Source organism: Streptomyces sp. NPDC043726 (genome assembly GCF_056436565.1).
Genome location: NZ_JBWKCI010000003.1, coordinates 337,067 through 451,535 on the forward strand (window position 1 = coordinate 337,067; position 114,469 = coordinate 451,535).

The 114,469-nt window shown below is 72.0% G+C and carries 94 protein-coding genes and 2 pseudogenes (2 of these 96 cut by a window edge); 32 read left to right on the forward strand and 64 right to left on the reverse strand.

Features of this window, described 5'->3' with window-relative positions; translation table 11 throughout:
• Together AC068Z_RS10515 and AC068Z_RS10520 are read right to left on the reverse strand one after the other, a co-directional pair.
• Positions 1-1,039 carry the 5' portion of a glycoside hydrolase family 13 protein gene (locus AC068Z_RS10515; RefSeq protein ID WP_478554236.1) on the reverse strand. The gene continues 626 nt to the left of window position 1, outside the view, so only the first 1,039 of its 1,665 coding nucleotides appear in the window; it begins with the start codon at positions 1,037-1,039; the stop codon falls past the left edge of the window.
• A gap of 122 nt (positions 1,040-1,161) precedes the next feature.
• On the reverse strand, positions 1,162-1,950 hold the full coding sequence (locus AC068Z_RS10520) for a hypothetical protein (RefSeq protein ID WP_478554237.1): 789 nt from the start codon (positions 1,948-1,950) through the stop codon (positions 1,162-1,164).
• A 244-nt stretch (positions 1,951-2,194) separates the two neighbouring features.
• Here AC068Z_RS10520 and AC068Z_RS10525 point away from each other — a divergent pair, with 244 nt between their 5' ends.
• Entirely contained in the window at positions 2,195-3,160 is a 966-nt protein-coding gene (locus AC068Z_RS10525) for a nucleoside hydrolase (protein WP_478554238.1), read from the forward strand.
• 7 nt (positions 3,161-3,167) lie between these two features.
• Here the strand turns inward: AC068Z_RS10525 and AC068Z_RS10530 are convergent, their stop codons facing one another.
• The 9 genes from AC068Z_RS10530 to AC068Z_RS10570 form a co-directional block, all read right to left on the reverse strand.
• Positions 3,168-4,355 carry an NAD(P)/FAD-dependent oxidoreductase gene (locus tag AC068Z_RS10530; protein WP_478554239.1) on the reverse strand — a complete coding sequence of 396 codons (1,188 nt, stop codon included), beginning with the start codon at positions 4,353-4,355 and terminating at the stop codon, positions 3,168-3,170.
• A 125-nt stretch (positions 4,356-4,480) separates the two neighbouring features.
• On the reverse strand, positions 4,481-5,425 hold the full coding sequence (locus AC068Z_RS10535) for an RNA polymerase sigma-70 factor (protein ID WP_478554240.1): 945 nt from the start codon (positions 5,423-5,425) through the stop codon (positions 4,481-4,483).
• Positions 5,426-5,524: 99 nt separating this feature from the next.
• A complete protein-coding gene (locus AC068Z_RS10540; RefSeq protein ID WP_478554241.1) occupies positions 5,525-6,448 on the reverse strand; it encodes an LAETG motif-containing sortase-dependent surface protein in 924 nt (307 codons plus the stop codon).
• Positions 6,449-6,883: 435 nt separating this feature from the next.
• On the reverse strand, positions 6,884-7,588 hold the full coding sequence (locus AC068Z_RS10545; RefSeq protein WP_478554242.1) for a GAF and ANTAR domain-containing protein: 705 nt from the start codon (positions 7,586-7,588) through the stop codon (positions 6,884-6,886).
• A 130-nt stretch (positions 7,589-7,718) separates the two neighbouring features.
• The gene (locus tag AC068Z_RS10550; protein WP_478554243.1) at positions 7,719-8,399 is read right to left on the reverse strand and encodes a TIGR03943 family putative permease subunit; all 681 of its coding nucleotides are present in this window, start codon (positions 8,397-8,399) and stop codon (positions 7,719-7,721) included.
• Positions 8,396-9,382, reverse strand: a complete 987-nt coding sequence (locus tag AC068Z_RS10555; protein WP_478554244.1) for a permease — start codon at positions 9,380-9,382, stop codon at positions 8,396-8,398. Before AC068Z_RS10555 ends, AC068Z_RS10550 begins: the two co-directional genes overlap by 4 nt.
• A gap of 59 nt (positions 9,383-9,441) precedes the next feature.
• Positions 9,442-10,785, reverse strand: coding sequence for a helix-turn-helix domain-containing protein (locus tag AC068Z_RS10560; protein ID WP_478554245.1), 1,344 nt, complete (start codon positions 10,783-10,785; stop codon positions 9,442-9,444).
• Positions 10,786-11,027: 242 nt separating this feature from the next.
• Complete coding sequence (locus AC068Z_RS10565; RefSeq protein WP_478554246.1) at positions 11,028-11,222, reverse strand: DUF397 domain-containing protein; 195 nt, start codon at positions 11,220-11,222, stop codon at positions 11,028-11,030.
• Positions 11,188-12,030: a helix-turn-helix domain-containing protein gene (locus AC068Z_RS10570; RefSeq protein ID WP_478554247.1), complete on the reverse strand. Its 843-nt coding sequence runs from the start codon at positions 12,028-12,030 to the stop codon at positions 11,188-11,190. The genes AC068Z_RS10565 and AC068Z_RS10570 overlap by 35 nt, the downstream gene beginning before the upstream one ends.
• Before the next feature lie 62 nt (positions 12,031-12,092).
• Here AC068Z_RS10570 and AC068Z_RS10575 point away from each other — a divergent pair, with 62 nt between their 5' ends.
• Both AC068Z_RS10575 and AC068Z_RS10580 read left to right on the forward strand, forming a co-directional pair.
• Positions 12,093-13,286 carry an amidohydrolase gene (locus AC068Z_RS10575; protein ID WP_478554248.1) on the forward strand — a complete coding sequence of 398 codons (1,194 nt, stop codon included), beginning with the start codon at positions 12,093-12,095 and terminating at the stop codon, positions 13,284-13,286.
• A gap of 123 nt (positions 13,287-13,409) precedes the next feature.
• Positions 13,410-15,374, forward strand: coding sequence for a YncE family protein (locus AC068Z_RS10580; RefSeq protein ID WP_478554249.1), 1,965 nt, complete (start codon positions 13,410-13,412; stop codon positions 15,372-15,374).
• Here AC068Z_RS10580 and AC068Z_RS10585 read toward each other — a convergent pair.
• Positions 15,364-16,416 carry a hypothetical protein gene (locus tag AC068Z_RS10585; protein ID WP_478554250.1) on the reverse strand — a complete coding sequence of 351 codons (1,053 nt, stop codon included), beginning with the start codon at positions 16,414-16,416 and terminating at the stop codon, positions 15,364-15,366. The genes AC068Z_RS10580 and AC068Z_RS10585 overlap by 11 nt on opposite strands.
• A 159-nt stretch (positions 16,417-16,575) precedes the next feature.
• Positions 16,576-17,763: a PP2C family protein-serine/threonine phosphatase gene (locus AC068Z_RS10590; RefSeq protein WP_478554251.1), complete on the reverse strand. Its 1,188-nt coding sequence runs from the start codon at positions 17,761-17,763 to the stop codon at positions 16,576-16,578.
• A gap of 114 nt (positions 17,764-17,877) precedes the next feature.
• On the opposite strand from AC068Z_RS10590, the gene AC068Z_RS10595 reads away from it, so the two are divergent.
• On the forward strand, positions 17,878-18,324 hold the full coding sequence (locus tag AC068Z_RS10595; RefSeq protein WP_478554252.1) for a hypothetical protein: 447 nt from the start codon (positions 17,878-17,880) through the stop codon (positions 18,322-18,324).
• 67 nt (positions 18,325-18,391) lie between these two features.
• Here the strand turns inward: AC068Z_RS10595 and AC068Z_RS10600 are convergent, their stop codons facing one another.
• Entirely contained in the window at positions 18,392-18,970 is a 579-nt protein-coding gene (locus tag AC068Z_RS10600) for an SH3 domain-containing protein (protein WP_478554253.1), read from the reverse strand.
• A 153-nt stretch (positions 18,971-19,123) separates the two neighbouring features.
• On the opposite strand from AC068Z_RS10600, the gene AC068Z_RS10605 reads away from it, so the two are divergent.
• The 3 genes from AC068Z_RS10605 to AC068Z_RS10615 are packed head-to-tail and all read left to right on the forward strand — an operon-like array spanning position 19,124 to position 22,902.
• Entirely contained in the window at positions 19,124-19,972 is an 849-nt protein-coding gene (locus AC068Z_RS10605; protein WP_478554254.1) for a hypothetical protein, read from the forward strand.
• 19 nt (positions 19,973-19,991) lie between these two features.
• On the forward strand, positions 19,992-20,939 hold the full coding sequence (locus tag AC068Z_RS10610; RefSeq protein ID WP_478554255.1) for an endonuclease/exonuclease/phosphatase family protein: 948 nt from the start codon (positions 19,992-19,994) through the stop codon (positions 20,937-20,939).
• Positions 20,940-20,961: 22 nt separating this feature from the next.
• Positions 20,962-22,902, forward strand: a complete 1,941-nt coding sequence (locus tag AC068Z_RS10615; protein ID WP_478554256.1) for an FUSC family protein — start codon at positions 20,962-20,964, stop codon at positions 22,900-22,902.
• A gap of 68 nt (positions 22,903-22,970) precedes the next feature.
• On the opposite strand, the gene AC068Z_RS10620 is transcribed toward AC068Z_RS10615, so the two are convergent.
• Positions 22,971-25,037, reverse strand: a complete 2,067-nt coding sequence (locus AC068Z_RS10620) for a PhoX family protein (protein ID WP_478554257.1) — start codon at positions 25,035-25,037, stop codon at positions 22,971-22,973.
• Positions 25,038-25,273: 236 nt separating this feature from the next.
• Here AC068Z_RS10620 and AC068Z_RS10625 point away from each other — a divergent pair, with 236 nt between their 5' ends.
• The 6 genes from AC068Z_RS10625 to AC068Z_RS10650 all read left to right on the forward strand — a co-directional run bounded on the left by AC068Z_RS10625 (position 25,274) and on the right by AC068Z_RS10650 (position 35,419).
• Positions 25,274-26,962 (forward strand): VWA domain-containing protein, encoded by a 1,689-nt coding sequence (locus AC068Z_RS10625; RefSeq protein ID WP_478554258.1) that lies wholly within the window; start codon positions 25,274-25,276, stop codon positions 26,960-26,962.
• Positions 26,963-27,081: 119 nt separating this feature from the next.
• Entirely contained in the window at positions 27,082-28,800 is a 1,719-nt protein-coding gene (metG, locus tag AC068Z_RS10630) for a methionine--tRNA ligase (protein ID WP_478554259.1), read from the forward strand.
• Positions 28,801-28,893: 93 nt separating this feature from the next.
• The gene (locus tag AC068Z_RS10635) at positions 28,894-29,259 is read left to right on the forward strand and encodes a PH domain-containing protein (protein WP_478554260.1); all 366 of its coding nucleotides are present in this window, start codon (positions 28,894-28,896) and stop codon (positions 29,257-29,259) included.
• Between the two features lie 117 nt (positions 29,260-29,376).
• On the forward strand, positions 29,377-30,873 hold the full coding sequence (locus AC068Z_RS10640; RefSeq protein WP_478554261.1) for a polysaccharide pyruvyl transferase family protein: 1,497 nt from the start codon (positions 29,377-29,379) through the stop codon (positions 30,871-30,873).
• Between the two features lie 87 nt (positions 30,874-30,960).
• Positions 30,961-34,005 carry an FG-GAP repeat domain-containing protein gene (locus tag AC068Z_RS10645; RefSeq protein ID WP_478554262.1) on the forward strand — a complete coding sequence of 1,015 codons (3,045 nt, stop codon included), beginning with the start codon at positions 30,961-30,963 and terminating at the stop codon, positions 34,003-34,005.
• Between the two features lie 13 nt (positions 34,006-34,018).
• Positions 34,019-35,419 carry a VCBS repeat-containing protein gene (locus AC068Z_RS10650; RefSeq protein WP_478554263.1) on the forward strand — a complete coding sequence of 467 codons (1,401 nt, stop codon included), beginning with the start codon at positions 34,019-34,021 and terminating at the stop codon, positions 35,417-35,419.
• Between the two features lie 16 nt (positions 35,420-35,435).
• Here the strand turns inward: AC068Z_RS10650 and AC068Z_RS10655 are convergent, their stop codons facing one another.
• On the reverse strand, positions 35,436-36,350 hold the full coding sequence (locus AC068Z_RS10655) for an intradiol ring-cleavage dioxygenase (RefSeq protein WP_478554264.1): 915 nt from the start codon (positions 36,348-36,350) through the stop codon (positions 35,436-35,438).
• Between the two features lie 120 nt (positions 36,351-36,470).
• Positions 36,471-38,234 carry an aspartate--tRNA ligase gene (gene aspS / locus AC068Z_RS10660; RefSeq protein WP_478554265.1) on the reverse strand — a complete coding sequence of 588 codons (1,764 nt, stop codon included), beginning with the start codon at positions 38,232-38,234 and terminating at the stop codon, positions 36,471-36,473.
• 120 nt (positions 38,235-38,354) lie between these two features.
• On the opposite strand from aspS, the gene AC068Z_RS10665 reads away from it, so the two are divergent.
• Positions 38,355-40,493 (forward strand): SpoIIE family protein phosphatase, encoded by a 2,139-nt coding sequence (locus AC068Z_RS10665; protein ID WP_478554266.1) that lies wholly within the window; start codon positions 38,355-38,357, stop codon positions 40,491-40,493.
• A 3-nt stretch (positions 40,494-40,496) separates the two neighbouring features.
• On the opposite strand, the gene AC068Z_RS10670 is transcribed toward AC068Z_RS10665, so the two are convergent.
• The 5 genes from AC068Z_RS10670 to AC068Z_RS10690 all read right to left on the reverse strand — a co-directional run bounded on the left by AC068Z_RS10670 (position 40,497) and on the right by AC068Z_RS10690 (position 45,701).
• On the reverse strand, positions 40,497-40,835 hold the full coding sequence (locus AC068Z_RS10670) for a nuclear transport factor 2 family protein (protein WP_478554267.1): 339 nt from the start codon (positions 40,833-40,835) through the stop codon (positions 40,497-40,499).
• Positions 40,832-41,905, reverse strand: coding sequence for an AI-2E family transporter (locus AC068Z_RS10675; protein WP_478554268.1), 1,074 nt, complete (start codon positions 41,903-41,905; stop codon positions 40,832-40,834). The genes AC068Z_RS10670 and AC068Z_RS10675 overlap by 4 nt, the downstream gene beginning before the upstream one ends.
• A 100-nt stretch (positions 41,906-42,005) precedes the next feature.
• Positions 42,006-42,983, reverse strand: a complete 978-nt coding sequence (locus tag AC068Z_RS10680) for a pirin family protein (protein WP_478554269.1) — start codon at positions 42,981-42,983, stop codon at positions 42,006-42,008.
• A 109-nt stretch (positions 42,984-43,092) separates the two neighbouring features.
• On the reverse strand, positions 43,093-45,039 hold the full coding sequence (locus tag AC068Z_RS10685) for a YncE family protein (protein WP_478554270.1): 1,947 nt from the start codon (positions 45,037-45,039) through the stop codon (positions 43,093-43,095).
• A 188-nt stretch (positions 45,040-45,227) separates the two neighbouring features.
• Positions 45,228-45,701, reverse strand: a complete 474-nt coding sequence (locus tag AC068Z_RS10690) for an SseB family protein (RefSeq protein ID WP_451718494.1) — start codon at positions 45,699-45,701, stop codon at positions 45,228-45,230.
• Between the two features lie 96 nt (positions 45,702-45,797).
• Between AC068Z_RS10690 and AC068Z_RS10695 the strand changes: the two are divergent.
• The 4 genes and pseudogenes from AC068Z_RS10695 (at position 45,798) to AC068Z_RS10710 (ending at position 50,272) form a co-directional block, all read left to right on the forward strand.
• Positions 45,798-46,614 (forward strand): annotated as a pseudogene (locus tag AC068Z_RS10695) (dioxygenase family protein).
• Positions 46,615-46,742: 128 nt separating this feature from the next.
• Complete coding sequence (locus tag AC068Z_RS10700; protein WP_478554271.1) at positions 46,743-48,569, forward strand: acyl-CoA dehydrogenase; 1,827 nt, start codon at positions 46,743-46,745, stop codon at positions 48,567-48,569.
• A gap of 101 nt (positions 48,570-48,670) precedes the next feature.
• Positions 48,671-49,963 (forward strand): M18 family aminopeptidase, encoded by a 1,293-nt coding sequence (locus AC068Z_RS10705; RefSeq protein WP_478554272.1) that lies wholly within the window; start codon positions 48,671-48,673, stop codon positions 49,961-49,963.
• Positions 49,964-50,020: 57 nt separating this feature from the next.
• On the forward strand, positions 50,021-50,272 hold the full coding sequence (locus tag AC068Z_RS10710) for a DUF6458 family protein (RefSeq protein WP_478554273.1): 252 nt from the start codon (positions 50,021-50,023) through the stop codon (positions 50,270-50,272).
• Here the strand turns inward: AC068Z_RS10710 and AC068Z_RS10715 are convergent.
• A complete protein-coding gene (locus AC068Z_RS10715; protein ID WP_478554274.1) occupies positions 50,260-52,089 on the reverse strand; it encodes an NHL domain-containing thioredoxin family protein in 1,830 nt (609 codons plus the stop codon). The genes AC068Z_RS10710 and AC068Z_RS10715 overlap by 13 nt on opposite strands.
• 29 nt (positions 52,090-52,118) lie before the next feature.
• On the reverse strand, positions 52,119-52,511 hold the full coding sequence (locus tag AC068Z_RS10720) for a cupin domain-containing protein (protein WP_478554275.1): 393 nt from the start codon (positions 52,509-52,511) through the stop codon (positions 52,119-52,121).
• Between the two features lie 52 nt (positions 52,512-52,563).
• On the opposite strand from AC068Z_RS10720, the gene AC068Z_RS10725 reads away from it, so the two are divergent.
• On the forward strand, positions 52,564-53,571 hold the full coding sequence (locus tag AC068Z_RS10725) for a GlxA family transcriptional regulator (RefSeq protein ID WP_478554276.1): 1,008 nt from the start codon (positions 52,564-52,566) through the stop codon (positions 53,569-53,571).
• Positions 53,568-54,065: an LURP-one-related/scramblase family protein gene (locus AC068Z_RS10730; protein WP_478554277.1), complete on the forward strand. Its 498-nt coding sequence runs from the start codon at positions 53,568-53,570 to the stop codon at positions 54,063-54,065. Before AC068Z_RS10725 ends, AC068Z_RS10730 begins: the two co-directional genes overlap by 4 nt.
• 48 nt (positions 54,066-54,113) lie before the next feature.
• Here the strand turns inward: AC068Z_RS10730 and AC068Z_RS10735 are convergent, their stop codons facing one another.
• A complete protein-coding gene (locus AC068Z_RS10735) occupies positions 54,114-54,887 on the reverse strand; it encodes a carbon-nitrogen family hydrolase (protein WP_478554278.1) in 774 nt (257 codons plus the stop codon).
• A gap of 179 nt (positions 54,888-55,066) precedes the next feature.
• Between AC068Z_RS10735 and AC068Z_RS10740 the strand changes: the two genes are divergently transcribed.
• Both AC068Z_RS10740 and AC068Z_RS10745 read left to right on the forward strand, forming a co-directional pair.
• Positions 55,067-55,891: a maleylpyruvate isomerase family mycothiol-dependent enzyme gene (locus AC068Z_RS10740; RefSeq protein ID WP_478554279.1), complete on the forward strand. Its 825-nt coding sequence runs from the start codon at positions 55,067-55,069 to the stop codon at positions 55,889-55,891.
• Positions 55,892-55,962: 71 nt separating this feature from the next.
• The gene (locus tag AC068Z_RS10745) at positions 55,963-56,715 is read left to right on the forward strand and encodes an SAM-dependent methyltransferase (RefSeq protein ID WP_478554280.1); all 753 of its coding nucleotides are present in this window, start codon (positions 55,963-55,965) and stop codon (positions 56,713-56,715) included.
• A gap of 4 nt (positions 56,716-56,719) precedes the next feature.
• On the opposite strand, the gene AC068Z_RS10750 is transcribed toward AC068Z_RS10745, so the two are convergent.
• A complete protein-coding gene (locus AC068Z_RS10750; protein WP_478554281.1) occupies positions 56,720-58,015 on the reverse strand; it encodes an MFS transporter in 1,296 nt (431 codons plus the stop codon).
• Positions 58,012-58,686: a GntR family transcriptional regulator gene (locus AC068Z_RS10755; RefSeq protein WP_478554282.1), complete on the reverse strand. Its 675-nt coding sequence runs from the start codon at positions 58,684-58,686 to the stop codon at positions 58,012-58,014. Before AC068Z_RS10755 ends, AC068Z_RS10750 begins: the two co-directional genes overlap by 4 nt.
• Positions 58,687-58,951: 265 nt before the next feature.
• Here AC068Z_RS10755 and AC068Z_RS10760 point away from each other — a divergent pair, with 265 nt between their 5' ends.
• Positions 58,952-59,788 (forward strand): D-alanyl-D-alanine carboxypeptidase family protein, encoded by an 837-nt coding sequence (locus AC068Z_RS10760; protein ID WP_478554538.1) that lies wholly within the window; start codon positions 58,952-58,954, stop codon positions 59,786-59,788.
• Between the two features lie 103 nt (positions 59,789-59,891).
• A complete protein-coding gene (locus AC068Z_RS10765; protein ID WP_478554283.1) occupies positions 59,892-60,854 on the forward strand; it encodes a D-alanyl-D-alanine carboxypeptidase family protein in 963 nt (320 codons plus the stop codon).
• 64 nt (positions 60,855-60,918) lie between these two features.
• On the opposite strand, the gene AC068Z_RS10770 is transcribed toward AC068Z_RS10765, so the two are convergent.
• From AC068Z_RS10770 to pdhA (AC068Z_RS10780), 3 genes are read right to left on the reverse strand one after another with little or no spacing between them, the layout of a single operon-like run.
• Complete coding sequence (locus tag AC068Z_RS10770) at positions 60,919-62,307, reverse strand: dihydrolipoamide acetyltransferase family protein (protein ID WP_478554284.1); 1,389 nt, start codon at positions 62,305-62,307, stop codon at positions 60,919-60,921.
• A 10-nt stretch (positions 62,308-62,317) separates the two neighbouring features.
• Positions 62,318-63,295: an alpha-ketoacid dehydrogenase subunit beta gene (locus tag AC068Z_RS10775; protein WP_478554285.1), complete on the reverse strand. Its 978-nt coding sequence runs from the start codon at positions 63,293-63,295 to the stop codon at positions 62,318-62,320.
• Between the two features lies 1 nt (position 63,296).
• Entirely contained in the window at positions 63,297-64,448 is a 1,152-nt protein-coding gene (gene pdhA, locus AC068Z_RS10780) for a pyruvate dehydrogenase (acetyl-transferring) E1 component subunit alpha (RefSeq protein WP_478554286.1), read from the reverse strand.
• 550 nt (positions 64,449-64,998) lie between these two features.
• Here pdhA (AC068Z_RS10780) and AC068Z_RS10785 point away from each other — a divergent pair.
• Positions 64,999-66,021, forward strand: coding sequence for a phosphotransferase (locus AC068Z_RS10785; protein WP_478554287.1), 1,023 nt, complete (start codon positions 64,999-65,001; stop codon positions 66,019-66,021).
• A 4-nt stretch (positions 66,022-66,025) separates the two neighbouring features.
• Here the strand turns inward: AC068Z_RS10785 and AC068Z_RS10790 are convergent, their stop codons facing one another.
• On the reverse strand, positions 66,026-67,603 hold the full coding sequence (locus AC068Z_RS10790; protein WP_478554288.1) for a protein kinase domain-containing protein: 1,578 nt from the start codon (positions 67,601-67,603) through the stop codon (positions 66,026-66,028).
• 357 nt (positions 67,604-67,960) lie between these two features.
• Here AC068Z_RS10790 and AC068Z_RS10795 point away from each other — a divergent pair, with 357 nt between their 5' ends.
• Positions 67,961-69,586 (forward strand): protein kinase domain-containing protein, encoded by a 1,626-nt coding sequence (locus tag AC068Z_RS10795; RefSeq protein WP_478554289.1) that lies wholly within the window; start codon positions 67,961-67,963, stop codon positions 69,584-69,586.
• 103 nt (positions 69,587-69,689) lie between these two features.
• On the opposite strand, the gene AC068Z_RS10800 is transcribed toward AC068Z_RS10795, so the two are convergent.
• Entirely contained in the window at positions 69,690-70,232 is a 543-nt protein-coding gene (locus AC068Z_RS10800; RefSeq protein WP_478554290.1) for a bacterial proteasome activator family protein, read from the reverse strand.
• Positions 70,233-70,367: 135 nt separating this feature from the next.
• Here AC068Z_RS10800 and AC068Z_RS10805 point away from each other — a divergent pair, with 135 nt between their 5' ends.
• Positions 70,368-70,754 carry a hypothetical protein gene (locus tag AC068Z_RS10805; RefSeq protein ID WP_478554291.1) on the forward strand — a complete coding sequence of 129 codons (387 nt, stop codon included), beginning with the start codon at positions 70,368-70,370 and terminating at the stop codon, positions 70,752-70,754.
• 31 nt (positions 70,755-70,785) lie between these two features.
• On the opposite strand, the gene AC068Z_RS10810 is transcribed toward AC068Z_RS10805, so the two are convergent.
• Positions 70,786-71,766, reverse strand: a complete 981-nt coding sequence (locus AC068Z_RS10810) for an NAD(P)H-quinone oxidoreductase (RefSeq protein ID WP_478554292.1) — start codon at positions 71,764-71,766, stop codon at positions 70,786-70,788.
• A gap of 149 nt (positions 71,767-71,915) precedes the next feature.
• Here AC068Z_RS10810 and AC068Z_RS10815 point away from each other — a divergent pair, with 149 nt between their 5' ends.
• Together AC068Z_RS10815 and AC068Z_RS10820 are read left to right on the forward strand one after the other, a co-directional pair.
• Positions 71,916-72,914, forward strand: a complete 999-nt coding sequence (locus AC068Z_RS10815) for an ATP-binding cassette domain-containing protein (protein WP_478554293.1) — start codon at positions 71,916-71,918, stop codon at positions 72,912-72,914.
• A complete protein-coding gene (locus tag AC068Z_RS10820) occupies positions 72,911-73,759 on the forward strand; it encodes an ABC transporter permease (RefSeq protein WP_478554294.1) in 849 nt (282 codons plus the stop codon). Before AC068Z_RS10815 ends, AC068Z_RS10820 begins: the two co-directional genes overlap by 4 nt.
• A gap of 15 nt (positions 73,760-73,774) precedes the next feature.
• Here AC068Z_RS10820 and AC068Z_RS10825 read toward each other — a convergent pair whose 3' ends face one another.
• From AC068Z_RS10825 to pdhA (AC068Z_RS10850), 6 genes are read right to left on the reverse strand one after another with little or no spacing between them, the layout of a single operon-like run.
• Positions 73,775-74,881, reverse strand: a complete 1,107-nt coding sequence (locus tag AC068Z_RS10825) for a potassium channel family protein (protein ID WP_478554295.1) — start codon at positions 74,879-74,881, stop codon at positions 73,775-73,777.
• Positions 74,869-76,263, reverse strand: coding sequence for a molybdopterin molybdotransferase MoeA (locus tag AC068Z_RS10830; RefSeq protein ID WP_478554296.1), 1,395 nt, complete (start codon positions 76,261-76,263; stop codon positions 74,869-74,871). The genes AC068Z_RS10825 and AC068Z_RS10830 overlap by 13 nt, the downstream gene beginning before the upstream one ends.
• Complete coding sequence (locus tag AC068Z_RS10835; protein ID WP_478554297.1) at positions 76,260-77,159, reverse strand: NTP transferase domain-containing protein; 900 nt, start codon at positions 77,157-77,159, stop codon at positions 76,260-76,262. The genes AC068Z_RS10830 and AC068Z_RS10835 overlap by 4 nt, the downstream gene beginning before the upstream one ends.
• Before the next feature lie 54 nt (positions 77,160-77,213).
• Complete coding sequence (locus AC068Z_RS10840) at positions 77,214-78,608, reverse strand: dihydrolipoamide acetyltransferase family protein (protein WP_478554298.1); 1,395 nt, start codon at positions 78,606-78,608, stop codon at positions 77,214-77,216.
• A complete protein-coding gene (locus AC068Z_RS10845; RefSeq protein ID WP_451718409.1) occupies positions 78,608-79,612 on the reverse strand; it encodes an alpha-ketoacid dehydrogenase subunit beta in 1,005 nt (334 codons plus the stop codon). The genes AC068Z_RS10840 and AC068Z_RS10845 overlap by 1 nt, the downstream gene beginning before the upstream one ends.
• Complete coding sequence (gene pdhA, locus AC068Z_RS10850; protein WP_478554299.1) at positions 79,609-80,739, reverse strand: pyruvate dehydrogenase (acetyl-transferring) E1 component subunit alpha; 1,131 nt, start codon at positions 80,737-80,739, stop codon at positions 79,609-79,611. Before pdhA (AC068Z_RS10850) ends, AC068Z_RS10845 begins: the two co-directional genes overlap by 4 nt.
• A gap of 190 nt (positions 80,740-80,929) precedes the next feature.
• Between pdhA (AC068Z_RS10850) and AC068Z_RS10855 the strand changes: the two genes are divergently transcribed.
• Positions 80,930-81,415, forward strand: a complete 486-nt coding sequence (locus AC068Z_RS10855) for an Lrp/AsnC family transcriptional regulator (RefSeq protein WP_478554539.1) — start codon at positions 80,930-80,932, stop codon at positions 81,413-81,415.
• A gap of 295 nt (positions 81,416-81,710) precedes the next feature.
• Here AC068Z_RS10855 and AC068Z_RS10860 read toward each other — a convergent pair whose 3' ends face one another.
• Positions 81,711-82,301: a TetR/AcrR family transcriptional regulator gene (locus AC068Z_RS10860; RefSeq protein WP_478554300.1), complete on the reverse strand. Its 591-nt coding sequence runs from the start codon at positions 82,299-82,301 to the stop codon at positions 81,711-81,713.
• Positions 82,298-83,815 (reverse strand): 3-hydroxyacyl-CoA dehydrogenase, encoded by a 1,518-nt coding sequence (locus AC068Z_RS10865; RefSeq protein WP_478554301.1) that lies wholly within the window; start codon positions 83,813-83,815, stop codon positions 82,298-82,300. The genes AC068Z_RS10860 and AC068Z_RS10865 overlap by 4 nt, the downstream gene beginning before the upstream one ends.
• A gap of 159 nt (positions 83,816-83,974) precedes the next feature.
• Here AC068Z_RS10865 and paaN point away from each other — a divergent pair, with 159 nt between their 5' ends.
• A complete protein-coding gene (gene paaN / locus AC068Z_RS10870) occupies positions 83,975-85,666 on the forward strand; it encodes a phenylacetic acid degradation protein PaaN (RefSeq protein WP_478554302.1) in 1,692 nt (563 codons plus the stop codon).
• A 7-nt stretch (positions 85,667-85,673) separates the two neighbouring features.
• Here paaN and AC068Z_RS10875 read toward each other — a convergent pair whose 3' ends face one another.
• The 3 genes from AC068Z_RS10875 to AC068Z_RS10885 are packed head-to-tail and all read right to left on the reverse strand — an operon-like array spanning position 85,674 to position 88,296.
• Positions 85,674-86,417: a TrmH family RNA methyltransferase gene (locus AC068Z_RS10875; RefSeq protein ID WP_478554303.1), complete on the reverse strand. Its 744-nt coding sequence runs from the start codon at positions 86,415-86,417 to the stop codon at positions 85,674-85,676.
• Positions 86,414-87,586, reverse strand: coding sequence for an HTTM domain-containing protein (locus AC068Z_RS10880; protein ID WP_478554304.1), 1,173 nt, complete (start codon positions 87,584-87,586; stop codon positions 86,414-86,416). Before AC068Z_RS10880 ends, AC068Z_RS10875 begins: the two co-directional genes overlap by 4 nt.
• Positions 87,583-88,296, reverse strand: a complete 714-nt coding sequence (locus AC068Z_RS10885) for a DUF5819 family protein (RefSeq protein WP_478554305.1) — start codon at positions 88,294-88,296, stop codon at positions 87,583-87,585. The genes AC068Z_RS10880 and AC068Z_RS10885 overlap by 4 nt, the downstream gene beginning before the upstream one ends.
• A 236-nt stretch (positions 88,297-88,532) precedes the next feature.
• Between AC068Z_RS10885 and AC068Z_RS10890 the strand changes: the two genes are divergently transcribed.
• Entirely contained in the window at positions 88,533-89,678 is a 1,146-nt protein-coding gene (locus AC068Z_RS10890; RefSeq protein WP_478554306.1) for an acyl-CoA dehydrogenase family protein, read from the forward strand.
• A 31-nt stretch (positions 89,679-89,709) separates the two neighbouring features.
• On the opposite strand, the gene AC068Z_RS10895 is transcribed toward AC068Z_RS10890, so the two are convergent.
• The 20 genes and pseudogenes from AC068Z_RS10895 to AC068Z_RS10990 form a co-directional block, all read right to left on the reverse strand.
• A complete protein-coding gene (locus AC068Z_RS10895) occupies positions 89,710-90,057 on the reverse strand; it encodes a rhodanese-like domain-containing protein (RefSeq protein WP_451718388.1) in 348 nt (115 codons plus the stop codon).
• Between the two features lie 10 nt (positions 90,058-90,067).
• A complete protein-coding gene (locus tag AC068Z_RS10900; RefSeq protein ID WP_478554307.1) occupies positions 90,068-90,943 on the reverse strand; it encodes a J domain-containing protein in 876 nt (291 codons plus the stop codon).
• 41 nt (positions 90,944-90,984) lie between these two features.
• Positions 90,985-91,458, reverse strand: a complete 474-nt coding sequence (locus AC068Z_RS10905; protein WP_478554308.1) for a hypothetical protein — start codon at positions 91,456-91,458, stop codon at positions 90,985-90,987.
• Complete coding sequence (locus AC068Z_RS10910; protein WP_478554309.1) at positions 91,455-92,942, reverse strand: DUF2252 domain-containing protein; 1,488 nt, start codon at positions 92,940-92,942, stop codon at positions 91,455-91,457. The genes AC068Z_RS10905 and AC068Z_RS10910 overlap by 4 nt, the downstream gene beginning before the upstream one ends.
• A 142-nt stretch (positions 92,943-93,084) precedes the next feature.
• Complete coding sequence (locus tag AC068Z_RS10915; RefSeq protein WP_478554310.1) at positions 93,085-93,399, reverse strand: hypothetical protein; 315 nt, start codon at positions 93,397-93,399, stop codon at positions 93,085-93,087.
• 34 nt (positions 93,400-93,433) lie between these two features.
• Positions 93,434-94,255, reverse strand: coding sequence for an alpha/beta fold hydrolase (locus tag AC068Z_RS10920; RefSeq protein ID WP_478554311.1), 822 nt, complete (start codon positions 94,253-94,255; stop codon positions 93,434-93,436).
• Positions 94,256-94,635: 380 nt separating this feature from the next.
• Positions 94,636-96,012, reverse strand: a pseudogene (locus tag AC068Z_RS10925) (nitrosuccinate lyase); the annotation flags it as partial.
• Positions 96,013-96,296: 284 nt separating this feature from the next.
• Complete coding sequence (locus AC068Z_RS10930) at positions 96,297-98,255, reverse strand: FAD/NAD(P)-binding protein (RefSeq protein ID WP_478554312.1); 1,959 nt, start codon at positions 98,253-98,255, stop codon at positions 96,297-96,299.
• Position 98,256: 1 nt separating this feature from the next.
• Positions 98,257-99,183: a 4'-phosphopantetheinyl transferase family protein gene (locus AC068Z_RS10935; RefSeq protein ID WP_478554313.1), complete on the reverse strand. Its 927-nt coding sequence runs from the start codon at positions 99,181-99,183 to the stop codon at positions 98,257-98,259.
• Entirely contained in the window at positions 99,180-101,378 is a 2,199-nt protein-coding gene (locus AC068Z_RS10940) for an anthranilate synthase component I (protein WP_478554314.1), read from the reverse strand. Before AC068Z_RS10940 ends, AC068Z_RS10935 begins: the two co-directional genes overlap by 4 nt.
• Before the next feature lie 309 nt (positions 101,379-101,687).
• Positions 101,688-103,304, reverse strand: a complete 1,617-nt coding sequence (locus AC068Z_RS10945; protein ID WP_478554315.1) for an FAD-dependent monooxygenase — start codon at positions 103,302-103,304, stop codon at positions 101,688-101,690.
• Positions 103,301-104,842 (reverse strand): class I adenylate-forming enzyme family protein, encoded by a 1,542-nt coding sequence (locus AC068Z_RS10950; protein ID WP_478554316.1) that lies wholly within the window; start codon positions 104,840-104,842, stop codon positions 103,301-103,303. The genes AC068Z_RS10945 and AC068Z_RS10950 overlap by 4 nt, the downstream gene beginning before the upstream one ends.
• A gap of 5 nt (positions 104,843-104,847) precedes the next feature.
• Positions 104,848-105,105: a phosphopantetheine-binding protein gene (locus tag AC068Z_RS10955; RefSeq protein WP_478554317.1), complete on the reverse strand. Its 258-nt coding sequence runs from the start codon at positions 105,103-105,105 to the stop codon at positions 104,848-104,850.
• A gap of 87 nt (positions 105,106-105,192) precedes the next feature.
• Positions 105,193-107,445 carry an MMPL family transporter gene (locus AC068Z_RS10960; RefSeq protein ID WP_478554318.1) on the reverse strand — a complete coding sequence of 751 codons (2,253 nt, stop codon included), beginning with the start codon at positions 107,443-107,445 and terminating at the stop codon, positions 105,193-105,195.
• Between the two features lie 66 nt (positions 107,446-107,511).
• On the reverse strand, positions 107,512-108,510 hold the full coding sequence (locus AC068Z_RS10965; protein WP_478554319.1) for a transglutaminase-like domain-containing protein: 999 nt from the start codon (positions 108,508-108,510) through the stop codon (positions 107,512-107,514).
• On the reverse strand, positions 108,507-110,069 hold the full coding sequence (locus tag AC068Z_RS10970; RefSeq protein WP_478554320.1) for a class I adenylate-forming enzyme family protein: 1,563 nt from the start codon (positions 110,067-110,069) through the stop codon (positions 108,507-108,509). Before AC068Z_RS10970 ends, AC068Z_RS10965 begins: the two co-directional genes overlap by 4 nt.
• Positions 110,069-110,350 carry a hypothetical protein gene (locus AC068Z_RS10975; RefSeq protein WP_478554321.1) on the reverse strand — a complete coding sequence of 94 codons (282 nt, stop codon included), beginning with the start codon at positions 110,348-110,350 and terminating at the stop codon, positions 110,069-110,071. The genes AC068Z_RS10970 and AC068Z_RS10975 overlap by 1 nt, the downstream gene beginning before the upstream one ends.
• Positions 110,351-110,414: 64 nt before the next feature.
• Entirely contained in the window at positions 110,415-111,560 is a 1,146-nt protein-coding gene (locus tag AC068Z_RS10980; RefSeq protein ID WP_478554322.1) for an SDR family oxidoreductase, read from the reverse strand.
• Positions 111,561-111,720: 160 nt separating this feature from the next.
• Positions 111,721-112,617 (reverse strand): alpha/beta fold hydrolase, encoded by an 897-nt coding sequence (locus AC068Z_RS10985; protein ID WP_478554323.1) that lies wholly within the window; start codon positions 112,615-112,617, stop codon positions 111,721-111,723.
• 211 nt (positions 112,618-112,828) lie between these two features.
• Positions 112,829-114,469, reverse strand: the 3' portion of a protein-coding gene (locus AC068Z_RS10990; RefSeq protein ID WP_478554324.1) for an AfsR/SARP family transcriptional regulator. 834 nt of this gene lie beyond the right edge of the window; the window shows 1,641 of its 2,475 coding nt (coding positions 835-2,475); its start codon lies off the right edge, out of view; the stop codon is at positions 112,829-112,831.

A 114,469-nucleotide genomic window follows, 5' to 3' on the forward strand; every position in this document is an offset into this window, starting at 1 on the left:
ACGCGTGCCGGACGACGTCGTGGTTGGAGAGCACCCAGGTCGCGGAGGCACCGGCGGCATGGGCCTGGGTGAGGGAGTCACTGATGACGGACCTCAGCTGCTCGGCGTCCCAATGGGCTTGCAGGTACTCGAAGTTGAAGGCCTGGCCCAGCTCGTCGGGGCGGGCGTAGAGGACCCGGCGGGCGCCCGGGACCCAGGCCTCGGCGACGGCCATGCGGGGCGGGGAGTAGGAGTCGAGGATCTCGCGCCAGTCGCGGTAGATCTCGTGGACCTCGTCGCGGTCGTAGAAGGGGTGCGTGCCGGGGGCCATGCCGACCAGGGCGTCCTCCCCGCTCAACTCCGGTTCGCCCAGGTCGCGCAGCGGTTCGTCGAGGTCCTTGGCCAGGGCGTGGGCAACGTCCACGCGGAAGCCGTCCACGCCTCGGTCGGCCCAAAAGCGCAGGGTGGTGCGGAAGTCGGCGCGGACCTCGTCGTGGGCCCAGTTCAGGTCGGGCTGCTCGGGTGCGAACAGGTGCAGGTACCACTGCCCGTCGGGCACCCGCCGCCAGGCGCTGCCGCCGAACACGGACTGCCAGTCGGTGGGCGGGAGTTCACCGTGCGTCCCGCGCCCGTCCCGGAACACGTACCGCTCCCGGGCCGCCGAACCCGGCCCGGCCGCGAGGGCCTCCTGGAACCAGACATGCCGATGGGAGGTGTGGTTGGGCACGATGTCGACCATGACCTTGAGCCCGAGGCGGTGGGCCTCGGCCACCATGGCGTCGAAGTCGTCGAGGGTGCCGAGGCGGGGGTCGACGTCCCGGTAGTCGGCGACGTCGTAGCCGCCGTCGGCCAGTTCGGACGGGTAGAAGGGGCTGAGCCACAGGGCGTCGACGCCCAGCGCGGCCAGGTGCCCCAGCCGCTCGGTGACACCCCGGACGTCCCCGAGCCCGTCACCGTCGGCATCGGCGAAGCTGCGGGGATAGACCTGGTAGACGACGGCCTGCCGCCACCAGTTCGGGTCCTTGCTGGAGAGGTCGGGCGCGGTGGGGCGAGCGGTCACGCGGGCTCCTCTGCGATACGGATCTGCCATACGAACCGGGACGACAAAGGAGAACCTGTCCAGAATGCCGGGTGGGTGAACGCGGAACTACCGAGCGCTCTCGTCTCCCGCCCCCGCGCCCCTCACACCTGCGCGCGCCCCTGCTTGCGCACCTCCGCCACCCGGTGGGCCCCCAGTTCCGTGGCCGCCCAGGTCCATTCGGCCGGTACGTCGCCGAGGCCGCCGTTGGTGAGGACGATGGCGTCGGCGCCGACCCGGACCGCGGCCAGGTCCACGGTGAGCGTGTTCTCCTCGCCGTCGGACACCGCGATGCGCAGGCCCTGGCGGGCGTCCCCCACCTCCGGCAGTTCCGTCTCCCAGACCGCGGCGCGCTCCGGCTTCCCGGTCGCCGTCACCGCCGTGAACTCACCGCACTTGTCCGGCAGCGACCGCAGCCAGTCCAGTGTGCGGTCCACCTCCTTCGGCGGGTGGGCCACCACCTGGTAGCGCATCTGCGCCCCGTCCCAGTCGTCGTCGAGGCCGGTCACCGCGCGTGTCCGGGCGTCCGGGCCGAAGAACTCCTCGGTGTAGAGCATGTCGAGCAGCCGCCGGCAGTCCGGCTTCTCCGTGCTCGCCTTGAGCATGCCGTCCCGCCAGGTGGCGGCGCCCTGGGTGGCCGACCAGGGTTCGCCGAGATCGGCCTCGGTGATCAGGGCCGCCTGGGCCTGGGCCTCGGTGAGCGCCGGAGCGGCGGCCGGCGAGGGGGCGGTGCTGGGGGCGGTGCCGGTCCGTGCCGGGGAAGGGGAGGACGAGGCCGAGGAAGAGGACTTGGCCGCCGCTCCCGTGTCGCCCGCGCCGCAGGCGGTCGCCGTCAGCAGGACGCCCAGGGCGAGCGCCGGGGCGGTGAGGAGACGAACCGGGGGTCGGGGCATCGGGAGACCTCCTGCGAGAGCGCTCATGATCGAACCTGCGTCCTCCCAAGGCACCACCGCCCACGCCCGTCCACCAGCGCGCCGGTCCGTCCGGGTGAGCGGACCGCCCCGGTGGAAAGTCGGTGGACCTGGTGGAAAGTCGATGGACCCGGATCGGCGCGGGCGTGCGGGCTCGTGGGGCCGAACTGTGGGCGGCTGCGTAAGGTCGGTCCCGTAGAGACGACGCGACGTTCGAGGAGTGTTCGTGAGCGGTCAGCCCATTCCGGTGATCATCGACTGCGACACCGGCGTCGACGACGCCCTGGCCCTGCTGTTCGCCGTACGGCATCCCGGTCTCGACGTGCGCGCGGTGACCTGTGTGGCCGGGAACACCGATGTCGAGGGCGTCGTCCGCAACACGCTCACCGTGCTGGAGGTGGCGGGGGCCGGGGACATCCCGGTCGCCCGGGGTGCCGAGCGGCCGCTGATCGAGCCGGTGCGCACCGCCTCCCATGTCCACGGGCGGGACGGGATGGGCGATCTGGGGCTGCCCGCGCCGACCCGGCGCCCGGTGGACGTGGACGCGGTGACGCTGCTGCGCCGCGAGATCCTGGCCTCGCCGCGGCCGGTCACCCTGATCCCGACCGCGCCGCTGACGAACATCGCGCTGCTGCTGCGGACGCACCCCGAGGTGGTCCGCAACATCGAGCGGATCGTGTTCATGGGCGGGGCGGTAGAGACCGGGAACGCCACTCCGGTGGCCGAGTTCAACGTCTGGCACGACCCCGAGGCCGCCGCGGTCCTGCTCACCGCCGGGGTGCCGATCACGATGTACGGCCTCGACGTGTTCCAGCGGGTGCTGGTCCCGGCGGCGGACGTGCAGCGGCTGCGGGCGAGTTCGGAGCCGCGGGTGCGGCTGGCCGGTGAACTCCTCGCCCACCGGCCCTCCGCGCCCGACCCCGACGGCGACGACCCGTCCGGCGGGCTCGGCGACGCGGGCGCGGTCTGCGCGGTCGTCGACCCCGGCGGCATCACCACCCGCCTCCTCCCGGTCGAGGTCTCCCTCGCCCCCGGCCCCACCCGGGGCCAGACGGTCGTCGACCGGCGAGCCCGGCCCGGGGAGGCGGAGATCCACCACGGCGAGCGCGAACTGCATCTGGTGGACGTGGCGTTGGACGTCGACGTCGAGCGCTTCGTGAAGCTGTGGCTGTCGGCGGTGGAGGGCGACTAGGGCAGCCCTAGGCCACCGCGTCCACCTGCTCCCGGGTCCCGGCCTCCCGCGCCACGACCCGGCGGCGCCGGGTCGGCAGGCCCGCGGTCGGGTTGGCCACGCCCCAGGCCGCGCCCTTGCAGATCAGCTCCTTGTAGCGGGCGGCCAGTCGGCCCGTCAGGGCGCGCTCGACCGTCTGGTCGTCGGCGGTGACGAACTGGATCAGGCCCTCCTTGCGGCCGAGCGAGACGCACTGCTGGTAGTAGCGGATGGAGCCGCTCGGAACCTTGGTGCCGGTGAGGCGGGCGGCGAGGGCGTCGGCGGCCTGCCAGGCCATCGGGACGCCCGAGGCGCAGGACATGCGCAGCGGCTTGTCGCCGGGGCCCATGGCCAGCGCCGCGTCGCCCACGGCGTACACGTCCGGGTGGGAGACCGAGCGCATGGTGGCGTCGACCACGATCCGGCCGTGGTCGGTGACCTCCAGGGTGGTGGCACGGGCGATCGGGTGGACGGCGAAGCCGGTGGTCCAGACGGTGACGTCGGCGGGCACCTCCCGGCCGTCCGCCGTCGTCACCGCGTCCGCCGACACGGCGGTGACCGCCGCGTGCTCGTGGACCGTGATGCCGAGCCGGTCCGTCACCGTCCGCAGGTGGGCGCGGCCCTTCGCGGAGAGCCAGTCGCCGAGGGCGCCGCGGGCGGCGAGGGCGACGTCGAGGTCCGGGCGGGCCTCGGCGATCTCGGTCGCCGCCTCGAGCCCGGTCAGGCCGCCGCCGACCACGACCACCGACTGTCCGGCGCCCAGCGCGGCCAGGCGCTCGCGCAGGCGGAGGGCGCCCGGGCGGCTCGCGATCTCGTGGGCGTGCTCGCGGACGCCGGGGACGGCCTGGTCGTTCCAGGCACTGCCGAGGGCGTAGACGAGGGAGTCGTACGCCAGGGTCTCCCCGGTGTCGACCGCGACCGTCCTGCGGTCGACGTCCACCGAGGCGACCCGGGCGAGCTTCAGTTCCACGCCCGTGCCCGCGAACATCTCGTCGAGCGGCCGGGGCCTGAGGTCCTGGCCGGTCGCGAGCTGGTGCATCCGGACGCGCTCGACGAAGTCGGGCTCGGCGTTGACGAGGGTGATGGTGACGTCCTCGCGGCGCAGCCGCCGGGCGAGGCGGCCGGCCACGACGGCTCCGGTGTAGCCGGCTCCGAGGACGACGATGCGGTGCTGCATGGGCCTGCTCCTGTCTGCGCGGGATCCGCCGCTGCGTGCTGCGCGGTGTCGTCCCTTGAACCGGGCAGCCCGGCGTTTCCTGACAGGAGCAGGGTGTGGCCTGCGTCACATGGGGAGGGCGGGGGTCAGATGGTGCACAGCAGGGCGCCCTCGTGGTCCGCGGCGGCCCACTGCTCGGTAGCCCGGACGAGCTTGTCCGGGTTGACCTGGCTGCGGACCGCCACGATGCCCTCCGCCGTGACCTCCAGGCAGGTGATGGCGACGACCCGGCCGTCCACCACCGCCACGAAGGCGGGTTCGCCGTTGGCGGTCGTGGCGTAGATCTCGGACGTGCCGCCGACGACGGCCCGCTTGGCCTCGGTGGGCTTGAACAGGCCGCGCAGGAACGCGGCGACCGCCTGCGCGCCCTCGACCGCCCTCGCGCGTGCCGGGATCTTGCCGCCGCCGTCGCCGACCGCGACGGCGCCCTCGGTGAGCAGCCGGACCAGCGGTTCGGTGCGGCCGCTGGTCGCCGCGGCCAGGAACTCCTCGACGACGGCGCGGGCGGCGGCCTCGTCGATCTCGGTGCGCGCCTTCCCGGCGGCCACGTGCTTCTTGGCCCGGTGGTAGGTCTGCTGGCTGGCGGCCTCGGAGATCTCCAGGATCTCGGCGATCTCCCGGTGCGGGTAGTCGAAGGCCTCCCGCAACACGTACACCGCCCGCTCGCCCGGCGACAGCCGCTCCAGCAGGACGAGGACGGCGTACGACACCGACTCGCGCTGTTCGGCCGTGTCGGCGGGGCCGAGCATCCGGTCCCCGGCGAGCAGCGGCTCGGGGAGCCACTGGCCCACGTAGGTCTCACGGCGGGCGCGGGCCGAAGTGAGCTGGTTGAGGCAGAAGTTGGTGAGGACCTTGGTCAGCCAGGCCTCGGGCACCTCGATCCGCTCGACGTCGGCCGCCTGCCAGCGCAGATACGTCTCCTGCACGGCGTCCTCCGCCTCGCTCGCCGAGCCGAGCAGCCGGTAGGCGATGGCCTCCAGCCGGGGCCGGGCGGCCTCGAAGCGGTCCACGTCCGTGATGATCAGGGCCATGCCCGCGAGCCTAGCCGCCGGAAACGGAGAAGGGCGGGCCGGGGCCCGCCCTTTCACCGCGGTCCACCGCCGCGAACTACCGCCGCGAACTACCGCACGCTACGCACGAGTCGAGCGCCGCTTGCGGGTGGCCAGCACGATCGCGGCGCCGCCGCCGAGGAGCACGGCCGCGCCGATGGTGATCGGCAGGGTGCTGCTGTCGGCGCCGGTCTCCGCGAGGTCGTCGCCGCCTCCGCCGTTCGGGGTGGGGGCCGGCGGAGTGGTGGAGGCCGGGGTCGGGGTCGGGGCGGACTCCGAGGGCGGCTCCGTGGCCGGGGTCTCGCTCGCCGGGGGCTCCGAGGCCGGGACGGACTCGGCGGGCGTGGAGGGGCTCGGCGTGGCCGGGGGCGTCGACTCGGGGACGGTCGTGCAGTCCTTCGTGCCGCCGTTCCAGGCCGCGATCAGCTTGTCCTTGATGACCGGACGGTCCGGTCCGATGGGCACCTCACCGTGCTCGAAGCCGTCGTCGGCGTCGAGCTTGCCGTCGAACTTCACCGCGCCGCGGTAGAGGTCGATCTGCGCGAAGCAGCCGGCGTCCGGCACCGCGATGTCGAGCGTGTCCGTCTGGCCGGGCTTGACCGTGACCGTGTCGAAGTCGACGAAGACCTGCTCGCCGGAGGTGGCGAAGGTCGGGCCGTGGGCCAGGTAGGAGGCGAGCGAGGCGGTGCAGGTCGTGGCGTCGGCGGCGGCGCGGACGGTGACGTGGACCTTGCCGTCGTCGGTGACCTTCAGGCTCTGGTCGTCGACCTTGACGGAGTCCTGGAAGGTCGTGCCGTCGAGCGAGAACTGGCACCGGTCGGTGGCGGTCTCGGTGCCGGCCCCGGTGCCCGGCTGGTACTGGCCGCCCGACTTCCAGCCGTCGCCGCCCGGCGTACCGGTGGCGTGGGCGCCGGAGGCGGCGGCGACGGTGGCGGCGCACAGGGCGAGCGACGCGGCGCCCGTCCCCAGCAGGCGTCGCGCGATGACACGTCTCGCTATGGACATGCGGTTCCCCATCTTGACGTGAGCAGAACCCGGGCGACGGCAGGCGGGCAGCGCGCAGCGACGGCGGGGCCGTGCCGGGCCGGGGTGGTGGTCGAAGAAGCACTGGGCTCAGTGGTCACATGTGCCACAGCGCGTGGCCCATGGTGGTCGCGCCCGGATGCCCTGTCAACCTGCGGGAACGCACCCGGAGTTCACGCCTCCACACCATTTCGCCACACAGGGAATCATTGGGTCCGGATCACCGCCCGATCCCCGTGCGTCCGGTGCCCTCGGGGGCCGCCTCGGACCGCGAGGTCCCCTGCTCGTCGCAGGCGGCTTCATCGCGGCGGGCGGATTGGAGTCGCGGGCGCGATCACTCCACGGCCCGCCAGATCGGCGCCGCGGCGGCCGAGCGCCCCTCCTGAACTCCCGCCTTCGTGTGGACCCCCGGGCGCGTCAGGGCCCCGAGATCCGCAGCCGGTGCCCCACCACGTCCCGCGCGACCTCGGCCGCCGTGCGGCCCTGGGCGAAGGCGCGGGCGCGGAGGAGGGCCAGCGCCTCGTGCGCGCCGACGCCGAGCTGGGCCATGATCATGCCGATGGCCTGGTAGACGGTGTCCTGGTCGGCGGCCAGGCCGCCCAGCCAGCCGGACCGGTCCAGCGCCGCGTCCCCGACCCCGCGGGTCAGTTCCGTCAGCGCGATCGTCAGCGCACCGGCCAGCGCCCGTGCCGTCCGCAGCTCGTCGGCGGTCAGCTCACCCGGAGTGTCCCGGTAGAGGTCGAGCGTGCCCACGCACACCACGTCGTCGCCGAGCGGCAGCGAGTACGTCGCCCGCACCCCGATCTCCGCGGCCTCCTCGGCGAAGACCGGCCAGCGTTCCGCGTCCCGCCCCTCCGTGAGGTCGCAGGCGAGCACGGGCCGTCCGCTGCGCGCCGCGCTCTGACAGGGCCCGTCGCCCAACGTGGCCTGGATGTCCGTGGCGTACGCGGCCCGCGCGTCGCTCGCACACAGCTGGACCGGCATGTCGTCGTCGTGCAGCGAGACGCTCGCCCCGGTCACCGGCAGCAGTTCGACCGCGACAGCGCACAGCCGGCGCGGGATATCACCGGGACCCGTACCCGGACCGTCGGCGGCACCACGGTGGTCGTCCCCGGGCCGCACATCACCCGCCTCCTCACACCTTCAGCGTGGTGCTCAGGTTCACCGGGTCGCACCGCTCCGCAAAGCCTCCGTGCCCCGGACCGCCCGACTACCCGTGCCCCAGGGAGCGAAACCGCCCTCCACCGAGCCCTCACCGCTTCTCGTACGGATTCGCCGGCTCCCCCACGCTCCGCACCGACTCCGCGTCGAGGACCGGCGGCCAGGCTTCGTCGGAGCCGAGCGTGCCCTCGGGGTGCCAGGTGCCGGTGACCGTGACCCAGGTGTCGTCGGGCGGGGCGTCCGCGCCCCGGACCTCGACCTTGGCGGTCGTGGCGTCGGCGGCACAGCAGGAGACCAGCAGCCGGGTGACGTACCAGCTCCCGTCGGCGTCGTGCGTGACGAACCCGGTCATCCGGACCGTGCGGCCCTTCAGCGAGCGCTCGCTGTCGTAGATCGCCCGGGAGGTGAACTCCCCGAGCGTCAGCTCCACCGGGTCCGCGGCGGGCAGCGCCGGGAAGGTGCCGACACCCTGGGCCGCCCGCTCTGCGGCCTCCCGTTCGGCGCTGTAGGAGCCGAGCGCGGGCGGCGGGAACAGGAGCAGGGCGAGAGCAGGCAGGGTGAGCAGCCAGGCCACCCGGGGGTTGTGGCCGTGACCGCCCCGGCTCCCCAGCGCCGCCACCAGCCCCAGCACCACCAGCACCGCCCCCGACACGACCAGATACGGCCGCAACCCGGGCTGCACATAGCGCAGATACAGCTCGCTGAAGAGCGAGATCCGCAGGATCGCGCCCCCGACGAGCAGCAAGAGGACAGCGGGTCCGTACCGCCTCACAGCAGCCACCACCCCACCAGCACGCTGGAGATCACCGCGACCACCCAGGTCGCCGCCGAGAACCGGACCGCGAAGGCCCGCCCGAAGGTGCCGGTCTGCAGGGCGATCAGCTTCAGGTCGACCATCGGCCCCACCACCATGAACGCGAGCCGCGCGGTCGGCGAGAAGCCGCTGAGCGACGCGGCCACGAAGGCGTCCGCCTCGCTGCACACGCACAGCACCACGGCGAGCAGGGCGAGGAGCAGCACGGACGCCCAGCCGGGGACGTCGAGCAGGGAGCGCGGTACGACGATGTCGAAGGTGGCCGCCGCTGCCGCGCCCACCACCAGGAAGCCGCCCGCGTGCAGGAAGTCGTGCTGGAGCCCGGCGGTGAAGGCGCGCAGTCCGGTGGCGGAGTCGGGGGCGTGGCGCGCGGGCCGCCGCAGCCACTCCTCGCGGCCGAACCGGACCCACAGCCAGCCCATCACGACCGCCGTGACCAGCGAGGCGAGCAACCGCCCGAGCACCATCTCGGGCTGCCCGGGGAAGGCGACGGAGGTGGCGATCAGCACCACCGGATTGATCGCGGGCGCGGAGAGCAGGAAGGCGAGCGCCGCCGCCGGGGCCACGCCCCGCCGCATCAGGCTGTCGGCCACCGGCACGGACGCGCACTCGCACCCCGGCAGGACGACCCCGGCCGCTCCGGCCACCGGCACGGCGAGCGCCGGATTGCGCGGGAGGAGCTTGGTGAACACCCGCTGCGGCACGAAGGCGCCGATCGCCGCCGACACGACCGTGCCGAGCAGCAGGAAGGGCACGGCCTGTACGGCGATGGCGGTGAACACCGTCCACCAGGCGGCCACGGGCGGCGTGTAGAGGTCGAGCGCGAGGACCGGCCCGAGCACGGCCGCGACCGTCGCCACGGCGAGCAGCGCGGCACCGCCGAGCACCAGGTACACGAGGGCGCGCAGGCCGCAGTAGACCACTGTCCGTTGATTCGCCACGCGCCTGTCCCGGTTCTCGATGTGCTCGGCGAGAAGCTAACCGCACAGGCTGTGGATGATCACAGCGGGGGCTGTGCGGGTGCGGGTCCGAGGGTGGTGGTGCCGGGGGCCGTACGGTGGCCCAGGCCCGTCCGGTACGCGTCGAGGGCGGCCTCGACCCTCCCCGTACGGCGCAGCAGATCGCCCAGCAGCCGGCACAGGTCGGCCAGGTCACCGGCGGCGCCGGCCCGCTCCAGCAGGCTCAGGGCGCGGACGTAGTGCTCCTCGGCGGCCTCGGTGTCCCGGGCGTCCTCGGCGATGATGCCGAGCAGGCGGTGGGCGGCGGCGGAGTGCAGGGCGCCGCGTTCGGGGCTGAGGTCGGACAGCACCTCGTGCAGGAGGGCGGCGGCCTCCTCGGACTTGCCGCGCCGGTGCAGCACGTCGGCCAGTTCGACGGCGACCTGGCTGGTGTAGAGGGCGGCCCGCTTGGCGGAGAGCATGGCGCGGGCCTCCCGCAGCTCGGCCTCGGCTCGGTCCAGCTCGCCGTTCTGCGCGCTGACGTACCCGCGCATCCAGTGGCAGTGGGCCAGTTCGGTACGGATCTGAAGGCCCCGGTACAGCTCGGCGGCCTTCGCCAGGGAGGCGTCGGCCTCGGCGATCCGGCCCTCGGCGAGCAGCGTGCGGGCGACGGACCGGTGCATCCGGGCCACCAGCGCCGGGTCTCCCGCCTGCGGGGCGAGTGCGAGGGCCAGCTCGGCGGCCTGGGCGGCACGGGCGTGGGCGCCCAGGTCCATGTACGGGCCGATGACACTCGCGTAGAGCAGCAGCAGCGCGTCCGGATCGTGCAGCCCGCCGCGGTTCAGCTCGTCGAGGGTGGACTCCAACAGGTATACGGCGTAACGGAGTTCACCGGCCAGGTAGTGGGCGACGGCCCGTCCCCGCAGAGCCGGGACCCGTACGGGCAGCGGCTGTCCCGCGAGGGCCGCCTCGGCCTGTTCGAAGGAGCGCAGGGCGGCGTCCAAATCCCCGGTGTCGATCCCGCACTCCCCGAGGCCCAGCAGAGCGGCGACCCGCTCCTCGACGAGCCCATGGGTGTCGGCCTCCGCGAGGACCGCGGTGAACCCCTCCGCCGCGGCCTCGGTGGCGCCGGTCGCCAACGTCTTCTGCGCCCCCGTGAGTTGGAGCCGCAACTCGGTCGCGAGCCGGGCCGAACGGCCGGTGATCAGCTCGTCGTACGCCACGCCGAGCCGTTCGGCGATGTGCCGGAGCGCCTCGTCGGAGGCCCGGACCCGACCGGCCTCCAGGGTGGAGATGTAGGCGGGTGTGTAGGCGGGCTCGGCCAGCTGTTTCTGCGTCAGGCCACGCTCGAACCGCCACGCCTGCACCCTGCGCCCGATGGTCAACGGGTCGTCGCGCTCCGACATCGCCCAACTCCCCTGGTGCCTCTTGCCGTTCGACTCCGACAGCCCCTAGGTTAAACCGGGAATTAAGCCTGATTACCGAGCCCGCTTAATACATCGCGTCAATACACCGGTTGCGAGGTAGCCGTGCTCGACCGCACCAGCACAGCCGAGCGTTATGTCCGAGGAATCGCCGCCGCGGTGGTGGCGGTGGCCGCGCTGATCCTGGCAGCGAACGCGGGCCCGGCGAGGGCGACGGAGACGGTTCAGGACCCCAGGGCGACGTGCCTGATGAACGCGGAGTAGGACGCGGGGGAGAGGGCGAGCATTCCGGCGGCGGGGTTCTTGGAGTCTCGGACGGCTATGTGGGGGGCGAGGTCGGCGACCTCGACGCAATCACCGCCGGTGTTGCCGCTGTACGAGGACTTACGCCACCGCGTGCACTTCGGGTCCAGGTCCATACTGCTCCTCCATCACGCGAGTGATCAGTGCCGCCGACTCCTCCACGGAGAGAGCGGACGCCTGCAAATGAGCGTAACGAAGGGTCGCGTCCTTCACAGTGGTGGGGTTGGCTGTCATGTGCCCGGAGATCAGGTCCTCGGTGTACACGATGTCCGGATGATCGCCGAAGCGCAGGGTGTTGAACGAGCCGATCAGGCTGGCGTGTGCACCCGCCTCGAACGGCAGCACCTGGATGCGCACCCCCCGGCACTCGCGGAAGCTGAGGAGATGGCCGAGCTGTTCACGCATGATCTCGCGGCTGCCGATCGGCCTGCGCAGTGCCGCCTCGTCCAGAATCACCCAGGCCAGCGGCGGCTGTTCACGTGCCAGGAGGCGCTGCCGCTCCAGCCTCGCGCCGACCAGCTCGTCGAGCTTCTCCGGCATGCCGGTGGCCAGCACGGCACGCGCGTAGGCCTTGGTCTGGAGAAGGCCGTACACCATCTGCGCCTGGTACGTGCTGATGTACGTCGCCTTCGCCTCCATCTCCGCGTACGGCTGGAACCAGCTCGGCAATTGGCACCGTAGGACCAGGCCGATCAGGCGCGAAAAGTGGCCGTCCGTCATCAGCGCCGCGTCCGCCCGTTCCGCGAACTCCCTCGTCGGCACCTTCAGCGTCGTCTCGATCTGGCCGATCAACGAACCCGTGCAGAAGATGACGTCGCCGAGTTCCTTCTGGGTCAGCCCCGCCTCCTCCCGCTTCCTGCGCAACTCGTAGCCGAAATAGTCCAGTGGGGAGGCACTCGGATCCAGTTCGCGAATGTGCACCATGTAGCCGAGAGTAACGACGCCACTACAGTGCCGTGCGGGAAATCTCCAAATACCCTGACCGCATGACCTCCGACCTTGAGGACTTCTACCGCGATCTGCACCAGCACCCCGAACTCTCCTTCCAGGAACACCGCACGGCCACCCGGCTCGCGGCGCGGCTGACGGCCGCGGGGTTCGAGACCACGGAAGGCATCGGCCGTACCGGAGTCGTCGGGATGCTGCGCAACGGTGACGGGCCGACCGTCCTGCTGAGGGCCGACATGGACGCGCTGCCGGTGCAGGAGGAGACCGGGCTGCCGTACGCCTCGACCGTGCCCGGCGTCATGCACGCGTGCGGGCACGACATGCACGTCACGTGGCTGGTGGGCGCCGCCGAGGAGCTGGCCGCCCGGCGGGCCGACTGGTCGGGGACGCTGCTGGCGGTGGGGCAGCCCGCCGAGGAGGTCGGCGGCGGCGCGGCGGCCATGGTGGCGGACGGGCTCTACGACCGGTTCCCCCGGCCGGACGTCCTGCTCGGACAGCACGTGGCACCGGGGCCGGTGGGGCGCGTCGCCCATGTGCCGGGGCTGATCATGTCGGCGACGACGGATGTCGAGATCACGGTGTACGGGCGGGGCGGGCACGGCTCGCGGCCCGAGACGACCGTGGATCCCGTGGTGACGGCCGCCTTCCTCGTCACGCGGTTGCAGACGATCGTCAGCCGGGAGCTGGCCGCGCGGGAGCAGGCCGTACTGACCGTGGGGCGGATCGAGGCGGGGACGGCCGCGAATGTCATCCCCGCCACGGCCCGGATGTCGCTGAACCTGCGCACGCAGTCGGAGGGCGTACGGGACCGGATGATCGCCGCGATCCGGCGGATGGCGGCCGGGGAGTGCCTGGCCGCGGGGTGTCCGCGCGAGCCGGACGTGACGGTGGGGAGTTCCTTCCCGGTGACCGTCAACGACGGGGAGACGGACCGGCGGGTCGCCGCCGCGCACCGCGCGGAGTTCGGCGCCGACGCCGTGTTCGACCCGGGCCCGGCGATGGGCAGCGAGGACTTCTCGCACCTCGCCGACGGCAAGGTGCCGTACTCCTACTGGTTCGTGACGAGCACCCCGCCCGCGGCCTGGGACGCGGCGCCGGGGGACGACCTGCTGGGGCGGTCGGAGTCGGTGCCGAGCAACCACAGCCCGCACTTCGCGCCCGACCTGGCCACCGTGCCGACCGGGGTGCGGACGCTGGTGTCGGGGGCCCTCTCCTTTTTGTCAGTGGCATGACTTAGTCTTCGCTCACCCGCCACACGCGGCGCACAAGCCCCACACATCGGGGCCCGGCCCCCTTGCCGAGGGCCCGCCCGTGGCGGCCCACATCCTTTTTCGTTCCGGGGGGTTCGAAACAGCGTGCGCAGACGCACTCTCACCACGGCCGCCACCACCCTGGCGGTCCTCATCAGCTCGGCGGCGCTGGCCGCCGTGCCCGCCGCCGCCGACTCCGTGAAGACGCTGCCGGTGAAGTCGACCGCCGACATCGTGGTGGACGGCGTCCACCAGCGGGTCTTCGTCAGCGACCCGAGCAACGGCAAGATCGTCGTCACCGACTACGCCGGAGCCGTCGTCCAGCAGGTGACGAACCTGCCCGGCGTCACCGGCCTGGAGCTGTCCGCCGACTCCGGCACCCTGTACGCGGCCGTGAAGGACGCCGACGCGATCGTCGCGATCGACACGGCGACCGGGGGCGAGTCCGCCCGTTACCCCGTGGGTGACGCCCCGCTGAGCGTCGCCGCGGCCGGCGGGAAGTTGTGGTTCGGCTATGGCGCCGCCGCCGCGGGCAACATCGGCTCGCTCGACGTCTCCGGCGAACAGCCGGTCGTCACCCTCGACCAGGACCCGAACCGCCTCTTCTACGACGCGCCGATCGTGGATGCGGCGCCCGGCGCGAACGTTCTCGTGGCGGGCGAGCGGGGCGGCTCCGTCGTGGGCGCGTACGACGTGTCGACGGGAACCGCCACCCGTACCGCCGCCACCGGCGACGCGGGCGACAACATGGGTGACCTCCAAGTCACACCGGACGGCACGCAGGTGATCGTCGCCAGCGGATGGCCGTACCACCACATGGTGTTCAAGACGTCCGACCTCACCGCGGACGGCACGTACGCCAGCAGCCACTACCCGAACTCCGTGGCCATCGCCCCCGACGGCACCCTCGCGGCGGGCATCATGGGCATCTACAGCGAGGACGTCTGGATCTACAAGCCGGGCACCACCACGTCGGTTCGCGAGTACGACTTCCCCAACACCGGCACCACGTCCGGCTCCGACCTGCTCTCCACCTCAGGCCTCGCCTGGACGCCTGACGCCTCCCGGCTGTTCGCGGTGACCTCCAACAGCGAGGGCGTGTACAGCCTGCGGTCCCTGACCGCGCCCACCAAGGCGGTCACGGACATCACGGTGAGCGCCCCGGCCTCGGCCCCGCGCGCCCAGAAGCTCACGGTCACCGGCAAGGTCACCTCCCGGATCGCCGTTCCCGCCGGGAGCCCGCTCACGGTGAGCCGCACCGACCTGGAGAACCCGGCCGGCAAGGCGCTCGCGCCGGTCACGGTCAAGGCGGACGGCAGCTACTCCTTCACCGACACCCCGACCGTCGGCGGCAAGGTCAAGTACACGGTGCACTACGCGGGCGACGCCGAGCACGCGCCCCGATCCGCTTCCGACACCGTCGAGGTCTCCCGCGCCAAGCCGACACTGACGCTGAACAACAACGGCAAGGTGTACGGCTACGGCGCGGACGTGAAGTTCACGGCGCACCTCGGCACGACGTACAAGAACCGCAAGGTCGAGATCTGGGCCAACCCCTTCGGCTCGGACAAGCCCAACCAGCTGGTGAAGAGCGGCACGGTCAACTCCTCGGGCGACCTCTCGGTCGTCCTCGACCTCAAGCGCGACGTCACCGTCACGGCCAAGTTCGCGGGTGACGCCCGCTACCAGCCGCGCACGGTGACCAGCACGGCCGGCGCGAAGGTGTCGATCTCCACGGCGGTCAGCGGCCACTACAAGACGAAGTACACGTGGGGGCACACCTACCACTACTTCAGGGTCTCCAAGGACCCCGTCTTCACGGCGACGCTGCCCCCGTACCCGGGCCGGCAGCAGCGCCTGCAGATGCAGGTCTACTCGGGCGGCGCCTGGCACACCACGGGCAGCGAGTACTTCACGGTCGGCTCCAACGGCAAGTCCGCCGTGGAGATCACCGGCACCCCGCCCACCGGCTACCGCTTCCGGGTGCGCAACTCCTACGTCAACGGCCACGGCGACAGCGTGAACTCGACCACGCACGGCGCCTGGAAGTACTTCACCTTCACGAGCTGAGCGAGGCCAGGGAGCTGAGGCGCTGCTGGACGTGGTCCAGCGCGCCGTCCCGGCGCCCCGGCACCCGCGCTCTCAACTCGGCCAGCGCGGGCCCCAGTTCACGGGCCCGCGCCGGGTCGCTGACGCACCCCCACTGGTGGTGCGCCCGGTCCACGGCGGACTCCACGTCCGGATCGGCCGCCGACTGTCCGGCGGCCAGCCGCGCGGACGCCACGTGCAGCCAGCCCCGGCAGCTGCGCTCGGCGTCCCCGGCGAACATCGCCAGATCGGCCCGGACCTCGGCCCAGTGCAGCGCCTGCGCCGAACCCGGGCCGTACGCCTGTACGGCGGCCTGCTCGTGCCGGGCGGCGAGCGCGTCGGCGTCTCCGTGCCGGCCGGCCTGGACGGCGGCGGTGATGGCGGAGTGCGGGTCCGTGTGCACGGTCCCGAGCACGAGGTCCCGGTGCCCCTCGCTGCCGAGCCGCGCGAGCGCCTGCTGATGCAACTCCCCCGGCTCCGGCCGACGTCCGCTGCGCAGGATCGTCGCCACCGCCTTCATGTACGACGGCACCGCCACCGTCCGCCGCCCCGGCGGCGGGGCGATGCGACCGTGAACGGCGATGTTGTGCCCCGAGTCCAGCGGGCGGGTGCGCAGCAGCTCCCAGGTCTCCGTGTCCGCGTGCAGGTCCAGCAGCAGCGTCGTCGTGCCCGGTGCGCGCAGCCGCAGCTCCTCCCGGACCCAGTGCCAGGGCAGGGCCGTGTAGCGGACCGTGGACGGGGTCGTGCGGGCCAGCGCCAGGTGCACCAGCCTTTGCCTGCGGTCCAATTGGAGCTGGCCGGTGACGAAGACGGTGAGCGGTCCCGGGGCCGCGGCGGCGGCGCGCAGCCGGGTCAGGACGGCCTGGGGTTCGAGGGGGTCGGCGAGTTCGACGACGTTGGCCGTGTCCGTGCCGGCCAGCACCGCGGGCGGTACCGCGGCCAGGACGGGGAGCACGGACGCCGCGTCCACCAGACAGCCCTTGCCCGCCGGTGAGGCGGCGAGCAGCAGCACGGTTCCGGGCATCGGTCCCTCCCCATCCCCCGTCGATCACGTACGGCAGCACCGTAACCGCTGCGGCTGCAAAGGGGGGCCTCAGGAGCGCAAAGGTCCGATTCACCCCGCTCGGGGGCCGTCACCGGCGCACTCCGCCCGCGTCCCGGCGCACTCCGCCCGCGCCTCGGCTCACTCCGCCCGGCGCACCGCGTACACCGTCGTGTCGTCGGCGAGCAGTCCGCCGCAGTGGCGCAGGGTGCCGTCCCGGACGTAGCCGACCAGGCGGCGCGGCTCGGCGAGCCGGGGGTCCGCGGCGACGGCCCGGGCGACCTCCTCGGCGAGCGGGTAGAAGGCGCCGGTGCCGTCGCGGGCCTCGGTCACGCCGTCGGTGGTCAGCAGCACCGTCTCACCGGGGGCGAGGGGGGAGCGCAGCACCCTGGGCGGGCCCGAGCCGCCGGTGAGTTCACCGAGGCCCAGCGGGAGGGCTTCGCCGGGCGGCAGCTGCCGTAGGCCCGAGGGACCGATCACCAGGGGCGGCTCGTGGCCGAAGACCACCGACTCCAGGGTGCCGGGGTCGTCGGCCGGGAAACTCAGCAGGACGGCGGTGGCGAAGCGGTCGCCGTCGTCGCGGCCGAGGGCGGTGGTGTGGGCCGCGTGCCGGATCATGCGGATCTCCAGGTGCTCGGCGACGGTGGCGAGATCCGGTTCGTGGTATCCGCACTCACGGAACGTGCCGAGCAGCGCGGCGGCGGCCTCCACCGCGTGGAGCCCTTTTCCCTGGACGTCACCGACGAGGACCCGGGTGCCGTGCGGGCCCGGCTGGATGTCGTAGAAGTCGCCGCCGACCGCCGCGTCGACGTCAGCGGTGAGATACACGCCCGCGTGGTCGAGGCCGCCCCAGGGTGTGGGCAGCGGGCGCAGCACGGTACGGCGGATGGTGTCGGTGACGTCCCGCATGTGCAGCATGCGCCGCTCGCCGCGCACCCGGACCGCGCAGGCCAGCGTGGCGAGGATCCCGCCGATCGCGGAGAGCAGCAGGTCGGGCAGCCCCACCTGGAACTCGCCGGGCCAGGTGCTGTCCGCCACGACATAGGTGGCCGTCGACAGCACCGCGAACGCGGCCGTCCCCCACACCCCGCACAGCGTGGCGGCGATACCGGGGACGAGGACCAGCCAGGAGATGATCCGGAAGTCCTGCGCGGTGTACCAGTCGGTCACCACGATCGCGACGAGCAGCAGCAGCGGCGGCGCCCAGGCCACACTCCGGCCGCCCACCCGCAGCATCTGATGGCGCTGGACCACGTCACCGGGGGCCCGGACCGGCCGCCGCCGGGCGGGGCGGCCGCTCACCGGTGTCAGTCCGCGCCCACCGCTCATGCCGCCAGCGAAACACGGCGGCATGGGCCCCGCATCTTCGACTTGCCAGGCCCCCCGCCGCGGGTGTGCCCTTGATGTCGGGGGCGTCAGAGACCTGAAGGAGGAGGTGCTCCCATGGCTCACGCGGCACCCAAACCCGGCAGCCGGATGCCCAAGGTGACCGTTTCACCCGACATCTTCAGCGAGCGCACGCACAGAATGGGGCGGATCGGGATCCCCGTCGTCCTGGGCCTCGTCTACGGCTACTGGGCCGCGGCCAACCGGCGCGGCGGCGGCGAGATCACCGGCTGGAACATCCTGTTCGGCTTCGTCACCGCGATCGTGTTCATGGTGCTGTGCATCGCCGTGGCCGAACTGGCACCCAAGCTGAAGCGGGAACTGCACTCGCTGACGAAGTCCGCCTTCGCCGGTGCCGCCTTCGGCTTCCTCTACAGCCAGACCGGCGCGAGCGTCCTGCGCTCGGTGACGATGAGCCTGCTGATCACGGCGGCCATCTTCGCGGTGTTCTTCTACCGCTACTACACCCACGAGGACGCCGAGGGGAATCCCCTTCCCCGCTGACGCCTCCGGCGCACACGCGTGGGCCCCGGCAGCGATGCCGGGGCCCACGCGCTCCCTCACCTTCCCCTCACCAGCCGCCCAGCCAGCTCCACGCGCCGGCCGACGACACGGACGCGGATCCGCTGGACGACGAATTGGAGGCGCTCCAGCTCCACGAACCGGACGCGCTCCACGAACCGGAACCGGACATGCTCCAGGAGTCGTTGGTGAACGGCTCGTCCCAGTTGGTCCAGGACCCGTCCTTCCATTCCGGGCAGGGGTCCGAGCAGTTCGGCACATGGGCCCCGCCGGTGTCGACGAAGGCGGCGGCCGCCCAGCCCTGGGCGCCCTTCAGCCAGTACCAGTGCGGGTTGCCGTTGACGCTCTGGCCGCGGACCTTGCAGTCCACGGGGTCCTGGCTGCCCGGGGCGAGCCAGGTGACGACGGGCGAGTGCGTGGTGGGCGCCGCCCTGACGTTGAGTTTCGTGTGGGAAATGACCGTGCCCCAGATCGGATGACCGCCGCCGCGTCCTTCGGAGAACGTCGACGGGGCGCTCTCGGGCGCGAGGGTCGGTGCGGTCGCCGTGGCGGTGGCTGTGGCGGCGATCAGAGAGCCGCCGGTGAGCAGGGCCAAGGCCAGGGTCCGCAGAGCCGGAGTGGTGCGCATGATCGCCTCCTTCTCCCCAGCACCAGGAAACACCCGTTCGGGTGAACCCTCCACCGGAGAGCCTGGATGCCAGTTCCCCCAAGGGGTGCGGGCCTGTCGGCCATACGGCCGTGAGCGCTGGCCCGCCGGACCGGGCCCGTCTTGCCTGGAGGGGTGTCCTCCCGCCTGCGGAACGCCCTCTCGGCCGCGCTGATCGCGCTGGCCTGCCTCCTGGTGCCGTTCGGCGCCCTGGCGGCCTGGGCGTCGTACGGCCTCGCCGACACCGGCCGCTACGTCACCGCGATGGCTCCGCTGGCCGCCGACCCGGCCGTGCGGGACGCGGTCGCGGACACGGTGGGTGACGGAATCGTGCGGGAGACGGACGCGGACGCGCCGCTGCGGCCCTTCGTGCGTGACGCGGTGCGGTCCTTCACCGGCACCGACGCCTTCCGCACCGCCTGGGACGCGGGCAACCGGGCCGTCCACGACGCGGTCCTGCGGGCCGTGCGGGACGGCGACGGGGGCGAGGTGCGGGTGGACCTGGCGCCGGTCGCCGCCGAGGTGAAAGCCCGCCTGGAGGCCGACAACATTCCGCTCGCGAGTCGGATCCCCGTCGAGCACACGGAGGTGGCGGTGCTGCCCGCAGCTGAACTGGAGGAACTGCGGCGGGGGTTCCACGCGCTGGAGATCGCCGGGTTCTGGCTGCCCGTCACGGCCGCCGCGCTCGCCGTCGCCGGGATCGCCGTCGCCGCCTGCCGCCGGCGGGCGGTCACCGCGACCGCGCTGGGCACCGCGCTGGGCGGTGCCTTCCTCGGTCTCGCGGTCGCCGTCGGGCGCCGGCTGACCCTCGCCGATCTGCCCGACGACGTCCACCGTCCGGCGGCGGGCGCGGTCTACGACGCCCTGACCGCGACCCTGCGCACGGTGTCGTGGCTGCTGGTGGCGGTCGGCCTGCTGGTGGCCCTGGGAACCTGGCTGCTCACCCGGCGACGGCAACCCCCGGTCGCGGCGTCCCGTCCTTGAGGGGGAAGGGGGCGAGGAGTTGAGGACAGGCGGGCGGCGGTTCCTGGCCTGGTGCGCGGGACTGTCGTGCGCCGGGGTGAGCGTGGTGGTCGGGTGCCGGATCGCCGACACGGACGGGATCACGCCGGTGCCTCAGCTGCTGGCCTTCCTGCCGTGGCTGGTGGTACCGGTGGGCCTCGCCCTGGCCTGCGCGCTGCTCGCGCGGTGGTGGGCCGGGCTGGTGTGGGGGGTGCTGGTGCTCGGCCTGCTGGCGTGGTTCCTGGAGCCGTACGGCAGGACGGGCGCCCCCTCAGGTCCCGCCGTGGCGTCCTTCCGGGTGCTGACGTCGAACGTGGCGTACGGGCAGGGGACGAAGGCGCTGGTGTCCGCTGTACGCCGGGAGAACCCGCACGTCGTGTTCGTCTCGGAGTGCGACCCCGCCTGCGAGGGGCGGTTGGGGGATGGGCTGGACTTCCCCCACCGGGCGGCGGTCCCGGGATCCGGCTCCAAGGGCTCGCTGATCCTCAGCCGCTTCCCCCTCCGGGACACCGACGGCGTCCCCGGCACGATGGGCATGCCCGGCGCGGTGGCGGACGTGCGGGGTCACGCCGTACGACTCCAGCTGGCGCACCCCATGCCGCCGCTGCCGGGCCAGGTGGACGTCTGGCGCGAGGAGTTGGCGGAGCTGCGGGACTACGCGAAGGCGTCCGCAGGCACCCCGACCGTCCTCGCGGGCGACTTCAACGCCTCCCAGGACCACGCGTCCTTCCGCCGCATCCTGGACACGGGCCTGCGGGACGCGGCCCGCCTCACGGACGAGTCCCGCACCCCGACCTGGCCGTCCCACCCCACCCCGACCCCGGGCGTCCAGATCGACCACGTCCTGCTGTCGGAGCACTTCTCGGCCCGCGAGACCCGCTTCCTGGACCTGGCGGACACCGACCACAAAGCGGTGGTCGCGGACGTCACACTCCACGGATCCCGGTGATCCGCCCGCCCATAATGGCCGCATGTCCCGCGAGTTCCCCATCGGCCTCACCCCTCCCGACTGGCTGGTCCGGAACCTCCGGGCGCAGACCGCCCCGGTCAACCGGGCGGCCGTGGCGCGGGCCGCCGTCGCGATGGCGCTGCCGCTCGCCGTGGGGCTCGCGGTCGACGAGCCCCAGTACGGGGCGCTCGCCTCCATGGGAGCGCTGTCCGGGGTCATCGGGGACACGGCCGACGCCTACCGGATGCGGCTCCTCAACATCGCCGTGCCGCAGCTCTTCGGCGCCGTCGGGATCACGCTCGGCTCGCTGGTGTTCGGGCACGGATGGGTCGCGGTCGCCGTCGTGACCGCCGTCGCGCTGGTCTCCGGGATGATCTCGACGATCGGCGCGGTGGCCTCCGTGTCCGGCCTGCTCCTGCTGCTGAACTCCGTGGTCGGCGCGGGCCTGCCGATGCCCGGCGAGTGGTGGCTGGCCCCGCTGCTGGTGACCGGCGGCGGACTGCTCGTCCTGCTCCTCGCCCTGCTGGCCTGGCCCCTGCGCGGAGGGGTCCCCGAACGCACGGCGGTGGCCGACACCTACCGCGCGGTCGCCGACCTGCTGGCGGCGACCGGACGCCCCGAGACCTACGACGAGGTCCGCCACAGCGTCACGCAGTCCCTGAACCAGTCGTACGACCTCGTCCTCGCCCGCCGCACCCGCCACCACGGCCGCAGCCCCGAACTGACCCGGCTGCTGGCCCAGTTGAACGCGGTCATCCCGGTCGTCGAGGCCGCACCCGCCGTCCACCTGAGCGGCCGTCCCCTGCCGCCCGAACTCCCGGTCGCGGTACGGCACCTCGCGCAGGCCGTGGACACCGGATACACCGGCCCCATAGGCCTGAAGCTCCCCACCCCGGCCACCGAGACCGCCCGCGCCGTCGACCACGCCCTGCGCCACGCCGCCGACGTCGTCGCCGCCCCCGACGTCGACCCGCGCGGCATCGACGACCGCCTCGGCCGGCCCGCCGCCCTCGGCATCCGCGCCGCGCGCGCCGCCCGCAACGTCGCCCTCTCCGCCGCCTCCTGGCGCTACGGCCTGCGCCTCGCCCTGTGCATCGGCGTGGCCCAGGTCCTGGTGTCGATCATCCCGGTCCCCCGCTCCTACTGGGTCGCCCTGACCATCACCTTCGTGATGAAGCCCGACTTCGGCTCGGTCTTCTCCCGCGCCCTGCTGCGCGCGCTCGGCACGGTCGCGGGCCTGGTCGTCGCGGCGGCGGTCCTCTCCCAGGTGCCGCGCGGCTGGTGGGACGTACCGGTGATGCTGCTGCTCGCCCCGCTGATCCCGGCGCTCACCCCGCGCGGGTACGGCTACCAGACCGCCGCCATCACCCCGGTGATCCTGCTCCTGTCCGACGTACTGAACCACCAGGGCACCGACCTGCTCCTGCCCCGGCTGGTGGACTCGCTGATGGGCTGCGGGATCGCGCTGATCGCCGGGTATCTGCTGTGGCCGGAGAGCTGGCACACCAGGGTCGGCGACCGGCTGGCCGACGCGGTGCGGGACACCGCGAGCTACGTGGAGGGCGCGTTCGGCGCGCAGGCGGTGGACCCCGCGGCCCGCGCGCGGATGCGCCGCCGCCTGTACCGGGACCTGTCCGTCATCCGCACGGAATTCCAGCGCGCGCTGACCGAACCACCGCCCACGGGCCGGAGGGCGGCGGCCTGGTGGCCCCTGGTCGTCGCGGTGGAACGCATCGTGGACGCGACGACGGCCGCGAGGGTCCGCGTCAAACACGGCGCACCACCCCCCACCCAGGCGGAAATCGACCAGGTGGTGCGCCAGCTGAGGGAACTGTCGGACGGCCTGCGCCAGGTGGACGTCCTGTACGCGGTCCGCACGGACCTGACGGGCCCGTCGGGAAGCGTCCTGGAGCCCTTGCGCCAGGAAGTGGCGGCGGCGAGGGCGATAACTTCCCCGCGGTGAGGTGTCCCCAGAGCCGAACCACCCGAGCTCATGGGCGAACTCGGGTGGCTCAGGGTCAGGGCTAAGGCTCAGACGCCGATGTCGCGACCATCCTTGCGCCACACGGCGACAACGGCCGGCCGGACGTACGTACCCGGCCCATCAGGCCACGTGCTCTCCGGCTTCTCCACCGTCGCACCGGTGATCTCACCCGGGTGCTGCACCGCGACCAGCACCCGCCGGTCCTGGACGATCGGGCCGCAGGTCTCCGCGCCACGCGGCACGGTCAGGAACTGCTTCAGCTCACCGCGCCGGTCACCGCGCGTAGCGACACCGAAGAGACCGTCGTGCGAGCCGAGCTGCGCGCCGTCCGTGGAGATCCACAGGTTGCCGTGCGGGTCGAAGGCCACGTTGTCCGGGCAGGAGATCGGGCTGACCTGGTCCTTCGGGAAGCCCGCGAAGTAGGTGGCCGGGTCGTTCGGGTCACCGGCGACCAGGAACAGGCTCCAGGCGAACTTGGTGCTGTCGGCGCAGTTCCAGCGCTCGGTCAGCTCCAGGATCTGGCCGTGCTTGTTGGCGTTGCGCGGGTTGGCCTCGTCCGCCTTGGCGTTGGTGCCGATGCCGCGGTTGGTGTTGTTGGTGAGGGCGACGTACACCTTGCCGGTGTGCGGGTTGGGCTCGACGTCCTCGGGACGGTCCATCTTGGTGGCGCCCACCTTGTCACCGGCGAGACGCGTGAAGACGAACACCTCCTCGGCGGTCATGCCCTCGACGTGGCTGACCGCGCCCTTGGCGGAGGCGGTGGCCAGCGGGATCCACTCGCCGGAGCCGTCGAACTCACCGTCGGCGGGGAGCTTGCCGGTGCCGTCGATCTCGATCGCGGGGGAGTCACCGGTGAGCTTGGCGACGTAGAGGGTGCCCTCGTCGAGCAGCGAGAGGTTGTGCTCGCGCACAGCGCGGGACGACCCCTTCTTCATCCGCTTGCTGCCGACGAACTTGTAGAAGTAGTCGAAGCGCTCGTCGTCACCGGTGTAGACGACGGGTCGGCCGTCGTGGGTGAGCCGCACGGTCGCGCCCTCGTGCTTGAAGCGGCCGAGCGCGGTGTGCTTGCGGGGCTTGGAGTGCGGGTCGTAGGGGTCGAGCTCGACGACATACCCGAAGCGGTGCACCTCGTTGGGCTCCTGGGCGACGTCGAAGCGCTTGTCGAACAGCTCCCACTTGCGCTCGGTGGCGCCGGTGCCGATGCCGTACCGCTTGTCCGTGGCGCGGCTGGAGTTGGCGAAGTACTGGTTGAAGTTCTCCTCGCCGTGCAGCGTGGTGCCCCACGGGGTGGTGCCGCCGGCGCAGTTGTTGAGGGTGCCGAGGGCCTTGGTGCCGGTCGGGTCGGCGGAGGTCTTCAGCAGGTCGGAACCGGCGGCCGGGCCGGTGATCCGGAACTCGGTGGTGGCGGTGATGCGCCGGTTGAGCGGGTGCCGCGGCACGGGCCGGAGCTGGCCGTTCTTCTTGTTCCCCTCCACGACGACGGCGGACAGCCCGTGCGCGGCCCAGGCGATCTCGACCTGCTCGCGGGTGGGGTTGGCGGCGTCGTAGCCGCGGAACATCAGGATCTCGTCGGTGTACTCGTGGTTGGCGACGAGGATCTGCCGGTTGTACTCACCGGGGAGGGGCAGCAGGGCGAGGAAGTCGCAGTTGTAGCCGAACTGCCCGGCCTGGGCCGCGGCGGTCTGCTTCTCCGGGTCGAAGGCGGGGGCGCCGCGCAGGATGGGCTCGCCCCAGCGGATGACGACGTTCTGGCCGTAGCCCTCGGGCACGGTGACGGCGTCGTTGGTGTTGGGGGCGACGGCCGTGAAGCGCAGACCGCGGGCACCGCGGCTGGAGTGCTTGGTCGACGTGGCGGGCGCGGCCTGGGCCTCCGGGGCGGCGGCGACGGTGCCGGCGGTGCCGGCGGCGGCCGCGGCGGTCACCACGGCGGCGGCGCGCATCACGCTACGGCGGCTCAGGGCGCCGGCGATGATGTCGCCGACGTACGGGTTTGTGGTGGTGTTGGGCACCTCGTGGAAACAGGCGTCGCCACACCGGAAACGGCAGGTCATGGCGGAACGCCCACCGGGATGCGAATCGTTCGACGTTCTGATGAGCGGCAGCGGAATGCGCACTTTGTTCTCCCCTTGCTTCCCCTTGAATCCAGCCTGACGGACGGTAGGGGGGCGTTTGTGCGAAAACGGGGACGCGTCATGAACGAAGGGTGAACTGGAGGTATCGGAACCTGAGTTGAGGGGCGTGCCGACGGTCAGGGCATCCCTGCCGAAGATCACGACCGGGGGCGGCTAACCTTACGTGTCCGTCCTGGCCAGGGATTGACGGGCTACAACTCATGCGAAGGGTTGCGCACATGGGCATTCTCACTCTCCTGCGGAACGCGTTCGGCCGCGGCCGTAAGGGCCGCACGCCCGAGGCAGAGGGTGCGGACACGACGCCCAGGGCCGAGGTCACGACCACGACCACGCCCGAGGCCCAGACCGACCACCCCCAGGTCCCGGAACCCCGCCAGTCGACGGACTCCGAACACGAACTGGTATCAGCAGCCTTCGACAACGTCACGGTCCCGAAGCAGGCAGAAGGAGAACCGCCGGCACCTGAGCCGACGGTTTCTGAGCCGACGGCGCCTGAGCCGACGGCGAAGGCCGAGCCGGTGGCGGAGGCTGAGCCGGTGATCGAGGCCGAGCCGGCGGCGGAGCCGAAGCCGGTGCTGGAGGAGAAGCCGGAGCCGGTCGCGGAGGCTGAACCCGAGCCGGTGCTGGAGGAGAAGCCGGAGCCGGTGATCGAGGCCGAGACGCCGGTCGCCGAGGCTGAACCCGAGCCGGTGCTGGAGGAGAAGCCGGAGCCGGTGATCGAGGCCGAGACGCCGGTCGCGAAGGCTGAACCCGAGCCGGTGCTGGAGGAGAAGCCGGAGCCGGTGATCGAGGCCGAGGCGCCGGTCGCCGAGGAGAAGGCCGAGCCGGTGGCCGAGCCTGAGCCGGTCGCGGAGGCTGACCCGGAGCCGGTGAGCGAGCCCGAGCCGGCCGCGGAAGCGGAGCCGGTGGCGGCGGAGCCCGAGCCGGTGCTGGAGGCGAAGGGTGAGCCGGAGCCGGTGGCCGAGGCCGAGCCGACGCCGGTCGTGGAGGCCGAGCCGACGCCGGTCGCTGTGGTGGAGGCCGAGCCTGAGCCCGTCGTAGAGGCGGAGGCGGAGCCTGAGCCGGTGGCGGCGGCTGCACCCGCTGCGGAACCGGTGATCGACGAGCCCGCGGCCGCCGACGGCGAGGACGCCCCGCAGGGGCCACCCGCACCCGACCACGAAAGCCGCACGGGTGGTGCGGGTGGGAACAACCCGGCCGAAGGCGAAGCCGAGGCCGAGGAGCCGCAGCCGACCCCCTCGGCAGCCGCCACCACCCTCGCCCGCCTCAAGACCCGCGCCCCCGGCCTGGCCACCGCCTACCGCGCAGCGGCAACCGCGCTCAAGAAGAACGACCTCACCGGCACCCGCGCCAAGACCTACCTCGTGCTGGACCGCTCCGCGAGCATGCGCCCGTACTACAAGGACGGCTCAGCCCAGGCTCTCGCCGAGCAGACCCTCGCCCTCGCCGCCCACCTCGACGACGACGCCACCGTCCACGTCACCTTCTTCTCCACCGAGCTCGACGGCACCACCGAGCTCACCCTCACCGACCACGAGAACAAGATCGACGACACCCACGCGGCCCTCGGCCGCATGGGCCGTACCAGCTATCACGTGGCCGTCGAGGAAGTCGTCACGCAGCACCACAAGAACACCCCCGCCGGCACCCCCGCCCTCGTGATCTTCCAGACCGACGGCGCCCCGGACGCGAAGACCCCCGCCACCCAGGCCCTCACCGACGCCGCCAAGAACCACCCGGGCATCCACTTCGCCTTCGTCGCCTTCGGCGAGCACGACAACAAGGCCTTCGACTACCTCCGCAAACTGAAGACCGACAACACGTCCTTCTTCCACGCCGGCCCCACCCCCCGCGAGCTCACCGACACCGAGCTCTACACGGGCGTACTGGAGAACTGGCGCCCGTAACGCCGTACACACCACCGAGGCCGCCCCTTCCCACCCCTCAAAACGGGAAGCGGGCGGCCCACCCATGTCGGCTACGATTTCAAGGTTCGAAAAACAACCGACCCGGGAGCAGCCAAACCATGGCTCGACACCTCATCACCAGCGCCCTTCCGTACATCAACGGGATCAAGCACCTGGGCAACATGGTGGGGTCCATGCTCCCGGCGGACGTGTACTCCCGGTACCTCCGCCAGCGCGGCCACGACGTCCTCTACATCTGCGCCACCGACGAGCACGGCACCCCCGCCGAGCTGGCCGCCAAGGAGCAGGGCCTGCCGGTCGCGGAGTTCTGCGCCCAGGCGCACGACGCCCAGAAGGCGGTCTACGACGGCTTCGCGCTGGCCTTCGACTACTTCGGCCGCAGCTCCAGCGAGCAGAACGTCGAGATCACCCAGCACTTCGCCCGCAAGCTCCAGGAGAACGGCTTCATCGAGGAGCGGGCGATCCGCCAGGTGTACAGCCCGGCCGACGGCCGCTTCCTCCCGGACCGCTATGTCGAGGGCACCTGCCCCCACTGCGGCTACGACAAGGCCCGCGGCGACCAGTGCGAGAACTGCACCCGGGTGCTCGACCCCACCGACCTGATCAACCCGCGCTCGGCGATCTCCGGCTCCACCGACCTCGAGGTCCGCGAGACCAAGCACCTCTTCCTCCTCCAGTCCAAGCTGGAGAACGAGGTCCGCGAATGGGTCGCCCGCCACGACCAGCAGTGGCCGCACCTGGCCTCGTCCATCGCCCACAAGTGGCTCACCGAGGGCCTGCACGACCGTGCCATCACCCGTGACCTCGACTGGGGCGTCCCGGTCCCGGCCGACACCTGGCCGGAGCTGGCGGCGGAGGGCAAGGTCTTCTACGTCTGGTTCGACGCCCCGATCGAGTACATCGGCGCGACGAAGGAGTGGTCGGACCAGGACCCGGAGAACCGGGACTGGAAGGCGTGGTGGTACGACGTCGACCAGGACGTCCGCTACACGGAGTTCATGGCGAAGGACAACGTCCCCTTCCACACCGTCATGTTCCCGGCGACCCAGCTCGGCGTGCGCGAGCCGTGGAAGAAGGTCGACTACGTCAAGGCCTTCAACTGGCTGACGTACTACGGCGGCAAGTTCTCCACCTCCCAGAAGCGGGGCGTCTTCACCGACCAGGCCCTGGAGATCCTCCCGGCGGACTACTGGCGCTACTTCCTGATCGCCAACGCCCCCGAGTCGGACGACTCGTCCTTCACCTGGGAGCACTTCACGGCGACGGTGAACAAGGACCTGGCCGACACCCTGGGCAACTTCGTCAACCGCGTCCTGTCCTTCTCCAAGAAGCGCTTCGGCGAGGAGGTCCCGGCGGGCGGCGAGCCCGGCGAGGCCGAGGCCCGCCTGGGCGAGGAGATCGCGCGCCTCCTCGCCGAGTACGAGGAGCACATGGAGGCCCTCCAGTTCCGCAAGGCCGCCGCGGCCCTGCGCGCGCTGTGGTCCGCGGGCAACTCCTACCTGGAGGAGAAGGCCCCCTGGCTGGAGATCAAGACGAACCAGGAGGGCGCCGCCCTGACCCTCCGTACGGCGATGAACCTGATCCACCTGTACGCGGTGGTGTCGGAGCCGTTCATCCCGTCGACGTCGGCCGCCATGCGCCAGTCCTTCGCCCTCACCGACGACACCGCGACCTGGGTCTCGGCGGACGAGGCGAAGTCCCTGGCCTTCGTACCCGCCGGCACCGCCTTCACCGTCCCGCCGGTCCTGTTCGCCAAGCTGACGGACGAGGACCTGGAGACGTACAAGGACCGCTTCGGCGGGGACACAGCCGCGTAACAGCCCTTCTCGGACCCCCCACTCACCAGATATATCTGGCCATGATCACGCGGCCGGCCCAGGCCGCGTGACATTCGAGTGGGGGGTCCTCTCATGGCTCTTTTCGGCAACGCACACCCGATCGACCCGGCGCAGGCCGCGCAGGACTACGCCAAGCTGCTCGGTCAGGGGGAGACCGTGCACACCGCCTACCTGCTGATCCGCGACACCATCCTGTTCACCGACCGTCGCCTGATCCTGGTCGACAAGCAGGGCATCACCGGTAAGAAGACGGAGTACCACTCCATCCCCTACCGCAGCATCACCCACTTCGCGGTGGAGACGGCGGGCACCTTCGACCTCGACGCCGAACTGAAGATCTGGGTCTCCGGCACGCAGATGCCGATCACCAAGACCTTCACCAAGGGCGTCGACATCTACGAGGTCCAGGCGATCCTGACCCAGTACGTGGCGCGCTAAAGATCCACATTTCGGCGGACGGTGACACCTCTTTCACTATTCATTCACTTGCATATAGTGTTCGCTTCACCCAGTCACCGTCCGCCTCATCGGCGACGAGCAGCATCAAGGACCGCCGTGAAGCGCATATTGATCCGATCCGGAAAGAGCCCCTTCCGGGTCGCCTCCCCGACCGAGTTCATCCACCAGGACCTCATCGGGACGAACACCGGCAATCTGCTCTTCAGCGACTCCGCCCACAAGATGCTGACGACGCCCGGCACCGAGGTCACGTCCAACGGCATCCGCACCATTCACACCGCCGAGCGCGCCGCGGAGATCAACGAGCAGTACGACGTCTTCGTCGTCCCCCTCGCCAACGCCTTCCGCCCGCAGTTCCAGGCTTCGCTCGACCGGCTCTCCAAGCTGATCGAGCAGCTCACCATCCCGGTGGTCGTCTTCGGCTGCGGCGCCCAGACCACCGACGACTACGCCACCGACCAGCTCAAGCCGATGGAAGCCTCCGTGAAGCGCTTCCTGAAGGCCGTCCTCGACCGGTCGGCCTCCATCGGCGTCCGCGGCGAACTCACCGCCGGCTATCTGCGGGACCACGGCGCCCCGGCCGACAGCGTCGACATCATGGGCTGCCCGTCGATGTTCCTCTACGGCGAGACCTTCCCGGCGATCCGCGCCACGGAGATCACCGCCGACTCGCGCATCGCCATCAACATGTCGCCGAACGCCCGCCCGGTCGGCCCCATCGCCGGCATCGCCGAGTACGGCCACGCGCACTACCCGAACTTCACCTACTACGCGCAGAACACCGTGGACGCGGAACTGCTGCTGTGGGGCGACACCACGCCCGAGTCGGGCGCCCGGGACCCCTTCCCGAAGATGCTCACCCACGACCTGCTGCGCGAGAACAAGGTGCGCATGCCGCTGGACCCGGCGACCTGGATCGACGAGCTGCGCGGCTACGACTTCGCCTACGGCACCCGCATCCACGGCAACATCGCCGCCCTGCTGGCCGGCACCCCCGCCGTCGTCCTCACCCACGACTCGCGCACCCTCGAACTGTGCCGCTACTTCGACATCCCGCACCGCGCGCTCTCGTCGCTGTCCGCCGACACCGACCCGCGTGACCTGTACGAGGCCGCCGACTGGTCGGCGATGATCAAGGGCCACGGCGAGCGGTTCGAGCGCATCACCGCGTTCCTCACCCGCAACGGCCTGGACAACGCCTACCAGCACGGCGACGGCGGTGCCGCCTACGAGGCCCGCGTCGCCTCCCTGGACCTCCCCGCCTCGATGCAGGTCTGGGACGGCACGGAGGACGGCCAGACGCGCTACCGCATGAGCCGGCTGCGGGAGCGGATCACGGTGTCCGAGACCAAGCTGACGACGGCCACCAAGCAGAACAGCGACCTGCGCGCGAAGCTGACCGCCGCCGAGAAGCGCGCGACGGGAACGGCCGAGCGGCTCGACGCCGCGGTCAAGCAGCTGGAGGCCACGCGCAAGCAGCTCGCCGCCATGGAGCGGCGCGTCGCGGGCATGGAGAAGCGTGTCCTGGTCCGCCTCGGCCCGGCCCTGCGCCGCCGCAGCCGCAAGCTCTCCGGCTCCACCGACAAGGGCTGACGCCCGCCGCCTTGACGGTGATCAACCGCTGGTAGCATCCGTCCACTTGTGCGAGGGCGGGGACCCTCGCGGGGGAGGGAACCTCACGTGGGCAGACACGCCCTGAGACGGGGCGGTCTGGCCGCCGCCGTCTCCGCACTGGTGGTCGCCGTCGCGGCCACGTCCGTGATCGTCCTGACGGACGGCACCGACACAGCGGAGGCGGCCGAGGCCGCAACCACCAGGATCGCGCTCAGCGATCCCAGCTCCGCCACTCCGCGCGATGACCGCCCGTTCGTCGCGGGCGAGAGCGGCTATCTGCACCGGGCGGACGGTTTGGCGGGGCTGCTGTGGACGGACTACGCGACCGGTGACACGGTCACCGTCAAAAACGCGGACGGCGGCGTCTACAGCCCGACCGACACCTGCGAGTGCCGTACGGCCCGGTACGGATCCGACGCGGACCTGGTCGCCCTGCCGTCGGCGGCGGCCGCCGCGTCCGTCACCCTCTGGGACCCGGCGACGGCCACCTCCAAGGCGGTGACCTGGACCAGTTCCGGCGAAGGGTATTACCGGGCCCTGGCCGGGGACACCATCGTCACGAACTACTCCCTGATCGACTTCGTCGACGGTGCCCAGCGCACCCGCAGGGTGACCGGTGAGTGGACGAACATCCAGGACAAGGAGATCGTCGCCGCGGACTCCAAGGGCGTGCTGTGGGCGCGTAACGGCGGCATCCACTACATCGACGTCGACTCCGCCGTGAACACCGAGGTGTTCGCCGGCGACGCCGATGACTACGTGATGAGCGAGGACCGCGTCGGCTGGTACGACCGCGGCACCGGCGAGCTGCACCTGAAGTCCCGTACCGACCTCACCGCCCCGGAGCAGGTCGTCACGCTGCCGTATCCCGACGAGACCAACGGCGAGCCGGTCCTGGTCGGCGACTGGCTCGTGCTGCCGTCCGGCCTCGAGGTCGTCGCCCTCTCGCTCACCGACGGCTCCACGCGGACGCTGCTGTCGAACGCGGGCGAGTACGCGCTCCCCGCCTCCGGGGGCGCCCTCGTCACGGGCGGCACCGGAGCCGACGACTGGTGGCTCCAAAGGGTGAGCCAGGCCGCGGACGGCACCCCGGCACTGCAGAAGCTGTACCGGGTCCCGGCTGCGGAGAAGGCCAAGCGGGGCATCGCGCTCAGCCGTGGCAGCCTGCGTGTCGTCGACTCCGGCCGCTACACGACCTTGCGCTCCCTGACCACGAACGGTTCCACCGTACTGACCGCGACCGCCGCCGTGGACAGCGCCCAGCTCTCGTCCAGAGTGGTCTGCCGCCAGGAGGGCAGCACCACCTGCGTCCCGCTGTGGGGCAACACCGGCACCGAGCCGGACGACGTCTACCTCAGCACGTTCGCTGACGTCGGTCTGGAGAACGCCGACCGGGTCACCTCCGTGGCGGGCAGCGACCTGGAGTTCGGCACCGCCGGCGGCAGCATCGTCGACGTCTCCGACGACTACGCCGTCTACACCTCCGGATCCACCCAGTACGTCGGCGAGTTCGGCCAGGGCCAGCAGTTGAAGCGGTCGGCACGCGCCGCCGCCTTGAACGGCCCCACCCTGTGGAGCGCCACCACCACCGCCGGCAAGCTGACCTCGTACAGCCTCACCACCGAGAAGACCCTCGCCACGGTGACCGTGCCGGGCCTCGGCTGTGTGCCGAGCGAGCTGCAGGCGGCGGGCCGCTGGGTGTACTGGGCCTGCGGGTCGGCCTCGGCGGGCGTGTACGACACCAAGGCCGGTACGGCGAAGGCAGTCACCCCCGGTGACGTGCTGCTCGCTGACGGCTTCACGGTCCGCCACGACCACGCGGCCGCGACCCTGGTCCTGACCGAGGCGGCCACCGGCACCACCCGGGTGATCGCCTCCGGCCTGCCCGACAGCGGCGTCGCCCTGGACCGCCGCCACCGCTGGACCGTGGACGAGTACACGGGCCTGGTCGCCTGGTTCGACCTGTACGAGCGCACCCAGGTCACCACCACCGGAGTCACCCCGTCGGCGGTGACGGCGCTCCGGGCGGAGACCGGCGACCTCGCGACCCCGTCGACGGCCTGGCAGGGCGACTGGCTGCTGTCCCGCCCGGTCAATTCCTGGTCGCTCACCCTGACCTCCGTCCAGAGCGATGCGAACGGCAAGGCCACCCGCACGATCACCGGCGGCGCCGCCTCGGCACGGGTGTCGGTGTCCTGGAGCGGGAAGACGGTGAGCGGGAGCTGGTTCCCGACCGGTGAGTTCCGGTGGACGCTCAAGGCCATCGGCGTGGGCACCACAACGCCGGTCACGGTGACGTCCGGCGAGGGCTTCATGGAGCGGGGCGCGCCCGTCCGGCACGACTTCACCAGCCCCGACGGCCCCGACGGCCGCGGCGACCTGCTCACCCTCAGCTCCTCGGGCAGCCTGACCTGGCACGCGGGCACCGGCACGGGCAAGTTCGGCGAGAAGAGAACCGGCACCGGCTGGCCCACCACCGTCAAGGTGATCCCGTTCGGCGACCTGAGCGGGGACCGCTGCAACGACGTCCTCGTACGGCTGTCGAGCGGAGCCCTGCGCCTGTACAAGCCGGGCTGCTACACCACGCCCAAGCCGTCGACGTCGTACACGACCCTCGCCTCGAGCGGCTGGACCCAGTACGACGTCCTGACCTCCCCGGGTGACCTGACCGGCGACGGCCGCCCGGACCTGCTGACCCGCAACGCCTCCACCGGCACCGTCTACCTCCACAAGGGCACCAGCACGGGCAAGCTCTCCGCCCGCGTGAAGCTCTACGACAACTGGAAGACGTACAAGAAGATCGTGGGCGTCGGTGACATCACCGGCGACGGCAAGGCGGACCTCCTCGCCCAGGACAAGGCCAACACCCTCTACCGCTACGACGGCAAGGGCGACGGCACCTTCGCGCCCCGCGTGAAACTGTTCAGCGACTGGGGCGCCTCGTACAACGCGGTCGTGGGCGTGGGCGACATCACCGACGACGGCAGAGCGGACCTCGTCTCCCGCGACGCCAGCGGCAATCTGTGGCGCAACAGCGGCGACGGCAAGGGCTCCTTCGGCTCCCGGACGAAGATCGCGACCGGTTTCGGCGGCTACAAACTCCTGTCCTAGAGGGGATGTTCAGATGCGCAGATGGGGTATGGCCGCGTTGCTGGCGGCGGGGCTCACGGTGGGCGTGCTGAGCCCCGCGCAGGCGGTGCACGGCGCGGTGCCGGGGGACTTCAACGGCGACGGGTACAAGGACGCCGTACTGCCGGCGCCGGGGGCGAACGTCTCCGGCAAGGAGGCCGCGGGCGCGGTGGTCGTGCTGTACGGCTCGAAGTCGGGGCTGACCGCGAGCAACCGCAGGACGATCACGCAGAACACCTCGGGAGTGCCGGGCACGGCGGAGGCGTACGACGGGTTCGGGGCCGCCACCGCCACCGCCGACCTGAACCGGGACGGCTACGCAGACCTGGTCGTGGGCTCGCCTTACGAGGACACCTCCAAGGGGACGGACTCCGGCGCGGTGACGGTGCTGTGGGGCAGCAGGAGCGGACTGACGAGCGGGACGGATCTGCCGTCGCCGTCCGGCTCCCCGCACCTGTACGGGCAGGACATCGCCGCGCTCAGTCTGGGCGCGGCGTCCAAGACCTGGGCGGCGGCGGCCGGTTACGACGCGTCCGTGCACTTCACGGGCCCTTTCTCGCGCACCGGCACCTTCGGCGTCGGCATGCTGAACATGGACACCGGCTCCCTGGAGTCCGTCACGCTCGGCGACTTCGACGGCGACGGGGTGCCCGCCCCGGCCGTCGTCACCGCCCGGGACGGCGACCTGACCGGCGGCCGCATCTACACCACGTTCGCGTACGGGACGGAGCTCGCGGGCAACGGCCTGATCGCCGCCACCGGCGACGTCAACGGCGACGGTTACGCCGACCTCGTGGCCGGCGACCCGGACGAGCCCGCGATCGAGGGCACGGACGGCGCGAAGGGCGGCCGGGTCCTGGTCTGGTACGGCTCCGCCAACGGCATCTCCCACGCCACCGAGCCCGTCCAGCTCACCCAGAACACCGCGGGCGTGCCCGGGGCGAGCGAGAAGTACGACGCCTTCGGCGGCGGTCTGACGGTGGCCGACCTCAACGGGGACGGCCTCGCGGACATCGTGGTCGGCGCACCCTACGAGGACGTCGGCAGCGTCCAGCGCGCCGGTGCGGTCACCGTGATCCCCGGCCGCGCCTCGGGCGCCCTGGGCACCGGCGCGTACACCTTCACCCAGGACACCTCGGGCGTCCCGAGCGTCTCCGAGGCCGACGACTTCTTCGGCACGACGGTCTCCTCCGGTGACGTGAACAAGGACGGCCGCCCGGAGCTGATCGTCGGTGCCGTCGGTGAGAACAACTCCACCGGGGCGGTGTTCGTGCTCCCCGGCGGCTCCACCCGCCCCACGGGCACCGGCGCCCGCGTCTTCACCGGCCCCTCGCTCGGCCTGACCCAGGACAACGGCACTCTCCTCGGCGGCAACGGGCTGCTCGGGATCATCTGACGCCGGTGCCGAGGGGTCAGGTGCCCGTGTTCGTCGTGTCCGGGTCGACGCCCATCGTGATCGAGCCGGTGACGCCCTTGGCGATGTTCTTCTTGCTGTACTTCAGCCTGAGGAGGCCGCCGGTCGTGCCGGTCTGGTCGTAGATGGTGTCCTCCGTCAGCGTGGTGCGCTCCGTCGTGCTCGTGGAGTAGGGGTCCACCTCGGCCGAGGCCAGGACCGACTCCTCGTCGAAGAAGAACTGGCCGGTGTGGCAGGTGTGGCCGCCCTCGTAGCCGGCGTCCGTCCACTCGCCGTCCACGTGCACCTTCGTGTGGATGTGGACGCAGCGGCCCCGGTACCAGCCCGGGAAGATCGTCCTGAACGTCACGCGGCCGTGCTTGTCGGTCTTCCAGGTGCCGCGCAGATAGCGCTCGTCGTCGGTGGGCTCCTCGTGGATCCCGCCGCCGGTGCCGCCGGAGGGCGGCTCGCCCGTGGGTGTACCGGACGGCATGTCGCTCGGGGCGTCCGTGGGGGGCGTGCCGCCGCCCGTCGACAGACTCTCGTAGCCCGAGTAGATGCCGAGCGCGTCGCAGTGCCAGATGTCGACCGCCGCGTTCGCGATCGGCTCGCAGGTCTCGTTGTCGATCACCTTGAGATTCAGGACGAGCGGGATGCCCTCCTTGTCCTCCGTGATGTCCCGGCGGATCTTGTCGGCGTCGATGTAGTACGGACCCTCGGTGGTCTCCGAGGTGAGCCTGTAGCAGGCCTCGGCCGCCGACCCGGACTCCGAGGCCGTCCCGGCCGTCCCGCTCGTCTCGTCCGCGAAGGCACCCGCCGCGAGCGTGCCGCCCACGCCCACCGCCGCCACCGCACCCGCTCCGGCGACGACGACCTTACGCCGCGTCAGGTCCCGCTTGTGTTTCGGCTCTTGGGCCGTGTGGTTTCCCGTCATGCCCGCCGACGTTAGGTAAGACGCCTGTAAGGAGCGTGGGTGCGGGCTGTGGCCGGCTGTGAAAGCTGAAGGGCCCGGAACCGTGGAATACGGCTCCGGGCCCTGCGGCTCAGGTGCTCACTACTTCGGCTGCGGCTTGCGCACCGTCAGGTGCAGTTCCTTCAGCCGGGCCTCCTCCAGCTCCGTCGGCGCGCCCATCATCAGGTCCTGGGCGTTGCCGTTGAGCGGGAAGGCGATCGTCTCGCGGATGTTCGGCTCGTCGGCGAGGAGCATCACGATGCGGTCCACGCCCGGGGCGATGCCGCCGTGCGGCGGGGCGCCGAAGCGGAAGGCGCGCAGCATGCCCGCGAACTGCTCCTCGACGGTGTCACGCTCGTAGCCCGCGATCTCGAAGGCCTTGAGCATGATCTCCGGCTCGTGGTTCCGGATCGCGCCGGAGGACAGCTCGACGCCGTTGCAGACGATGTCGTACTGCCAGCCCAGGATGTCCAGCGGGTCCTGGGTCTCCAGGGCCTCCAGACCGCCCTGCGGCATCGAGAACGGGTTGTGCGAGAAGTCGATCTTCCCGGTGTCCTCGTCCTTCTCGTACATCGGGAAGTCCACGATCCAGCAGAACCGGAAGACGTTCTCCTCGAAGTGACCGGCGCGCTTGGCGGCTTCCACCCGCACCGCGCCCATGATCTTCGAGACCTCTTCGAACTCGCCCGCGCCGAAGAACACGGCGTGACCGGCGGACAGCGACAGGCGCTTGGTCAGCTCGGCGACGTTCTCCTCGGTCAGGAACTTCGCGATCGGGCCGGTCAGCGAGCCGTCCTCGGCCACCCGCACCCACGCCAGGCCCTTCGCGCCCAGCGAGACGGCGAAGTCGCCGAGCTGGTCGAAGAACTTCCGGGGCTGCGCGGAGACGTCCGGCACCGCCAGCGCGCGCACGTGCTTGCCGGCGAAGGCCTTGAACTCGGAGCCCTCGAACACGTCGGTGATGTCGACGAGCTCCAGCTGGGCCCGCAGGTCCGGCTTGTCGGAGCCGTACTTCAGCATCGCCTCGCGGAACGGGATCCGCGGGAAGGGGGAGGTGACGTGCCGTCCGTTGCCGAACTCCTCGAACAGCTCCGTCATGAGCTTCTCGATCGGCTGGAAGACGTCCTCCTGCTCGACGAAGCTCATCTCGACGTCGAGCTGGTAGAACTCGCCCGGCGAACGGTCGGCGCGGGCGTCCTCGTCACGGAAGCAGGGCGCGATCTGGAAGTACCGGTCGAAGCCGGAGATCATCAGCAGCTGCTTGAACTGCTGCGGCGCCTGGGGAAGGGCGTAGAACTTGCCCGGGTTCAGGCGGGAGGGGACGACGAAGTCGCGGGCGCCCTCGGGGGAAGTCGCCGACAGGATGGGGGTCGCCATCTCGTTGAAGCCGAGGGCCACCATCTTCGAGCGGATCGAGGCGATCACCGCCGACCGCAGCATGATGTTCTTGTGCATGCGCTCGCGGCGCAGGTCCAGGAAGCGGTACTCCAGGCGCCGCTCCTCGTTGACCCCGTCCTCGGCGTTGATCGTGAACGGCAGCGGGGCGGCCGCGCCGAGCAGCTCGACCTCGCCGACCTCGACCTCGACCTCGCCGGTGGGCAGGTCGGGGTTCACGTTGTCGGTGCCACGGGAAACGACCTTGCCGTCCACACGGACCGTGGACTCCTTGGACAGCTTGTCCAGGGCCTCGTAGGCGGCGGTGCCGGGGCGGGCCACGAGCTGCGTGATGCCGTAGTGGTCGCGCAGATCGATGAAGAGGATGCCGCCCAGGTCGCGCCGATTGTGCAGCCAGCCACTCAGCCGGACGTCGGTGCCGACGTCAGAGGCGCGGAGCTCGCCGCAGGTGTGGGACCTGTACCGATGCATCGTCGTTCATCCAGTCTTCGCGGATCGGGGTCGAGTTTCACGTGAAACACCCCCAGCGTACCGGGCAAGCGGCACCCCCTTCGGTGGCAGCCCCGGACGGCCTCTTCTTAGAGTGGGTCAATGCGCACTGGTGAGCCCCTGCCCGCCGTGGGGGAGGTTCTCGCCGCCCTGGCGACCGGCCAATGGCACTGGTCCACCGCCACCGGGCTGGTCACGGCCGATGCCGGGACCGCCCGGCTGCTCGGGCTGCCCGGGGAGCGGGCCACCCTCCGGGAGTCCCAGGTGCGCGCCCGGCTGCACCCGGTCGACTGGAACGAGATCACCGGTGTGATCCAGCTCGCCGTCGCCGAGGGCACGCTCGGCGAGGTGCGGGTGCGGATCATGGACGAGCGGGGCGAGGTCGTCCGCGTCACCCGCGCCCGCTTCAAGCCCTCCTTCGACCCGCACAAGCGGGCGTACGAGGTGATCGGCACCCTTCAGGAGGTCACCGAGCCCGAGCCGGGCACCCCGGCCGGGCGGCGCGCGGTGACCGGGGACTGGCGGCGCTCGCGGGAGGCGTTCCTGCTGGACGCGGGCCGGGCGCTGGCGGAGGCGCGGTCCACGGCGGAGGTGCTGCGGGTCGCGGCCGGGCTGTCGATGCCGGGGTTCTCACCGGACGGGCTCGCGGTGTTCGGGGTGGAGGCGGACCGGCTGACGATCATCGGCCACCACGGGCAGCAGCCCGGGGACGAGGCCCCCTTCACGCACATGTCCCTGCAGACCGACTATCCGGCCGCCGAGGTCGTCCGCACCGGCCGGGCCGTCTACCTCTCCACCCCGGAGCAGTACCGCTCCCGCTACCCGGTGACCTGGCCGCTCGCCGAGCACTTCGGCCGCCACTCGTGGGCGTACCTGCCGCTGACGGTCGCCGGGCGCACGATGGGCGCCTGGATGGCGGCCTTCACCTATCCGGTGGCGTTCACCCCGGACGAGCGCTCGGTGCTGACGACGGTGGCCCGGATGCTGGCGCAGGCGCTGTCCCGGGCCGGGGCCGCGGAGACCCAGCGGGAGCTCACCGACGGGCTCCAGCGCTCGATGCTGCCCACGCTCGGCAGGCGGGAGATACCGGGCATGAGCGTCGCCGCCCGCTATGTGCCCACCGGCGGCGGCCTCCAGGTCGGCGGTGACTGGTACGACATGATCCCGCTGCCGGCCGGCAGGTTCGCCCTGGTCATCGGGGACGTCCAGGGCCATGACGTACGGGCCGCCGGGCTGATGGGCCAGCTGCGGATCGCCCTGCGCGCCTACGCCTCCGAGGGCCACCGCCCGGACGCGGTGCTCTCCCGGGCCTCCCGCTTCCTGCACGGCATGACCGACCACACCCCCGACGACCTGCGCTTCGCGACCTGCCTGTACGTCGAGGTCGACCCCGCCTCGGCGACCCTGGACATCGCCCGCGCCGGGCATCCGGACCCGGCGGTCCGAATGGCGGACGGCACGGTGCTGACCCGGCCCACGGCCGGCGGGCTGCCGCTCGGCATCGATCCGGACGCGGACTATCCGACGACCCGGATCACCATGGAGCCGGGCGAGACGATGCTGCTGTGCACCGACGGTCTGATCGAGACCGGCGGCCACGACCTGGAGACCGGCTGGAAGCGGCTCCGCTCGATCCTGGAGGAGCACAAGGGCGAACTGGAGGAGCTGGCCGACGCCCTGGTCCAGGCGGTGCACGGGCCCTCCTCGCACCACACCACGGGCCCGCTGGCCGACCGGCGCGAGGACGACATAGCGGTGCTGCTGCTGTGCCGGGAGGGGGAGGGCTGCGGCTGCGGGGCGCCGGTGGCCGTACGGCCCGTCGTGCGCCGCTCGATGCTGACGGTGGCCCAGGACGAGCCCGAGATGGTCGCGGTGGCCCGGCAGCAGTTGCGTGAGCTGCTGCACGACTGGTCCTCCGCCGACCAGGTCGACTCCGCCGTGCTGCTGCTCTCCGAGACGCTGACCAACGTCCTGGTCCACACCGACGCCGACGCCCTGCTGCTGACCGAGGTGCGCGGCGAGCCGGGCGCCCGCCGGATGCGGGTGGAGGTCACCGACACCGGCGACGACCTCCCGCACAAGCGCCGACCCGGCGAACTGGCCTCCTCCGGCCGGGGCCTGATGCTGATCGAGCTGCTCGCGGACACCTGGGGGGTGGATCCGCGGGGCCGGGGCAAGAGCATCTGGTTCGAGCTGACGGAGTCGGACGGCAGGAGTGGAGCGGACGGAGCGGGCCCGTAGGCCTCAGGCCCGGCCGCCGAAGTACACCCGTACCTCCCGGATGAGGCCGTCGCGGACGGTGATGGCCTCGACGTTGCGGTACCGCTCACCGGTCGTCAGCACGTACTCGTAGTGCGCGAGGACGACCTCCGGGTCGGCCTGCGTCAGATGCAGCATCCGCTGCTCGCGCATCCGGTCGGCCGTGGGAAAGCACCGCTCGAAGAAGGCGGCCTTGTCGATGTGGTCGTCCTGGGGGCTGGTGAAGGTGAAGTCGTCGGCGTAGAGCGGGAACGCCGACTCGCGGTCCTGCGCCCGGTAGAAGCGGAACGCGGCCTCCACGGCATCGGCCGGGCTGATGCTCATACGGCTTCCTTTCCGGAGTCGGACGGCTCGGGCGGCGTGTAGCGCGTGCGCAGCTCCTGGAGGACGCCGAAGGCCGCCGCCGTCAGCGGGACCGACAGCAGCATGCCGAGGATGCCGGCCACCGAGGCACCGGCGGTGATCGCCACCATCACCACCGCGGGATGCATCTGCACGGTCCTGCTCTGGATCATCGGCTGCAGGACGTGCCCCTCCAGGAGCTGGACCGCCACGACGACCCCCAGTACCCACAGGGCGATCACGAAACCCCGGTCGGCGAGCGCGACCAGCACGGCGACCGCGCCGGAGATGAAGGCGCCGAGGTAGGGGATGTAGGCGGCGACGAAGACCAGGGCGCCGAGCCCGACGGCGCCCGGCACGTCGAGGATCAGCAGGCCCAGGGTGATGCAGAACGCGTCGATGAAGGCGATGAAGGTGGTCCCCCGCATGAACCCCTCGACGGCCTCGAAGGCCCGCCGCGCCATCGCCACCACGGTGTCGGCGGACCCGCTCGGCGCCATCGAGCGCAGAGTGTCCGCGGCACGGTCGGAGTCGCGCAGGAAGAAGAAGACGAGCAGCAGGGCCAGTACGGCCATGGCGATGGTCTCGCCGACGACGCTGACCCCGCTGATGACACCCGAGGCGGCGGTGCCGCCGAACTTGGTGAGCAGGTCCTTGGAGTTGGAGGCGAGGTCGTCCAGCGAGGTCCCGGCCGCCCCGAAGTGGTCGGCGAGATCCTCGGCCGCGGTCCTGAGGGAGGCGACGATCTGGTCGCCGGTGTCGATGAGCGCGGCCACGACGATGTACACCGCGCCGCCGACCACGGCCACGACGGCGACACAGGTGAGCGCGGCGGCGACGGACCGGTGGACCCCGGCCTTGACCAGCCGCCGGTGGAAGGGCCCGAGCAGCGCGGTGCCGAGCAGCGCGAGCAGCACGGGCACGACGGCCGTACGGAACTCGTCGGCGAGCCGGATCCCGACGTACACGACCCCCGCGGCCAGCAGGATCACGGCACACCAGGCGCCGACCCGGCGCACGGGTTCGGGGAGCAGCTGTCGGGGGGCCTCCACGCTCCCACTCGATCACGGGCCGGGTGGGCCCACCCCTCGGCGGGCCCACCCGGGTGACGGAGCGTCAGCGGCGCCCCTGCGCCTCAGCGGGAGCCGGCGCTCAGCCCTGCGGCCCGCTCTCGGTCATGCCGTGGACGGCCGGGACCGTGCCGAGCCGGCCCTTCTGGAAGTCCTCGAAGGCCTGCTGGAGTTCCTCGCGGGTGTTCATCACGAAGGGGCCGTAGTGCGCCATCGGCTCCCGGATCGGCTGCCCGCCCAGCAGGACGACCTCCAGGTCCGGGGTGTGGGAGTCCTGCTTCTCGTCCGCCCGGACGGTCAGCGAGCCCCCGGCGCCGAAGACGGCGGTCTGGCCGAGCTGGATCGGCCGCCGCTCCGCGCCGACGGAGCCGCGCCCCGCCAGGACGTAGGCCAGGCCGTTGAAGTCCTCGCGCCAGGGCAGGGTGACCTCGGCGCCCGGCGCCACGGTGGCGTGCACCATCGTGATCGGGGTGTGGGTGATGCCGGGACCGGCGTGCCCGTCCAGCTCACCGGCGATGACCCGCAGCAGGGCGCCGCCGTCGGGGGTGCTCAGCAACTGGACGCTGCCGCCGCGGATGTCCTGGTAGCGCGGGGGCATCATCTTGTCCCTGGCCGGGAGGTTCACCCACAGCTGCAGGCCGTGGAAGAGGCCGCCGGACATGACCAGCGACTCCGGCGGCGCCTCGATGTGGAGCAGGCCCGAGCCGGCCGTCATCCACTGGGTGTCGCCGTTGGTGATGGTGCCACCGCCGCCGTTGGAGTCCTGGTGGTCGAAGATCCCGTCGATGATGTAGGTGACGGTCTCGAAGCCACGGTGGGGGTGCCAGGGGGTGCCCTTGGGCTCGCCCGGGGCGTAGTCCACCTCGCCCATCTGGTCCATCATGATGAACGGGTCCAGATGGCGGTAATTGATCCCGGCGAACGCCCGGCGCACCGGGAAGCCCTCGCCCTCGAAACCGCTCGGCGCGGTCGTGACGGCGAGCACGGGACGGGCCACGGCCTCCGCGGGCGCGGCGACACGGGGCAGCGTCAGCGGGTTCTCGACGGTCACTGCAGGCATGTCGGTACCTCCTTGTGCGTCCAGTTTAGTTGAGCGTTGAACTTCCTGCCACCCCACAACGGAGAAAGCCCGAAGGGCATTCCCTCCGGGCTTCTTCCGAGTCGGATGATCAGTTGCTGAAGTACAGGTACTTCCAGGATCCGTACGTCGTCGAGTTCACGTTGTCACCGGACGAGCCGTTGATGTACGCGGACCGCATCCGCACCCGGATGCCCGACTCGCCGGGCGCCTCCAGGGTGATGGCCGACTTGCCGGTGGAGCCGAGCGCGAAGTACTCCGAGTCCAGCGCGTACCACGAGCCCTGGTACCAGAACTGCAGGTCGAAGCGCTGCATGCGGCCCGGGTAGTAGCTCATCGAGGTGGTGAGCAGCGGGTCGGTGCTCTTGTGGAACCAGTAGTACGTCGTCGAGCCGATCTTCGCCGTCTTGTAGTGCTTGGCGACGGCGGTGGAGACCTTGACCCGGGCTCCGGCGGTGACCTTCACCGTCTTCGGCTTGTAGCGGGCGTCCCCCTTGAACACCGCCGTGACGGTGGTGTCCCGGGTCATGTCCACCCAGGCGGCGATGTTGCCGTCGGAGTTGACCGTGCCGCTCTTGATCAGCTTGTTGGGCTTGTCCGAGCCGTAGGGGTTGGCCCAGATCTCGACCGAGCGGTTCTTGTACGTCGTCCCGAGGTGCGCCGTGAACTTCACGTCGGCGCCGTACGAGTACACCTTGCCGTTGTTGTTCAGGCTCAGCGAGGTGGAGGCGCGGGAGACCTCGACGGTGTCGGAGGCGGTCACCGCGGTGTGCGTGGCGTCGCCCGCGTACTTCACCGTGTACGTCACCTTGCCGCCGGCCGGCGGGGTGTTGCTGAAGGAGTAGCTGCCGTCCGCCTTCACCGTGACGGAGGGCAGCGCCTTGCCGTTCGGGCTCTCCAGGTCGGTGCGCGTGACCGAGAGCTGGGGCCCGGCGGGCAGCGCCAGCGTCGCCGACAGCTTGCCGGTGACGGTGAGCGGCTTGGCCCGGGTGGCCGTGGCGGGGGCGCTCGCGGTGAGGGTGGGGACGTTGAGGGTGGGGTCGGTGAGCGCCTTGAGCGCGTAGCCGCCGCTCACGGAGACGAGGGCGAAGAGCCGGGAGTCGTCCGGGGCCCAGGCCACCGCGGCCGGTTCCCAGCTGCCCGCGCTGTACGTCCGTACCGGCTGCGTGGCGTTCGGACGGTAGATCGCGATCTTGGTGCCCATGACCTGGGCGATCATGCCGCTGCGCCCGACGTCGGCCTGCTGCCCGGCCGGGTACGCGCCGGCCTTGGTGAGGGTGCCGTTCGCGTAGGCGTGCCGGTCGGTGCCGTTGATCAGCACCTGGTCGGCACCCGCGACGAGGTCGATGTCCCGGACGCCGTCGTTCAGGGCGTAGGAGCTGTCGTGCCAGGCGGTCAGCACGGGCGTGCCGCCGGAGACGTCGAACACGGCCTCGGTGCCGGTGGAGTCCCCGGTCTCACCGACGGCCAGCAGGCCGGGCCGCAGCGGGTCTGTGTCCAGCAGGGCCTGCCCCCACATCCCGGACCCCGTGCCCTCGGTCGGGATCTGCGCCAGGGACACCGGGTCGACGCCGCTCGCCGGGTCCACCGACGGGTCGACGGAGCCCAGGTCGCCGTCCCACTGGTCGCCGTAGCTGAACCAGACCTTGCCGCCGGCGTACTCGACGTACACCGGACCGACGCCGGTGGCGACCGGGTAGCGGGCCTTGATGTCCAGGGTGGCCGCGTCCAGGGCCACGATCTCGTGGCTGACCCGCGCGGTGGCGTACAGGGTGCTGCCGTCGTCGGAGAGCGCCAGGTCGAAGACCCCGTCGATGCCGGTCACCGAGTCGACGCGGTTGCCGTTGTAGTCGGCGGCGATGATCCGCCCCGTCGCGTCGTCACCGAGGTAGACCCGCTCGCGCGCCCCGTCGACGACCATGCCGCCGTACGAGCCGACCGTGGCCGTGACGGCGGCGGCCGGACCGGCCGCGGCCACGCTCAGCGCCGCCGAGCTGAACAGGACCGCGAGCGCCGTCGCGGCCGAAGTGCTGCGCATGCGCACAGTGATGAACCCCCACAGAGAACCCGGCGGTGCCGGGGAGATGAGAGCGCCGCGCGGCGCCCGGACGCGGGTCGCGGGGACGCGATCGCGTGCGGGGCGCGGCTGCCAAGGGGCACCTTATGGCATGGCTGTGACAACGAGGGAGGGGGCATCTCCCCGTCGGGACTCCCTGGGGGAACCGCTCAGCCGTACATCCTGCGCATCGCGAAGTCGACCATCTGCTCGACCGCCTTCGCGTCGAAGACCATGCGGTGCTCGCCCTCCATGTCCAGGACGAAGCCGTAGCCGGTGGGGAGCAGGTCGATCACCTCGGATCCGGTGATCACGAAGTACTTGGACTCCTTGCCCGCGTACCGGCGCAGCTCCTTGAGCGAGGTGAACATCGGGATCACCGGCTGCTGGGTGTTGTGCAGCGCCAGGAACCCGGGGTTGTCACCGCGCGGGCAGTACACCTTCGAGGTCGCGAAGACCTGCTGGAAGTCCTCCGCCGACATCTGCCCGGTGGTGAAGGCCCGCACCGCGTCCGCGAGCGAGGGCGGGGACGGTTCGGGATAGAGCGGTGGCTGCTGGCCGTAGCCGCCGCCCATGGGCTGCTGCGGCGGGGCGTACCCCTGCTGTGCGGCGCCCCCGTCCATGGGCTGGCCGTATCCATACATGACCGCAAGCCTAGTACCGACGCTCCGGCGAACCGACAGCTACTTGACAAGCCCTCGCCCTGGTTCCGGCGCCCCCGCCGCTCGTAGCGTCGTGTCATGCCGAGCCACCACGACGACGAGGCCCACGATCACGACCGGGGACTCTCCTACGACCTTCCCGTCCTCGCCCGCCGCCGGATGATCCGGCTGATGGCCGGGGCGGGGCTGATTCCGCTGGTGGGCTGCTCCGGCGACGACGACACCACGCGGCCGGGGCCCTCCCCCTCGGGCGGGTCCGCCGAGTGCGCCCCCGTCCCCGAGGAGACCGCCGGCCCCTTTCCCGGTGACGGTTCCAACGGCGTGAACGTCCTCGAGGAGAGCGGAGTCGTCCGCGGCGACATCACCCGGAGTTTCGGCGACTCGGCCGGCGGCACCGCCGAGGGCGTCCCGCTGACCGTCACGCTCACCGTCGTGGACGCGGCCTCCGGCTGCGGTACGCCGAAGCGGGGCGCCGCCGTCTACGTCTGGCACGCCGACCGGGACGGCGGTTACTCCCTGTACACGAAAGGAATCACGGACGAGAACTATCTGCGGGGCGTCCAGGAGACGGACGACGAGGGCCGGGTCACCTTCCGGACCGTCTTCCCCGGCTGCTACCCGGGCCGCTGGCCGCACATCCACTTCGAGGTCTACGACAGCCTCGCCGACGCCACGATCGCCACCGCCGCCACCAGCACCTCGCAGCTCGCCTTTCCCCCGGGATGTGTGCGAAACGGTGTACAGAACCGTCGGCTACAGCGAAAGTGTGACCAACCTCAGCCGGCTCTCGATCGAGACGGACAATATTTTCCGTGACGGCTACGACCGGCAGCTGGCGGTCACGAAGGGCGGCCCGGAGGCCGGATACACCGCCACGCTGGTGGTTCCGGTGTGACCCGTCACAGATGCCCGGAACGGGGTTGCGGCTTATTACCGACGGGTAGCATCATCGTAGCTACTTGTTGGTACGTGAACTAGCGCGAGGATCCAGTGCCTCGCCGATCTCTCTACGGAGCCGTCGCCATGGGGCACTACAAGTCGAATCTGCGCGACATCGAGTTCAACCTCTTCGAGGTGCTCGGCCGCGACAAGCTGTACGGCACCGGGCCCTTCGCCGAGATGGACACCGACACCGCGAAATCCATCCTCGAGGAGATGACCCGCCTCGCGGAGAACGACCTCGCGGAGTCCTTCGCCGACGCCGACCGCAACCCTCCGGTCTTCGACCCGGAGACCAACACCGCGCCGGTCCCCGCGTCCTTCAAGAAGAGCTACAAGGCGTTCATGGACTCCGAGTACTGGCGGCTCGGCCTCCCGGAGGAGATCGGCGGCACCACCGCTCCCCCGTCGCTGATCTGGTCGTACGCGGAGCTGATCCTCGGCGCCAACCCGGCCGTGTGGATGTACTCCTCCGGTCCGGCCTTCGCCGGGATCCTCTTCGACGAGGGCAACGACGTCCAGAAGAAGATCGCCCAGATCGCCGTCGAGCGGACCTGGGGCTCCACCATGGTGCTGACCGAGCCCGACGCGGGCTCCGACGTCGGCGCCGGACGCACCAAGGCGATCCAGCAGGAGGACGGCTCCTGGCACATCGAGGGCGTGAAGCGCTTCATCACCTCCGGTGAGCACGACATGGAGGAGAACATCCTTCACTACGTGCTGGCCCGTCCCGAGGGCGCCGGTCCCGGCACCAAGGGCCTGTCCCTCTTCATGGTCCCGAAGTACCTCTTCGACTTCGAGACCGGCGAGCTGGGCGAGCGCAACGGCGTCTACGCCACGAACGTCGAGCACAAGATGGGCCTGAAGGCCTCCAACACCTGCGAGATGACCTTCGGCGACCGGCACCCCGCCAAGGGCTGGCTGATCGGCGACAAGCACGACGGCATCCGCCAGATGTTCCGCATCATCGAGTTCGCCCGCATGATGGTCGGCACGAAGGCGATCTCCACGCTGTCGACGGGCTACCTGAACGCGCTGGAGTACGCCAAGGAGCGCGTCCAGGGTCCGGACCTCGCGAACTTCATGGACAAGACCGCGCCCAAGGTCACCATCACCCACCACCCCGACGTGCGCCGCTCGCTGATGACGCAGAAGGCGTACGCGGAGGGCATGCGCGCGCTCGTGCTGTACACGGCCTCGATCCAGGACGCGATCGCGGTCAAGGAGGCGGCCGGCGAGGACGCCAAGGCCGAGCACGCGCTCAACGACCTGCTCCTGCCGATCGTCAAGGGCTACGGCTCCGAGAAGGGCTACGAGCAGCTCGCCCAGTCGCTGCAGACCTTCGGCGGCTCCGGCTTCCTGCAGGAGTACCCGATCGAGCAGTACATCCGGGACGCCAAGATCGACACCCTCTACGAGGGCACCACGGCGATCCAGGGCCAGGACTTCTTCTTCCGGAAGATCGTCCGCAATCAGGGCGCGGCCCTGAACGGCCTCGCCGAGGACATCAAGAAGTTCCTGGCGCTCGGCACCGGCGGCGAGGAGCTGGCCGGCGCCCGCGAGCAGCTCGCCAAGGCGGCCGTCGAGCTCGAGGCCATCGTCGGCCTGATGCTCACCGACCTCGCCGCCACCGAGCAGGACGTCAAGAACATCTACAAGGTCGGCCTCAACACCACCCGCCTGCTGATGGCCTCCGGTGACGTCGTCGTCGGCTACCTGCTGCTCAAGGGCGCCGCCGTGGCCGCCGAGAAGCTGGAGACGGCCTCCGCCAAGGACCAGGCCTTCTACACCGGCAAGATCGCGGCGGCGAAGTTCTTCGCGGCCAATGTCCTCCCCGGCGTCACCGGCGCGCGCAAGCTCGCCCAGGGCGTCGACCTGGACCTGATGGAGCTGGACGAGTCCGCCTTCTAGTCCCGGACCTCCCGCCCTTCCAGTACCGCGTCCACTCGTCACCAGGGCCCGCCTCCTCATCAACAGGGGGCGGGCCCTGGTACGTCGTTAAGGTGAACCCCATGAGCGAACCCTCCCGCTTCGACCGCGGCCACACCGACGACCTGATGACCTTCCTGGCGGCCGGCCCGTCGCCGTACCACGCCGTGGCGAACACCGCCGAGCGGCTGGAGAAGGCCGGGTTCCGCCAGGTCGCCGAGACGGACGCCTGGGACGGGACGAGCGGCGGCAAGTACGTCGTCCGCGGCGGCGCGATCGTGGCCTGGTACGTGCCCGAGGGCGCCGCTCCCCACACCCCGTTCCGCATCATCGGCGCGCACACCGACTCCCCCAACCTGCGCGTCAAGCCGCTGCCCGACTCCGGCGCCCACGGCTGGCGCCAGGTGGCCGTGGAGATCTACGGCGGACCCCTGCTCAACTCCTGGCTGGACCGCGACCTCGGCCTCGCGGGCCGGCTGACCCTTCGGGACGGCTCGACCCGGCTGGTGAACGTCGACCGCCCGCTGCTGCGCGTCCCCCAACTCGCCATCCACCTCGACCGCGCGGTCTCCTCCGAGGGGCTCAAGCTCGACAAGCAGCGCCACCTCCAGCCGGTCTGGGGACTCGGCAACGACGTGCGCGACGGCGATCTGATCGCCTTCCTGGAGGAGGAGAGCGGACTCGCGGCCGGCGAGGTCACCGGCTGGGACCTGATGGTCCACTCCGTCGAACCGCCCGCCTACCTCGGCCGCGACCGCGAGCTGCTGGCGGGCCCGCGCATGGACAACCTCCTGTCCGTGCACGCCGCGGTGGCGGCGCTGACGGCGGTCTCCGGCGGCGACCTTGACTTCATCCCGGTCCTCGCCGCCTTCGACCACGAGGAGAACGGCTCCCAGTCGGACACCGGCGCCGACGGGCCGCTGCTCGGCGGCGTGCTGGAGCGCTCGGTGTTCGCGCGCGGCGGCTCGTACGAGGACAAGGCCCGTGCCTTCGCCGGGACCGTCTGCCTCTCCTCCGACACCGGGCACGCGGTGCACCCCAACTACGCCGAGCGGCACGACCCGACGCACCACCCCCGGGGCAACGGCGGGCCCATCCTCAAGGTCAACGTCAACAACCGCTACGCGACCGACGGTTCGGGCCGGGCGGTGTTCGCCGCCGCCTGCGAGCGCGCCGGGGTGCCCTTCCAGTCGTTCGTCTCCAACAACGCCATGCCCTGCGGCACCACCATCGGCCCGATCACCGCGGCCCGGCACGGCATCCGGACCGTCGACATCGGTGTGGCGATCCTGTCCATGCACAGCGCCCGCGAACTGTGCGGCGCCGACGACCCGTTCCTGCTGGCGAACACGCTGGTGGCGTTCCTGGAGGGGTAGTTCGCGCGGTCCCGGGTACCCGCCTGCCACAGACACATCAACTGGGGAGGCGAGGTCATGGGCCTCGGCGGATGCATCATCCTCATCGCCGCGGGAGCCATTCTCACGTTCGCGACCGACTGGGAGATGGAAGGGATCAATCTCGACCTGGTCGGCGTCATCCTGATGATCGTCGGCCTGATCGGCGTCACGACCTTCAGCAGCATCGCCCGGCGCCGCCGGGTGGTCGTGCCACCGCCGACGACGACGCAGGTCATCGACGAGACCGGCCACCGGCGGGACGGGTACGGCGGCGGCTACGGCGCCTGAGGGTCCATGCCGGCGAGCACGAGGGGCAGGCGGTCCGCGCCGCCCTCCGTGACGCGGACCGGCACGCCCCAGTCCTGCTGGTGGACATGGCAGGCCGGGTATTCGTTCTCGGGGTCGTCGTCGCACGAGGCGGCCATCGCCGAGATGTGCAGGACGCCCTGCTCGACGCCGGGGTCGAGGCGCAGGACGCGGGAGAGCTCCGGGTCGGCGCCCTCGCCGGACAACAGCAGCTCGGGCGGGGTGGACGAGACGAGCAGTCGGGTCGAAGGGCCGTACCGGGTGTCCAGCTTCTGGCCGGCCGGGGCCTGGAAGATCACGTCCAGCTTCAGCTCGCCCGGCGCGACGTCGGTGGCGGCGCGCTGGGTGCGATGGGCGACGGCGGCCACCCGGACCGCCTCGTCGGGCAGCCGCAGCCGGGTCAGCCGGTGCCGGGCGGACTCGACGACGACGATGTCCTCGCCGACGAGCACGGCACCGCTGGGCTCGCGCAAGTCCGTGGCGAGGGTGGTCACTTCACCGGTCGCCGGGTCGTAGCGGCGCAGGGCGTGGTTGTAGGTGTCGCTGACGGCGACCGAGCCGTCGGGCAGCGCGGTGACGCCCAACGGGTGCTGGAGCAGGGCCTGTTCGGCGGCTCCGTCGCGGTGCCCGAAGTCGAAGAGCCCGGTGCCGACGGCGGTGTGGACGGCGCCGTGGCGGTCGACCCAGCGCAGGGCGCTGGTCTCGGAGTCGGCGATCCAGAGCCGGTCCTCGGTGGCGGCGAGCCCGGAGGGCTGCGCGAACCAGGACTCGGGTCCGGGCCCGTCGACGAGGCCCTCGTTGGTCGTACCGGCGGCGACGGCGACGGAATGGTCCTCCGGGTCGTACGTCCACAGCTGGTGGACGCCGGCCATCGCGATCCACACCTTGCCGTGCCAGTAGGCCACGTCCCAGGGCGAGGAGAGGTTGACCTCCCGGCCGGGCCCGGAGGTGGCGTCGCCCTGCATCCACTGGTCGCCGGTGCCCGCCAGGGTGGTGGTCCGGCCCGACTCCGGGTCGAAGCGACGGAGTATGTGGTTCACCGTGTCGGCGACGACGACGGACCCGTCGGGCAGCAGCGCGAGCCCCTGGGGCTCGTTGAACCGTGAGCGGGCCCAGGTGCTGTCCGTCGCCCCCCGGTGATCCCCCTGTCCGATCCGCCGCCCGACGCTCTCGCCGTCCGGAGCCAGCTCCACGAGTTGGTGCCGCGTGGTGTCACTGACCAGGATGTTCCCGGACGGCAGGACGACGGCCTTGCCGGGGAACCGCAGCGCGGTCGGCTCCGGCTCGGGCGCCACGTACGGGCCGTCACCCCGCCGCAGCGTCCCCTTCGCCGCGTGCTCCTCCTCCAGCTCGGTGACGAGCCGCTCAATGGCGTGCACATGCCCCTCACCGGCGTGCTGGGCGACGACGTACCCCTCCGGATCGATCACGACGAGCGTCGGCCAGGCCCGCACGGCGTACTGCTTCCAGGTCGCCAGCTCCGGATCGTCGAGCACCGGATGCTCCACCCCGTACCGCTCCACCGCGTCCACGACGGCCTGGTGCTCGGCCTCGTGCACGAACTTCGGCGAGTGCACCCCGACGACCACGACGGTGTCGGGGTGCCGGTGCTCCAGGGAGCGCAGTTCGTCGATGACGTGCAGGCAGTTGATGCAGCAGAAGGTCCAGAAATCGAGGATGACGATCCGTCCGCGCAGCTCGGCGAGGGTGTACTGGCGTCCTGCCGTGTTCAGCCAGCCGCCCTTGCCGACCAGCTCGGGGGCGCGGACACGGACGCGGCGGGGTGCGGAATCGCTCATGGATCAAGGGTGCCACCCGGCACCGACCGTCACGTCAGCGCGTGGCCGGTCGTCTCGTCGACGTGGTCGGGGACGTCCTCGTGGCGGTCGCCGACCGTGGAGGTGCCGGTGGGTTCCAGCAGGAGGATGTCCGTGGGGACGGGGGCGTAGGGCTTGTGCTCGACGCCCCGGGGGACCGTGAAGACGGAGAGCCGGGGCAGGACCACCGTGCGCTCGCCCGCCGGTTCCCGCAGGGAGATGTGCAGTTCGCCCTCCAGGACCAGGAAGAACTCGTCGGTGTTCTCGTGGACGTGCCAGAGGTGTTCGCCCTCCACATGGGTCACGCGGACGTCGTAGTCGTTGACCGTGGTGGCGATGCGGGGGCTCCACTGCTCGGTGAAGGAGGCGAGGGCCGCGGGCAGGGAGACGGGTTCGTTGGTCATGCCGCCCATCGTGCGGGTGGACCAGGGCGCGGGCGAGTGCTAGGAATCGCATATGGCGCAAGGATCCTCTCAGCCGCGACCGCGGCCGCATCGGGTGGCCGTGATCGTCGACGAGGGCACCAATCCCTTCGAGGTCGGCGTCGCCACCGAGCTGTTCGGGCTGCCGCGGCCCGAGCTGGGGCTGGCGGGGCCGCTGTACGAGGTGGTGCTGTGCACGCCCGTGCCCGAGGTCCGGATGAACCACGGGTTCTTCACGATGACGGGTACGGCGGGCCTCGATGCCGTCGATCGCGCCGACACGCTCGTCGTGCCGGGGCGGCCCGACAACGTCGTACCGCGTTCCGCGCCCGTGCTCGACGCCGTCCGGCGCACCCACGCGCGCGGGGCGCGGATCCTGAGCTTCTGCACCGGCAGCTTCGCGCTCGCCGAGGCCGGGCTGCTCAACGGGCGGCGGGCCACCACGCACTGGATGTGGGCCGAGGCGTTCCGGGAGCTGCATCCGCGGGTGCTGCTGGAGCCGGACGTGCTCTTCGTCGACGACGGCGACATCCTCACCGCCGCGGGCAGCGCGGCCGCGCTCGACCTCGGGCTGCACATCCTGCGCCGGGACCACGGCGCCGAGATCGCCAACGCCGTCTCCCGGCGGCTCGTGTTCGCCGCGCACCGGGACGGCGGGCAGCGGCAGTTCGTGGAGCGGCCGGTGCCCGAGGTGCCGGACGAGTCGCTGGGGCCGCTGCTGGCGTGGGCGCAGGAGCGGCTCGCCGAGCCGCTGACCGTGGCGGAACTGGCGGCGCGGGCCGCGGTGTCGCCCGCCACGCTCCACCGGCGCTTCCGGACCCAGCTCGGCACGACCCCGCTGGCCTGGCTGACCGGGGAGCGGGTGGCGCTGGCCTGCCGGCTGATCGAGCGCGGGGAGGAGCGGCTGGAGATCGTCGCCGAGCGCAGCGGGCTCGGCACGGCGGCGAACCTGCGGGCGCGGCTGCGGCGGGAGACCGGGCTCAGCCCGTCGGCCTACCGGCGGCGTTTCGGACCCCGCGCCGGGGAACCCCTGCTGTCATGAGATTCCTCGTGCGCGACCGGCTCCTCGGCTTCGGTGACGACTACTGGATCGAGGACGACCGGGGGAACAAGGTGTTCCTCGTCGACGGCAAGGCCATGCGGCTGCGGGACACCTTCGAGCTGAAGGACCGCCAGGGGCGGGTCCTGATCGACATCCGGCAGAAGATGCTGGCCCTGCGGGACACCATGCTGATCGAGCGGGACGGCGAGCCGCTGGCCACGATCCGCCGCAAGCGGCTGTCGCTGCTGCGCAACCACTACCGGGTGGCGCTGGCCGACGGCAGCACCGAACTGGACGTCAGCGGCAAGATCCTCGACCGGGAGTTCGCCGTCGAGTACGACGGTGAGCTGCTCGCGGTGGTCTCCCGGCGCTGGCTGCACGTCCGTGACACCTACGGCGTGGACGTCGTACGGGAGGACGCGGATCCGGCGCTGCTGATCGCGGTGGCGGTGTGCGTGATCCACCTGGCGGAGAAGGAGCGGGAGGGGGACTGACCGGGTCGGACCCGGGAGGGGGACTGACCGGGTCGGACCCGGCCCCGCTCAGAGGACCCGGTCCTTCAGCGCCGGGAACTGCTCCCGCGTCGTCGCGACCTTCCCCGGGTCGAACTCGACCGTCAGGATCTCCTCGTCGTGGCCCGCCTCGGCGAGGATCTCGCCCCAGGGATCCACCACGATCGAGTGACCGGCCTGCGGAACTCCCGCATGTGTCCCGGCCGTTCCACAGGCGAGCACGAACGCCTGGTTCTCCACCGCCCGCGCCTGAGCCAGCAGCGTCCAGTGCGCCCGGCGGCGCTCCGGCCAGCCCGCGGAAATCACGAAGGTCTCGGCGCCGGTGTCGACGAGACCGCGGAAGAGTTCGGGGAAACGGAGGTCGTAGCAGGTGGCCACGCCGACGGTCGTCCCGGCGAGGCGTACGGTCACCAGTTCGCGCCCGGCGCCCATCAGGACGGCCTCGCCCTTGTCGAAGCCGAAGCGGTGGATCTTGCGGTAGGCGGCGGCCAGCTCACCGGAGGGGGAGAAGACGAGAGAGGTGTTGTAGAGCGGTCCCTCAGGGTCCCGTTCCGGGATCGACCCCGCGTGCAGCCAGACGCCCGCGTCGCTCGCGGCCTTGGCCATCGCCTCGTACGTCGGCCCTTCGAGTGGCTCGGCCTCCCGGCCGAACTCCTCGTAGGCGAAGGCGCCGGTGGTCCACAGTTCGGGCAGGACGACCAGATCGGCCCCGGCCTGCTCCCGGACCAGGGAGGCCACCCGCACCCTGCGGGATTCGACCGATTCGCCCTCGTCTACGGCGATCTGGATCAGAGAGGCGCGCACACTACCACCGTCCTGGCATTCGAGCCGTCCACACGGGCCTACGATCGTCACACGAAAGCACTGCCGGGGTGCCTCTCAGCAGCGTAACTTAGCGTTCCAAGACACCCGCCGACAGCCACCTCCCACTGGCACCGCCGCCACCACCAGCCCGTGTACCGACCGCCGAGGGGTCCCGTTCCGTGAGTCTGCATCCCACCCTCCAGCCCTACGCCGACGCCTGGACCCACTCCATCGACGCGATATCCGAGCTGGTGACGCCCCTCGTGGAGGGCGAGTGGAACCGGCGTACGCCGTGCCCGGGCTGGTCGGTCCGGGACGTGGTGTCGCATGTCATCGGCCTGGACTGCGAGATGCTCGGCGATCCGCGGCCGATCCACACGCTCCCGCGCGACCTCTTCCATGTCACCAACGAGGCCCAGCGCTACACGGAGATGCAGGTCGACGTCCGCCGCCATCACACGGCGCCGGAGATGACCTCCGAGCTGGAGTACACGGTGATCCGCCGCAACCGGCAGCTGCGCAACGAGTCCCGGGACCCGGGGACGAAGGTGCGCGGTCCGCTGGGCCGGGAGATCACGTTCGAAGAGTCCATGCGGGGGCACGCCTTCGACGTGTGGGTCCATGAGCAGGACCTGCGCGCCGCGCTCGGGCGGCCCGGGAACCTCGACTCGCCGGGTGCGCTGGTGGCGCGGGACGTGCTGCTGGATGCGCTGCCGGACGTCGTCGCGAACAAGGCGGACGCGCCGCGCAGTTCGGCGGTCGTGTTCGACGTGCACGGGCCGGTGGAGTTCCTGCGCACGATCCGGGTCGACATCCAGGGCCGCGGGACGCTGGAGACGGCCCCCGCGCTGGGGCCCGCGGCGACGCTGACGCTGGACTGGGAGACGTACGTCCGGCTGGCCTGCGGGCGCGTGGCCCCCGAGGCGGTCGCGGACCGGATCAAGGCCGAGGGGGACGCGCTGCTCACGGGCGCGATCCTGAGGAACTTCACGGTGACGCAGTAGCGGGTCACGCGGGAACGGGGGCCCGCACAAAAGCCGTGGCGTGTCGCTGAGTTCGGTGCTTCCCTGCCCTCATGACTGACACGAAGATCGACGGACCTCCGCGGCTGAGCCGGCTCGCCTTCCACAACCCCCTCTCCGAGGAGCGTGCCGGGCGCCTTGTGCACCGGCTCGCGCAGAACGCGCCCGCCACCGTGCTCGACATCGGGTGCGGGTGGGGGGAGTTCATGCTGCGGGTGCTCGCCGCGGCGCCGGGGGCGACCGGTGTCGGCGTCGACATCAACGCCGTTGACCTGGAGCGGGGGCGGCGCGAGGCGGAGGCCCGGGGGCTCGCGGGGCGGGTGGAGTTCCGGGAGGAGTCCGCCCGGGACGGCAAGCAGGAGCCCGCCGACCTCGTGCTGTGTCTGGGATCCGGTCAGGCTCTGTCGGACGATCCCGACGAGGCGATCCGCGCGCTGCGGGGGCTGGTCCGGGACGGGGGCCGGGTGTTGCTCGGGGAGGGGTTCTGGGAGCGGACCCCGACCCCCGAGGAACTGGCCGGGATGTGGCCGGGGGCCGCCGTCACCGATCACCACAGCCTCGCCGGTCTGCTCGATCTGGCCGTCGACGCCGGGTTCAGGCCCGAGTGGACGGAGACGGCGAACCGCGACGAGTGGGAGGAGTTCGAGTCCGGGTACCAGGCGGACGCCGAGGTGTGGCTCGCCCTGAACCCCGGGCACCCCGCGGCGGCTCAGACCCGGGAGCGGCTGGACCGGCACCGGGGCCAGTGGATGAACTACCGCGGGGTGCTGGGCATCGCCTACCTCACGCTGGTCGCCGCGGGCTGAGCGCTCACGCCGGGACGTGCACCGTCTCCACCCGGCTCGCCACCAGCCGCTCCCGCTCCCGCCGGGCCGCCCGCTTGCGCAGGCGCAGGATCTGGCTGACCCCGAGCGCCTGGAGGACGAACACGGCCGAGAAGGCGACGGAGTAGTCGTCGCCGGTGGCGTCGAGCAGGACGCCGACCGCGAACAGGGTCGTCATGGAGGCGACGAAACCGCCCATGTTGGTGATGCCGGAGGCGGTGCCCTGGCGCTCCGGCGGGTTGGCCGGGCGGGCGAAGTCGAAGCCGAGCATGGAGGCGGGGCCGCAGGCGCCGAGCACCACGCACAGCACGATCAGCAGCCACATCGGGGCCTGTTCGGCGGGATAGGCGAGGGTGGCCGCCCACATCAGGGCGGTCGCCCCGACCGTGCCGAGCGCCAGCGGGAGCCGGGCTCCGTGGTGCCGGGCGACGAGCTGGCCGTAGACCAGGCCGAACACCATGTTGGACAGGACGACCAGGGTGAGCAGTTCGCCCGCGGTGGCGCGGCTGAGGCCCTGGGCCTCGACCAGGAAGGGCAGGCCCCACAGCAGCAGGAACACCATCGCCGGGAACTGGGTGGTGAAGTGCACCCACAGGCCGAGCCTGGTTCCCGGCTCCCGCCAGGAGGCGGCGATCTGGCGGCGGACGTAGGTCGCGCCCTGGTGCGGGACCGGCTCGGGTTCGTGGCCCTCGGGGTGGTCCTTGAGGAAGAGCAGCAGCAGGACGAGGACGACCACTCCGGCGAGCGCGCTGCCCGCGAAGGCGGCCGTCCAGCCGACGCCGTGCAGCAGCCGGGCCAGGACCAGGGTGGAGACGAGGTTGCCCGCCATGCCGGCGAGCCCGGCGAGCTGGGCGACGAGCGGTCCGCGCCGGGCCGGGAACCAGCGGGTGCCGAGCCGCAGCACGCTGATGAAGGTCATCGCGTCCCCGCAGCCGAGCAGCGCCCGCGAGGCGAGGGCCATGCCGTACGTCGGGGAGAACGCGAAGCCCAGCTGGCCCGCGGTGAACAGCACCACGCCGATGGTCAGCACCTTCTTGGTGCCGAGCCGGTCGACCAGCAGGCCGACGGGTATCTGCATGCCCGCGTAGACCAGCAGCTGGAGGATGGAGAAGGTGGACAGGGCGGAGGCGCCCACGTCGAAGCGGTCCGCCGCGTCGAGTCCGGCGACGCCGAGGGACGTACGGAAGATGACGGCGACGAAGTAGACCGAGACGCCGATGCTCCAGACGGCGATCGCGCGCCGGCCGCCCGGGGGGTCGCCCGGCAGTGCCGCCGCGGTCATCGGACCTCACCCCGGGCCAGGTGCGAGAACCAGCCGACGTGCCGGTGGACGACGCCGACGGCCCGCTCGGCGTCCCCGGAGCGCAGCGCGTCGAGGATCTCCTCGTGCTCGGCGAGGGTCTTGGCGATCCGGTCGGGGTGGGAGTGCATGACGGCCACGCCCATGCGCAGCTGGCGGTCGCGGAGCTGGTCGTAGAGGCGGGAGAGGATGTCGTTGCCGCCGCTGCGGACGATCTCGGCGTGGAAGCAGCGGTCGGTGACCGCGGCGGCGGCCAGGTCGCCGGCGGCGGCCTCGGCCTTCTGCCGCTCGAGCAGTTCCGCGAGCCGTTCGAGGAGCCCGGCGGGGGCGGGGACCGCCTTGCGCGCCGCGTGCTCCTCGACCAGCAGCCGGGTCTCGACGACGTCGGCGATCTCCTGCGCCGAGACCGGCAGCACGAGGGCGCCCTTCTTCGGGTAGAGCTTGATCAGCCCTTCCACCTCCAGGCGCAGCAGCGCCTCGCGCACGGGCGTGCGGGACACCCCGGTGGCCTCGGCCAGCTCGCCCTCGGTGAGCAGCGTGCCGCCCTCGTAACGGCGGTCCAGGACGGCCTGCTTGACGTGCGAGTAGACGCGATCGGCCGCGGGGGGCTGCTTGGCGGGGGCGGTGGGGGTCGCGGGCGGGGCTGACGGCATGCGCACATCTTAGATACAACACGTACGCAAGAGGGAGCGCCGTCCAGCATGCGGACCCCGGGCGAACGGGGGCCACATTCACCCCAGCAGCCGCACAACTTTCTGTGCTACTTACGTGTCACACACGTGCGGCCCCACTTTCTTTCCCCTCCAACTCGGCCGCACCACTGGGGCATTCGACTATTTCGGGGTATTTGTGTTGATTTCCGCCACGACGGGCCTCCGGGTCCGCAGGGCCGCGGCCGTCGCGCTGACGACCGGCGCGATGTTCACCACCGCGGCCCTCACCGCGGCACCGGCCCAGGCCGTGACGGCGCCCACCATCACCGCCAAGGGCGGGTACCTGATGAACAGCGCCACCGGCACCACGCTCTACACCAAGACCGCCGACACCAAGCGGCTCACGGCTTCCACCACGAAGATCATGACCGCCAAGGTCGTGCTCTCGCAGTCGAACCTGAACCTCGACTCCAAGGTCACCATCAAGAAGGCGGTCAGCGACTACATGGTCCGCAAGGGCTATCCGTCGTCCGCCCATCTGATCGTCGGCGACAAGGTCACCGTCCGTCAGCTGCTGTACGGGATGATGCTGCCGTCCGGCTGCGACGCCGCCATGGCGCTCGCCGACAAGTTCGGCACCGGGACGACGGTCGCGGCCCGCACCAAGAACTTCATCGCCAAGATGAACAACATGGCCAAGAGCCTCGGCATGACGAACACGCACTTCGACTCGTTCGACGGCATCAGCAACGGCTCCAACTACTCGACGCCGCGCGACCTGACCAAGCTCGCCCGCTCGACGATGAAGAGCTCCACCTTCAAGACGGTCGTGAAGACCAAGTCGTACACGGCCAAGACCGTCACCAGCAGCGGCTCCACCCGCACGATGGCCCCCTGGACGAACACCAACACGCTGCTCGGCTGGAACGGCACGCTCGGTGTGAAGACCGGCTCGGGCACCGAGGCCAAGTACGTCCTCGTCTTCGCCGCCACCAAGAACGGCGAGTCGGTGATGGGCGCCGTCATGACCTCCTCCTCGGCGGCCAACCGCACCGAGGACGTGAAGAAGCTCATCAACTACGGCTACGCCAGGATCAGCTGACAAAAATCTGATCGGCCGTACATCCCTGTGCGTGGTTCGTGAGTCTTCTGAGAGCACCCCCATTGCCCTGCGCGATCTCTCGGAAGACTCGGAGCATTCACAAGTGATTACCGGCATCAAGGGCGTACGCATCCGCAGAACCGCCGCCGTCGTGGCCACGACCGGGGCCCTGGTGGCGGGCGGTGCCCTGGCGGCGCCCGCCCAGGCCGCGGCGCCCGCCCAGGTCACCGCGGCCGCGGCGCCCACGGTCAGCGCCAAGGGCGCCTTCATGCTCAACAGCGCGACCGGTTCCACGCTCTACAGCAAGGCCGCCGACACCAAGCGGCCGATGGCGAGCACCACGAAGATCATGACGGCGCGGGTCGTGCTGGCCATCGAGGGCGTCAACCTGGACACCAAGGTCACCATCAAGCAGGCGTACCGCGACTATGTCGCCCGGGTGGGCGCGAGCACCGCGGACCTGAAGACCGGTGACAAGGTCACCGTCCGCCAGCTGCTGGTCGCGATGATGCTGCCCTCCGGCTGCGACGCCGCCATGGCCCTCGCCGACAAGTTCGGCACCGGGTCCACGGTCGCGGCCCGCACCAAGAACTTCATCGCCAAGATGAACAAGAAGGCGGAAGCGCTCAAGCTGACGAACACGCACTTCGACTCGTTCGACGGCAACTCGACGCAGAACACGAACTACACGACCCCGCGCGACCTCGCGAAGCTGACCCGCAGCGCGATGACGTTCTCGACGTTCGCGGGCATCGTGAAGAAGCCGTCGTCCGTGCACTACGCGACGACGAGCACCGGCGGCACCCGCAAGTACACCTGGTACAACACCAACCAGCTGCTGGGCTCCTACAGCGGCGCGATCGGTGTGAAGACCGGCACCAACACCCCGTCCGGTCCCTGCCTGGTCTTCGCCGGCACCCGCAACGGCAAGACGGTCGTGGGGGTCCTCCTGAACGACTCCTACCGCTTCACCGACGCCGCCAAGCTGATGGACTACGCCTTCGGCTCGACGACGGCCGCCACGATGCAGCTCCGCACGCTTCCGCCGGGCGCCCAGCGCGACTGACCCACGGCAATCGAAGGGGCCCACCGCCGAACGGCGGTGGGCCCCCCTTCGCGTCACATGCCGGTCACGCCCAGGTGATCAGCCGCTTCGGCTGCTCCAGGATCGCCGCCACGTCCGCCAGTACCTTCGAGCCCAGCTCGCCGTCGACCAGGCGGTGGTCGAAGGAGAGGGCCAGGGTGGTGACCTGGCGGGGCTTGACCTTGCCCTTGTGGACCCACGGCTGGAGCTTGATCGCGCCGACCGCGAGGATCGCGGACTCGCCCGGGTTCAGGATCGGGGTGCCCGTGTCGACGCCGAAGACGCCGACGTTGGTGATGGTCACCGTGCCGCCCTGCATCGCGGCGGGGGACGTCTTGCCCTCCCGCGCCGTCGACACCAGCTCGCCGAGGGAGTCGGCCAGCTGGGGCAGCGTCTTGTCGTGCGCGTCCTTGATGTTCGGCACGATCAGACCGCGCGGGGTGGCCGCGGCGATGCCCAGGTTGACGTAGTGCTTGACCACGATCTCCTGGTTCGCCTCGTCCCAGGAGGCGTTGATGTCCGGGTGGCGCTTGATGGCGACCAGCAGGGCCTTGGCGATGAGCAGCAGCGGGTTGACCCGCCTGCCCTCGAACTCCTTGTCCTGCTTCAGCTCCTCGACCAGCTTGACCGTCCGCGTCACGTCCACCGTCACGAACTCCGTGACGTGCGGGGCCGTGAACGCCGAGCCGACCATCGCCGCCGCGGTGGCCTTGCGGACCCCCTTGACCGGGACCCGGGTCTCGCGGGAGCCGTCGTACGTCGACACCGGGGCCGGGGCGGGGGCCGCGGCGGGCCTCGGCGCCTCGACGACCGCCGGCTCGGGCGCCGGGGCCACCGCCGCGTGCACGTCCTCGCGGGTGATGATGCCGTCCGGGCCGGTCGGGGTGACCGTCGCGAGGTCGACCCCGAGGTCCTTGGCGAGCTTGCGCACCGGCGGCTTGGCCAGCGGGCGCTCCTTCACCGCCCCGTGGCCGTTCAGCTCGGTCTGGATCGCCGCGGCCGCCTCCTGCGCCGGGACCTGGGGGCCCTTGCGCGGGCGGCGCTTGGTGGAGGACGCGGCCACGCCGTAGCCGACGAGGACCGGCTGGCGGCCCTGCGGCTTCTCCTCCTCGGGCGTGGGGGCGGCGGGAGCGGCGGCGGGGGCGGCCTCGGCGGGCGCCGGAGCCGCGGTGCCGCCCGAGACGTCCACCGCGATGATCGACGTGCCGACGTCGACCGTGGTGCCCTCGGGGAAGTGCAGGGAGCGGACCACTCCGTCGTAGGGGATGGGCAGTTCGACGGCGGCCTTGGCCGTCTCGACCTCGCACACCACCTGGCCGTCGGTGACCGTGTCACCGGGCTGGACGTACCACTTGAGGATCTCGGCCTCGGTGAGTCCCTCACCGACGTCCGGCATCTTGAACTCGCGTACGGACGCTTCCGTCATCGTCGTCACGACCCTCTCCTCAGTACGCCAGGGCACGGTCGACGGCGTCGAGCACCCGGTCCAGGCCCGGCAGGTACTCCTCCTCCAGGCGCGCCGGCGGGTACGGGGCGTGATAGCCGCCGACCCTGAGCACCGGGGCCTCCAGGTGGTAGAAGCAGCGCTCCGTGATCCGGGCGGCGATCTCCGCGCCGGAGCCGAAGAACACCGGCGCCTCGTGCACCACGACCAGGCGGCGGGTCTTCTCCACCGAGGCCTGGATGGAGTCGAAGTCGAGCGGGGAGACCGAGCGCAGGTCCAGGACCTCCAGGTTCCGGCCCTCCTCGGCGGCCGCGTCGGCGACCTCCTGGCAGAGCTTCACCATCGGGCCGTAGGCGGCGAGGGTGAGGTCGGTGCCGGGGCGGACGACCCGTGCCTTGTGCAGCGGGCCCGGGATCGCCTCGGTGTTGACCTCGGCCTTGTCCCAGTAGCGCCGCTTGGGCTCGAAGAAGATCACCGGGTCGTCGCTCTGGATGGCCTGCTGCATCATCCAGTAGGCGTCCGAGGCGTTGGAGGGGCTGACGATCTTCAGTCCGGACACATGCGCGAACAGCGCCTCGGGGGACTCCGAGTGGTGCTCGACCGCGCCGATGCCGCCGCCGTAGGGGATGCGCACGACGACCGGGAGCTTGACCTTGCCCAGGGAGCGGGCGTGCATCTTGGCGAGCTGGGTGACGATCTGGTCGTAGGCCGGGAAGACGAAGCCGTCGAACTGGATCTCCACCACCGGGCGGTAGCCGCGCAGCGCGAGGCCGATCGCGGTGCCGACGATGCCGGACTCGGCGAGCGGGGTGTCGATGACCCGCTCCTCGCCGAAGTCCTTCTGGAGGCCGTCGGTCACCCGGAAGACACCGCCGAGCTTGCCGACGTCCTCGCCCATGATGAGGACCTTGGGGTCGGCCTCCAGGGCCTTGCGCAGCGATTCGTTGATCGCCTTGGCGAGAGCCATCTTCTCGGCCATGTCACTTGCCCCCTTCTGCGTCCGCGAACGACGCCTGGTAGGCGGCGAACTGGGCTCGCTCCTCGTCGACGAGCGCGTGCCCGTCCGCGTACACGTTCTCGAAGATGGCGAAGTGGTCCGGGTCCGGCATGGCACGGACCGCCTCGCGCACTCGCCTGCCCAACGCCTCGGACTCGGTCTCCAGTTCCGCGAAGAATCCCTCGTCCGCGTGGTTTGCGGACTCCAGGTACTGGCGAAGGCGCTGGATCGGGTCCTTGGCCTCCCAGGCCACGCGCTCGTCGTCGCCGCGGTAGCGGGTCGGGTCGTCGGAGGTGGTGTGCGCGCCCATGCGGTAGGTGTACGCCTCGACCAGCGTCGGGCCCTCACCGCGGCGGGCCCGCTCCAGGGCCCACTTGGTGACCGCGAGACAGGCCAGGACGTCGTTGCCGTCGACCCGGACGCCCGGGAAGCCGAAGCCCTGCGCGCGCTGGTAGAGCGGGACGCGGGTCTGCTTCTCGGTCGGCTCGGAGATCGCCCACTGGTTGTTCTGGCAGAAGAACACCACCGGCGCGTTGTAGACGGCCGAGAAGGTGAAGGACTCCGCGACGTCGCCCTGGCTGGAGGCGCCGTCGCCGAAGTAGGCGATCACCGCGCTGTCCGTGCCGTCCTTGGCCGCGCCCATCGCGTAGCCGGTGGCGTGCAGGGTCTGCGAGCCGATGACGATCGTGTACAGGTGGAAGTTGTTGCTGTTCGGGTCCCAGCCGCCGTTGTTCACACCCCGGAACATGCCGAGCAGGTTGGTCGGGTCGACCCCGCGGCACCAGGCGACGCCGTGCTCGCGGTAGGTCGGGAAGACGTAGTCGTCATCGCGCAGCGCCCGCCCGGAACCGATCTGGGCGGCCTCCTGGCCCAGCAGTGAGGCCCACAGGCCCAGCTCGCCCTGGCGCTGCAGGGAGGTGGCCTCGGCGTCGAAGCGGCGGGTGAGCACCATGTCGCGGTACAGACCGCGCAGCTCTTCGGGGGTGACGTCGGCGACGTACTGGTCGTACTCGGCGTTCTTGACGCGCTTGCCCTCGGGCGTCAGCAACTGAACGAGCTCGGGCTTGGTGCTCGGGGACTTCCTGGTCCCGGCGCTGCGTCGCGGTTTGCGCGCGGCAGTGCTCTCCACGGTCACGTGTGCTCCTCCGTCGGTCCGGCCCCCGGGGTTGCCGGGATGACCAGTGCGGCTCACCTGGTCCGACACCCGTGCACGGGGTGGGTGTCACTCGGCCGGAACAGGCGTGACAGGTGCCCCGGCGAGCGCCCTGCAACCATCACGTTACCCAGTGCGGCACATTTCTGTGAAACCCCCTTTGACCTGCGATTTTGCTTGGATTTCCAAGTAAATCGCGAGGAACTCGAAGGGCACTGGTCACAGCCTTGCAGGAGGCCGGAGCAACGGCACGTTATCCCGCCCACCCAGGTCAGAGGAAGAGTTTCCGTGTCTGACTTACCCCGGGTACGAAGACGGAGAAGTCAGGGTATTTCTACTTGACGACCACGAGACTGTCCGACCACGCGCCGAGACGATCGTGCGCGTATCGGCAACCCGGCCGGACACTCCCGGAACCGGCGGCGGCCTCGAACGCCACTTCCGGAGCACCCTGTGACCGAATGCGACTGACGTCGACTTTCTGTGACAACGCCCAGCTCACAGGCTCGGCTCGTGCCCTAGCATCTGGCGCGTGCCGCGCCCTTGTGTACCACCCCCCGTGCATCCCGCGCCCCCACTGGGCGCCCTGCTCCGCCAGTACGCCGCCGGACGCGCGGTCGCCTGTGAGCCCGTCGACCAGGGCCTGCTGAACCGCGGCTACCGGCTCCACACGACCCGCGGCCGGTACTTCCTCAAGCACCACTTCGACCCCGAGACCGCCGCCCCCGCCGCCATCGCCCGTCAGCACCGGGCCACCCAGCGCCTCGCCGACCTCGGCGTCCCGGTGGCGCCGCCGCTGGCCGGACGGGACGGCCGTACCGTCGCGGTGGTCGGCGGCCACGCCTACGCCCTGCACCCCTGGATCGACGGCCGGCACCGGCACGGCGGCCAGCTCGCGCCGGGGCAGTGCGCCCGGCTCGGCGCGCTGCTCGGGGCGGTGCACGCGGGTCTGGAGCGGGTGATGCCGGCGGAGGGGCGGGCGCCCGCGGTGAGCGCCGACCCCACGGACACCGTCGCCCTCATCGAGGACCTCCTCGAGCGGGTGCGCCGGCACCGCCCCGCCGACTCCTTCGACGCCCTCGCCCGGCACCGGCTGCTGGAGCGGCGCGAGCTCCTGGAGCGGCACGCCGACCGGCGCCCCCCGCGCGGGGGATCGGTGGGCTGGGTGCACGGGGACTTCCACCCCTTCAACCTGCTCTACCGGGGCGACGCCCCCGCCGCGATCGTCGACTGGGACCGGCTCGGCGTGCAGCCCCGCGCGGAGGAGGCCGTACGGGCCGCCGCGATCTTCTTCGTACGGCCCGCCGGAACCCTCGACCTGCCGAAGGTACGGGCGTACACGCGCGCGTACCGCCGAACGGCGTCCGCCACCCCCTCGGAACTGGCGGCGGCCGTCCACCGGGTCTGGTGGGAACGCCTCAACGACTTCTGGATGCTGCGCTGGCACTACGAGAGGAACGACACCCGCGCTGACCCGCAGTTCCCGGCGGCGTCGGCCCTGGTGGTGTGGTGGACACGGAGGTACGACGAGGTCTGCGACGCCTTCACCGCATGACCTGTCAGCCCTCCGCGCCGCCGTCCGTGCCGCCGTCCGTGGTGCCGCCGATGATCTCGCCCGTCGGCTCGCCCGTCGGTTCGCCCGTGGGCTCCTCGGTCGGCTCGGTCGGCTCGGTGGTCGTCGGCTCGTCCGTCGGCGTCGGCTCGTCCGTCGGCTCGGTGGCCGAGGGCGACGGCGTGTAGGACGGCGTGTACGACGGCGTCCAGTTGGAGCCACCGTCGGAACCGGAGTCGTCGTCCGTGGACGCGTCGGTCGGCTCCTCGGACTCGTCGTCGCTCGGCGTCTCGCTGGCCGTCTGATCGTCCTCGGACTGCGTGACGCTCGGCGACTTCGTGGTGTCCGTGCCGGGGTTCTTGTCGTTGTCGCCGTTCAGCGCGAGGGCGACGCCGGCCGCGATGGCGATCACCGCGAGGACGGCCAGGATCCACAGCTTGCCGCGGCCGCTGCCCTTGTTGCCGTGCCCCTCGAAACCGCCGTCGTCCCCGCCGCCGTAGCGGCCGCCGGGCAGGATCGGTGCCGCGATCGCCGTCGTGCCGGAGGCGTCCGCGCCGGCGTGGCCCATCACGGCCGTCTGCGCGAAGCCCCCGGAGGGGGTGCGGCCGTCGTGCGTGTCGACCGGCCCGGTGTTCCAGGTGCCGGTGTGGCTGCCCTGGTCGTAGAGCATCTGGAGGCCGTACTGGACCAGGCCGCGCATCTCCTCGGCGGTCTGGAAGCGGTCGTCGGGCTCCTTGGCGAGGGAGCGCATGACCAGGCCGTCCAGCTCCGGCGGCGCGGCGTCGGAGGCCTCCGACGGGGGCGTCGGGATGTCCTGGACGTGCTGGTAGACCACGGACAGCGGGGTCTCGCCCGTGAACGGGGGCCGCAGTGCGAGGAGTTCGTACAGCAGACAGCCGGTCGCGTACAGGTCGGAGCGGTGGTCGACCGCCTTGCCGAGCGCCTGCTCCGGGGAGAGGTACTGCGGGGTGCCCATGACCATGCCGGTCTGCGTCATCGTCGTGGACGCGCCGTGCAGGGCGCGGGCGATGCCGAAGTCCATCACCTTGACCGCGCCGTTGTTGGTGATGATGACGTTCGCCGGCTTGATGTCACGGTGCACGATGCCGTGCTGGTGGGAGTAGGCGAGCGCCTCCAGCACCCCGGAGACGATGATCAGGGCCTGCTCAGGCCCGGGAGCCTCGGCGTTGATCAGGAGGTCGCGGATGGTGCGCCCCTCGACCAGCTCCATGACGATGTACGGCACGCTCTGGCCGCCCACGAAGTCCTCGCCGGAGTCGTACACGGCGACGATCGCGTGGTGGTTGAGACCGGCCACCGACTGGGCCTCGCGGGTGAACCGGGCCTTGGAGACCGGGTCCTCGGCGAGATCGGCGCGCAGCAGCTTGACCGCGACGGTACGTCCCAGACGTACGTCCTCGGCCGCGAAGACCTCGGCCATGCCGCCCCGGCCGAGTCTGCGGGTGAGCCGATACCGGCCGTCGCCGACCAGCCCGCCGTTACCCCACAGCTCGGGCGCATCTGACATACCGCCGCCAGCCGCCTCGGGGTCGGACGGGCCCTGAGCGCGCTGCTGCTGTGCCATCAGTCCTCGCCGTCGTTTCTGCCCGCGGTGCGCGCGGTGTTGTTACGGTCTCCGTCGGCCACGCTACAGCCTCCGCCGGGGCCGCCGGTCCGTGATGGACCCCGCGGCCGGTCCATGACGGACCGGCCATGAAACCCGCAAGCCGCTCCGTCGTGCAAATTCTGTGTACCGGCCGTACGGCCCCTGTAACGCTTGCGCGACGCTTCTTTCGCGTACGGTCACGGAACGGGCACCGAGCTTGACGTGTCACTGCCCTGGGGCAGACTTGGCCGGGAATAGCACTTTCGATCAACGACGGATCACCGACGGATCACCGACAATCGTCCGGCGCCGACGGGCTATGGGGGACACGGAGACATGAGCCAGGACGGCGCACAAGGGCGGTACGCGGGACGAGCACTGGCGGCCGGCCGCTACCAGCTGCGCGACTTGCTCGGCGAGGGCGGCATGGCCTCGGTGCATCTGGCGTACGACGCCGTGCTCGACCGGCAGGTCGCGGTCAAGACCCTGCACACCGAGCTGGGCCGGGAACAGGCCTTCCGCGAGCGCTTCCGCCGCGAGGCCCAGGCCGTGGCCAAGCTCACGCACACCAACATCGTCTCGGTCTTCGACACCGGCGAGGACGACGTCGACGGGATGACGACGCCGTACATCGTCATGGAGTACATCGAGGGCCGGCCGCTCGGCTCGGTGCTCGACGAGGACGTCCGGCAGTACGGCGCGATGCCCGCCGACAAGGCCCTGAAGATCACCGCTGATGTGCTGGCCGCGCTGGAGATCAGCCACGAGATGGGCCTGGTCCACCGGGACATCAAGCCGGGCAACGTGATGATGACCAAGCGCGGCGTCGTCAAGGTGATGGACTTCGGCATCGCCCGCGCCATGCAGTCCGGGGTCACCTCGATGACCCAGACCGGCATGGTCGTCGGCACCCCGCAGTACCTCTCCCCGGAGCAGGCGCTCGGCCGGGGCGTGGACGCCCGGTCCGATCTGTACTCGGTCGGCATCATGCTGTTCCAGCTGGTCACCGGGCGGCTGCCGTTCGAGGCGGACTCGCCGCTGGCCATCGCGTACGCGCATGTGCAGGAGGAGCCGGTGGCGCCCTCCTCCATCAACCGCTCGCTGCCGCCCGCGGTGGACGCGCTGGTCGCCCGCGCGCTGCGGAAGAACCCGAACGAGCGTTTCCCGAGCGCCGAGTCCATGCGGGACGAGTGCCTGCGGGTGGCGTCCTCCTTCCACGCCGCCGCGCCCAGCATCGTGCCGGGCACGCCGACCGCCAGCGGCGCCGGAGTCGGCTCCGCGGTCTTCCCCCCGGTCGACCAGGCGACGCCCGCGCCGACCGGCCCGGTCCAGACGCCGTATCAGCCGACCCCGACGCCGAATCCGTACGGCACCCCGACGCCCGGACCCGCTCCGGCGTACGGCTACCCGCAGCAGCCGGGCTACCAGACGCCGGCGCCGGCCGGGTACGCGTCGACTCCGCCGCCGTACACGATCAACCCGCAGCAGCACGCGTCCGGTTCAGGGGGAGGCGGGCGCCGGAACAACAAGCCGGTGATCATCGGTTCGATCGTGGTCTCGGTGCTGGCGGTGGGCGGTCTGATCGCCGCGCTGACGCTCAACGGCGGCGGGTCGGACGACGACAACCCGAAGGCCGACCCCAGCAAGTCCCCGACGGTGGTGGAGGGCCATCGCGGCCCGGACAAGACGAAGACCATCGAGACGGACAAGTGCACCGAGCCGGTGGAGTCGTACAACGACCCCGACATGGTCGAGCTGCCCAGCTTCACCTACAAGAACTACGACTCGGTGCGCGCCTGCGCCCGGGCCGCGGGCTGGGAAGTCGACCGCAACGACGTGGACGAGAACACCTTCGGCCAGGACACCGTCATGGAGCAGTTCCCGACGGCCGGCACGGACATCGACCCGGAGAACCCGCCGAAGATCACGCTCAACGTCTCCACCGGCAACCCGCCGTCCTGACCCGGACACAGTGAAGGGCCCGGTGATTCCGGGCCCTTTCGCATGGATACGGCTGGATACGGCTGGATAGGACTGGATACGGCTGGTTACAGCTGGATACGGCCTACAGGTACGGTCCGCCCGAGCGGCCGGGGTGCTGCTGGTCCTCGCCCTCGTGGCCGCCCACGCCCGGGGGGAGCGCGCGGCGCATCTGTTCCAGTTGGGCACGGGCCGCCATCTGCTGGGCGAACAGGGTGGTCTGGATGCCGTGGAAGAGGCCCTCCAGCCAGCCGACCAACTGAGCCTGCGCGATCCGCAGTTCCGCGTCGGACGGGGTCGCCTCATGGGTGAACGGCAGGGACAGGCGCTCCAGTTCCTCCACCAGCTCGGGGGCCAGGCCGTCCTCGAGCTCCTTCACCGAGCTGGCGTGGATCTCCTTGAGCCGGACCCGGCTGGCCTCGTCGAGAGGAGCCGCGCGCACCTCCTCGAGCAGCTGCTTGATCATGCTGCCGATCCGCATGACCTTCGCCGGCTGCTCCACCTGCTCCGTCACCGGAATCTCGCGGGAGTCCTCGTCCCCGTTGCCGCCGCTGAGCGCCATGCCGTCCTGGCCCACGACCAGGATCTGCGGGTTCTCCGGCGACCGTTCGTTCCTCGGCATCTCCATGCCGCCATTCTCTCGCACCCGTCCATCTCATCAGCGTGGTGCCCCCCAGGACGGGTGATCCACCGTTTACGCCGGGATCGATCTGTCGGCGGCGCCTGGAATGCCGGAGTCGCTGGGGAATGTGAGGCTTGTCCCGTGACTCGATGGCTGCGGACGGTACGGACGACGGGACTCCTCGTCGTCCTGATCGGCGGGTACGGGGGCGGCACGGCGTGCGGGGTGGACACGACGCCCTCCGCCTCGGCCTCTCCCTCGGTGTCACGGGCCGGGAGTCTCGCCGGTGAGGGGCGGGACCGGCCCGGGCGGCCGGACGTGACCGTGCCGGAGGAGGAACCCGTCGCCGAGCCCTCCCCCGCCGCCCCTTCGGAGCCCGCGGCCTCCCCCGCGCCCGCCGAGGTCGTCGGCGTCGGCGTGCGGGCCGAGCCCGTGCTCGAGGTGCTGCCGCTCGGCAGCGGTCTGATGCTGATCGGGCTCGGCCTCGGGCTCGCCTTCGTCGGACTGCGGCTGCGCCGGACCGACTGACCGACCGCCGGTCGGCTGACCGGCCGGCCGCTCAGCCCGTGACCAGCAGCACCTTGCCGATGTGCCCGCTCTCCTCCACGACCCGGTGCGCGGCGGCCGCGTCGCTCATCGGGATCTCCCGGTCGACGACCGGACGCACATGACCGGCGTCGAGCAACGGCCACACATGCTCGCGTACGGCCGCGACGATCGCCGTCTTCTCGGTCAGCGGGCGGGCCCGCAGCGAGGTCGCGCTGACCGCGGCCCGCTTGCCGAGCAGGGTGGCGATGTTCAGCTCGCCCTTGATCCCGCCCTGCATGCCGATGATCGCGAGCCGGCCGTTGACGGCCAGGGTGCGGACATTGCGGTCCAGGTACTTGGCGCCCATGTTGTCGAGGATGACGTCGGCGCCCGCCCCGTCGGTGGCCTTCTTGACCTCCTCGACGAAGTCCTGCTCCTTGTAGTCGACCAGGATGTCCGCGCCCAGCTCCGCGCACCGCCGAAGCTTCTCCGGGCTGCCCGCGGTGACCGCCACCTTGGCGCCGACGGCCTTGGCGAGCTGGATCGCCATGGTGCCGATGCCGCTGGAGCCGCCGTGCACGAGCAGGGTCTCGCCCGGACGCAGATGGGCGATCATGAAGACGTTCGACCAGACCGTGCAGACCACCTCGGGCAGCGCCGCCGCCCGGACGAGGCCGACGCCGTGGGGCACGGGCAGCAGCTGACCGGCCGGGACGACGACCTTCTCGGCGTAACCGCCGCCCGAGAGCAGGGCGCACACCTCGTCGCCGACCGCCCAGCCGGAGACGCCGGGGCCGATCTCGGCGACGCGTCCGGAGCATTCCAGGCCCGGGTAGGGGACCGCGCCGGGCGGCGGGTCGTAGAAGCCCTGCCGCTGCAGGATGTCGGCCCGGTTCACGGCGCTCGCCGCCACCTCGACCAGGACCTCGCCCTCACCGGGCACCGGATCCGGCACCTCGGCCCACACCAACGCCTCGGGCCCGCCGGGTTCGTCAATCGTGATCGCATGCATGAGAGGGACGCTACTCCTCGGTCCCCGGTCCCATCCCGCCTCGGTCCTTGGACCGGTTCGCTGAGAAATCCCTGTGCGCCACCGATGAGTTTGGGGGACGGTAAAGGTCTCCCCATGCGTAACCAAAGTGCGCGGAAGGATTACCCACCATGAGCCAGCACACGTCAGCCCTGGCCATCGAGACCGCGGGCCTGGTGAAGACGTTCGGCGACACCAGGGCCGTCGACGGAGTGGATCTGTCGGTCCCGGCCGGCACGGTCTACGGCGTCCTCGGCCCGAACGGCGCCGGAAAGACCACCACCGTGAAAATGCTCGCCACCCTCCTTCGGCCCGACGGCGGCGAGGCCCATGTCTTCGGTCACGACGTCGTACGCGAGGCGGACGAGGTGCGCGGCCGGGTGAGCCTGACCGGCCAGTACGCGTCGGTCGACGAGGACCTCACCGGCACCGAGAACCTGGTGCTGCTGGGCCGTCTCCTCGGCCACTCCAAGCAGACCGCGCGCGTCCGCAGCGAGCAGCTGCTGGAGGCGTTCGGGCTGTCCGAGGCGGCCGGTAAGCAGGTCAAGCACTACTCGGGCGGCATGCGGCGCCGTATCGACATCGCCGCGTCCATCCTCAACACCCCCGATCTGCTCTTCCTCGACGAGCCGACGACCGGGCTCGACCCGCGCAGCCGCAACCAGGTGTGGGACATCGTGCGCGCGGTGGTCGCCCAGGGCACGACCGTGCTGCTGACCACGCAGTACCTCGACGAGGCCGACCAGCTGGCGTCCCGGATCGCGGTCATCGACCACGGCAAGGTCATCGCCGAGGGCACCAAGGGCGAGCTGAAGGCGTCGGTCGGCGCCGGGTCCGTCCACCTGCGACTGCGGGACGCGGGACAGCGGGCGGAGGCGGAGCGCGTGCTGCGGACGGCGCTGGACGCCGCCGTACAGCTGGAGCACGATCCGGTGGCGCTGACCGCCCGGCTCTCCACCACGGCCGGCGACAACGCGGCGGAGCAGGCCTCGCGGGCGCTCGCCGAGCTGGCCCGCGGCGGCATCACCGTCGACAACTTCTCGCTGGGACAGCCCAGCCTGGACGAGGTCTTCCTCGCCCTCACCGGACACCCGACCAGCGACGACACCAAGGACGAGGTGGCGGCATGAGCACCGCGACGAGCACGGAAGCCAAGGAACTCGCCCCCGTCAGCACCGAGTCGCTCGCCGCGCTGCTCGTCGCCGGCGAGCGGCCGCCCCGGCCGAGCGCGCTGTCGGCGTCGCTGACCTTCGGCTGGCGGGCGATGCTGAAGATCAAGCACGTCCCGGAGCAGCTCTTCGACGTCACCGCGTTCCCGATCATGATGGTGCTGATGTACACGTACCTGTTCGGGGGCGCCCTGGCCGGGTCCCCGAAGGAGTACATCCAGTTCCTGCTGCCGGGCATCCTGGTGATGTCGGTCGTGATGATCACGATGTACACCGGGGTGTCGGTCAACACGGACATCGAGAAGGGTGTCTTCGACCGGTTCCGCTCACTGCCGATCTGGCGGCCGTCGACGATGGTCGGCTATCTGCTCGGCGACGCCCTGCGCTACACCATCGCGTCGGTCGTGATGCTCGCCGTCGGCATGATCATCGGCTACCGCCCGGACGGCGGGGTGGCCGGCGTGCTCGCCGGGATCGCGCTGCTGGTGGTGTTCTCGTTCGCGTTCTCGTGGATCTGGACGATGTTCGGGCTGCTGCTGCGCACCGAGAAGTCGGTGATGGGCGTCAGCATGATGGTGATCTTCCCGCTGACCTTCCTGTCCAACGTCTTCGTCGACCCGAGGACCATGCCGGGCTGGCTCCAGGCCTTCGTCAACAACAGCCCCATCACCCACCTGTCCTCCGCGGTGCGGGAGTTGATGGCGGGCGACTGGCCGGCCGACGAGATCGCCTGGTCGCTGGGGTGGGCCGGGCTGTTCATCGCGGTCTTCGGGCCGATCACGATGCGGCTGTACAACCGGAAGTGACGGCCAGGGGCTGTTCTAGTCCTGCGGGATCGGGCGGACGTCGGGTGCCACCTGGGTGCTCGGCGTCGCCCGCACGATGGTGATGAGGCGGTCCGTGGCCTGGAGCTTGCCGACGTCCGGGTGGTCGTAGCCGAGGACGCGGTGGCCGCGGACGACGCTGACGACCAGGTCGTCCGTCTCGCGCGGGCCCTTGCCCACCTCGGCCTTTATGACCGGCCGTTCGACGAGGTCGAGTCCGCTGCCCTGCTGGATCAGGTCCTCCATCACCATGCCGGCCGCGGGGCTGAGCACCGACAGGCCGAGGAGCCGGCCGGCCGCGCTGGCGCTGGTGATGACCGCGTCCGCGCCGGACTGCTTCAGCAGCGGGGCGTTCTCCTCCTCGCGCACCGCGGCCACGATCTTCGCCCCGCGGTTGAGCTGGCGGGCCGTCAGCGTCACCAGGACGGCGGTGTCGTCGCGCTGGGTGGCGATGATGACCTTCCGGGCCTTGTGCACCTCGGCCCGCTTCAGGACATCGCTGCGGGTGGCGTCCCCCACGATGCCCGCGTAGCCCTCGGCGGTCGCGGCATCGATCACCTTGGAGCTGGGGTCGACCACGATGACCTGCTCCTTCTTCAGCCCCGTCGCGCAGACGGTCTGGATCGCCGAGCGCCCCTTGGTGCCGAAGCCGACGACGACGGTGTGGTCGCGCAAGGCGGACCTCCAGCGGTTCAGACGCCATTCCTCCCGGGTGCGCTCGGTGAGGACCTCCAGCGTGGTGCCGACCAGGATGATCAGGAACAGCACCCGCATGGGCGTGATGACAAGGATGTTGGTGAGCCGGGCGGTGTCGCTGACCGGGGTGATGTCGCCGTAGCCCGTGGTGGAGAGGGTGACGGTCGCGTAGTAGAAGGCGTCGAGGAAGTCGAGGCTGCCGTCGGAGTTGTCGTTGTAGCCGTCGTGGTCGGCGTAGACGATGAAGGCGCAGACCACCAGCAGGCTCAGCGCCATGACCACCCGCTTGGCCACCTGCCGGAACGGGTGCTCCACCACCTTCTTCGGCAGCTTCACCCGCTGGGTCACCAGGTGTTCGTCCGGCTGGCGGGCGATGACGTCATGGCCCGGAAGTTTCACGTGAAACACACCCCGATCCCTGAGGACGCCCACGGCAGGTCCAGCAGTTCCGCCTCGTCCCCGGCCCGGGTACCGCCCGGCGGTACGACGGCCAGGGCGTCGGCCGCCGCGATGCCCCGGAGCATCGCCGGGCCGTTGTAGTGCAGCGGGACCGCATGGTCTTCGCGCAGCACGACCGGGACGAGCCGGGTGTCGTACGGATGCCCGTGCGTCGCGTCCCGCAAGGGCAGCAGGTACGGCTCGGGGGCGGGTCGCGCCGCGAGGGTGCGCAGCAGCGGCTCGGCGAGCGTGAGCAGCGCGGAGACGGCCGCGAGGGGGTTGCCGGGCAGGCCGACCAGGTGCTGGTTCTCCTTGGTGCGGGCCAGCAGCATGGGGTGGCCGGGGCGCACCTTGACGCCGTCGACCAGGAGTTCGGCGCCGATCCTGCGCAGGGTGGGATGGACGTGGTCCACGGGTCCGGAGGCGGTACCGCCGGTGGTGACGATCAGGTCGGCCTCGGAGTAGGCGACGGCCTTGTGGAGCGCCTCGGCGTCGTCGCCGAGCCGGCGCACGGTGGCGACCTCGGCGCCGAGCGCGCGCAGCCAGGGGGGCAGCATCGGGCCGAGGGCGTCCCGGATCAGCCCGTCGTGCGGGAGCCCCGCGGTGAGCAACTCGTCGCCCAGGACGAGCACTTCGACGCGCGGCCGGGGGACGGCGGTGACGCTGTCGTAGCCCGCGGCGGCGGCGAGGCCGAGGACGGCCGGGGTCACCAGGGTGCCGACGGGCAGGAGTTGGTCGCCGGAGCGGCACTCCTGGGCGCGGGGGCGGATGTCCTGGCCGTGCTGGAGGTCCCGGGTGGTGTGCAGCCGGCCCTTGTCGTCGGTGCGGCCGTGTTCGCTGCGCAGCACGGCGGTGGTGTCCGGCGGGATCCGGGCGCCGGTGGCGATACGGACGGCCTCGCCGTCGGTGAGCGGGGCGGGCTCGGCTTGTCCGGCGAGGATCCCCGTGTCCCGTACGGCCCAGGGGCCGGGGCCCGCGACCGCCCAGCCGTCCATCGCGGAACTGTCGAAGGAGGGCAGGTCGGTGAGGGCGGTGAGGGGGGCGGCGAGGGTGAGGCCGAGCGCCTCGTCGAGGGGGGCGGAGACCGGGTCTCTGCGGGCGTCGCGGCCCCGGCCCGCGCGGGCGGCGACGGCACGGGCCTCGGGCCAGGGGGTGGCCCGGTGGTGCCCGTCGCCGTGTCCGTGCTTCTGCTTGTCCTGATGCTGATGCTGGTGCTGGTCGGGGCTCTCGGGCCGCTGCCGCGGGGCCGGTGCGGGGTCACCCGTGGGGTGGGGCTCCTTCACGAGGGCGAGCACCTCCTCGACGTCGAGGTCCTCGGCGTCCTGGTCGTCCCGGACGCTGCGGGGGGTCATCCGGCGTCCGGGCCGGCGCCGGGCTCCGCGTCCGCGCCGGGCGTCTCCTCGTTCGCCCAGCGCAGGGCGAGGGCCGCGGCCTTGCGGCTCGCCACGGCGACCGCCTCGGGACCGCCCTCGGCGCGGGCAGCCGCGTAGCCGACGAGGAAGGTGGTCAGCGGGGCCGCGGGCCGCGCCACGCCGTGGGCGGCGTCGCGGGCGAGGTCCAGCAGGAGCTTGGTGTCGACGTCGAGGTCGATGCCCAGCTCGTCCTTGACTGCGGAAATCCATTCATCCAACACGTGCCCATGCTCCCTGATGCGTGCCCTGGCGGTGGCGATGTCGTCCCAGGTGTCGCAGTCGAAGGACGCGACGGGGCCGGGGACGCGGGTGAGGCGGAGTCCGGAGGTGAGACGCCGCAGGGGCAGGCCGGTGAGGGCGCCGTGCTCCTGGGTGAGGGCCGCGAGACCGGCACGCAGCGCGGACGCGCGGTAAGCGGCGACGAGGGGCTGGTCGCGGCCGTCGGCGTCGGTGAGCAGCGCGCCGTCCGTGTCACGGACGGCGCGAAGAAGCCGCTCCACGGTGGCCGCGTCGAGGAACGGCAGGTCGGCGGAGAGCAGCAGGATCCGGTCCGCCGAGGTGCGGCGCAGACCGGCGTCGAGGGCGGCGAGCGGGCCGCCGCCGGGCGGGTCCTCGCGGGCCCAGGTCACCGGGCGCGCGGTGGGCCTGAGGTCGGCGACGACGACGGTGGCGCGGGCGCCCGCGCAGGCGGCGAGGACACGGTCCAGCAGCGGCCGTCCGCCGACGCTCAGACCGGGCTTGTCCGCACCGCCGAGCCGCCGCGCGCCACCCCCGGCGAGCACGACGGCGTCGTACGCCTCGGTTGTCGGCTCGGCCGGGGGCTCGTACGCGGTCACCCCCTGAGTATGCGTGTCCCGGCGATCACAGGGAACGCGCGGGAGGGCGCGCGATCAAAGGGTGCGCAGCAGGACCGCCGGCTGTTCCACGCAGTCCGCGACATACCGCAGGAAGCCGCCCGCCGTGCCGCCGTCGCAGACCCGGTGGTCGAAGGTGAGCGAGAGCTGCACGACCTGGCGCACCGCCAGCTCGCCCTCGTGCACCCACGGCTTGGGGATGATCCGGCCGACCCCGAGCATGGCCGCCTCGGGGTGGTTGATGATCGGCGTGGAGCCGTCGACGCCGAACACGCCGTAGTTGTTCAACGTGAAGGTGCCGCCGGTGAGTTCGGCGGGCGTGAGCGCGCCGGTGCGGGCCGACTCGGTGAGCCGGGCGAACTCCGCGGTCAGCGACTCCGCGTCCCGCGCGTGGGCGTCCCGGACGACCGGGACGACCAGACCCCGCTCGGTCTGCGCGGCGAAGCCGAGGTGGACGTGGTCGAACTGGATGACCTCCCTGGCCTCCATGTCCACGGTGGAGTTGAGCTCGGGGAAGCGGGCGAGGGCGGCGGTGCAGATCCGGGCCAGCAGGGCCAGCAGGGAGATCTTCGGACCGCCCGCGGCGTTCATCGCGGTGCGGGCCCGCATCAGCTCGGTCGCGTCGGCGTCCACCCAGCAGGTCGCGTCCGGGATCTCACGCCGGCTGCGGGAGAGCTTGTCGGCGACGGCACCGCGGACGCCCTTGAGGGGGACGCGCAGGCCTTCGGCGGGGGCGGAGGAGCGGACGGGGGCCGGTGCGGGTGCGGGGACCTCCGGAGCCGTGGCGGTACGGCCCTGTGCGGCGGCGGCGCGCAGGGCGTACTCCACGTCGGCGCGCAGGATCAGTCCGTCGGGGCCGGAGCCGGTCATCTCGCGCAGGTCCAGGCCGTTCTCGCGGGCGAGGCGGCGCACGAGCGGGGAGATCACGGGGACGGGGCCGTCGCCGCGGGTCTCCTCCTCGACCGGTGCCGTCCTGGCCGGTGCGGTCCCGGCCGGTGCCGTGTCCCGCACGCCGTGTCCGGCGGCGGTGCCGACCGGTCGCGCCACGCTCTCCGCGGGCGGTGCGGCCGAGCCGTTGGCCGACGGCGGGGCCGGGCGGACCCTGCGGCGGCGGGCCGGGGCCTCCGAGGTGCCGTAGCCCACCAGGACGTTGCCCGAACCCTCGGTGTCGGGGCCGTCGGCCGGTGCCCCGACGGCGACCGTGATCAGCGGCGCCCCGACGGGCAGCTCCGTGCCCTCCTCGCCGAAGCGGGCGGTGACCACGCCGGCGTAGGGGCAGGGGACGTCGACCATCGCCTTCGCGGTCTCCACCTCCACGACCGGCTGGTCGACGGCGACGACGTCGCCGACCTGGACCAGCCAGCGCACGATCTCCGCCTCGGTGAGCCCCTCCCCGAGGTCGGGGAGCTTGAACTCCAGCACCTGTGCCATCAGCTCTCGGCCTCCCATTGCAGACGCCCCACGGCGTCCAGGATCCGGTCCACGCCGGGCAGGTGGTGACGCTCCAGCATCGGCGGCGGGTAGGGGATGTCGAACCCGGCGACCCGGAGCACCGGCGCCTCCAGATGGTGGAAGCAGCGCTCCGTGACGCGGGCCGCGATCTCCCCGCCCGGGCCGCCGAACCCGCCCGACTCGTGCACGACGACCGCTCGCCCGGTCCGTCGCACCGAGGCGCAGACCGTCTCGTCGTCGAACGGCACCAGTGAGCGCAGGTCGACGACCTCGAGGTCCCAGCCCTCCTCGCGGGCCGCCTCGGCGGCTTCGAGGCAGACCGGCACGGACGGACCGTACGTGATCAGCGTGGCGCTCCGGCCGGAGCGCCGCACCACCGCGCGGCCGATCGGTTCAACGTGCTGCGGCTCCTCCGGGTTCCAGGAGTCCTTCGACCAGTACAGCCGCTTGGGCTCCAGGAAGACGACCGGGTCGTCGGAGGCGATGGACGCCCGCAGCAGGCCGTAGGCGTCGGCGACCGTGGCGGGCGTGACGACATGGAGGCCCGGGGTCGCCATGTAGTACGCCTCGGAGGAGTCGCTGTGGTGCTCGACGCCGCCGATGCCACCGCCGTAGGGCACACGGATGGTGATCGGCAGCGGCATGGTGCCGCGGGTGCGGTTGCGCATCCGGGCGACGTGGCTGATCAGCTGCTCGAAGGCGGGGTAGGCGAAGGCGTCGAACTGCATCTCCACGACCGGGCGCAGTCCGTACATCGCCATGCCGACGGCCGTGCCGAGGATGCCGGCCTCGGCGAGCGGGGTGTCGGTGCAGCGGTCCTCGCCGAACTCCTTGGCGAGTCCGTCGGTGACCCGGAAGACGCCGCCGAGGGTGCCGACGTCCTCGCCCATGACGTGCACGGACGGGTCGTCGGCCATCGCGTCGCGCAACGCGCGCGTGAGGGCCTGCGCCATGGTGGCGGGCTTCACCGCGACGGTGGTCATCGCATGTCCCCTTCGGCGTCCAGCTCGGCGCGCAGCTGGCTCTGCTGGGCGCGCAGTTGCTGGGTGGGCTCGGCGTACACATGGGCGAACAGGTCCATGGGGTCGAGCACCGGGTCCTGGTTCATCCGCTCGCGCAGGTCGGCGGCCATGGCCTCGGCGGCGTCCCTGGCGGCCTGCTTGCCGGCCTCGTCGATCAGGCCGCGCTCGGTGAGCTCGTGCTCCAGCAGGGCGATCGGGTCGTGATCGCGCCAGGTCTCGACCTCGGCGTCGCCGCGGTAGCGGGTGGCGTCGTCGGCGTTGGTGTGGGCGTCGATGCGGTAGGTGATCGCCTCGATCAGGGTGGGTCCGCCGCCCGCCCGCGCCCGGCGCACGGCGTCGGTCAGCACCTCGTGCACGGCGACCGCGTCGTTGCCGTCGACCAGCCGGCCGGGCATGCCGTAGCCGACGGCCTTGTGGGCCAGCGACGGAGCCGCGGTCTGCTTGGCGAGCGGTACGGAGATCGCGAAGCCGTTGTTCTGGACCAGGAAGACCACCGGCGCCTGCCACACGGCCGCGAAGTTCAGCGCCTCGTGGAAGTCGCCCTCGCTGGTGCCGCCGTCGCCGACGAGCGCGAGCGCGACCACGTCGTCGCCCTTGAGGCGGGCGGCGTGGGCGAGCCCCACGGCGTGCGGGAGCTGGGTGGCGAGCGGGGTGCACAGCGGGGCGATGCGGTGCTCGTGCGGGTCGTAGCCGGTGTGCCAGTCGCCGCGCAGCAGCGTCAGCGCCTGCACGGGGTCCAGGCCCCGGGCGACGGCCGCGAGGGTGTCGCGGTAGCTGGGGAAGAGCCAGTCGCGCTCCTCCAGGGCGAGCGCGGCGGCGACCTCGCAGGCCTCCTGACCCGTGGTGGACGGGTACACCGCGAGCCTGCCCTGCTTGGTCAGGGCGGTGGCCTGGGCGTTGTACCGACGGCCCCGCACCAGCTCGGCGTAGAGCCGGCGCAGCAGGCCGGGGTCGGCCTTGGCGGCCGCTTCCGTGCCGAGGACGCGGTAGGGCTCGGCGTCGGGCAGCAGCGGCGCGGGGTCCATGCGGGGCTGCCAGGCGGGCGGCGGCGATGGCCGGTACGCGCCTCGCTGCTCCATGACCGTCATGACGGCACCTCCTCGTGGGAGCGGCTACGGGAGGCGGGTCGGCTGTGACCCGCCTCACCTACCGATTGTTCGGTCGTCGGCACATTTTGGCTACAGGCACCTCCAGGCTGTGGACAAACGGTTCTCCACAGCCTGGAATGAACGCAGTACGTCCACGACAGGGAGGCGGGGGGACATGGCACCTGAACAAATGGCCGAGAGCCCCGACGGGGGCGGCCCGCTGCCGCCGCCGCGCCCCCTCGACGCCATCGATCAGGACATCCTCCAGATGCTCCAGGCGGACGGCCGCGCCTCCATACGGTCGGTCGCCGAGCGGGTGCACGTCTCGCGCGCCAACGCCTACGCGCGCATCAACCGCCTCATCGAGGACGGTGTCATCCGGGGTTTCGGCGCCCGCGTGGACCACGAACGCGCGGGGCACGGGACGTCGGCGTACATCACCCTGAAGATCGTGCAGAACACCTGGCGCACCGTCCGCGAGCAGCTCAGGCAGTTGCCCGGGGCCTCGCACATCGCGCTCGTGGGGGGCGACTTCGACGTCCTGCTGCTGGTGCACACGCCCGACAACCGGGCCCTGCGCGAGCTGGTGCTGACCCGGCTCCAGGCCATCCCCGAGGTGCTCAGCACCCGCACCCTGCTGGTGTTCGAGGAGGAGGACCTGGAGCCGCAGGGCTGAGCGCGCCGCGCGGACGTGGCCGCCATGGTGCGCAGCATCCGTGCCGACCTGCGACGCGGCAGCGCCCAGGCGACCGCGAGCAGGCCGAACCCCCAGTAGACCAAGTCCGCGAAGACGACGAAGACCCCCGTACCGAACATGGCCTACTGCCACGCGAGCACCGGCAATCCGATCAGCGTGGCCACGAGAGGCGCCCGCCACCACATGAGGTCGTCGGACAACGGCATGTCGTTGCGGCCCATGCGCCCCAGTCCACCAGCCGGGGCGGCGTACTCATCCGGGCAGGCGCGCGTACTCACGCGGCCTGGCGCAGGCCCCCGAAGACCACGCGCGTGACGGCGTCGGCGACCTCGCGCTCGTTCATGCCCCGGCTGTCGGGGCGGTACCACTCCACGATGGAGTTGATCATCCCGAAGACCAGCCGGGTGGCCAGCCTGACCTCCACGTCGGCGCGCAGGTCCCCGTCGGCCGCCGCCGCCTTCAGCAGCTCGGCGACCTCGTGGTCGAAGTCCCGGCGCCGCTCCAGCGCCCACCGCTCGGTACCGGTGTTGCCGCGCACCCGCAGCAGCAGCGTCACGTACGGCAGCTCGGCTATCAGCACCTCGACCATGCGCCGGACGACGTGCTCCAGGCGCTCCGAGGCGCGCCCCACGCGCGCGGGCTCCTCCTCGAGGATCCCGAAGAGACCGTCCAGCGCCCGGCTCACGGCCCGGCGCAGCAGCTCCTCCTTGCCGGTGACGTGGTGGTAGATCGACGACTTGGAGATGCCCGCCGCGCGGGAGAGGTGCTCCATGGAGGTGCCGTCGTAGCCGCGTTCGTTGAAGACCTGGACGGCCACCGACAGCAGCGTCTCGGGGGTGTACGTGTCGCGCTTGGCGGTGGTCATGAGCCGCTGCCCTCCCGCTTGTCGGTGGCGTACGCGTGCCGGTAGAGCGCCAGGGAGGGCGCGTACCGCCCCGAGGGGTCGCGCAGATGGAGGTCGTCGAGGAGCGCGTAGGCCCAGTTGCGGCCCAGTCGGCGGCTCCACTCGAAGGGGCCGAGCGGGTAGTTCACGCCGAGCCGCATCGCGACGTCGACGTCCTCCTCGGTGGCCACGCCCTTGGCGACCGCGTCATGGGCGAGGTCGACGATCCGGGCGACCGTGCGGGCGACGATCATGCCGGGCACGTCGCCGATGACGCTGACGTCCTTGCCGAGCGCCTGGAACAGGCCGGTGGCCTCGGCGAGGGTCTGCGGGGACGTGTCCTGGGAGGCGGACAGGGCGATCCGGGTGGCCCGGCGGTAGTCGAGGGCGAGGTCGAAGTAGACGACGTCCCGGAACTCCACCGAGGTCTGCCCGTCGGCGAGCGCCAGCTGGCCGCCGCCGGGCAGCACGAGCCGGGTGCCGTGGTCCTCTTCCTCCTCGCGCACGGAGACGCCCGCCTCGCGCAGCAGCGTGAGCAGTTCGGCGGCCGGGCCCAGATCGCCCTCGGCGACGACGTACGCGGGGGCGCGCTCCGGCTCGGCGGTGTGCGGTTCGGAGCGCTCGGCGTCCGCCGCGTAGTCGTACCAGCCGTGTCCGCTCTTGCGGCCGAGGCGGCCGGACTCGACCAGACGGCGCTGGGCGAGCGAGGGCGTGAAGCGGACGTCCTGGAAGAAGGACTGCCACACGGAGTGGGTGACGGACTCGTTGACGTCCTGCCCGATCAGGTCGGTCAGTTCGAAGGCGCCCATCCGGAAGCCGCCGCACTCGCGCAGGACCGCGTCGATGGTGGCGGGGTCGGCGCCCTGCGCCTCGTGGACCGCGAAGGCCTCCGCGTAGAAGGGCCGGGCGATGCGGTTGACGATGAAGCCGGGGGTGTCGGCGCAGGCGACCGGGGTCTTGCCCCAGGCGCGGGCGGTCTCGTACGCGCGCGTGGCCGAGGTGACGTCGGTGGCGAACCCGGAGACGACCTCGACCAGCGGCAGCAGCGGGGCCGGGTTGAAGAAGTGCAGGCCCACGAAGCGGCCGGGGTTCGCGAGGGCCCCACCGATCGCGGTGACCGACAGCGAGGAGGTGTTGGTGGCGAGCAGACAGTCGTCGGCGACGACCTCCTCCAGCGTCCGGAACAGCTCCCGCTTGACGTCGAGGCGCTCCAGTACGGCCTCGATCACCAAGGCGCAGTCGGCGAGGTCGGTGAGCGTCTCGGCGGGCCGCAGCCGGGCGCGCGCCGCGTCCCGGTCGGTGTCGGTCAGCCGGTCCTTCTCGACGAGCCGGTCGAGCCGGGCGCCGATCGCGGCGGCCGCCTCCTCGGCCTTCCCGGGCACGGAGTCGTACAGCCGTACGGGATGGCCGGCGACCAGCGCGACCTGGGCGATGCCCTGGCCCATGGTGCCGGTGCCCACGACGGCCACAGGGCTGCTGAGGTCGAGTGCTGTCATGTCCGCGATCCTCCCGCACGGGGTTTTCCACAGATGCGGCGGACCCCCTTGTACCGACCGATCGTTCGGTTACTCTAACTCTCGATGGCTGTTCCTGCCCATGTTTCTGCCAGGTCATGAACTCGACGAGGAGTTCTCGAGACTAGGAGTTGGTCCCGCATGGCCGCCGCCCTGACCCCCCACGACCTGATCGCCAAGCACCGGCCCACCCTCGACCAGGCGCTCGAAGCCATCCGCACCCGCGCGTACTGGTCCCCGCACCCCGAGCACCCCAAGGCCTACGGCGAGAACGGCAGCCTGGACATGGCGGCGGGCAAGGCCGCCTTCGACGCCCTCCTCGGCACCCGGCTCGACCTCGGCCAGCCCGGCACCGACGGCTGGGTGGGCGGCGAGATTTCCCCGTACGGCCTCGCGCTCGGCGTCGAGTACCCGCACGCGGACGTGGACGTACTGCTGCCCGCCATGAAGGCCGGGCAGAGGGCCTGGCGGGACGCGGGCGCGGAGATGCGCGCGGTGGTCTGCGTGGAGATCCTCAAGCGGATCAGCGACCGCACCCACGAGTTCGCGCACGCGGTCATGCACACCTCCGGGCAGGCGTTCATGATGGCGTTCCAGGCGGGCGGCCCGCACGCGCAGGACCGCGGTCTGGAGGCGGTCGCCTACGCGTACGTGGAGCAGGTCCGCACCCCCGACACCGCTGAGTGGACCAAGCCGCAGGGCAAGAAGGACCCGCTCGCGCTGACCAAGGCCTTCACGCCGGTCCCGCGCGGGATCGCGCTGGTCATCGGCTGCAACACCTTCCCGACCTGGAACGGCTACCCGGGCCTGTTCGCCTCCCTCGCCACCGGCAACGCCGTGCTGGTCAAGCCGCACCCCCGCGCGGTGCTGCCGCTCGCCCTCACCGTCCAGGTCGCGCGGGAGGTCCTCACCGAGGCCGGGTTCGACCCGAACCTCGTCGCGCTCGCCGCCGAGCGGCCGGGCGAGGGCATCGCCAAGACGCTCGCCGTGCGCCCGGAGATCCGGATCATCGACTACACCGGTTCGACCGCCTTCGGCGACTGGCTGGAGGCCAACGCCCGCCAGGCGCAGGTCTACACGGAGAAGGCCGGCGTCAACACGGTGCTCGTGGAGTCCACGGACGACTACAAGGGCATGCTGTCCAACCTGGCGTTCTCGCTGTCGCTGTACAGCGGGCAGATGTGCACGACGCCGCAGAACCTGCTGATCCCCCGGGACGGCATCCGCACCGAGGACGGTCCGCGCTCCTTCGACGAGGTCGTGGGGGACCTCGCCCGCGCGGTGGACGGACTGCTCGGTGACGACGCGCGGGCGAACGCGCTGCTCGGCGCGATCGTGAACCCGGACGTCAAGGCCCGCCTGGAGGGGGCGGCCGGGCTCGGCGAAGTCGCCCTCGCCTCGCGGGAGATCAGCAACCCGGACTTCCCGGACGCGGTCGTCCGTACGCCGGTCGTCGTGAAGCTGGACGGCGCCAAGCCGGACGACGCGGTCGCGTACATGAGCGAGTGCTTCGGCCCGGTGTCGTTCGCGGTGGCCATGGACTCCGCCACCGACGCGGTGGAGCTGCTGCGGCGGACGGTCCGCGAGAAGGGCGCGATGACGGTCGGGGCGTACACGGTCGACCCGGAGGTCGAGGCCGCGGTCCAGGAGGTCTGCCTGGAGGAGGCGGCGCAGCTGTCGCTCAACCTCACGGGCGGGGTGTACGTGAACCAGACGGCGGCGTTCTCCGACTTCCACGGCTCCGGTGGCAACCCCGCCGCGAACTCCGCGCTCACGGACGGGGCGTTCGTCGCCAACCGGTTCCGTGTGGTCGAGGTGCGGCGGGAGGCGTAGACAGGGCCTAGGAGCCGCTGAAAGCGCTCCAGTGGTACAGCGTCATGGCGACGCTCGTCGCCAGGTTGTAGCTGCTCACCTGGGGGCGCATCGGCAGGGACAGCAGGTGGTCCGCCCGGTCGCGGACCTCCGCTGACAGGCCGGTGCGTTCCGAGCCGAAGGCCAGGACGGCGTCGTCCGGGAGCTTGATGCCCCGGATGTCGTCGCCCTCCGGGTCCAGGGCGAACAGGGGCCCCTCGGGCAGTTCCTCGGCCGTCACCCGCTCCACCGCCGTCGCGAAGTGCAGGCCCGCGCCGCCGCGTACGACCGTGGGGTGCCAGGGGTCCAGCGTGCCGGTGGTGATCACGCCCGTCGCGCCGAAGCCGGCGGCCAGGCGGATGACCGCGCCCGCGTTGCCGAGGTTGCGCGGCTGGTCGAGGAGGACCACCGGGGTCGTGCGCGGCCGCGCCGCGAGCCGCTCCAGGTTGGCCGCGCGGGACGGCCGTACGGCCAGTGCCGCCACCGCCGTGGGATGCGGCCGCGGGACCAGGGCGCGGTAGGTCTCCTCGGGGACCTCCGTCAGCAGGGCCGCCAGGTGCTCGCGTACGTCCGGGGCCAGCTCGTCCGCCAGGGACAGCGCCGCGTCCCGGTCCACCGCCACCGCCACGGGCACCTCCGCCCCGAAGCGCACCGCGTGCTTGAGAGCGTGGAAGCCGTCCAGGAGTACGGCTGTGTCGGCGAGGCGGTGCCAGGTGGTGACGGGGGCGGTCATGACCGCGAGCCTACGTGGGTGGGCTCGGGGTTCTCCGGGCTGCGGGGCTCGGGGAGCGGCACGGCGTCCTTGCGGCGCACGGGCAGCCGGGCCGCGAGCGCGCCCATCCGGCGCAGGAACGTCGTCGGCAGGAAGACCGCGTCCGCCGCGATCATCGCCAGGGAGAAGAACGGCAGTCCGAGCACGACCGCGATCACCGCGTGCTCGAAGATCATGGCGGCCAGCAGGACGTTCTTGACCCGCCGGTTGAACAGCGTGAACGGGAAGGCGACCTGGACCAGGACCGTCCCGTAGGTCACCAGCATCACCATCGTGCCGCCGGCCGTCAGGGCGTCGGCGAGCGCGGGCCAGGGGGAGAAGTAGTCCAGGTGCAGGGGGTAGTAGACGGCGGTGCCGTCGCCCCAGCGCGAGCCCTGGATCTTGTACCAGCCGGCGGTGGCGTAGATCAGACAGGCCTCGGCCATGATCACGAGCAGGGCGCCGTTGTGCGCGATGTTCGCGACCACGTCGAGCAGGACGCGCGGCTCGGCGGTCTTCGCGCGGCGCCCGACGACCCACCACACGGCCTGGGCGATCCACACCGTCCACAGGACCAGGGGGACCGTCAGGTCGCCGTCGAGGCGGCCCGCCAGCGTCGCCGCCACGAGGAGCAGGCCGAGGACGGACCACAGGAGCGGGCCGACCCGGTCGGTCGGCCGGTCCCCTCGGCGCGCGTCCAGGGACCAGACCTGGCCGCAGCGGGTGAAGACCAGGTAGATCGACATCAGGTGCAGGACGTTGTCGCCGCCGTCGCCCATGAAGATGGAGCGGTTCTGCAGGGACAGCACACCGACCATGAACAGGACCGACATCGTGCGCGTCCGCCAGCCGAGCAGCAGCAGGACGGCGAAGAGCACGGCGAGGGCGTAGACCAGCTCGAACCAGAGGCGGCCGTCGGTCCAGATCAGGGCCGTGAAGGCGCCGTTCGTGGCGATCAGCTGCTGACCGAGCTCGAAGTTCCAGGGGCCGTCGGGTCCGTACAGCTCATGCCGGTGGGGCAGCTCGCGGAGCAGGAACAGCAGCCAGGTCGCGGCGAAGCCGATGCGGACGATCGCCGTCTGGTACGGGCCGAGGGCGGTCTCGGTGACGCGGGCGATGCCGGCCGAGACGGCGAGGGCGAAGCGGTTCACGCCAGGCCCCCCTCGGCCTCGTCCTCGGGGACCTCCCACCAGGGCAGCACCCGGTAGGCCGGCTTGTCCGGCACCTTCTCCTCGCTCCACTCGGGCGGGGGCACGTTGGTGGTCTCCGAGCGGACCTGGACGCGCTCGACGAGGCCGCCGGGCTCCGCCGCCCCCTCGCGGTCCAGGCGCAGGACCACGATGCGGCGCAGATACGACTCGGCCAGCTCGCCGCGCAGGCCGATGGGCCGGTTGTCGGTGTCGTGCGTGGCGACGAGGAAGTCCCAGGCGCGGCGCAGCTCGTTCTGCTGGGTGTGGCTGGGCAGCAGGTTGCCGTCGATGTCCCGGCCGTCCTGGGCGGACAGGTCGTACCAGCCGGTCGTGCGCATCTCCCCGTCCGCCTCGCGGACCTCGGCGCGGACCTGTACGGCGATGTTCTGCTGGAGCGGGTTCGGCGCGAAGAGCTTCCAGTTCTGCTCGAACTCCGGATAGATCCAGTCGTTGATGGCCGAGCCGTGCTGCTTGCTGACCGTGTTCGAGGGCGCGACATGCAGGAAGACCATGCCGACGTGGACACAGACGGCGACCGCTACGACGGCGAGCGCGAGGGCGGCGGCTATCTGGTAGCGCAGGGACAGGGCGGCCACGCCGACGCGCGGCTCGGGCGCGGGCTCGGGCGGCGGCCCGTGGCGGGCGTCACCCGCTGCGTCGTACGCGTCCATCCCGCCCCGTTCCCCGATTCCGGTCCGTCCTGCCGCACCGGAACGGTACTCAGGCCCGCCGCCGGGCACAGCCCCCTCGGTCGCGGCAGGGTGCCACCTTACGGGTCCCGGTTCACGGTGGGGTCACGTCTGCCGAGTGGTCGGTAGGGGTTGCGGCCCGTACCGTTCCCTTCTCCTAGAACCTGTTCTATCTTGACGGACCGTCAGATCTTTGTGGGCGCGGGAGGGCAGGGACCGTGGACTTTTCCTTCACCGAGGAGCAGCGGGCGGCGGCCGAGGCGGCGCGGGGGGTGTTCGCCGGGGTCGCGCCGGACGCCGTGCCGTCCCCCGCGCTGACCCAGGGGGCCGTGGCCGAGGACTTCGACCGCGCGCTGTGGGCCCGGCTCGCCGACGCCGATCTGCTGAGCCTCATGATCGCCGAGGAGCACGGCGGGGCGGGTCTCGACGCGGTCGCGCTCTGCCTGGTGCTGCGCGAGGCGGCGGGGGTGCTGGCCCGGGTGCCGCTGCTGGAGCACAGCGCAGCGCTGGCCGTCCTGGAGGCGTACGGCTCTCAGCGGCTGAAGTCCGGGCTGCTCGCGCGGGCCGGGCGGGGCGAGGTGGCGCTGACCGTCGCCGCGCACGGCCGTACCGGGCACGATCCGGCGGAGCTGGCGGTGACCGCGCGACGGGAGGGCGCGCAGTGGGTGCTCGACGGTACACAGACCGCGGTGCCGTGGGCCCACTCCGCCGACTTGGTCGTCGTACCGGCGATCACGGAGGGCGCGGTCGGCGCGGACGACGGGCGGGCCGTGCTGGCGCTGGTGCCGCGCGGGCACGCCGGGGTGGACCTCGCCGAGCAGTACTCCACCAGCGGGGAGCGGCTCGGGGAGCTGCGGCTGGACTCCGCGCGGGTCGCGGAGGTGGTGGACGCGGAGGGTGCCTGGGAACGGCTGCGGGAGCTGCTGACCGTGGGCACGTGTGCGCTGGCGCTGGGGCTCGGCGAGCGGGTGCTGCGGATGACCGGCGAGTACACCGGCAAGCGGGAGCAGTTCGGGTTCCCGCTCGCCACCTTCCAGGCGGTCGCCGTGCAGGCCGCGGACCGGTACATCGACCTGCGGGCCATGGAGGCCACCCTGTGGCAGGCCGCCTGGCGGGTCACGGCACGGTCGCCCGGCGCGCTGCCGGTCGCCGGGGACGTGGCCGTGGCCAAGATCTGGGCCGCGGAGGGGGTACGGCGGGTCGTGCAGACGGCACAGCATCTGCACGGCGGGTTCGGGGCCGACGTCGACTACCCGCTGCACCGGTACCACGCGTGGGCCAAGCAACTGGAGCTGTCGCTCGGCCCCGCGGCGGCGCACGAGGAGGCGCTGGGGGACCTGCTGGCGGCACATCCGCTGGGCTGAGACCCAGCGAGCCGGAGGATTCCCCGGCTCGCTACAGCACGAAGCCCTGCTGCCCGTCCTCCGTCACGACCGGGCGGCCCGCCGCCGCCCACACCTGCATACCGCCGTCGACGTTCACCGCGTCGACGCCCTGCTGGACGAGGTACATCGCGACCTGCGCGCTGCGGCCTCCGGAGCGGCAGATCACATGGACCCGGCCGTCCTGCGGGGCGGCCTCGGTCAGCTCGCCGTAACGGGCGACGAACTCGCTGATGGGGATGTGCAGCGCCCCCTCGGCATGGCCCGCCTGCCACTCGTCGGCCTCGCGGACGTCCAGGAGGAAGTCGCCGTCCTTGAGGTCCGTGACCTCAACCGTGGGAACGCCAGATCCGAAATGCATGACCCCGACGCTACCCGAGCAGTTCCGCGAGCTCGGCCTCGCGGGCCGCCACATCCGCCAGTAGCTGCTCGGCGATCTCCTCCAGCAGCTTGTCCGGGTCGTCCGGGGCCAGCCGGAGCATGGAGCCGATCGCGCTCTCCTCCAGCTCCCGCACGACCACGCCGAGCAGTTCCTTGCGCTCGGCGAGCCACTCCAGGCGGGCGTACAGCTCCTCGGCGGGGCTGGGCGTGCGCTCCTTCGGGGCCGGGCCCGCCGCCCACTCCTCGGCCAGCTCCCGCAGCAGGGCCTCGTCGCCCCGGGCGTACGCGGCGTTCACCCGGGTGATGAACTCCTCCCGGCGAGCCCGCTCCGCGTCCTCCTGGGCCAGGTCGGGGTGGGCCTTGCGGGCCAGCTCGCGGTAGAGCTTGCGGGCCTCCTCGCTGGGGCGCACCCGCTGCGGGGGCCGCACCGGCTGGTCCGTGAGCATCGCGGACGCCTCCGGGAACAGCCCCTCGCCGTCCATCCAGCCGTGGAACAGCTCCTCCACACCCGGCATGGGCATGACCCGGGCGCGGGCCTCCTGCGCCTTGCGCAGGTCCTCCGGATCACCGCTGCGCTCCGCTCGCGCCTCGGCGATCCGGGCCTCCAGCTCGTCGAGCCGGGCGTACATCGGGCCGAGCTTCTGGTGGTGCAGCCGGGAGAAGTTCTCCACCTCGACGCGGAAGGTCTCCACCGCGATCTCGTACTCGATGAGCGCCTGCTCGGCAGCCCGCACGGCCCGCTCCAGCCGCTCCTCGGGCCGGGGAGCGGAACCCTCCGCGGGCGGGGGAGCCGAACCCTCTGCGGGCGGGGAAGCGGAACCCTCGTCGGGCTGGGTGTCGGACTGCTCGGCTTCCGGGGTCGTCACCCGACCAGACTAGGCCACGGCCCGGCGGAAGCAGTCGTCGATCACGGCTCCCGTGCCTCGGGGCAGTCCGTCGGGATCCAGGACGCGGTCAGGTCGCGGCAGACCACGAGCAGCGTGCCGGGGCGGCAGGCGACCTCGTGCGTGCAGCCGTCGGGATGCGGCAGCACCTCGTCGAGGATCACCTCCCCGAGGCCCGTCACGTCACAGGCGTCCAGGACATCCACTTGGAAGCGCGAGACGCCGCTGTAGCGGACGACCAAGTCCTCGTCGTGCTTCCGGCAGTCGTGCCCGAAGTGCAGCTCGACCTCGTCCTCGGCGAGCCGGCGGACCTCCAGCGGGCTCAGGTCCTTCACGCACCGGGGCCCGGCGAAGGCGTAGTGCCCGGGGTCGGTGGCGAACTCCCGGGCGCCCGGCGGGAGGCTCCGCGCGAACTCGGGCAGCCGGTCCAGATACGGCTGTGGATCGATGACGCCTGTCAGCTCACCGACCCGCGCGTCGAGGTCGACGTACCTCACACTCCCGTCTCCGCCGCTATCCGGCCCGCCCGCACCGCCGCCACCAGGTCGCCGTGGTCCGCCTCCGTGCGGTCGGCGTAGGCCACGGCGAAGGCGGCGATCGCCTCGTCCAGCTCCTCGTTCTTGCCGCAGTAGCCGGCGATTCTGCGCGGGTCGGCGCTGTGGCTGTGGGCGCGGGCCAGGAGGGCGCCGGTCATCCGGCCGTAGTCGTCCAGCTGGTCGGGGGTCAGGGCCGCCGGGTCGACGCTGCCCTTGCGGTTGCGGAACTGGCGCACCTGGAAGGGGCGGCCCGCCACCGTCGTCCAGCCCAGCAGGATGTCGCTGACCACCTGCATCCGCTTCTGGCCGACGACCACCCGGCGCCCCTCGTGCTCCGGCGCCGGGGTCTCGAAGCCCGCCGTCGCCAGGTGCGGGACCAGTGCGGAGGGGCGGGCCTCCTTCACCTGGAGGACCAGGGGTTCGCCCCGGTGGTCCAGCAGCAGCACCACGTACGAGCGGGTGCCGACGCTGCCCGTGCCCACTATCCGGAACGCGACGTCGTGCACCGCGTGCCGGGCCAGCAGCGGGTGGCGGTCCTCCGAGAGCGTGCCGACGTATTCCTCCAGGGACGCGGCCACCGTCGCCGCCTCCTCGTCCGGCGTCCTGCTCAGCACCGGAGCGGCGGCCACGAACCGGCGCCCGCCGTCCTCGGTCGCCTCGGTCGACTTCGCCGCGAACCGGCCGCTGGTGTTGGAGCGCGCCTTCTCGGCCACCCGCTCCAGCGTGCCGAGCAGGTCGTGGGCGTCGGTGTGCGAGACGAGCTCCTCGTCCGCGATGGCGTTCCACGCGTCCAGCACCGGCAGCTTGGCGAGCAGCCGCATCGTGCGCCGGTAGGCGCCCACCGCGTCGTGCGCCGCCGCGCGGCAGGTGTCCTCGGACGCGCCCGCCTCTCGCCCGGCCAGCACCAGCGAGGCCGCGAGCCGCTTCAGGTCCCACTCCCAGGGGCCGAGCACCGTCTCGTCGAAGTCGTTCAGGTCGATGACCAGGCCGCCGCGCGCGTCGCCGTACAGACCGAAGTTCGCCGCGTGCGCGTCGCCGCAGATCTGGGCGAGGACGCGGGTCATCGGGGTGCGGGCGAGGTCGTGGGCCATCAGGCCCGCCGATCCGCGCAGGAAGGCGAAGGGCGTGGCCGCCATCCGGCCCACCCTGATCGGCGTCAGCTCGGGGAGCCGGCCGCGGTTGGACTCCTCCACCGCGGCGAGCGCGTCCGGGCGGTCGGGGTCCAGGTCGAGCAGTGCGTGCGAGTTGCGCGGGACGCGCTCGCGCAGGGCCTTGCCCTCCTGCTTCGGCGTGCCGTTCCCGGGCCACTCGGCGAATCCGCGCACCCGGGGAAGCCGACGCGACGCCGACCGCGCGCCCGCCTCATCCGCCTTCTCCGAAGCACCGACGTCGATCACACCGACCGCCTCCCCCGCACCCGGACCGCCTCCGGTCCGCACGAACATCAACTCGTGCCGACGGTACAGCGGGGGGACCGGAACGCGTCAGACCCTGTGGACAACCCGGCTGATGTGGAAAACCCCCGGCACCCGGCTGTGTGGTGGCCGGGGACTGATCGCGGGACCGGGAGGGGGACCGGACGCCCCGTCACCGCGGCCCGGCCGGATCCCCGCGTGCGCTCAGCAGCGCGCCGAACGCCTCGATCACCAACCGCAGCGACGCCTCCACCGCCGCGTCCGCCTCCGGCGTCCCCACCGTGTCCCCCTCCGGCGTCCCCGCCGGGCCCGACCGCGGCGGGAGGACCGGCCCTGTGCCGGCGTGGACGCCCCGGCCGGTCTCCAGGTACGCCAGGACGTCCTCGGCCCGGAGCGGGGTCCCGCCGGACGGGCGCGGCAGGTCGTCGAGCAGACCCTGGAGGGTGTCGAGCAACTGCCGCCGCTGCGCGGAGGGTTCGCGTTTCATACCCCCAGGCTGGTGAAGAGTGGTCAAGGACCGTTCAAGGAGCCGCCAACGTTTCCGTGCGCGGCTGGTCGGCGGTGGTGGCGAGGATGAAACGGGCCACGGCCTCGGGCGCGTCGTGCATCGGGACGTGACCGCATCCCGGCAGCGCGTGCGCCACCGTCCCCGCGGGGAGTTCGTCCAGGAAGCGCGCCTGCCCGGCCCGCAGGACGGCGTCCCGGGACCCGAACGCCACCCGCACCGGCACGCCGATCCCCCGTCCACCGGTGAACCGGGTGGTGCTGACGGCCTGCCAGGTGGACTCGAAGGCACGGGCCCGCGCCATGTCCCGGGCGGCCGTCCAGGCGTGGTCGTAGGGCAGCCGGGCGGGACGGCCGTAGATGCCCGCGAGCAGGGCGGCGCGGGTCGGCGCGGTCCGCAGGAGAGGCGCGGCGGGGCCGGCCAGCCAGGGTGCCGCCAGTCGGCGGGAGCGGAGCAGCAGGCGGGTGGTCAGCGGAGTCGTACGACGCCACAGGCCCGCCGGGGAGACCAGGCTCAGGGTGCGGACGCGGCCAGCCAGGGCCAGCTCCAGGCCCACCCAGCCGCCGAGCGAGTTCCCGGCCACGTGCGCCGTGGCGATCCCCCGCGCGTCGAGGAACCGGCCGACCGCTCCGGCGAGTTCGCGCGCGGTGGGCCGTACTCCCGGAGCGAGCGCGGGGCTGTCCCCGAACCCCGGCAGATCCACGGCGAGCACCTCGTGCCGCGCGGTGAGCAGCCCGGTCACCGGGTCCCAGCATCGCCTGCCGCTGCCGATGCCGTGCAGCAGCAGAAGGGGGGAACCGGAGCCGTGCCGGGTGTGCGCGAGGGCGGCGCCGCTCATGCCGCCGACAGACCCGGGACGGACGGACCGGGAACCGCGGTGTCCGAGACGGCGGGGCCCGAAGCAGCCGTATCCGAAGAGGCCGCGTCCGCAGCCGCCGTATCCGAAGAGGCCGTACCCGAACCCGCCGTATCCGACGAGGTCGTACCCGAATCCGCCGTACCCGAAGAGGCCTTGTCCGATCCCGCCGTATCCGAAGAGCCGGTGTCCGTGGCCGCCGTTCGCGAAGAGGCCGTATCCGAAACCGCCGATCGCGAAGAGGCCGCACCCGAACCCGCCGTACCCGCAGCCACCGATCGCGACGAGCCCGCACCCGAACCCGCCGTATCCAAAAAGGCCGTACCCGAAGCCCTCGTGTCCCGCAGGGTCGGCTCGATGCCCACCACCCGGTCCACCAGCCCCGGAGCCGCGCCGAGGTACCCCGCGGGGTCCAGCAGCGCGTCCAGTTCGGCCGGGTTCAGATTCCGTGTCACCTCGGGAGCCGCCGCGAGGACCTCCGCGAGCCCCGTCCCGCGTGCCGCCGCCTCGTGCGAGGCTCGCGTGAGCAGGGAGCGCGCCTCCGCCTTGCCCAGCAGCGGGGTCAGTACGGCCGCAACCCGCTCCGAGACGATCTGGCCGCCCGTCAGGTCGAGGTTGGCGCGCATGCGCTCCGCGTTCACGGTGAGGCCGGTGAGGAGTTCCGCCGCCGTGTGCGCCGAGCCGCCCGCCAGCCGCAGGCACTCCCGCAAGGGCTGCCACTCCGCGTGCCAGGCGCCGCCGGAGCGCTCGTCCTCCGCCAGCATGGCGCCGTACAACACGGCCGCGTACTGCGGCACTTGGAGCGCGGCCGAGCGCATCAGCGTGGCGAGGACCGGGTTCCGCTTGTGCGGCATCGCCGAGGAGGCGCCACGGCCGGCCACCGCCGGTTCCGTCACCTCGCCGACCTCGGTCCGGGCCATCGACTGCACGTCGACCGCGATCTTGCCCAGCGCCGCGGCGAGGAAGGCGCACACCGCCCCGGTGTCGGCGATCGGCGTGCGCAGCACATGCCAGGGCAGGGCGGCCGGGGCCAGGCCGGTCTCGTGCGCGTACGCCTCGACCAGCCGGTCGGCGTAGTCGTCGCCGGGGGTGCCGGCGTGTTCCAGGTAGCCGGCCAGAGTGCCGGCGGCGCCGCCCAGTTCGACGGGCAGGGAGGCGGCCAGCTCGTCCACGCGGTGCAGGGCCTCGGTCACCAGCTGGAGCCAGCCGGCCGCCTTCAGGCCGAAGGTGGTGGGCACGGCGTGCAGGGTGAGGGTGCGGCCCGCCATCGGGGTGTCCCGGTGCGCGCGGGCCAGCTCCTCCAGGGCGGCGGCGCACCGGTCGAGGTCGGCGCGGATGAGCTCGGTGGCCCGCCGGACGACCAGCATCGTGGCCGTGTCCAGGATGTCCTGGCTGGTGGAGCCGCGGTGCACGTATTCGGCGGCGGCCGGGTCCTCGGCGGCGACCACGGCGGTCAGCGCCTTCACGAACCCGACCACGGGGTTGGCGGTCTCCCGGGCCGCGTGGGCGAGCGCGCGGAGGTCGAGGCGCTCGGGGCGGGCCGCCTCGGTGATCGCCCGCGCCGCCGGCTCCGGCACCGTGCCGAGGCGGGCCTGCGCCCGGACCAGCGCGGTCTCCGCCTCGACCATGGCCGACAGCCAGGCCTCGTCGGACACGGCCGCCTCCACGGGCGTACCGGCCCGCACGGGGGACAGCAGCCCGGCGTCCGAAGGGTGCTGCGTGGCGTGGGGGTCTGACATGACTGGTTGCTCCTCCGGTACTGGTTCTGTGGGGCGACCGGCAGATCCGTGCCGACGATCAGCCGACTTCACGACGGGCCGCCGGCACGGATCCGCCGGTCTCAGCCGACCTCACGGCGGGCCGCCGGAACGGATCCGTCGATCTCAGCCGACCTCACGGCGGGCGCCGGCATGGATCCGCCGGTCTCAGCCGACCTCACGGCGGGCGGTCGGAACGGATCCGCCGGTCTCAGCCGACCTCACTGCCTGCCGCCGGCACGGATCCGCCGGTCTCTGGGGGCTCTTCATGCCGCCGTCCGCTCCAAGCTCCCCCGCTGGTCCCGGTCCAGTACCGCCCCGAGCGCCGCCTGGGCTATCGCGTCCGAGTCCGTCAGCGTCACCGAGTTGACGCCGGGGCGGATGCCCGCCGCGGTGACCCAGTGGACGGACTCCGTGGGCACGCCGAAGGCGTACCGGCGCGGGTGCGGGCGCCGGGCCGCGTCCAGCAGCTGGAAGGGGCGCGGGGTGACCGCGACGCCCTCCGTGTAGATCCACGTGCCGCTGCGGGTGGCGATCCGGTGCGCGGCGCACTGGCCGGTGTCCAGCAGGTGCCGCAGCAGCGGGTCCTCGGTGCGGCTCAGCGTGATGTCGGGCAGCCGCGCCTCGATCAGCGCCTCGGTGCGGATCCGGGAGCCGGGCACCAGCGGCGAGTGGGCGTGGAAGCCCTGCCGGTCGACGTCGACGCGCAGGTCGGGGCCGATGACGTGCAGCACACCGGCCTCGATCAGGGCGGCCGCCTCCTCGATGCGGGACGCGGGCGGCCCGATGGAGAGGAACGCGTTGAGCGGGGTGTACCAGCGGTCCAGGTGCTCGCGGTGGGAGTCGCCGTGCAGCCCGCCGTGGTCGACGACGAGCCGGATCTCGTTGCGCAGGTCGCGCAGCACGTCCAGGGCCGCCTTGAGCGGACCGCTGACATTGCCGCCCCGGGCCTCGGCGACGTCCTGGCGCAGATGGTCCAGCAGCCAGGCCGTGAAGTCCTCGGGGCCGCCGAACTCCTGGTCCTGGTACGGCCGGGAGAGCCGGTCCCAGTCCCAGCGGTCCTTCTCCCCGATCTCGTAGGCGTCGAGCACCGTCTCCTCCGCGGACGTGCCCGGCAGCGCGAGCAGGAAGGCCCGCTGGAACGCCTCGCCGCGGTCCGCCCGGCCGCGCGCGGCCAGCAGCGTCCGGTAGTAGACGGTCTCGACCTCCTTGGCGACCAGCGGCCACACGTCCCGCAGGAAGTCGGCGCCCTCGGCGCCCCGCGCCGCCCGCATCCGGGCGATCCGGGCCGGGGTGAGCAGCAGCGGCTCGTGCCGGCCGTGCGGGCCCTTCTCGTTCTCGCCGCGCGCCTGGTAGGGCACGCCGCGCCGGGAACCGGCGTACATCCGGGGCTCGCGGCCGGAGGGCAGGTAGACCAGCCGGCCGTAGACGCGGGTGAAGCTGCCGCCGCGGCCGGTGGTGAGCAGGGCCATGTAGTCGAAGAAGTTCAGCCCGAGCCCGCGCAGCAGGACGGGCTGCCCGGGCCGGATGCACTCCAGGTCGGTGTCGGCGGGGTTGGCGGGGGCGAGGTGGGTGTGGCCGTACTGGCGGGCGAGCGCCGCGAACTGCTCCTCCACGGCGGTGGGCCGGGCGGGCAGATGGCCCTGGGAGAGCACCACGGAGTCCAGGTCCTCCAGGACCGTGCCGTCCTCCAGCGTGACCCGCTGGCGTGGAGGGTGGCCGGTGGGCAGCGCGGCGGCCTCGTCGTCCAGGGCCACGGCACGGGACCGGTGCCAGCTGACGGTCACGCAGCTCGGGGCGTTCGCGACCGTACGGTCGAACGCCCAGCGCAGGTAGTGGCCGTAGAAGGCGCGGGTCGGGTAGGTGTCGGGGCCCAGCGCGCGGGCCTCGGCGAGGACCTGCTCCGGGTGGTGCCCGGGGATGTGGCCCGCGACCAGGGACTCCGCCCAGGCGTGCAGGCTGGGGCCCGGTTCCAGGGGGCCGGTCAGCTCGACGCTGGCGTCGGTGAACACCGAGATCTGTCCGGCCACCGTGTTCATCAGCAGGTGCGGGGACTGGCTGGTGCGCCAGACCTGGCCGGCGCCGGGCGCGTGCGGGTCGACGACATGGATGCCGATGGCGGTGTCGGGGGCGGCGGCACGGGCGGCGGCGCAGAGCCGCTCGATCACGGAGAGACCCCGCGGTCCCGCGCCGATCACGCACACGGTGTGCTGTCTGGTGGTCATGTCACTGTCCGTCCTGCTGAATACGGGACTCGGTACGGGGGTCCGGGCGGGCTGCGGTACGGGGGTCCGGGCGGGCTTCGGCACGGGGGTGTGCCAGGGCTTCGGTACGAGGGCGTGCGCGGGCTTCGGTGAGGCAGTCGTCGTGGGAGGAAGAAGCGGCGGGCGTCCACGGCACGGCGACCGCCGCGATCATGCGGCTGCCGACGACGGCGCAACGGCCGACCGTGCCGGGCGCCGGGCCGCGCGCGACGCGCAGCCGGACCGGCTCACCGGGGTCCCGGCCGGCCGGCGGCTCCTCCCACTCCAGGTCCACGGACTGGAAGGAGACGCCGTCCTGGGTGTCGGGCGGCAGCGCCTTGTAGAGGGCCTCCTTGACGCAGAACAGCCGCAGCACGGCACGGGCCGGGTCGGGGCAGTCGCGCAGCCGGCCGGCCTCCTCGGGCGTGCACACGTAGTGCAGGGCGGAGAGCAACTCCGCGCCCGTCTCCAAGGGTTCGATGTCGACACCGAGCCCGACGCCCCGGTCGGGTCCGGTCACGCACAGGGCGACCCGGTTGGTGTGACTGAGCGAGCCGGCCACGCCGTACGGCCAGCTCGGCGCCCCGCGGGCGTCGGCGCTCAGCCACCGGGGCATCCCGGTCAGCGCGGCCGTGGCGCGAGCCGCGGCGAGGCGACCCGCGGTGAAGGTCTCGCGGCGCAGCGGGGCCGTGTAGCCGCGCAGCAAGTCACGCACTCCGGCGGGCAGTTGCCGGAAGTCCAGTTCGCCGGTGTGCGCCTGGGCCGCGATCACGGGCGGCTCGAACAGGGCCGCCACGGCGGCCAGGTCGACGGGCTCGGGGTCCCCGCTCGCCGGCGCCGGGGCGGACAGCACGGCGCCGAGCCCGTCGAGCGCCGCCACCTCCCCCGGCACCGGGAGCAGCGCGGTCACCGCAGGGCTCCGATCGGGGTGCGGGTCAGCTGGGCGACCGCGTTGTGCACCACGGTCCGCCCGGTGCGCCCGGCGTACGTCATGATCGACTCGGGGTGGAACTGGACCGCGGCGAACCGGTGCCGGGGCGCCTCGACGGCCATCGCGACCCGTCCGTCCTCGGTGGCCGCGGTGACCCTGAGGGAGTCGGGCAGCGTGGCCGGGTCGGCGTACAGGGAGTGGTAGCGGCCGACGGTGAAGCTCTTGGGCAGCCCCTCCAGCAGCAGGGAGTCGCCCTCGGTGCGCCGGACCCGGGAGGGCTTGCCGTGCACCGGCTCGGGCAGCACGCCGAGGGTGCCGCCGAGGTACTCGACGATGCCCTGCAGGCCCAGGCAGACCCCGAACACCGGGATGCCGAGCCGCTCGGCCTCGGCGAGGGTGGCGGCGGTGCCGAAGTCGGCGGGCGTGCCGGGGCCCGGGGAGAGCACCACCAGGTCGGGGCGCTGCTCGGCGAGCAGGGGCAGATGGCCGCCGCTGCGGTAGGTGCCGACCTCGGCGCCGGTCTCGCGCAGATAGCCGGCGAGGCAGTGCACGAAGGAGTCGCGGTGGTCGACCAGCAGGATCCGCCGGCCGGTGCCGGGGCCCTCCGCGACGGACAGCCGGGGCCGCAGGGGAGCCGAGGGCTCGTCCAGCACGCCGAGCAGCGCCTTCGCCTTCAGCTCGGTCTCCAGTTCCTCGTCCTCCGGCGAGGAGTCGTGCAGCAGGGTCGCCCCGGCGCGGACCGAGGCGACACCGTCGTGCAGGTGGATGGTGCGCAGGGTCAGCACGGTGTCCAGGTCGCCGTCGAAGCCGATCCGGCCCACCGCTCCCCCGTACCAGCGGCGCGGGGAGCGCTCGTGGCGCTCGATGAACTCGATCGCGGACAGCTTGGGCGCGCCGGTCACGGTGACCGCCCACAGATGGGCGAGGAAGGCGTCCAGCGCGTCCCGGTCGGGCCGCAGCACGCCCTCGACGCGGTCGACGGTGTGGATGAGGGTGGAGTACTTCTCGATCCGGCGGCGGGCGGTGACCCGGACCGTGCCGGGCAGGCAGACGCGGGACTTGTCGTTGCGGTCGACGTCCGTGCACATGGTCAGCTCGTGCTCGTCCTTGGACGAGTTGAGCAGGGTGCGGATGCGCTCGGCGTCCTCCAGGGCGTCCCGGCCGCGGGCGATGGTGCCGCTGATCGGGGAGGTCTCGACGAGGGCGCTGGCCTCGGCCCGCCGGCTGACCCGGACGAACATCTCCGGGGAGGCGCCGACCAGGTACTCGTCCTGGGCGAGGTTCATCAGCAGGCTGTGCGGGGCGGGGTTGCGCTCGCGCAGGGTGCGGAACAGCTGGGACGGCGGTCGCCGGACGACCCGGTGGAAGGACTGGCTGGGCACGACCTCGAAGAGGTCGCCGGAGCGGAACAGCGGGCGGGCCTGCTCCACGACCCGGGCGTACTCGCCGGGCGCGTGGTCGCGCTCGGGGGCCTTCGCGGCGGCCACGAAGGGGCGGGCCGGGGTGGCGCGGTCCAGGCCGTCGGTGCGGGAGGCGCCGACGCGGAACTCGTAGTCGTGGCGGATCGCCTCGTCGGTCTCGAGGTCGAGTTCGAAGACGGTGTCGGGCAGGTGCAGCACCATGTCGCGGTCGCCCGGGGCCCGGTGCTGGGTGAGCGTCACCGGGTCGACCTGGAAGATCAGGTCGTAGCCGAAGGCGCCGTAGAGGCCGAGCAGCGGGTCGTCGGAGGCGAGGCCCTCGACGAGGGCGCGGATCGCGGCGAAGACGCCGACCTGGCGGGTGCGGTCCTCCTCGGCGAAGGTGCCGTCCGGGACGCCGCCGCGTACGCGCAGGGTGTCCCCGTCGGCCTCGGCGTGCCCGGTGGCCCGGGAGAGCAGGGCCAGCAGGGCGGGCAGGAGGACGCGGCCGCGCCGGTTGAGCGCGGTGACCCGTATCTCGGGTCCGGTGGCGGTGATCTCCACGGGTGGGTCGGTGTAGCCGATGATCCGGTCCTGGCCGCGGAAGAGGAGCATGCCGCGGCGTTCGTCGAGGGTGTCCTCCAGGTCGGTGCGGAGGGCGGCGGCGGAGCCGAGGAGCTCGGTGGTGCGGACGACCTCGACTCCGACGGGCGTCGTCCACCGTCCGGACGGGGCTGCCCGGCCGGTGCGCGGCCGGGAGGTTTCCAGCTGGGGCATCCCCCAAATTCCTTTCTCGAACCCGGTGGTGTCCCGGGGCGATGGGCTCACGCCCGGCGCGGTACGGGGTACGGCGTGGTACGGGGTACGGCGTGGTACGGGGTACGGCCTGGTACGGGGTACGGCCTGGTACGGGGTACGGCCTGGTCCGGACCGGGGCGATCCGGCCTGGGCGCGGCCGGGAGTCCCGGGCGGGGCGGCGGTGCGCCGGCGCCACCGGCTCGGGGTAGGGGCACTCCGGCCCACGGCGAGCCGAGCGGGGCGGTCGTCGGCGGGCGGGTTTCCGGGTGGTCGTGGGTGGGGTGGGTCTCAGGCGCCGGTCGTCCACACCTCGGCCGCGCGGCCCGAGCGGACGTGGGTCCAGCCCTGGCTCAGTTCGTTCGGGCGGCAGACGTACGCCGTGTGCGTGCCGGTCGCCGTCAGGCGTTCGGCGAGGGCCGAGCGGGCGGTGCGGTCGGCGGCGGGCAGTTGGTCGCCGGGCGCCACGGCCACGACGGCGAGCGGTACGGCCTCGGCGAGCGCGGCGACGGAGTCGACCAGCCGGGCCACCGGTTCCTCGGCCGGCGCGGGTGCCCGCACCAGCAACCCGAGGGAGGCGTCGGACAGTTCGAGCCGCAGCGCCCGCAACCGCTCCCCGGCCTCCTGTACGGCGGTGGCGTCGGCGTCCGTCGCGACCAGTACGGGACTGTCCTGACCGGCGAGCACCGCGTCTCCGGGTGCCGCCTGCCCGGCGGAGGGGACCAGCGTGGGTACCGGGCCCTCCGGCAGCGCCGTCACCCCGTCGCCGATCTTGGCGAGCTGGGGATCGAGCCGCAGCAGCACGTCCGCGGCGGACTGACCGGTGCGGGTGAGCAGGCGGAGCATCAGCGTGGCCGGGTCGAGGGCGCGGTGCTCCTCGGGGTGCGACCACATCCGCAGGCTCGCCCAGGCGGCCTCCTGCACGGACTGGACGATCGGCCGGCGGGTGGCCTCGTACGCGGCCAGCGTCGCCGGGAGCTCGTCGCCGTCACCGTGCTCGGAGAGCCGGCGGGCCAGCTCGACGGCGTCCTCCAGGGCCAAGGTGGTCCCGGAGCCCACGGAGAAGTGGGCGGTGTGGACGGCGTCGCCGAGACCCACCAGGCGGCCCGTGGACCAGCGGCTCGCGGAGATGTGCGGGAAGGTCAGCCAGCGCGACCCGTTCCCCAGCAGCTCGGCCCCGCCCAGGTGCTCGGCGAACACCTCGGCGCAGAACTCCATGGCCTGCTCGTCGTTCCAGCCCGGGGGCTTTCCGGCGCCCTCGGTGAAGCCGGCCCGCTGCCACGCCTCCTCACCGAGTTCGACCAGGAACGTCGAGCGGTCCGGGCCGTAGGGGTAGACATGGGCGCCGACCGGGCCGTACGGGCTGTCCGCGAACAGGAACGTCATCGCGTCGAAGGCCCGGTCCACCCCGAACCACGCGTACCGCCCGCTGCCGGGGACGACACCGGCCCCGAACTCCTCGGCGAACGCGGCCCGGGTGCGGCTGCCGGAGCCGTCGGCGGCGACGACCACGTCGTACCGCCCGAGCAGCTCGGACGCGTCGGCCTCGGTGTCGAAGTGCAGCCGCGCGCCCGCCTCTTCGGCGAGTTCGTTCAGCGCGGTGAGCAGCGTGCGCCGTTCGACGGCGGCGAAGCCGTGGCCGGAGGAGCGGATCCGCTCGCCGTCCCGGCGGACCTCCACGTCGTCCCAGCGGGCGCCGCGGTCCAGCAGGGCGGCGACCACGTCGGGGGCGGCGCGGCGCAGCCGGGCCAGGCTGAAGCGGGAGAAGACCACGCCGAAGCCGTAGGTGGCACCGGCCGGGCTGCGTTCGAAGACGTCGACCTCGTGGCCGCCGAGGCGGCGCAGCAGCAGGGCCAGCATCAGCCCGCCGGGCCCGGCGCCTATGCAGGCGACTCGCACGGCGCTCACGCTCCCCGCTCGGTGGGCGGCACCGGGGCGGCGCCCGGCATTCCGTCGGCGAACCGCTCGCGCAGCTTGCGGCGCAGGATCTTGCCGGCCGCGCTGCGCGGGATCTCGGAGACGAACTCGATGCGCACCGGCCGCTTGTAGCTGGCCAGTTCGCTGGCGCAGGCCTTCACCAGAGAGGCGGCGGACACGTCCTCGCCCTCCGCGACCACGAAGGCCACCGGCACCTCGCCCCACTCCTCCGAGGGGGCGCCCACGACGGCCGCGTCGGCGACCCCGCGCTGCGCGCCGAGGACCCGCTCGATCTCGGCCGGGTAGACGTTCTGGCCGCCGCGGATGAGCACGTCGTTGATCCGGTCGACCAGGTAGAGGTAGCCGTCGGCGTCGGAGTAGCCGAGGTCACCGGTGCGCAGCCAGCCGTCGCGCAGGGTGGACTCGGTGGCCGTGGGGTTGCGCCAGTAGCCGCGCATCATCCCGTCGCCGCGGACGCAGACCTCGCCGATCTCACCGGGGGGCAGCGCGCCGCCCTCCTTGTCCTGGACCTCGATGTGGCAGCCGGGCAGCATCCGCCCGGCCGAGCGCAGCCGGAGCTCCCGGGCGGCGGCGTCCGCGCCGTGGTCCTCGGCCCCGCCGAAGACGACGGTGGCGATCGGGCCACCGCCCTCGGTGATGCCGTAGATCCCGCGGAACGGGCAGGGGAAGCGCTCCAGGGACTCGCGCAGCAGCTCCTCCGGCATGGGGGCGCCGCCGAACATCACGTCGACGAGGGTGGACAGGTCGGTGGTCTCGAACGCCTTGGTGCGCAGCGCGAAGCGGACCATCGACGGGACCAGGAAGGCGCGGGTCGCGCCGCGCTGCTCGGCCTCGGCGAGGAAGCGCTGCGGGGCGAACTCCCGCTGGAGCACCAGGGTTCCGCCGGCCGCGAGCAGGGCCAGGCCGATCACCATGGAACCGTGGAACAGCGGGCACGGGTTGAGCATCACGTCGTCCGCGGTGAACCGGGCCTCGGCGGCGAGCGCCGTGTAGCAGGCGGACACCGAGCGGTGGGTGACGGCGACGCCCTTGGCCCGGCCGGTGGTGGCCGAGGTGTGCAGGATCGCGAACAGGTCGTCCATATGGGGCAGCGGCAGCGCCCGGCGGGGGGTGCTGAGCAGCTCCTGGTAGGCGGGGCTGTCCAGGGCGAGCTTCCAGCCGTCGCCGAACGCCTCCCCGAGCCGGTCCAGCACGCCCTGCTCGGCGATCACCCCGCGCGGGGCGGAGTTGGAGACGACGTGCTCGACCTCGGGGGCCGGGAAGGAGTGGTTGACGGGGCAGACGATCGCCCCGGCCTTGCCGGCCGCGATGTACAGCTCCAGGACCTCGACCCGGTTGGGCGAGCTGACCACGAGGCGCTCACCGGGGCCGATCCCGCGGTCGATCAGGGCGGCGGCCAACGCGTCGGTACGTTCGTCCAGTTCACGCCAGGTGAGCGAGAGCCGCTCGTCGGCGAGGGCGAGTGCGTCGGGGCGCTGTCCGGCGTGCCGCCGGACGAAGTGGGCCATCCACATCAGCGGGCCTCGCTCACGGCTGCGGAGCGCGCGGTCAGCACCTGGTCGATGCCCTCGACGGTGTGCAGCGCGGTCAGTTCGTCGTCGTCGAGCGGGTTGCCGGTCTGCTCCTCGATGGCGAGGGCCAGCCGGATCAGGTCGCCGGAGTTGAGCCCGGCCGTCGTCAGGTCGTCGTCACGGCCGATGCCGTCGAGCAGTTCGGGCATATCGACGAACTCCAGCAGGAGCGCGTGGCCCGGGGTGAGCTGGTCGGACATGGGAGTTCCCCTACGGGTGAAGAAGGCGGGTGGAAGGCCCGGCGGGGCCCGGGTGGCCGTGGGGCCCCGCCGGAGTTGGGGTGGTGCTCAGCGGCCCACGTCGGCCGGAGTGCGGCCGGAGTCCACCGGCTTGGTGGTCACGGGAGCCGGGTCGTTCTCGCCCTCGCTGAGGCCGAACCGCTCGTAGACCCGGGTCAGCGGCCGAGGAGCCCACCAGTTGTAGCGGCCGGCCAGCCGCATGAAGGCAGGGACGAGGATGCCCCGCACGAGCGTGGCGTCCATGAGCACGGCCAGCGCGAGACCGAGGCCGAGCAGCTTCATGTAGGTGATGCCGGAGACCAGGAAGGAGGCGAAGACCAGGGCGATCAGCGCGGCGGCCGCGGTGACCAGCCCACCCGTGCGCTGAAGGCCCAGGGCCACGGCACGCGTGTTGTCACCGTTCCGGTCATACTCCTCCTTGATCCGCGAGAGCAGGAAGACCTCGTAGTCCATGGAGAGGCCGAAGGCCACGCAGAACATCATGATCGGGGTCGTGGCGACGATGCCGCCGGTGACGGTGAAGTCGCCGGTCAGCCACATCAGGTTGCCGTCCTGGAAGACCCAGACCATGGCACCGAACGTGGCGGTGAGCGAGAGCAGGTTCAGCACGAACGCCTTCACCGGCATCAGCACGCTGCCCGTCATCAGGAACAGCAGCACGAACGTGGAGACGGCGATCAGCAGCAGCGCCCACGGCATCCGGTCGGTCAGCGAGGTCATCGTGTCCTTGAAGGAGGCGGCGGTGCCCGCGACCTTCACGTCCTCGAACGGCGCCTTCGCGTCCCGCACGTCGACGACCAGGTCCTGGCCCTCGTCGGTGTAGGAGCCGACCTCCGGGATGACCGAGAGCCAGGTGCCCTCGCCCTTCTCGTAGCGCTCGTTGATCGCGCCGGCCGGGGCGATCTGCTCGCCGTCCGTGTAGGAGCCGGTCAGGGCGTCCACCCGGGCCACGTTGTCGATCTTCGAGAGCTCTTCGGCGTAGGCCGCGACCTTGGACTCGCGGTCGGCCGCGCCGCCCGCGTTCTCGGCGACGACCATGAGCGGTTCCATCTCGCGGGCCGAGTAGTCCTCGATGAGGACGGTGCCGACCTGGTGGGCCTCGGCGTCCGCGGGCAGGGTGCGTTCGTCGGCGAGGTTGAGCTTGATGCCGAGGAACGGCGCGCCGAGCAGCAGCAGGACCACGATGACACCGGTGGCCAGCGGCAGCGGGCGGCGCATGACCAGGGTGGCCAGCTTGTGCCAGAAGCCGTTCTCGACAGCCTGCTCGGGCTTCTTGCGGTTCCAGGACCACTTGTTGATACGGGTGCCGATGACCGCGAGCAGCGCCGGCAGCAGCACCAGGGCGGCGAGCACCGCGAAGGCGACGACGGCGATACCGGCGTAGGCGAAGGAGCGCAGGAAGTACATCGGGAACAGCAGCAGCGCCGACAGCGACAGCGCCACGGTGATCGCCGAGTACAGGACGGTCCGGCCGGCGGTGCGCAGGCTGGTGGCGATGGCGTCGTTGACCGCGGCGCCCTTCCTCAGCTCCTCTCGGTACCTGCTGACCACGAAGAGGCTGTAGTCGATGCCGAGACCGAGGCCGAGGCCGGTGGTGAGGTTCATCGCGAAGACCGACACGTCGGTCAGCTCCACCAGCACCCGCAGCACACCGAGCGCGCCGATGATGGCGACGATGCCGACGGCCAGCGGCAGCAGGGCGGCGATGACCCCGCGGAAGATGAAGACCAGCAGGATCAGGGTGAGCGGCAGCACCAGGGTCTCGGCGAGCGCCAGGTCCTCCTGGGTCTGCTCGTTCATCTCGGCGTAGGCCTCGGCGCGGCCGCCGAACTGGATCTGCAGGCCTTCGAAGCCGTCCTCGTAGTGCGGACGGAGCTTGGCCAGGTAGTCGTCGACCTCGTCCTCGTTGCCCTGAAGGTGGGCGAGCACGAGGGCGGAGTCGGACTTCTCGGCCTTCAGGCTGGGCGCCTTGTCCAGGGTCCAGTAGGAGGCGGCCTCCTGCACGCCGTCCTCCGCGCCGAGCTTCTCGGTCAGCTCGGCACCCTTGGCGGCGGTGTCCGGGTCGTCGACGCCCTTCGGGGTCTTGACCAGCAGCACGAGGTTGGGCTCACCGGTGCCGAACTTCTCGCTGAGGATCTCGTTCGCCTGCGTCGACGGGGCGTCGGGCACCTCGTAACCACCGGAGGACAGCTTGCTGTTGACGGCGCCGCCGAGTCCTCCGGCCACGACACAGAAGAGCAGTCCCAGCCAGAGAACCAGCTTTCGGCGGCCGGTCGCCAAGGCGGCCAGCTTGTTGAACATGGGTATTCCTCCAGAAATGACGGGGCGGGGCGTCGCCCCGATGGGGGGATGTGTCCGCCCGTACGCTCAGGCGGGGGTACGGGCGGCGGGGAGCTGACGGCAGTCGACGCGGACGTGTCCGCCGGCCACGCAGTCGTGGTCGGCCAGCGACTCGTCGACGGACCGGTCCCAGGCAAGGAGCCGGTTGTGCACCGAACCTCGGGTGAAGTCGGCGAACTCTGGGTGGGTGGCCCGGTGCCGGGAGCCGAGGTACGCCAGCACCGGGTCCAGGAGCAGCCAGCGGCCCTCCTCGAACACCTCGGTCCAGGCGTGCTCGACGCCGACCAGTCCGAGCAGGAAGCCGCGGCGGGTACGGGCGCGGACGCCCGCCTCCTCGGCCCACCGCTGCATCTGCCAGGCGGCGACGACACAGTCCACGGTGCGGTGCTCGATCGCGGCCGCGGGGCGGGCCCGCAGCGCCTCGGGCACCCAGCCGTACTGGTACTCGCCGGAGACCAGCCGGTCGAGCAGGTCGTCGTGGATCCGGCGGACGGTCTCGGTGCGCGGGGCGTCCCGGTGGCCGCGGGTGGTGACCGTGGCCAGCGCGGTGCCGCCCTCTTCCCGCACCCACTCCGTCAGCCGGCCCTCGAACAGCTTGGGGGCGGGCTCGGCCGGGACCGGGGTGGTGACGCAGCTGGTGCACCCGGCCGCCGAGCAGGTGGCGGTGAGCCGGAGCCGGGTCACGCGCTCGGCCGTCCAGCTCTCGGGCTGCCCGGCCGCGAGCCGCATGCACTGGCGTTCGCCCAGCTCGGCCAGGGAGCGGCCGAGCCCGGACTGGAGCCCGAGGTTCATCACGTCGTGGTAGTCGTAGCGCAGTCCGTCGGGGGTGTCCTCGGCGGGGAAGCCGGCGCCGACCAGGTTCTCCAGGACGGCCTCGTCGACGGCGAGTTCGCGGGCGGCCTCCTCGTGGGCGAGCCGGGCGACCCGGAACTCCGCGGGCACCGGGACGAGCCGTTCCACCGCAGGGAGCCAGTTCGTCCAGAGCTCCGACGCCGTGGTGGTCCGGCGCGGCGAGGCGGTCGTCATCGTTCCTCCCCCGCCGTGGTCAGCACCGGCAGGTCGCCCGCGGCGAGCCGGCGCGCCACCTCCAGGCGCTTGACCTTCCAGGTGGCCGTGTGGGGGATGTCGTCCCAGCGGCACTGCACCGGCGCGGCCAGCTCGGGCAGGGAGGCGACCGCGCGGCGCCAGGCGGCGAGGTCAAGCGGGGCGTCGCCGCGGGTGACGACCAGCGGGATCGCGGGTCCGTCGGCCATCGGGATGATCACGGCCTCGGTGAGCTGCGGCAGCGCCTCCAGGATGTCGTCCTCGGCCGCCAGCAGGCTCTCCACACCGCTGCCCCGGTCCACGATCCGGTCGAACAGGTGCAGACAGCCGCGGTCGCTGACCAGGCCGTAGTCGCCCATCGCCCACCAGCCGTCGACCCGCTGGTCGGGGGAGCCGAGGTAGCTGGGGGTGACTCCGGAGGAACGGGCGAAGATCTGCCCGGGGGTGCCCTTGCGGGCCTTGTCGCCCGCGTCGTCGAGGACGCGGATCTTGGTGTGTCCGAGCACGGCCCGGCCGACGCAACGGCCTTCGTCGCAGCGGCTCTTGAGCTTGTGCGACTTGACGGTGACGGGTCCGGTCTCGGTCTGGCCGTACGCCTGCATGTAGCGGGCCCCGGGCTTGGCCGCGCCGAGCAGGGTGCGGATGGTGCGCGGGTGGGCGGCGTCGAAGGAGCTGACGAACAGCCGGGTCTGCGCGAAGAGTTCGGGCTGCTTCTCGGCGACCTCCTCCCAGCGGATGAAGGCGTTCGGGACGGTCTCCACGACGCCCGGGCGGACCGCGGCGAGCAGCTCGGCCGCGTTCTCGGGGGCGGTGTCGGTGAGGAAGCCGAGCGGCAGGCCGAGCGCGAGGATGGCGAGCATCCCGGACATGCAGCGGGCGTGCACCGGCGACAGGCACATCAGGTACGGGTCGCGCACCCGCAGCACCTTGCCGATGGTGATCTGCGGCCGGGCGTGCCCGGCGAAGCTGTGCACGGAGTGCAGCACCAGCTTGGGCACTCCGGTGGTGCCGGAGCTGTGGGTGACCAGCTGCGGGGTGTCCTCGCGGGGCACCGCGGCGGGCGGGATGTGACCCCGCTCGGCGTCCAGCAGGGACAGGCCGTGCTCGCCGCGCTCACCGACGTACCAGCGCGGCAGGGTCGGGTCGACGGAGTCCAGCACGCCGGCCGCCTCGGTGACGGCGTCGGTGAGGATCGCGGCCGGCTCGGCGCGGCCGGTCATGACGCCGAGGGCCTGGAAGCCGACGGCGGAGTGCACGAGCACCGGTACGGCGCCGATGCGGGCGCAGGCGAAGGCCAGCAGGGGGATGTCGAAGCTGGGCCGCTTGACGATGAGGATGCGCTGACCGTCGGTGACGCCGGCCCCGGCGAGCAGGGCGGCGGCCTCCTCGACCAGGTCGGCGAAGGTGGCGTAGTCGAAGTTCCGGCCGGCCTGCGGGAACAGGTCGAGCGGCTGGTCGAGGCGGATCGGCACCGCGCCGTGGCGGCGGCGGGCCTCGGCGGGGGCGGTGGCCAGCGCGAGCCGGCGGTTCACGCGCGCCATCACACACCCCCCGCCTTCGCCGCCCGGCGCTCCAGCTGCGCCGTGACGTGGGCGAGCAGGGCGTCGTAGGACCCGAACGCCTCGGTCGGCTCGTCCAGGTCCCACTCGATGCCGAAGGCGTCCTCGACGTCGGCGAGCAGGCGCATGAAGCCCGCCGAGGTGAGCCCCAGGTTCCACAGCGACGCCGCACGGGCCGCCGGGTCCTCCAGCGGCAGCGGAGCGCCGACCGCGTTCTCCAGCAGGCCGCGCAGGTGCTCCGCGACCGTCGTGCTGTCGTACATGTCTCCTCCAGTGACGGCCCGCGCGGAACCGCAGGCTCGGGGGTTCTCGTCGTCGACGGACGGGTCAGGCGGCGACGCGGTGGACGATCCGCTCGTTGCCGGTGTTCTCCTGGAAACCGCGCAGGGTGCGCAGGTAGTAGAGGAGGTACTCGGCGATCTCCTGCTCGCCGGTGGGGGCGTAGGAGGCGTCCGGGCCGCAGACGGCGGCGGTGTTGGTGAGGTCGAAGCGCTTGTTGTAGCGCAGGTACGAGCGGTAGAAGTTCATGCCGCCGTCGAGGGCCTCGTCGATCGCGGTGAAGCCGTCGCGGTCGTCCACCCACAGCGGCTCGCGCAGGCCGATCAGCTCGAAGATCTGGGTGACCATGTCCCGGACCTTCGGACCGTCGGAGTTGCCGAGGTGGAAGTACGTCTCCGGGGAGTCCGACAGCGAGATGGCGACCGCGTTGCGGGCCACGATGTCGACCGGGACGAGGTTCACGATGGTGTCGGGGTCGGCGAGCAGCCGCACCCGGGCGTGCGAGAGGAACGTACCGAGCTTGCGCGAGGCGGTCTTCTTGAAGACCAGCACCTGGCGGGCGAAGCCGTACAGGCCCGACCAGTTCAGCCCGTGCCGGGTGACGCTGTGGCCGATGACGACGGTGGGCCGCAGGATGCGGATCCGCATGTCGGCGGCGGCCTCCTCGACGAGGGCCTCGGCCCGCATCTTGGTCTGCTCGTAGCAGTTGTTGGCCACCGACTGATCGGTCACCGGACCCTCGGTGATCAGGTCGGTGCGCGAGCCGGCGACGTAGGCGGTGCTCACGTAGTTGAAGGTGCGCGCGCCCAGCGTGCGGGCGAGGTCGAGGACGTTGGCGGTGCCCTGGACGTTCTGGGCCTCGATCTCGGTGCGGTACTCCTCCTCGTAGCGCAGCGAGGCGGCGCAGTGCCAGACCTCGTCGACGGGCGGCAGCACGGCCGTGTCGACCCCGCAGCCGTCGACGGTCATGTCACCGTGCACGGCCAGGGTCCGACGCAGGATCTCCGGGTGCAGGTCGGACCGGCCGTAGCCGTCCGCCATCGCCGAGAGCGTCTCGTGCAGGCGCTGCGTCGCCTCGGCGTCGTCCTTGCCGCGGACCAGAGCGAGGACGGGGTCGTCGGTCTTGTCGAGCAGTTCGAGGACCACGGCTCCGCCGACGAAGCCGGTGGCCCCGGTCAACAGACGTGTTGTCATGAGTGCTTGTCTCCAGCGTCGGGACGTGGTGTGCGTCGATGGGGTGCTGCGGTGGTGCAGCGGAAGGCCTGGGGGAAGTGGGAGGGAAGGGGAGGACGGGGAGGGGGGCCGCGGGTCCGGGATCACCGGGCCCCGGCCGCCCCCCGTGTCGCCCGTCCCGCTACGCGGCGCCGTTGACCGCGGTGGCGGTCTCGGCACCGCGGCGCGCCTCGAGCTCGTGTACGAACTCGGAGACGGCCGTCTGGAAGCCCTGCGGGTCGTCGAAGAAGGGCACGTGACCGGCGCGGGGAAGGGTGACCGCCCGGCTGTCCGGGATGCGGGCCAGCGCGTCCTCGATGACGGACTCGCTCCACGCGAAGTCGCCGTCGCCGTTGATGATCAGCGTGGGGGCGGCGAGGCGGGCGAGCTCCTCCGGGTCGTCCTCGATCTCCAGGGAGGCGAGCAGGTTCTCCCGGATGGAGCCGACGGAGAGCAGGGACAGGAAGTTGTCCTTGAGCGCCAGGTAGGCCGCGGTGCCGCCCTCGTGGATCATCTGGTCCGGGAAGACCAGCGGGTAGAGGTGGCCGAACAGCTGCTGGGTGCCGCCGGACTCCAGGCTGGCGAGCCAGGAGCGGCTGACCAGCTTGCGGCGCAGGGTGCCGTTGGGCGAGAACGCCGGGCCCACCAGGACCAGGCCGGCCACGCGCTCGGGGTACTTCAGCGCGAACTCGCGGGCGATGAGGGTGGATATGGACGTGCCGACCAGGTAGGTCTTCTCGATGCCGAGGTGGTCCAGCAGACGGCGCACGTCCTCGACGTGGTCCATGAACGCGACCGGCTCCGGGCCCGGGTTGGAGGCGCCCTGGTTGCGCAGGTCGTAGTGGACCAGCCGGAAGTCGTCGGCCAGTTCGGTGGTGAAGTTCCGCCAGATCGGGCTGACGATGTAGAAGTTGTTCAGCAGGGTCACCGCGGGGCCCTCGCCGCTGTCCTCGTAGTACAGCTCGCCGCCGCCGGGCAGGGCGAGCGCGGAGTGGTTGAGGTAGCGGACGTCGAGCTGGCCGAACTGCTGGTCCGTCATGGGGTCTCCTTGGATGGTTCGTTCGGACGTGCGACGGGGAGCGATCCGGACGGGCGACCGTCGCCTGTGTCCAGACTGGGGTGGCCCGTTCAACACCCGCCCAAGGCGTGTCCAAGAGGCGGAAAACGTGCTGGTCAGAGCCGTTTTTCAGGGGTTGCGCGGGGCGCTGTCGCGGACGAGCGGGGACGGCCGGAATCGGCCGGCCGGAGCCCTATGTGGCAGGGGTCACCGGCCGCCGCCTCGGCGGCCCGGGAACGGCACCGTGCGGCCGCCCCGGCAGCAGCCCGCGCCGGGCGGCACCGGGGGCGTAGGGCCGATCGACGTCGGGCCTTACGGCGTCGAACCGAGGGGAGTCGGGGCGGGTGGTGTCGGGGCGGGCGGTTTCTGTACGACCGCTTTCGGTACGGCCGCTTTCGGTACGACCGGTTTCTGTACGCCCGGTTTCTGTACGACCGGTTTCTGTACGACCGGAGTTGGACCAACCGGAGTCGGACCAGGCGGAGTCGGACGGACCGCTGTCGGACGGGCAGGTGTCGGACGGACCGGCGTGGGATCGGCTGCTGTCGGATCCGCCGGTGTCATCGCGATCGGCCTCACTACGACCGGCTTCGCTACAACTGGCTCCGCCACGACCGTCTCCGCCACGACTGAATTCGCTACGTCCGAATCCGCCACGACCGTCTCCGCCACGACTGAATTCGCTACGTCCGGATCCGCCACGACCGTCTCCGCCACGACTGAATCCGCCATGACCGGCTCCGCCACGCCCCGCGTCCGCGCGCCGCCCCCCATCAACATCAACCCGACCAGCCTCAGCGGGCTCAACCTCACCCGAAGCGCCGCCAGTCGACCCGCCCCACCCCCCGGCCCCGTGGGCCAGCACCCCGACCCGGATCAGTTCCGGGACCCGGAAGGTGGCCGAGCCGCCCGGCGGGGCCTCGTCGAGGACCAGGACGTGCCGGTCCAGCAGCCGCCCCACCACCGACTGGGCGCTCCAGGTGTCGAGTTCCAGCACCTTCTTGACCTGCTCGGTGTCGAAGGGGCCGGATCCCGCCGCGGCGAGCAGGAACATCGACCGGCGCAGCCGGGGCGCGAGCCGGGCCAGGGCGCTGTCGGCCCGGGCGAGCGCGGCACAGGCCTCGTCCCGGAGCTCGGCGACCAGCCGGCCGTCGTCGAGCAGGCCCGCGGCCAGGTCGGTGAGCGTCCACATCGGCCGGGCCGCGTACAGCTCGCCCACCGCCCGCAGCATCAGCGGATGCCCGCCGAGGCGCGCCACCACGTGCCGCAGCGCCACCTGGTGCCCGGCGATGCGCTCCGCGCCGACCAGGCGCTCGAAGAAGCGGGCCGCGTCCTCGGCGCCGAGCGGCCCGAGGGTCAGGCGCCGGGCGCCGGGCAGTCCCGACAGCCGGACCCGGGAGGTGACGAGGGTCAGGCAGGAGTCACCGCCGGGCAGCAGCGGAAGCACCTGGTCGGTGCCGGCCGCGTCGTCGAGCAGGACGAGCAGGGACCGTTCCCGGGCGGTGCCCCGAAACAGCGCGGCGAGTCCCTCGGGGTCCTCCGGCTGCCGTTGCCGGGGAATGCCGAGCCCGTCCAGCAGCGACCGCAGCACGGCCTCCGGGGCACGCGGCCGGTCGGATCCGTCGTGCAGGGAGGCGTGGAGGAGCCCGTCGGGGAACCGGTCGGCCAGCGCGCGGGCGGCCCGCACGGCGAGCGCGGTCTTGCCGACGCCGGCCGGTCCGAGCAGGGTGACGACCTGGCCGGTGAACCGCTCACCGATCCGTTCCAGTTCCTGCTCACGGCCCACGAAGTCGGGTGCGGACAAGGGAAGTTGATCCACCGCGGGCGAGACGCG

What these genes read in the sequence shown, in the direction of transcription:
- AC068Z_RS10520 (WP_478554237.1), bottom strand. Translation starts at nt 1,950, where the DNA reads ATGCCCCGACCCCCGGTTCGTCTCCTCACCGCCCCGGCGCTCGCCCTG.
- AC068Z_RS10530 (WP_478554239.1), bottom strand. Translation starts at nt 4,355, where the DNA reads ATGCAGCACCGCATCGTCGTCCTCGGAGCCGGCTACACCGGAGCCGTC.
- AC068Z_RS10535 (WP_478554240.1), bottom strand. Translation starts at nt 5,425, where the DNA reads ATGGCCCTGATCATCACGGACGTGGACCGCTTCGAGGCCGCCCGGCCC.
- AC068Z_RS10540 (WP_478554241.1), bottom strand. Translation starts at nt 6,448, where the DNA reads ATGTCCATAGCGAGACGTGTCATCGCGCGACGCCTGCTGGGGACGGGC.
- AC068Z_RS10560 (WP_478554245.1), bottom strand. Translation starts at nt 10,785, where the DNA reads ATGTCGGAGCGCGACGACCCGTTGACCATCGGGCGCAGGGTGCAGGCG.
- AC068Z_RS10565 (WP_478554246.1), bottom strand. Translation starts at nt 11,222, where the DNA reads ATGGACCTGGACCCGAAGTGCACGCGGTGGCGTAAGTCCTCGTACAGC.
- AC068Z_RS10570 (WP_478554247.1), bottom strand. Translation starts at nt 12,030, where the DNA reads ATGGTGCACATTCGCGAACTGGATCCGAGTGCCTCCCCACTGGACTAT.
- AC068Z_RS10575 (WP_478554248.1), top strand. Translation starts at nt 12,093, where the DNA reads ATGACCTCCGACCTTGAGGACTTCTACCGCGATCTGCACCAGCACCCC.
- AC068Z_RS10585 (WP_478554250.1), bottom strand. Translation starts at nt 16,416, where the DNA reads ATGCCCGGAACCGTGCTGCTGCTCGCCGCCTCACCGGCGGGCAAGGGC.
- AC068Z_RS10590 (WP_478554251.1), bottom strand. Translation starts at nt 17,763, where the DNA reads ATGAGCGGTGGGCGCGGACTGACACCGGTGAGCGGCCGCCCCGCCCGG.
- AC068Z_RS10595 (WP_478554252.1), top strand. Translation starts at nt 17,878, where the DNA reads ATGGCTCACGCGGCACCCAAACCCGGCAGCCGGATGCCCAAGGTGACC.
- AC068Z_RS10600 (WP_478554253.1), bottom strand. Translation starts at nt 18,970, where the DNA reads ATGCGCACCACTCCGGCTCTGCGGACCCTGGCCTTGGCCCTGCTCACC.
- AC068Z_RS10615 (WP_478554256.1), top strand. Translation starts at nt 20,962, where the DNA reads ATGTCCCGCGAGTTCCCCATCGGCCTCACCCCTCCCGACTGGCTGGTC.
- AC068Z_RS10625 (WP_478554258.1), top strand. Translation starts at nt 25,274, where the DNA reads ATGGGCATTCTCACTCTCCTGCGGAACGCGTTCGGCCGCGGCCGTAAG.
- metG (WP_478554259.1), top strand. Translation starts at nt 27,082, where the DNA reads ATGGCTCGACACCTCATCACCAGCGCCCTTCCGTACATCAACGGGATC.
- AC068Z_RS10635 (WP_478554260.1), top strand. Translation starts at nt 28,894, where the DNA reads ATGGCTCTTTTCGGCAACGCACACCCGATCGACCCGGCGCAGGCCGCG.
- AC068Z_RS10650 (WP_478554263.1), top strand. Translation starts at nt 34,019, where the DNA reads ATGCGCAGATGGGGTATGGCCGCGTTGCTGGCGGCGGGGCTCACGGTG.
- AC068Z_RS10655 (WP_478554264.1), bottom strand. Translation starts at nt 36,350, where the DNA reads ATGACGGGAAACCACACGGCCCAAGAGCCGAAACACAAGCGGGACCTG.
- aspS (WP_478554265.1), bottom strand. Translation starts at nt 38,234, where the DNA reads ATGCATCGGTACAGGTCCCACACCTGCGGCGAGCTCCGCGCCTCTGAC.
- AC068Z_RS10665 (WP_478554266.1), top strand. Translation starts at nt 38,355, where the DNA reads ATGCGCACTGGTGAGCCCCTGCCCGCCGTGGGGGAGGTTCTCGCCGCC.
- AC068Z_RS10670 (WP_478554267.1), bottom strand. Translation starts at nt 40,835, where the DNA reads ATGAGCATCAGCCCGGCCGATGCCGTGGAGGCCGCGTTCCGCTTCTAC.
- AC068Z_RS10680 (WP_478554269.1), bottom strand. Translation starts at nt 42,983, where the DNA reads ATGCCTGCAGTGACCGTCGAGAACCCGCTGACGCTGCCCCGTGTCGCC.
- AC068Z_RS10685 (WP_478554270.1), bottom strand. Translation starts at nt 45,039, where the DNA reads ATGCGCAGCACTTCGGCCGCGACGGCGCTCGCGGTCCTGTTCAGCTCG.
- AC068Z_RS10690 (WP_451718494.1), bottom strand. Translation starts at nt 45,701, where the DNA reads ATGTATGGATACGGCCAGCCCATGGACGGGGGCGCCGCACAGCAGGGG.
- AC068Z_RS10700 (WP_478554271.1), top strand. Translation starts at nt 46,743, where the DNA reads ATGGGGCACTACAAGTCGAATCTGCGCGACATCGAGTTCAACCTCTTC.
- AC068Z_RS10705 (WP_478554272.1), top strand. Translation starts at nt 48,671, where the DNA reads ATGAGCGAACCCTCCCGCTTCGACCGCGGCCACACCGACGACCTGATG.
- AC068Z_RS10710 (WP_478554273.1), top strand. Translation starts at nt 50,021, where the DNA reads ATGGGCCTCGGCGGATGCATCATCCTCATCGCCGCGGGAGCCATTCTC.
- AC068Z_RS10715 (WP_478554274.1), bottom strand. Translation starts at nt 52,089, where the DNA reads ATGAGCGATTCCGCACCCCGCCGCGTCCGTGTCCGCGCCCCCGAGCTG.
- AC068Z_RS10720 (WP_478554275.1), bottom strand. Translation starts at nt 52,511, where the DNA reads ATGACCAACGAACCCGTCTCCCTGCCCGCGGCCCTCGCCTCCTTCACC.
- AC068Z_RS10725 (WP_478554276.1), top strand. Translation starts at nt 52,564, where the DNA reads ATGGCGCAAGGATCCTCTCAGCCGCGACCGCGGCCGCATCGGGTGGCC.
- AC068Z_RS10730 (WP_478554277.1), top strand. Translation starts at nt 53,568, where the DNA reads ATGAGATTCCTCGTGCGCGACCGGCTCCTCGGCTTCGGTGACGACTAC.
- AC068Z_RS10745 (WP_478554280.1), top strand. Translation starts at nt 55,963, where the DNA reads ATGACTGACACGAAGATCGACGGACCTCCGCGGCTGAGCCGGCTCGCC.
- AC068Z_RS10750 (WP_478554281.1), bottom strand. Translation starts at nt 58,015, where the DNA reads ATGACCGCGGCGGCACTGCCGGGCGACCCCCCGGGCGGCCGGCGCGCG.
- AC068Z_RS10755 (WP_478554282.1), bottom strand. Translation starts at nt 58,686, where the DNA reads ATGCCGTCAGCCCCGCCCGCGACCCCCACCGCCCCCGCCAAGCAGCCC.
- AC068Z_RS10760 (WP_478554538.1), top strand. Translation starts at nt 58,952, where the DNA reads ATGTTCACCACCGCGGCCCTCACCGCGGCACCGGCCCAGGCCGTGACG.
- AC068Z_RS10775 (WP_478554285.1), bottom strand. Translation starts at nt 63,295, where the DNA reads ATGGCCGAGAAGATGGCTCTCGCCAAGGCGATCAACGAATCGCTGCGC.
- AC068Z_RS10790 (WP_478554288.1), bottom strand. Translation starts at nt 67,603, where the DNA reads ATGGCACAGCAGCAGCGCGCTCAGGGCCCGTCCGACCCCGAGGCGGCT.
- AC068Z_RS10795 (WP_478554289.1), top strand. Translation starts at nt 67,961, where the DNA reads ATGAGCCAGGACGGCGCACAAGGGCGGTACGCGGGACGAGCACTGGCG.
- AC068Z_RS10800 (WP_478554290.1), bottom strand. Translation starts at nt 70,232, where the DNA reads ATGGAGATGCCGAGGAACGAACGGTCGCCGGAGAACCCGCAGATCCTG.
- AC068Z_RS10810 (WP_478554292.1), bottom strand. Translation starts at nt 71,766, where the DNA reads ATGCATGCGATCACGATTGACGAACCCGGCGGGCCCGAGGCGTTGGTG.
- AC068Z_RS10815 (WP_478554293.1), top strand. Translation starts at nt 71,916, where the DNA reads ATGAGCCAGCACACGTCAGCCCTGGCCATCGAGACCGCGGGCCTGGTG.
- AC068Z_RS10820 (WP_478554294.1), top strand. Translation starts at nt 72,911, where the DNA reads ATGAGCACCGCGACGAGCACGGAAGCCAAGGAACTCGCCCCCGTCAGC.
- AC068Z_RS10830 (WP_478554296.1), bottom strand. Translation starts at nt 76,263, where the DNA reads ATGACCCCCCGCAGCGTCCGGGACGACCAGGACGCCGAGGACCTCGAC.
- AC068Z_RS10840 (WP_478554298.1), bottom strand. Translation starts at nt 78,608, where the DNA reads ATGGCACAGGTGCTGGAGTTCAAGCTCCCCGACCTCGGGGAGGGGCTC.
- AC068Z_RS10845 (WP_451718409.1), bottom strand. Translation starts at nt 79,612, where the DNA reads ATGACCACCGTCGCGGTGAAGCCCGCCACCATGGCGCAGGCCCTCACG.
- pdhA (WP_478554299.1), bottom strand. Translation starts at nt 80,739, where the DNA reads ATGACGGTCATGGAGCAGCGAGGCGCGTACCGGCCATCGCCGCCGCCC.
- AC068Z_RS10855 (WP_478554539.1), top strand. Translation starts at nt 80,930, where the DNA reads ATGGCCGAGAGCCCCGACGGGGGCGGCCCGCTGCCGCCGCCGCGCCCC.
- AC068Z_RS10860 (WP_478554300.1), bottom strand. Translation starts at nt 82,301, where the DNA reads ATGACCACCGCCAAGCGCGACACGTACACCCCCGAGACGCTGCTGTCG.
- AC068Z_RS10865 (WP_478554301.1), bottom strand. Translation starts at nt 83,815, where the DNA reads ATGACAGCACTCGACCTCAGCAGCCCTGTGGCCGTCGTGGGCACCGGC.
- paaN (WP_478554302.1), top strand. Translation starts at nt 83,975, where the DNA reads ATGGCCGCCGCCCTGACCCCCCACGACCTGATCGCCAAGCACCGGCCC.
- AC068Z_RS10875 (WP_478554303.1), bottom strand. Translation starts at nt 86,417, where the DNA reads ATGACCGCCCCCGTCACCACCTGGCACCGCCTCGCCGACACAGCCGTA.
- AC068Z_RS10885 (WP_478554305.1), bottom strand. Translation starts at nt 88,296, where the DNA reads ATGGACGCGTACGACGCAGCGGGTGACGCCCGCCACGGGCCGCCGCCC.
- AC068Z_RS10895 (WP_451718388.1), bottom strand. Translation starts at nt 90,057, where the DNA reads ATGCATTTCGGATCTGGCGTTCCCACGGTTGAGGTCACGGACCTCAAG.
- AC068Z_RS10910 (WP_478554309.1), bottom strand. Translation starts at nt 92,942, where the DNA reads ATGTTCGTGCGGACCGGAGGCGGTCCGGGTGCGGGGGAGGCGGTCGGT.
- AC068Z_RS10915 (WP_478554310.1), bottom strand. Translation starts at nt 93,399, where the DNA reads ATGAAACGCGAACCCTCCGCGCAGCGGCGGCAGTTGCTCGACACCCTC.
- AC068Z_RS10920 (WP_478554311.1), bottom strand. Translation starts at nt 94,255, where the DNA reads ATGAGCGGCGCCGCCCTCGCGCACACCCGGCACGGCTCCGGTTCCCCC.
- AC068Z_RS10930 (WP_478554312.1), bottom strand. Translation starts at nt 98,255, where the DNA reads ATGACCACCAGACAGCACACCGTGTGCGTGATCGGCGCGGGACCGCGG.
- AC068Z_RS10940 (WP_478554314.1), bottom strand. Translation starts at nt 101,378, where the DNA reads ATGCCCCAGCTGGAAACCTCCCGGCCGCGCACCGGCCGGGCAGCCCCG.
- AC068Z_RS10950 (WP_478554316.1), bottom strand. Translation starts at nt 104,842, where the DNA reads ATGGCCCACTTCGTCCGGCGGCACGCCGGACAGCGCCCCGACGCACTC.
- AC068Z_RS10955 (WP_478554317.1), bottom strand. Translation starts at nt 105,105, where the DNA reads ATGTCCGACCAGCTCACCCCGGGCCACGCGCTCCTGCTGGAGTTCGTC.
- AC068Z_RS10960 (WP_478554318.1), bottom strand. Translation starts at nt 107,445, where the DNA reads ATGTTCAACAAGCTGGCCGCCTTGGCGACCGGCCGCCGAAAGCTGGTT.
- AC068Z_RS10965 (WP_478554319.1), bottom strand. Translation starts at nt 108,510, where the DNA reads ATGACGACCGCCTCGCCGCGCCGGACCACCACGGCGTCGGAGCTCTGG.
- AC068Z_RS10970 (WP_478554320.1), bottom strand. Translation starts at nt 110,069, where the DNA reads ATGGCGCGCGTGAACCGCCGGCTCGCGCTGGCCACCGCCCCCGCCGAG.
- AC068Z_RS10975 (WP_478554321.1), bottom strand. Translation starts at nt 110,350, where the DNA reads ATGTACGACAGCACGACGGTCGCGGAGCACCTGCGCGGCCTGCTGGAG.
- AC068Z_RS10980 (WP_478554322.1), bottom strand. Translation starts at nt 111,560, where the DNA reads ATGACAACACGTCTGTTGACCGGGGCCACCGGCTTCGTCGGCGGAGCC.
- AC068Z_RS10985 (WP_478554323.1), bottom strand. Translation starts at nt 112,617, where the DNA reads ATGACGGACCAGCAGTTCGGCCAGCTCGACGTCCGCTACCTCAACCAC.